Annotated in this window: 68 protein-coding genes and 1 other RNA gene; 26 read left to right on the top strand and 43 right to left on the bottom strand. The window is 72.6% G+C overall.

Translation table 11 applies throughout. The features are described 5' to 3' along the window. The first annotated feature begins 80 nt into the window (after positions 1–80). Positions 81–1,700: an MFS transporter gene (locus F0L68_RS09300; protein WP_306463147.1), complete on the top strand. Its 1,620-nt coding sequence runs from the start codon at positions 81–83 to the stop codon at positions 1,698–1,700. Here the strand turns inward: F0L68_RS09300 and F0L68_RS09295 are convergent. Next, complete coding sequence (locus F0L68_RS09295; RefSeq protein ID WP_438672261.1) at positions 1,671–3,266, bottom strand: alpha/beta hydrolase; 1,596 nt, start codon at positions 3,264–3,266, stop codon at positions 1,671–1,673. The genes F0L68_RS09300 and F0L68_RS09295 overlap by 30 nt on opposite strands. 215 nt (positions 3,267–3,481) lie before the next feature. Here F0L68_RS09295 and F0L68_RS09290 point away from each other — a divergent pair, with 215 nt between their 5' ends. Then, positions 3,482–5,212, top strand: a complete 1,731-nt coding sequence (locus F0L68_RS09290; RefSeq protein WP_149849079.1) for an NAD+ synthase — start codon at positions 3,482–3,484, stop codon at positions 5,210–5,212. 16 nt (positions 5,213–5,228) lie between these two features. Here F0L68_RS09290 and F0L68_RS09285 read toward each other — a convergent pair whose 3' ends face one another. Together F0L68_RS09285 and lysX are read right to left on the bottom strand one after the other, a co-directional pair. Further along, complete coding sequence (locus F0L68_RS09285; RefSeq protein WP_149849078.1) at positions 5,229–6,041, bottom strand: S1 family peptidase; 813 nt, start codon at positions 6,039–6,041, stop codon at positions 5,229–5,231. A 56-nt stretch (positions 6,042–6,097) separates the two neighbouring features. After that, a complete protein-coding gene (gene lysX, locus F0L68_RS09280; RefSeq protein ID WP_149849077.1) occupies positions 6,098–9,442 on the bottom strand; it encodes a bifunctional lysylphosphatidylglycerol synthetase/lysine--tRNA ligase LysX in 3,345 nt (1,114 codons plus the stop codon). A 275-nt stretch (positions 9,443–9,717) separates the two neighbouring features. On the opposite strand from lysX, the gene panB reads away from it, so the two are divergent. Further along, entirely contained in the window at positions 9,718–10,587 is an 870-nt protein-coding gene (gene panB / locus F0L68_RS09275; protein ID WP_149849076.1) for a 3-methyl-2-oxobutanoate hydroxymethyltransferase, read from the top strand. Between the two features lie 60 nt (positions 10,588–10,647). Here panB and F0L68_RS09270 read toward each other — a convergent pair whose 3' ends face one another. Further along, positions 10,648–11,589, bottom strand: a complete 942-nt coding sequence (locus tag F0L68_RS09270; protein WP_149849075.1) for a glutathione S-transferase family protein — start codon at positions 11,587–11,589, stop codon at positions 10,648–10,650. A 47-nt stretch (positions 11,590–11,636) separates the two neighbouring features. On the opposite strand from F0L68_RS09270, the gene pip reads away from it, so the two are divergent. Next, a complete protein-coding gene (gene pip / locus F0L68_RS09265) occupies positions 11,637–12,602 on the top strand; it encodes a prolyl aminopeptidase (RefSeq protein WP_149849074.1) in 966 nt (321 codons plus the stop codon). A gap of 18 nt (positions 12,603–12,620) precedes the next feature. Here pip and F0L68_RS09260 read toward each other — a convergent pair whose 3' ends face one another. From F0L68_RS09260 to F0L68_RS09210, 11 genes are all read right to left on the bottom strand, one after another. Continuing rightward, positions 12,621–13,412 carry a helical backbone metal receptor gene (locus F0L68_RS09260; RefSeq protein ID WP_188316473.1) on the bottom strand — a complete coding sequence of 264 codons (792 nt, stop codon included), beginning with the start codon at positions 13,410–13,412 and terminating at the stop codon, positions 12,621–12,623. Next, positions 13,409–14,077, bottom strand: coding sequence for an NADPH-dependent F420 reductase (npdG, locus tag F0L68_RS09255; RefSeq protein WP_149849073.1), 669 nt, complete (start codon positions 14,075–14,077; stop codon positions 13,409–13,411). The genes F0L68_RS09260 and npdG overlap by 4 nt, the downstream gene beginning before the upstream one ends. A 109-nt stretch (positions 14,078–14,186) precedes the next feature. After that, positions 14,187–15,596: an RNB domain-containing ribonuclease gene (locus tag F0L68_RS09250; RefSeq protein ID WP_149849090.1), complete on the bottom strand. Its 1,410-nt coding sequence runs from the start codon at positions 15,594–15,596 to the stop codon at positions 14,187–14,189. A 96-nt stretch (positions 15,597–15,692) separates the two neighbouring features. Then, complete coding sequence (locus F0L68_RS09245) at positions 15,693–15,881, bottom strand: hypothetical protein (RefSeq protein ID WP_149849072.1); 189 nt, start codon at positions 15,879–15,881, stop codon at positions 15,693–15,695. Between the two features lie 71 nt (positions 15,882–15,952). Next, positions 15,953–16,450, bottom strand: a complete 498-nt coding sequence (locus F0L68_RS09240; protein WP_149849071.1) for a hypothetical protein — start codon at positions 16,448–16,450, stop codon at positions 15,953–15,955. A gap of 17 nt (positions 16,451–16,467) precedes the next feature. Continuing rightward, a complete protein-coding gene (locus tag F0L68_RS09235; protein ID WP_438672260.1) occupies positions 16,468–17,475 on the bottom strand; it encodes a C40 family peptidase in 1,008 nt (335 codons plus the stop codon). Position 17,476: 1 nt separating this feature from the next. Further along, positions 17,477–18,103 carry a hypothetical protein gene (locus F0L68_RS09230; protein ID WP_149849070.1) on the bottom strand — a complete coding sequence of 209 codons (627 nt, stop codon included), beginning with the start codon at positions 18,101–18,103 and terminating at the stop codon, positions 17,477–17,479. Positions 18,104–18,116: 13 nt separating this feature from the next. Beyond that, positions 18,117–20,066 (bottom strand): hypothetical protein, encoded by a 1,950-nt coding sequence (locus F0L68_RS09225; protein WP_149849069.1) that lies wholly within the window; start codon positions 20,064–20,066, stop codon positions 18,117–18,119. After that, positions 20,063–22,924 carry an ATP-binding protein gene (locus F0L68_RS09220; protein WP_149849088.1) on the bottom strand — a complete coding sequence of 954 codons (2,862 nt, stop codon included), beginning with the start codon at positions 22,922–22,924 and terminating at the stop codon, positions 20,063–20,065. The genes F0L68_RS09225 and F0L68_RS09220 overlap by 4 nt, the downstream gene beginning before the upstream one ends. A 19-nt stretch (positions 22,925–22,943) precedes the next feature. Further along, positions 22,944–23,468, bottom strand: coding sequence for a hypothetical protein (locus F0L68_RS09215; RefSeq protein WP_149849068.1), 525 nt, complete (start codon positions 23,466–23,468; stop codon positions 22,944–22,946). 6 nt (positions 23,469–23,474) lie between these two features. Then, positions 23,475–23,750 carry a hypothetical protein gene (locus tag F0L68_RS09210; protein WP_149849067.1) on the bottom strand — a complete coding sequence of 92 codons (276 nt, stop codon included), beginning with the start codon at positions 23,748–23,750 and terminating at the stop codon, positions 23,475–23,477. Between the two features lie 451 nt (positions 23,751–24,201). Here F0L68_RS09210 and F0L68_RS09205 point away from each other — a divergent pair, with 451 nt between their 5' ends. Next, the gene (locus tag F0L68_RS09205; RefSeq protein ID WP_149849066.1) at positions 24,202–24,543 is read left to right on the top strand and encodes a ParB family protein; all 342 of its coding nucleotides are present in this window, start codon (positions 24,202–24,204) and stop codon (positions 24,541–24,543) included. 233 nt (positions 24,544–24,776) lie between these two features. Here F0L68_RS09205 and F0L68_RS09200 read toward each other — a convergent pair whose 3' ends face one another. Together F0L68_RS09200 and rnpB are read right to left on the bottom strand one after the other, a co-directional pair. Beyond that, positions 24,777–25,640: a heme-binding protein gene (locus F0L68_RS09200; protein WP_149849065.1), complete on the bottom strand. Its 864-nt coding sequence runs from the start codon at positions 25,638–25,640 to the stop codon at positions 24,777–24,779. A 301-nt stretch (positions 25,641–25,941) separates the two neighbouring features. Next, positions 25,942–26,351, bottom strand: an RNA gene (gene rnpB / locus F0L68_RS09195) — RNase P RNA component class A. A gap of 150 nt (positions 26,352–26,501) precedes the next feature. Between rnpB and F0L68_RS09190 the strand changes: the two genes are divergently transcribed. Further along, complete coding sequence (locus F0L68_RS09190; protein WP_223198628.1) at positions 26,502–27,719, top strand: cytochrome P450 family protein; 1,218 nt, start codon at positions 26,502–26,504, stop codon at positions 27,717–27,719. A 73-nt stretch (positions 27,720–27,792) separates the two neighbouring features. Here the strand turns inward: F0L68_RS09190 and F0L68_RS09185 are convergent, their stop codons facing one another. From F0L68_RS09185 to cobC, 4 genes are read right to left on the bottom strand one after another with little or no spacing between them, the layout of a single operon-like run. Continuing rightward, positions 27,793–28,905: a bifunctional RNase H/acid phosphatase gene (locus F0L68_RS09185; RefSeq protein ID WP_149849064.1), complete on the bottom strand. Its 1,113-nt coding sequence runs from the start codon at positions 28,903–28,905 to the stop codon at positions 27,793–27,795. Then, positions 28,902–29,639 (bottom strand): zinc ribbon domain-containing protein, encoded by a 738-nt coding sequence (locus F0L68_RS09180; protein ID WP_149849063.1) that lies wholly within the window; start codon positions 29,637–29,639, stop codon positions 28,902–28,904. Before F0L68_RS09180 ends, F0L68_RS09185 begins: the two co-directional genes overlap by 4 nt. Further along, complete coding sequence (locus F0L68_RS09175) at positions 29,636–30,475, bottom strand: Nif3-like dinuclear metal center hexameric protein (protein ID WP_149849062.1); 840 nt, start codon at positions 30,473–30,475, stop codon at positions 29,636–29,638. Before F0L68_RS09175 ends, F0L68_RS09180 begins: the two co-directional genes overlap by 4 nt. Then, positions 30,472–31,536, bottom strand: a complete 1,065-nt coding sequence (cobC, locus tag F0L68_RS09170; RefSeq protein ID WP_149849061.1) for an Rv2231c family histidinol phosphate aminotransferase CobC — start codon at positions 31,534–31,536, stop codon at positions 30,472–30,474. Before cobC ends, F0L68_RS09175 begins: the two co-directional genes overlap by 4 nt. A gap of 53 nt (positions 31,537–31,589) precedes the next feature. Between cobC and F0L68_RS09165 the strand changes: the two genes are divergently transcribed. Beyond that, complete coding sequence (locus tag F0L68_RS09165) at positions 31,590–32,048, top strand: low molecular weight protein-tyrosine-phosphatase (RefSeq protein ID WP_149849060.1); 459 nt, start codon at positions 31,590–31,592, stop codon at positions 32,046–32,048. A 96-nt stretch (positions 32,049–32,144) separates the two neighbouring features. Continuing rightward, positions 32,145–32,945: an SURF1 family cytochrome oxidase biogenesis protein gene (locus F0L68_RS09160; protein WP_149849059.1), complete on the top strand. Its 801-nt coding sequence runs from the start codon at positions 32,145–32,147 to the stop codon at positions 32,943–32,945. Positions 32,946–33,002: 57 nt separating this feature from the next. Here F0L68_RS09160 and F0L68_RS09155 read toward each other — a convergent pair whose 3' ends face one another. Beyond that, positions 33,003–33,947 carry a cobalamin biosynthesis protein gene (locus F0L68_RS09155; protein WP_149849058.1) on the bottom strand — a complete coding sequence of 315 codons (945 nt, stop codon included), beginning with the start codon at positions 33,945–33,947 and terminating at the stop codon, positions 33,003–33,005. A gap of 301 nt (positions 33,948–34,248) precedes the next feature. Here F0L68_RS09155 and F0L68_RS09150 point away from each other — a divergent pair, with 301 nt between their 5' ends. The 9 genes from F0L68_RS09150 to F0L68_RS09110 all read left to right on the top strand — a co-directional run bounded on the left by F0L68_RS09150 (position 34,249) and on the right by F0L68_RS09110 (position 46,830). After that, positions 34,249–35,787 (top strand): DUF2397 domain-containing protein, encoded by a 1,539-nt coding sequence (locus tag F0L68_RS09150; protein WP_306463148.1) that lies wholly within the window; start codon positions 34,249–34,251, stop codon positions 35,785–35,787. A gap of 136 nt (positions 35,788–35,923) precedes the next feature. Continuing rightward, a complete protein-coding gene (locus F0L68_RS09145; RefSeq protein WP_149849057.1) occupies positions 35,924–37,144 on the top strand; it encodes a TIGR02678 family protein in 1,221 nt (406 codons plus the stop codon). Continuing rightward, positions 37,141–41,310 (top strand): TIGR02680 family protein, encoded by a 4,170-nt coding sequence (locus F0L68_RS09140; RefSeq protein ID WP_149849056.1) that lies wholly within the window; start codon positions 37,141–37,143, stop codon positions 41,308–41,310. The genes F0L68_RS09145 and F0L68_RS09140 overlap by 4 nt, the downstream gene beginning before the upstream one ends. Positions 41,311–41,386: 76 nt before the next feature. Then, on the top strand, positions 41,387–41,887 hold the full coding sequence (locus F0L68_RS09135; protein WP_149849055.1) for a SigE family RNA polymerase sigma factor: 501 nt from the start codon (positions 41,387–41,389) through the stop codon (positions 41,885–41,887). Next, positions 41,884–42,891: a hypothetical protein gene (locus F0L68_RS09130; protein WP_149849054.1), complete on the top strand. Its 1,008-nt coding sequence runs from the start codon at positions 41,884–41,886 to the stop codon at positions 42,889–42,891. The genes F0L68_RS09135 and F0L68_RS09130 overlap by 4 nt, the downstream gene beginning before the upstream one ends. A gap of 294 nt (positions 42,892–43,185) precedes the next feature. Continuing rightward, entirely contained in the window at positions 43,186–44,592 is a 1,407-nt protein-coding gene (locus F0L68_RS09125) for a M14 family zinc carboxypeptidase (protein WP_149849053.1), read from the top strand. A gap of 231 nt (positions 44,593–44,823) precedes the next feature. After that, a complete protein-coding gene (locus F0L68_RS09120) occupies positions 44,824–45,741 on the top strand; it encodes a hypothetical protein (protein WP_149849052.1) in 918 nt (305 codons plus the stop codon). After that, positions 45,741–46,202 (top strand): Imm10 family immunity protein, encoded by a 462-nt coding sequence (locus tag F0L68_RS09115; protein WP_149849051.1) that lies wholly within the window; start codon positions 45,741–45,743, stop codon positions 46,200–46,202. The genes F0L68_RS09120 and F0L68_RS09115 overlap by 1 nt, the downstream gene beginning before the upstream one ends. Positions 46,203–46,362: 160 nt before the next feature. After that, a complete protein-coding gene (locus tag F0L68_RS09110; protein WP_149849050.1) occupies positions 46,363–46,830 on the top strand; it encodes a hypothetical protein in 468 nt (155 codons plus the stop codon). A gap of 69 nt (positions 46,831–46,899) precedes the next feature. Here F0L68_RS09110 and nudC read toward each other — a convergent pair whose 3' ends face one another. The 4 genes from nudC to F0L68_RS09090 form a co-directional block, all read right to left on the bottom strand. Further along, entirely contained in the window at positions 46,900–47,799 is a 900-nt protein-coding gene (nudC, locus tag F0L68_RS09105) for an NAD(+) diphosphatase (protein ID WP_149849085.1), read from the bottom strand. 77 nt (positions 47,800–47,876) lie between these two features. After that, a complete protein-coding gene (locus tag F0L68_RS09100; protein ID WP_149849049.1) occupies positions 47,877–49,262 on the bottom strand; it encodes a M16 family metallopeptidase in 1,386 nt (461 codons plus the stop codon). Next, positions 49,259–50,542 carry a M16 family metallopeptidase gene (locus tag F0L68_RS09095; RefSeq protein WP_149849048.1) on the bottom strand — a complete coding sequence of 428 codons (1,284 nt, stop codon included), beginning with the start codon at positions 50,540–50,542 and terminating at the stop codon, positions 49,259–49,261. Before F0L68_RS09095 ends, F0L68_RS09100 begins: the two co-directional genes overlap by 4 nt. Positions 50,543–50,602: 60 nt before the next feature. Then, positions 50,603–52,345 carry a DUF2207 family protein gene (locus F0L68_RS09090; RefSeq protein ID WP_223198626.1) on the bottom strand — a complete coding sequence of 581 codons (1,743 nt, stop codon included), beginning with the start codon at positions 52,343–52,345 and terminating at the stop codon, positions 50,603–50,605. Between the two features lie 76 nt (positions 52,346–52,421). Here F0L68_RS09090 and F0L68_RS44520 point away from each other — a divergent pair, with 76 nt between their 5' ends. Continuing rightward, a complete protein-coding gene (locus F0L68_RS44520; RefSeq protein ID WP_276313841.1) occupies positions 52,422–53,939 on the top strand; it encodes a neutral zinc metallopeptidase in 1,518 nt (505 codons plus the stop codon). A 4-nt stretch (positions 53,940–53,943) separates the two neighbouring features. Beyond that, on the top strand, positions 53,944–54,810 hold the full coding sequence (locus F0L68_RS09080; protein ID WP_188316472.1) for a neutral zinc metallopeptidase: 867 nt from the start codon (positions 53,944–53,946) through the stop codon (positions 54,808–54,810). Positions 54,811–54,986: 176 nt separating this feature from the next. On the opposite strand, the gene F0L68_RS09075 is transcribed toward F0L68_RS09080, so the two are convergent. Then, positions 54,987–55,670 carry a hypothetical protein gene (locus tag F0L68_RS09075; RefSeq protein ID WP_149849045.1) on the bottom strand — a complete coding sequence of 228 codons (684 nt, stop codon included), beginning with the start codon at positions 55,668–55,670 and terminating at the stop codon, positions 54,987–54,989. 126 nt (positions 55,671–55,796) lie between these two features. Between F0L68_RS09075 and F0L68_RS09070 the strand changes: the two genes are divergently transcribed. The 3 genes from F0L68_RS09070 to F0L68_RS09060 all read left to right on the top strand — a co-directional run bounded on the left by F0L68_RS09070 (position 55,797) and on the right by F0L68_RS09060 (position 59,003). Then, positions 55,797–56,474, top strand: a complete 678-nt coding sequence (locus tag F0L68_RS09070) for a response regulator transcription factor (protein ID WP_223198625.1) — start codon at positions 55,797–55,799, stop codon at positions 56,472–56,474. Next, positions 56,471–57,907, top strand: a complete 1,437-nt coding sequence (locus tag F0L68_RS09065; RefSeq protein ID WP_223198624.1) for a sensor histidine kinase — start codon at positions 56,471–56,473, stop codon at positions 57,905–57,907. The genes F0L68_RS09070 and F0L68_RS09065 overlap by 4 nt, the downstream gene beginning before the upstream one ends. 82 nt (positions 57,908–57,989) lie before the next feature. Then, positions 57,990–59,003 (top strand): hypothetical protein, encoded by a 1,014-nt coding sequence (locus F0L68_RS09060; protein WP_149849043.1) that lies wholly within the window; start codon positions 57,990–57,992, stop codon positions 59,001–59,003. Between the two features lie 9 nt (positions 59,004–59,012). On the opposite strand, the gene F0L68_RS09055 is transcribed toward F0L68_RS09060, so the two are convergent. Both F0L68_RS09055 and F0L68_RS09050 read right to left on the bottom strand, forming a co-directional pair. After that, complete coding sequence (locus tag F0L68_RS09055; RefSeq protein ID WP_149849082.1) at positions 59,013–60,008, bottom strand: potassium channel family protein; 996 nt, start codon at positions 60,006–60,008, stop codon at positions 59,013–59,015. Between the two features lie 76 nt (positions 60,009–60,084). Beyond that, positions 60,085–61,542 carry a M20/M25/M40 family metallo-hydrolase gene (locus F0L68_RS09050; protein WP_223198623.1) on the bottom strand — a complete coding sequence of 486 codons (1,458 nt, stop codon included), beginning with the start codon at positions 61,540–61,542 and terminating at the stop codon, positions 60,085–60,087. A 105-nt stretch (positions 61,543–61,647) separates the two neighbouring features. Here F0L68_RS09050 and F0L68_RS09045 point away from each other — a divergent pair, with 105 nt between their 5' ends. Beyond that, positions 61,648–62,025 (top strand): DoxX family protein, encoded by a 378-nt coding sequence (locus F0L68_RS09045; protein ID WP_149849041.1) that lies wholly within the window; start codon positions 61,648–61,650, stop codon positions 62,023–62,025. Between the two features lie 185 nt (positions 62,026–62,210). Then, positions 62,211–62,789 (top strand): hypothetical protein, encoded by a 579-nt coding sequence (locus F0L68_RS09040; protein WP_149849040.1) that lies wholly within the window; start codon positions 62,211–62,213, stop codon positions 62,787–62,789. Here F0L68_RS09040 and F0L68_RS09035 read toward each other — a convergent pair. From F0L68_RS09035 to F0L68_RS09015, 5 genes are all read right to left on the bottom strand, one after another. Then, a complete protein-coding gene (locus F0L68_RS09035) occupies positions 62,765–63,397 on the bottom strand; it encodes a hypothetical protein (protein WP_149849039.1) in 633 nt (210 codons plus the stop codon). The genes F0L68_RS09040 and F0L68_RS09035 overlap by 25 nt on opposite strands. 42 nt (positions 63,398–63,439) lie before the next feature. Next, complete coding sequence (locus tag F0L68_RS09030) at positions 63,440–66,991, bottom strand: ATP-dependent helicase (protein WP_149849038.1); 3,552 nt, start codon at positions 66,989–66,991, stop codon at positions 63,440–63,442. Between the two features lie 2 nt (positions 66,992–66,993). Beyond that, positions 66,994–68,145 carry a Fic family protein gene (locus F0L68_RS09025; RefSeq protein WP_149849037.1) on the bottom strand — a complete coding sequence of 384 codons (1,152 nt, stop codon included), beginning with the start codon at positions 68,143–68,145 and terminating at the stop codon, positions 66,994–66,996. A 54-nt stretch (positions 68,146–68,199) separates the two neighbouring features. Further along, positions 68,200–69,342, bottom strand: a complete 1,143-nt coding sequence (locus tag F0L68_RS09020; RefSeq protein ID WP_149849036.1) for a Fic family protein — start codon at positions 69,340–69,342, stop codon at positions 68,200–68,202. Positions 69,343–69,415: 73 nt separating this feature from the next. Next, entirely contained in the window at positions 69,416–72,703 is a 3,288-nt protein-coding gene (locus F0L68_RS09015; protein WP_149849035.1) for an ATP-dependent helicase, read from the bottom strand. A gap of 413 nt (positions 72,704–73,116) precedes the next feature. On the opposite strand from F0L68_RS09015, the gene F0L68_RS09010 reads away from it, so the two are divergent. After that, positions 73,117–74,100 (top strand): chitinase, encoded by a 984-nt coding sequence (locus F0L68_RS09010; RefSeq protein ID WP_149849034.1) that lies wholly within the window; start codon positions 73,117–73,119, stop codon positions 74,098–74,100. A 98-nt stretch (positions 74,101–74,198) separates the two neighbouring features. Further along, on the top strand, positions 74,199–74,531 hold the full coding sequence (locus tag F0L68_RS09005) for an MGMT family protein (protein WP_149849033.1): 333 nt from the start codon (positions 74,199–74,201) through the stop codon (positions 74,529–74,531). Positions 74,532–74,577: 46 nt separating this feature from the next. Here the strand turns inward: F0L68_RS09005 and F0L68_RS09000 are convergent, their stop codons facing one another. The 9 genes from F0L68_RS09000 to F0L68_RS08960 all read right to left on the bottom strand — a co-directional run. Beyond that, positions 74,578–74,934 (bottom strand): tetratricopeptide repeat protein, encoded by a 357-nt coding sequence (locus F0L68_RS09000; protein WP_149849032.1) that lies wholly within the window; start codon positions 74,932–74,934, stop codon positions 74,578–74,580. Positions 74,935–74,996: 62 nt separating this feature from the next. Next, a complete protein-coding gene (locus F0L68_RS08995; protein WP_149849031.1) occupies positions 74,997–75,989 on the bottom strand; it encodes a pirin family protein in 993 nt (330 codons plus the stop codon). 121 nt (positions 75,990–76,110) lie between these two features. After that, on the bottom strand, positions 76,111–76,836 hold the full coding sequence (locus F0L68_RS08990) for a sirohydrochlorin chelatase (protein ID WP_223198622.1): 726 nt from the start codon (positions 76,834–76,836) through the stop codon (positions 76,111–76,113). Then, entirely contained in the window at positions 76,833–77,987 is a 1,155-nt protein-coding gene (locus tag F0L68_RS08985) for a uroporphyrinogen-III synthase (RefSeq protein ID WP_149849030.1), read from the bottom strand. Before F0L68_RS08985 ends, F0L68_RS08990 begins: the two co-directional genes overlap by 4 nt. Next, complete coding sequence (nirD, locus tag F0L68_RS08980) at positions 77,984–78,328, bottom strand: nitrite reductase small subunit NirD (protein ID WP_149849029.1); 345 nt, start codon at positions 78,326–78,328, stop codon at positions 77,984–77,986. Before nirD ends, F0L68_RS08985 begins: the two co-directional genes overlap by 4 nt. Next, a complete protein-coding gene (gene nirB, locus F0L68_RS08975; RefSeq protein WP_149849028.1) occupies positions 78,325–80,832 on the bottom strand; it encodes a nitrite reductase large subunit NirB in 2,508 nt (835 codons plus the stop codon). Before nirB ends, nirD begins: the two co-directional genes overlap by 4 nt. Before the next feature lie 132 nt (positions 80,833–80,964). Continuing rightward, positions 80,965–82,338, bottom strand: coding sequence for a nitrate/nitrite transporter (locus F0L68_RS08970; protein WP_149849027.1), 1,374 nt, complete (start codon positions 82,336–82,338; stop codon positions 80,965–80,967). A gap of 118 nt (positions 82,339–82,456) precedes the next feature. Further along, positions 82,457–83,902, bottom strand: coding sequence for an FAD-dependent oxidoreductase (locus F0L68_RS08965; RefSeq protein ID WP_149849026.1), 1,446 nt, complete (start codon positions 83,900–83,902; stop codon positions 82,457–82,459). Then, positions 83,899–84,477, bottom strand: a 579-nt coding sequence (locus F0L68_RS08960; RefSeq protein WP_149849025.1) for a molybdopterin oxidoreductase family protein, incomplete at its 5' end; no start/stop codon positions are given. The genes F0L68_RS08965 and F0L68_RS08960, both read right to left, overlap by 4 nt.

The raw sequence follows: 84,477 nt of genomic DNA, 5'->3' as shown, positions 1-84,477 counted from the left end.
CGGTGTCCGGGAACGTTGTCGGTGGCCTTCCGGGACCCAGATTGTGCCCCGCAAGGCGCCGCCGCGTCCCCATCCCGGTGTTGGATGGGGACGCGGCGGCAACGCCGCGAGGCGCGATCTGGGCTCGGAAGGACCCGGCGAACGCTTCTGGACACCGCACTAGGGGCAGGCGGTCGCTGGCCATCGGCTCCGGCGGGCTGGCCGTGCTGCTCGCGGCCCTGGACGCCTACGTCGTCGTCGGCATCCTGCTGGACATGGTGCGGGACCTCGACGTGCCGGTGAACCACCTCGAACGGGCCACGCCGGTCGTCACCGGGTACCTGCTCGGCTACGTCGCCGCGATGCCGCTGCTCGGGCAGCTGTCCGACCGGTTCGGCCGCCGGATCGTGCTGCACGGCTGCCTGGCCGGGTTCGCGATCGGGTCGGCCGTCACCGCCCTCGCTGGCGACCTCCCGCTGCTGGTCACCGGCCGGGTGGTGCAGGGCGTCGCGGGCGGCGCGCTGCTGCCGGTGACGATGGCGCTGGTCGGCGACCTGTGGGCGGAGCGCCGCCGCTCCGCGGTGTTGGGGATCGTCGGCGCGGCACAGGAACTCGGCAGCGTTCTCGGGCCGCTGTACGGGGTGTGGCTGGCCGCGCTGTGCGCGAGTTGGTTCGACGGGCAGGGCTGGCGCGGCGTGTTCTGGGTGAACGTGCCGCTCGCGTTGCTGGCCATGGTGGTCGTGCAGCTGACCGTGCCGGGCGGCAGGGCGACCGCACGAACGGCGGGCACGCGGGTCGACGTGGTCGGCGGAGCGCTGCTGGCCGCGGCGCTGGCCGTGCTGGTGGTGGCGGTCTACAACCCCGATCCCGAGCACGCGGTGCTGCCGGCCTGGGGCCTGCCCGCGCTGGCCGGGGCGGTGCTGTTGCTGGTCGGCTTCGCGCTGTGGGAGCGGCGGTCCTCGGTGCGGCTGATCGACCCGGCCGGCGTGCGGATGCGGCCGTTCCTGGCCACCCTCGGCGCGAGCCTGGCCGCCGGGGCCGCGCTGATGGTGACGCTGGTCGACGTCGAGCTGTTCGCGCAGTCCCTGCTCGGCAAGGACTCCGCAGGCGCGGCCCTGCTGCTGACCAGGTTCCTGGTCGCGCTGCCGGTCGGGGCGCTGCTCGGCGGGGTGCTCGCGGCGCGGTTCGGCGACCGGTCGGTCGCCGCGGTGGGCCTGCTGTTGGCGGCGGGCGGTTACCTGCTGATCTCGCGGTGGCCGGTGGACCTGCTGACCTCGCGGCACCTGCTCGGTCCCGTGTCACTGCCCAGGCTGGACACGGATCTCGTGCTCGCCGGGATCGGCCTCGGCCTGGTCATCGCGCCGGTGTCGGCCGCGGTCCTGCGGGTGGTGCCGGCCGCGTCGCACGGAGTCGCCTCCGCGTCGGTGGTGGTGGCGCGGATGACGGGGATGCTGCTCGGCGTCGCCGCGTTGTCCGCGTGGGGCCTGCACCGGTTCCGGTCGCTGACCGCCACGCTGGACACGCCGCTGCCGTTCGGGGTGTCCGAACAGGAGTTCCGGCAGCGGCTCACCGACTACCGGCACGCGCTGGACCAGGCCCTGCTCACCGAGTACCACGAGATCTTCCTGGCCACCGCCGTGATCTGTGTGGTCGGCGCCGCGATCGCGCTGCTGCTGCCCGACCGCTCGACCTCACTTGCAGCGGGTGCCGGCGGGCGGTAGCTGGAGGCTCACCAGGTACTTGGTGCCCGCGTCGTCGACGCACTTGTTGCCTTGCAGGAACGCGGTGTGCTGGGTGCCCTCGAAGGTGAGCAGCCCGCCGCGCAGGGCGTTGGCCAGGTTCACGCCGGCCTGGTAGGGCGTCGCCGGGTCGTTGGTGGTGGAGACCACCAGCACCGGCGGCACCCCGTCGGCGTTGGGCGTGTGCGGGGCCTCGGTCGGCGGCACCGGCCAGAACGCGCAGGAGTCCAGCGCCGCGCCCGGCGGCTGGCCGTCGTCGAGGAACGGCGCGGCCTGCTGGTACCGGCGCTGCGTCTCCAGCAGCGCGTTCTTGTCCGTGACCCGCTGGTCGTCGAGGCAGTGCACGGCGTTGAACACGTCGGTGATCGTCGAGTACTGGCCCTTGTTGTCCCGGTCGAAGTAGTTGTCCGCCAGCGCCATCAGCGTGCCGCCCTTGCCGTTGCGCAGCTCGTTCAGGCCCGTGTTCAGGGGTTCCCACAGCTGGTCGGAGTACAGCGCTTGGATCGCAGCCGTCGTCGCGTCGGAGTAGGACAGCTTGCGGTCCCCGACCGTGACGGGCCGGTTGATCAGCGGCAGCACCAGGTCCCGGAACGCGGCGGTCGCCTTGGCCGGGTACGAGCCGAGCGCGCAGTCCTTGCGCTGCGCGCACCACGCCGAGAACACGTCGAACGCCTTCTGGAAGCCGGCGGCCTGCGACACGACCTCGTCCATCGCGCTCTGCGTCGGGTCGACCGCGCCGTCGAGCACCAGCGCGCGCACGCTGCCGGGGAACGCCTCGGCGTACTCGGTGCCGATCCTGGTGCCGTAGGAGTAGCCGAGGTAGCTGAGCTTCGCGTCGCCCAGCGCGGACCGCAGCACGTCCATGTCCTTGGCGACCTCGCGGGTGCCGACGTTGGCCAGCACGTCGGCGCCGACAGCCGAGGCGCACTTGTCGGCGTAGTCCTTGTTCTCCTTCTCCACCTTGGCGATGCCGGCCGGCGAGGTGTCGGTGTCGTCCTCCAGCCGCTGCGCGTCCCGTTCCGCGTTGGACAGGCACCGCAGCTGCGGCTCGCTCGCGCCGACGCCGCGCGGGTCGAAGCCGACCAGGTCGAAGCGCCTGCCCAGCTCGCTGCCCCTGGTCTGGCTGATCAGCCCGGCCGCCGCGGTCATGCCGGAGCCGCCGGGACCGCCGGGGTTGATCACCAGCGAGCCGACCCGCTGGCCCTGGTCGGTCGCCTTGCCGCGGAGCAGGCCCAGCTTGATCGACCGGCCGGTCGGCTTGGTGTAGTCCAGCGGCACCGTGAGGTTCGCGCACTCGATGCCGGACCTGCCGAACGCCGTCCTGCTGTCGCCGGTGGTCGCGTACGGCTTGCAGTCGCCCCAGCTCAGCGGCTGGCCGTAGAACTGCTCCAGCCCGGCGGGGACCGCGCCGGCCGGCCCCCGTTGCTCGACTCGGACGCCGGGAGCGGCACTCCCCGGCACCGTCGAGGTGCAGGCGGAGGCGGCCACCAGGAGCGCGGCGCCGGCGAACAGGAGGAGCCCGGTGACCGGGCGGCGGGGGTCGACCACGACACGATCGTGCCATCCCGGGTGTACGAGACCGGTCAGCCATGCCACGTGCGGTGTCCCGCAATTGCCCTGACTCGTCGCCCACAGGAGTGCCCGCCGTGCCATCCCGGGTGTACGAGACCGGTCAGCCATGCCACGTCCGGCGGCCCGTGATTGCCCTGACTCGTCGCACACAGGAGTGCCCGCGATTGGACTGGATGGACGATGATGTGCGCATGCCTCAGCTGCGCCTCGCCCTCGCCCAGGTCAATCCCTGTGTCGGCGATCTGGACGGCAACGCCGACCTGGTCGTCGAATGGACCCGCAAGGCCGTCGAGGCCGGCGCGCACCTCGCGGTGTTCCCCGAGATGGTGCTCACCGGCTACCCGGTCGAGGACCTCGCGCTGCGGGAGTCCTTCGCGGAGGCCGCGCGGCACGCGGTGGAGTCGCTGGCGGGTCGGCTGGCCGACGCGGGCTGCGGGGACCTCCCGGTCTACGTCGGCTACCTGGACCGGGACGAGGTCGGCGCGCGCAACGCCGCCGCCGTGCTGTACCGGGGGACGGTGGTGGCGCGGCAGTACAAGCACCACCTGCCCAACTACGGCGTGTTCGACGAGCAGCGCTACTTCCGGCCCGGCGCGTCGCTGGACGTGCTGCGGGTGCACGGGCTCGAGGTCGGCATGGTGATCTGCGAGGACATCTGGCAGGACGGCGGCCCGATCTCGGCGCTCGGCGCGGCCGGCGTCGACCTGATCGTGTCGCCCAACGCCTCCCCGTACGAGCGCAACAAGGACGACGTGCGGCTGCCGCTGCTGGCCCGCAGGGCCGCCGAGGCCGGCGCGCCGCTGGCGTATGTGAACCAGATCGGCGGGCAGGACGAGCTGGTCTTCGACGGTGACTCGATGGTGATCGGCCAGGACGGCGCGCTGCTGACCAGGGCGCCTCAGTTCGTGGAGCACCTCACGGTCCTCGACCTCGACCTGCCTGGCGGGGCGGCGCGGACCGCGGGCCTGGTCGGCGAGTTCACCGTGACCAGGCGGACGCTGACGGAGTCGCCGCTTGAGCCCTACCAGGCGCTGCCGACTCCCCCGGCCGCCGAGCCGCTGCCCGACCAGGCCGAGGTGTGGTCCGCGCTGGTCGTCGGCCTACGCGACTACGTGCGCAAGAACGGGTTCGAGTCGGTGGTGTTCGGGTTCTCCGGCGGAATCGACTCCGCGGTGGTCGCGGCGATCGCGGCGGACGCGCTCGGCGGCGACGCGGTGTACGGCGTGTCGATGCCCTCGGCGTACTCGTCGGAGCACTCCAGGTCCGACGCGGCCGACCTGGCCTCGCGGATCGGCGCGCACTTCCAGGTGCAGCCGATCGGGGACATGGTGCGGGTGTTCGTCGACCAGCTCGGGCTGACCGGCCTCGCCGAGGAGAACGTGCAGGCACGGTGCCGGGGCGTGACGCTGATGGCGCTGTCCAACCAGCACGGGCACCTGGTGCTGGCGACCGGCAACAAGACCGAGCTCGCGGTGGGCTACTCGACCATCTACGGCGACGCGGTCGGCGGGTTCGCGCCGATCAAGGACGTGCCCAAGACGCTGGTGTGGGAGCTGGCGAAGTGGCGCAACGCCGAGGCCGAGAAGCGCGGCGAGGTGCCGCCGATCCCGGAGAACTCGATCACCAAGCCGCCGTCGGCCGAGCTGCGGCCCGACCAGCTGGACAGCGACTCGCTGCCGGACTACGAGGTGCTCGACGCCGTCCTGGACGACTACGTCGAGGGCGACCGGGGTTACGCGGACCTGATCGCCGCGGGCTTCGACGCCGAGCTGGTCGACCGGGTGCTGCGGATGGTCGACAGGGCGGAGTACAAGCGTCGGCAGTACCCGCCGGGCACGAAGATCACGTTCAAGGCGTTCGGCCGGGACCGCAGGCTGCCGATCACCAGCGCCTGGCGGGAGCGGCACCCCGTCGCCCACTAGTCACCCGCGACGTAGGTCAGTCGGCGGCGATGGTCTGGAGGATCCAGGCCAGGTAGGCGCTCGCGTCGGTATAGATGGTCGGCGCGCCGCCGCAGCCCCTGACGGTGCCCCGGCTGTCGACGCCGGCCAGCAGGTAGCGGTCGCCGACGGGCAGCAGCGCGGGGCCGCCGGAGTCGCCTGCGCAGTCGCCGGCACCGTCCGGGCGGCTCAGGCACAGCTCGCTGACGCCGTCGATGCTGCCCGTCGCGCAGGTGCTCGCGGCGGTTGTCTCCGTGTCCAGTTGGTGCAGCGCGGTGGGGAACCGCCCGGCGCACTCGGGCGCGTCGCAGGTCATGCCCCAGCCGAGCAGCCTCAGCTGCGCGCCCGTCGGGACCGTGGGCGCGACCAGCGCGGGCCGGTACGGCATCGGGGCGGCGAGCCGCACGAGGGCGATGTCGCCGTGGAGGTACTTCGTCGGCCCGGTCCACCTCGGGTTCGACACGATCTTCGTGATGGACGTCAGCGTGCCGCCCGAGGTGCGGTCGTTGGAGCCGACGCGGACCTGGAACTGGTCGAGGTCCGGCTTCCAGTCGTCCCCGTCGCCGACGCAGTGCGCCGCGGTGACCACCCACCTCGGCGCGATGAGCGTGCCGCCGCAGTGGTGGCCGAAGGGGTAGTCCACGAACTTGCGGAACTGGAGCTCAGCGACGAACGGGTAGGCCCGGTCGGCCTCGCCGCCGCCGATGATGTGCGGCGACGCTGACCCGGTCGCCTCGGCCGGGCCGGCCACACCGGCAAGCACGAGCGCGGCGGTCGCGATCAGGCCGGCCAGCAATCCCTTGAGCCTCATGGACAATCCTCCCGTTTCGTCGGTCGGGAGACACCATCCTCGGTGGCCGATAAGGATCAGTTAAGCGGGCGCACGAACGGGAACAGCACGGACTGGCGGATGGACGCGCCGGTGAGCATCATCAGCAGCCGGTCGACGCCCATGCCGAGGCCGCCGGTCGGCGGCATGCCGTGTTCGAGCGCCCGCAGGAAATCCTCGTCCAGCTCCATGGCCTCGACGTCGCCGCTGGCGGCCTTCAGCGACTGCGCCTCCAGCCTGCGGCGCTGCTCGATCGGGTCGGTCAGCTCCGAGTACGCGGTGCCGATCTCGGCGCCGAACGCCACCAGGTCCCAGCGTTCCGCCAGCCTCGGGTCGACCCGGTGCTGCCTGGTCAGCGGCGACACGTCGGTCGGGAAGTCGGTGTAGAACGTCGGCCCGACCGTCCGCGCCTCCACGAGGTCGTCGTAGGCGGCGAGCAGCAGGTCGCCGTGGCCCCACTCCTCGTGCACGGCGATCCCGGCCGAGGTCAGCAGCCCGCGCAGGGCGCCGTCCGGGGTGTCCGGCCCGACTTTCTCCCCCAGCGCGCTCGACACGGCGTCGTGCACGGTGACCACCGGCCACTGCCCGGAGATGTCGTGCTCGACGATCGTGCCGTCCGGCGCGGGCCTGCGGGCGAGCTGTGCGCCGTGCACCGAGACCGCCGCGCGCTGCACCAACTCCCGCATCAGGTGCAGCATCGTCGTGTAGTCGGCGTAGGCCTGGTAGGCCTCCAGCATGGTGAACTCGGGGTTGTGCGTGGCGTCCGCGCCCTCGTTGCGGAAGTTGCGGTTGAGTTCGAAGACCCGGTCGACGCCGGCGACGCACAGCCGTTTGAGGTACAGCTCCGGCGCGATCCGCAGGTACATCCGCATGTCGTAGGCGTTGATGTGGGTGACGAACGGCCGCGCGTTGGCCCCGCCGTGCACCGCCTGGAGCATCGGCGTCTCGACCTCGAGGTAGCGCCTGCCGTGCAGGAACTCGCGCACCGACCGCACCAGATCGCTGCGCGTCCGCAGCATCCGCGCCGACTCCGGATTCACCACAAGGTCCAGGTAGCGCTGGCGCACCCGCGTCTCCGGGTCGGACAGGCCCTTTCGCTTGTCCGGCAACGGATGTAGGCACTTCGCCGTCACCGTCCAGCGGTCCGCGAGCACGGACAGCTCGCCGCGCCGCGACGCGACCACCTCGCCGGACACGCCGACGTGGTCGCCGAGGTCGACACCCGACTTCCAGCCGGCCAGGCCGGCCGCGCCGAGCCGCTCGGCGGACAGCATCACCTGCAACTCGCCGCTGAAGTCCCGCAGCCGCACGAAACTCAGCCCGCCCAGCTCTCGACTCGCGACCACGCGGCCGGTGACCGAGACCCGCTGCCCGGTGTGCGCGCCAGCGGCCAGGCCGGCGAACCGGTCGCGCACGTCGGCCAGCAGGCTGTCCCGGTCGAAACCGACCGGGTACGGGTCAACGCCATCGGCGCGCAGCCGGTCGAGCTTGGCGATCCGCACCCTGACCTGCTCGGGCCTGCGCGCCTGCCGCGTCGGCACGTGCGCGGCGCGCTCCTCGAGGTCGCGGACCCGGCCGACGAAGTCCTCGTCCAGGGTCGTGTCGTCGAGCACGCGCCTCGGCCCGCGCTTGACCAGCGAGCGGGTGCTCGGCACGAAGCCCTCCGCGACGCCGGCGACCAGGCTGACCCTCGGCAGGTTGCGGGCCCGCTGATAGCAGAGGAACCGGGGCACCCAGTCCGGCCCGTACTTGGCGTTGGACCGGTAGAGCGACTCGAGCTGGAAGAACCGGGACGCCAACCGCAGCGCGCCGCGCCAGGCCCGCAGCACCGGGCCGGCGCCGATCTTCTCGCCCTCCTCGAACACCGCGCGGAACATGGCGAAGTTCAGCGAGATCCGCTGCACGCCGAGCCGCCCGCTGGCCGCGACCAGCTCGGCGACCAGGTACTCGTTGAGGCCGTTGCCGGCGTCGCGGTCGCGGCGCATCAGGTCGAGCGACAGGCCGCGCCTGCCCCACGGCACGAACGACAGCAGCCCGCGCAACCTGCCCTGCGCGTCGTACGCCTCGACCATCACGCAGCGGCCGTCGCTGGGATCGCCGAGCCGGCCGAGCGCCATGGAGAAGCCGCGCTCGGTCTCCGTGCCGCGCCAGTGCTGGGCCAGATCGAGGATCCTGGCCATCTCCTCGGCGGGGATCTCGGCGTGTCGGCGGATCGTGGTGCGGTAGCCGGCGCGCTCGACGCGGCTCACCGCCTGCCGGACCGACCGGCGGTCCGGGCCAGCCAGGTTGAACTCCCGCACGTCGAGCACGGCCTCGTCGCCGATCTCCAAGGCCTTCAGCCCTGCGCCGGTGTAGGCGCGGGCGCCGCGTTCGCTCGCGCCGAGCACCCCGGCCAGCCAGCCGTACCGGTGCGCCTCGGCCAGCCAGGCCGCGACGGCGCTGGGCCACTCCTGTTCGTCGCCGATCGGGTCGCCGCTGGCCAGGCTCGCGCCGCCGAACACCCGGTAGGTCAGCGCGGCCCGCCCGGACGGCGCGAACACGACGCTCTTGTCCCGCCTGGTCGCGAAGTAGCCGAGCGAGTCGGGTTCGCTGTGCTCGGCGAGCAGCTCGCGGACCCGCAGCTCCTCGTCGGCGCCGAGTAGCCGCCTGCTCCGCTCGCTGCGGAAGAACACCACCATCGCGTAGCCGAGGACGAGCGCGCCGAGCAGGCCGAGCAGGAAGCTGAGCCAGCCGGGTCCCGAGCCGACCCCGAACCGGGGCAGCGGGAACTGTTCGAGGGTGGTCTGGTTAGCCGCCCAGGCCAGCCGGTCGCCGGTCCGCACCAGCGTGCCTGGAAACACCTCGGCCAGGCCCCAGCCGATCAGCGACACCGCGATCACGCCGCCGACCAGCACGCCGAGCGCGCGCAGCAGGGCGCCCCTGACCAGCTTCGCCGGGAACGCCTGCCGCAGCACCAGCAGCACGACGACGCAGAGCACGGTGAGGCCGATGTCCACCAGCAGCGCCTGCTGGAGGTCGCCGGGCGAGGACACGTCCAGCTCGCTCTCCAGCAGGTCCGGCACGAACAGCACGAACAGCTCGATGAACCCCAGGAACAGCAGGTTCAGGAACTGGAGGAGCAGCAGCGTCCACAGGGCAGCGCGCTTGCGGCGGCGCAGCGCGGTGCCGAGCACGGCGAGCACCAGCGCGTTGAGCAGGTTCGCCTGAACCGGCAGGCCGACCAGGCCGAACGCGTAGCTGAGGTCGTCGGTGAGGCCGGGGAACGCGCCCTCGATCAGCAGGCTCAGCACGCAGGCGAGGGCGCCGAGCTGGACGACGGTGGCGACCACGCCCGCCGCGCGCTGCCGCCAGCGGGCGACCGGCTGCGGTTCGCCACCGTCCATGCGCGCTCCAGGTCGCCCCGGTCAGCACGGCCAGGCCGAGTGGCACTGTGTCGACGAGGCTGCGCGGGGTGCGGACCATGATTGCCCGTCGGGCGCTGACCTGCATGTCAGGACGCCGGGTGCCACCCACGGGGTGAACCGGGCGGATCCTGCGGTGTGAAAATGCTCCCACCGGCCTGCCGCTTCGCCGGATCCGGTGTCACCCTCAGCGGGTAACCATCCGGACAGCCCGGGGACCCGCAAGGACGCGGGCCTCGAGGGAGGACGGTAGGACGATGACGTCTGCCGCTGAGGTATCGGCGCCCTACGGTTCGGGGGCAGCCGCGCAGGCCACACCGACCGCCCCGCGCAAGCGGGTGCGCATCCACCACCTTCAGGACCTGAAGGACCGCGGTGAGCCATGGCCCATGCTCACCGCCTACGACATGTACACCGCCGAGCTGTTCGACGAGGCCGGCATCCCGGTCCTGCTGGTCGGCGACTCCGCCGCGAACAACGTCTACGGCCACGAGACCTCCCTGCCGGTCACCGTCGACGAGCTGCTGCCGCTGGTGCGTTCGGTGACCAGGGCGGCCCGGCACTCGCTGGTCGTCGCCGACCTGCCGTTCGGCTCCTACCAGGTGTCCGTCGAGCAGGCCGTGACCACCGCAGTCCGGTTCATGAAGGAGGGGCTGGCGCACGCCGTCAAGCTCGAGGGCGGCAGGCGGTTCGCGCCGCACATCGAGGCGATCGTGGCCGCGGGCATCCCCGTGATGGCGCACATCGGATTCACTCCGCAGAGTGAACACCAGCTGGGTGGGTACCGGGTCCAGGGCCGCGACGCGGCCGCGGACGCGGTGCGCGCCGACGCGGCCGCCGTGCAGGAGGCCGGGGCGTTCGCCGTGGTGCTGGAGATGGTGACCGCCGAGGTCGCCAAGCAGGTCACGCACGAGCTGCGGATCCCGACCATCGGCATCGGGGCCGGCCCGGACTGCGACGCTCAGGTGCTGGTGTGGCAGGACATGGCCGGGCTGCGGCGCGGTAGGGCGCCGAAGTTCGTCAAGCGCTACGCGGACCTGGCCGGAGTGCTCGGCGGAGCCGCGACCGCGTTCGCCGACGAGGTCCGCAACCGGCAGTTCCCCGGCCCGGAGCACTCGTTCCACTAGGCCTTGTCCGAACGGGCGTGCGACGCCGGGGTTCGCCCCGGCGTCGCACGCCCGGTCGGCTCAGAGGGTGTCGCGGCCGTGCGGCGTGTGCCAGGTGCCAAGGTCCGGGCCGAGCGGCACGATGCGGCTCGGGTTGAGCTGCTCGTGCGTCGCGTAGTAGTGCCGCTTGATCTGGTCGAAGTCGACCGTGTCGCCGAAGCCTGGCGTCTGGAACAGGTCGCGGGCGTACGCCCACAGCACGGGCAGCTCGGTCAGCTTGTGCCGGTTGCACTTGAAGTGCCCGTGGTAGACGGCGTCGAAGCGGACCAGCGTGGTGAACAGCCGCACGTCGGCCTCGGTGAGCCGGTCGCCGAGGAGGTAGCGCTGCCCGGCCAGCCGCTCGGACAGCCGGTCCAGCTCCCCGAACAGCGCGTCGAACGCCTCGTCGTAGGCCTCCTGGCCCGCCGCGAACCCGCAGCGGTACACGCCGTTGTTGACGTTGCGGAAGATCGGCTCGATGACGGCGTCGATCTCGCCGCGCAGCTGTTCGGGGTAGAGGTCGGGCGCGCCGGGCCGGTGCAGGTCCCGCCACTGCGTGGACAGGTCGAGCGTGATCTGCGGATAGTCGTTGCTAACGACGCGCCCGGTCGGCACGTCGACGACGGCCGGCACGGTGACCCGGCCGGCGAAGGTCGAGTCGGTCGCGAGGTACGCCTCGGACAGGAACCCGATGCCCAGCACCGGATCGCGGTCTCCCTCGTCCAGGGTGAACCGCCAGCCGCGCTCGTCGCGGATCGGGTCGACCACGGCGAGCGAGATCGCGTCCTCGAGGCCGAGCAGCCTGCGCACGATGATCGCCCGGTGCGCCCACGGACACGCCTTGGACACGACCAGGCGATACCGGCCGGCCTCCACCGGCCAGTCCGACGACCCGTCCGAGGTGATCCGGTCGGTGAACCGGTTGGCCTGCCGGACGAACTCGCCCCGCGTCGAGGTTTCCTGGCCGAACTGCGCACGCACCATGCTGTTGACTGTAGAACCGGGGTCGGGGTTCGGGCAGAGTGGTGCGGGTGCGCGTCCTATATCCCGAGATCGAGCCGTACGAGCAGGGCATGCTCGACGTCGGCGACGGCAACCTCGTCTACTGGGAGACCTCCGGCAACCCCGACGGCAGGCCGGTCGTCTTCCTGCACGGCGGTCCCGGCGGCGGCAGTTCACCGAGCCACCGCAGGCAGTTCGACCCGGCGGCCTACCGGATCGTCGTGTTCGACCAGCGCGGGTGCGGCCGCAGCACGCCGCACGCCAGTTCGCCGGAGGCCGACCTCGGCGCCAACACCACCTGGCACCTCGTCGCCGACCTGGAGAAGCTGCGCGAACACCTCGGCGTCGAGCGGTGGCAGGTGTTCGGCGGCTCCTGGGGCAGCACCCTGGCGCTGGCCTACGCGGAGACCCACGCCGAGCGGGTGACCGAACTGGTGCTGCGCGGCATCTTCACGCTGCGCCAACGGGAACTGCGCTGGTACTACAACGGCGGCGCAGGCTTCCTGTTCCCCGAGTGGTGGGACCGGTTCCTCGCGCCGATTCCCGAGGACGAGCAGGACGACCTGATCGGCGCGTACCACCGGCGGCTGGGCGACCCCGACCCCGCCGTGCACGGGCCGGCTGCGGTGGCGTGGAGCACCTGGGAGGCGGCCACCGTGAAGCTCGTCGAGGACCCCGAACTCGTCGCGGCGTTCGCGGAGCCGTCGTTCGCGCTGGCCTTCGCCAGGATCGAGAACCACTACTTCGTGAACGAGGGGTGGCTCGAACCGGATCAGTTGCTGCGCGACGCGCACCGGTTGGTCGGGATCCCCGGGGTGATCGTGCAGGGACGGTACGACGCGGCGACGCCGCCAACCACGGCGTGGGCGCTGCACAAGGCTTGGCCGGGCTCCGAGCTGATCATGGTGCCCGCCGCCGGCCACTCCTACGACGAGCCGGGCATCCTGGACGCGCTGATCACGACGACCGACCGGTTCGCCGGCAAGGTCGACTAGCTGGTTGGGGTCCGCCGGTCAGCTCCGGAGGGCGGCAGCCAGGGTGTCGCGCGCCTCCACCAGCGACGGGCCGTACCAGGTGAGCAGGCGGCCGGAGACCGGGACGCAGGCGGCGCCGGGAAACGCGTCGGGGCCGTCCGCCGCGCTGAACGCGTACGGCTCGTCCGGGAGCACCACCAGATCCGCCTTTCCGTTGCCCAGCAACGCGGTCAGCTCCGCGAGCGGCGGCCGGGGATAGCGGTCGGGATGGCCGGCGAAGGCGTTGGCCACGCCGAGGCGGCGGAGCACATCCCCGGCGAAGGTGTCCCGGCCGAGCACCACCCAGGGACGCCGCCACACCGGCACGATCGCGGTGGCGCGCACCGGTTCGGTCAGCAGCCACGCGCCGACCGCCTCGAACAGCCACGGCGGCTCCGGCGCGCCGAGCGCGGTGCCGAGCAGCCGCCGCACCGAGCCGAGCGCCGCGAGCACCGAGTCCGGCGCGGCCGTCACCCAGACCGGGATCCCGTTGGCGCGCAACGAAGCCACGTCCTCCGCGCGGTTCTCCTCGACGTTGGCCACCACGAGATCCGGCGCCAACGCGAGCACGTCGGCGACCCTCGGGAACTTCGAGCCGCCGATCCTGGTGACGTCGAGACCGGCCGGGTGGGTGCAGTAGTCCGTCGCGCCGACCAGCAGGCCGGGCACCGTCGCCTCGATCGCCTCGGTCAGCGAGGGCACCAGCGACACGACCCGGCTCGGCGTCCCGGCCGAGCGAAGCACCAGCGGCTCGCCGAGGTCGTCCGCCCCGGCCGTCCGATTCCCGTTCACACGCCGGTGATGCGGATCCCGGCGTGCGTCTTGTACCGCCGGTTGACGGCGATCAGGTTGGCGGTCAACGCCTCGACCTGATGCGCGTTGCGCAGCCGGCCGCCGAAGACACCGCGCACGCCGGGAATCAGCTCGGCCAGCTCGCGAACCAGGTCGGTCGCCTCGCGGTCGTCGCCGAGCACCAGCACGTCGAGGTCCACTTCGGACACCGCGAGGTCGGCGAGCAGGACGGCGGAGACGTGGTGGAACGCGGCCGTGACGCGGGACTCCGGCAGCAGCGACGCGGCCTGCTGCGCCGCGCTGCCCTCCGGCACGTCCAGCACGAACGGCCCCTGCTTGTCGAAGCCGAGCGGGTTCACGCAGTTCACCACGATCTTGCCGGCCAGCGGCTCGCGCAGCGACGCGACCAGGGCGTCGTGGCCGTCCCACGGCACCGCGATCAGCACGATGTCGGACTGCGCCGCGCAGTCGCGATTGTCGGCGCCGCTGACGTGCCCGACGCCGGCCAGCTCCCGCAGCTCCTCGGCGGCGGCCTCGGCCCGCTCGGCGCTGCGCGAGCCGATCACGACCTTCACGCCGGCCTTCGCCCAGCGCAGCGCGAGGCCCTTGCCCTGCGCGCCGGTGCCGCCGAGCACCCCGACGGTGAGTTCGCGAATGTCAGTCACTTGGTCCCTTTCAGATCCGGCCACGCGCGCACACCAGATTGCCGCCCGTGTCGCCTATCGTCGCCCCAACCGCGCCGCCCGCGCGCCCCATGGGGGGCTTGATCACACCTCACGCCCGGGTGAACGACACCTTGCGGCGGGCCTCGTCGGCCTCGACCAGCCGCACCCTGATCCGCTCGCCCTCGGGCAGGCCGGCCCCGGCGCAGCGGGCCATCACCGGCGGGGCCACCACGAACACGTCGGCGCCGCTCGCGTCGGCCCGCAGCACGACGGCGTCGAACTCCTGCCCGACCCGGTCCGCCAGCACCCACGCCTCGACCTGGTCGAGGCACGCGCGCTCCACCTTGCTCGCCAGCGCGTCCGAGCTGCCCATCAGGCCGGGAAGCTGCGGTAACGCGGCCCGCACCCAGTCGGGCACCGGCTGCTCCGCCGAGGTCGCCAGGCACACCTCGGCGGCGAACCGGTCGACCAGCCGCCGCAGCGGCGCGGTGACGTGCGCGTACGGCGCGCCGAGCCCCGCGTGCGTGGCCACCCCAGGCGGGGCGTCGGCGAACGCCGTGTAGCCGGCCCCGCGCAGCAGCCGAGTGGCGTCGACGTAGAGCGCGAGCGACTCCGACCTGGTCGGGTCGAGGCCGGCGAGCAGCTCGGCCACGCTGCTGTCCGCCGACCAGGCGATGCCGAGCGCGTGCGCGGTCCGCCGCAGCCCGTCGACCGCCGCGTCGTCGGCGTCCGGCAGGGTACGCAGCACGCCGACGCCCGCGTCGAGCATCAGGCGCGCGGCGCACATGCCGGTGAGCAGCGAGATCTCGGCGTTCCACGCGTCGACCGGCAGCCTCGGGCGCAGTGCGAGCTTCCACTGGCCGCCGCCGTTGGGCACGATCTCCTGCTCGGGCAGCTGGAGTTCCACCGCGCCCCTGCGGACCGCCAGCTCGCGGCGCAACCGGCCGAAGTCGGCGAGCGGCTCCAGCGAGGGATGCGGGTTCCCCGCAGCGATGGCGGCCTGCACGGTCTCGTAGTCGAACTGGGCGGTGGAGCGCACGATCGCCCTGCGCACGTGCACCCGCTTGGGTTGGCCGTCCCCGTCGCAGTCGATGGTCCACAACACCGAGGGCCGCACCTGGAGCGGCAGCAGGCTGGCCACGCCCTCGGACAGCACGGTCGGGTGCAGCGGCACGTTGCCGTCTGGCAGGTACAGCGTCTGGCCGCGCCGCCGCACCTCGGTGTCCAGCGCCCCGCCCGGCCGCACGAACGGGCCGAGGTCGGCGATCGCGTAGTGCACCCGGAAACCGCCGCCGGCGCGCCGCTGCAACAGCACGGCCTGGTCGAGGTCCTTCGCGCCGGGCGGATCCACCGTCACCAGCGGCAACGCGGTCGCGTCCTCCCGACCGTCCGTGGCGCGCTCGATCGCCACGGCCTGTTCGGCCTCGACCAACGCCGCGGCCGGAAACTCCTGCGGCAGCCGGAATTCGGAACGGATGCCGCCGAAGTCGAGTTCGGCGGGGCCGGTGCGGATAACCATCGACGCCACGTCAGCACCCTACGGGCTGAGGCGAGAATCGTCATTCAACCAGCGTGTGATACCGGGTTGGTCATTCGCCCGGCGCACCCTGTCCGGTCAGTCGTCGTCGTTCCACTGGCGGTCCGCCGCGTCGGCGGCCCTGGTGCGTTCCCGCGCGATGTCCAGGGCGCGCAGCGCGGTCGCCTCGTCCGGATACGGGCCCATCCGGTCGATGGCCCGGCAACCCGCGCCGCGCTCGGCCGTCTGGTGCTTCTGGCAGTAGTACCAGCCATCGGGATCCACCATGCCCCGAGCCTGGCATGCGCCGCCGCGCATGTCACCTCGACAACGGACACCCTTGGCCGGTCAGGACACCGTCACCAGCGCGGCGCCGGGGCCGGCGAGTAGCCGTCGCCGAGGTTCTGCACCGGGAACCCCCTCGGCGGGGTGCTCTGGTTGGCGTTCTCGTGTTCCTTGGGGATCGGGTCGAGGCAGGACACCAGCACGGTCTTGTCCTCGGGGTTCTCGATGCGCTGCCCGTTGCGCTCCCGGTAGACCAGCTCCCCGTCGGTGTCGATCTCCACCAGGCAGCCGACCTCGGCCAACTGGTCCTCGTCCAGGTCGACCAAGCGCTCGTGCCGTGACGGCACCACCCGGTACACCGGCCAGTTCAGGTGCGCGTACACCTGGTGGAACTCGGCTAGCAGGTGCGTCAGCTGCTGCTGCCACGGCAGCGGCATGCCCTCGACCAGCGACCGCGGCAGCACCGCGTAACCCTGGTCGACGCCGAGCCGCGCGTGGTTCAGGTAGTCCCGCAGCGGCGTGCTCGACGCGGGCGGCCCGGCAGGGCGCGGGATGGGATCAGGGGTGAACATGTTCTCCGCCTCCTGCGCTACACCCCAGGCCGAACGGCCTGGGCAACCAGCTCGTGGTTGGTCCAGTCGATCTTGCTGATCTTCACGACGTCGTTGTCCTGCGGGGCCTGTAGGTACTGATCGTTGCCCAGGTACATGGCCACGTGGTGGATCGTCACCGGATCGGTGGGATCCGTCGCCCAGAACAGCAGGTCGCCGGCCTGGGCCTGGCGCACCGGCAGGTAGGCGGTGCCGCGCATGTACTGGTCGTTGGCGACCCTGGGGATGATCACCCCGGCCGCCGCGTAAGCCTTCACCATCAGCCCGGAGCAGTCGTAGGCGTCCGGCCCGGTGCCGCCCCACAGGTACGGCTTGCCGAGCTGCCCCTGCGCGAACTTGATCGCCGTCGCCGCGGCGGCCGACGCCGGCAGCGCCGCCCCGGTGCCCTGGCCGCACCCGGTCGGGTCCGTCACCTTGCCGAGGTTGGCGATCAGGTACGCGCCCATCGACTCCCACTGGTGGTACCGGTCGGGAAAGGCGGAGCGCTCCACGGCCTGCGATGAATCGCCCGGCCGCTTGTGCTGCCAGTCCGGCACGTTCTGGAGGACGTCGAAGAACTTGTTGATGGCATAGGAGGGATCGAGGATCTGCGCGACCGTGCCCCAGTTCATCGACGGGCGCATCTGGAAGATGCCGACCGAGTCGAGGTCGCCGTAGTTGAGGCTGCGCAGGCCCGACTCGGTCATGCCGGCCTGGATCGCGACCTGCCACGCGAGCGGCGGCAGGTTGCGCTGCTTGCCGATGGAGATGATCAGCGCCGCCGTGCCGCGCTGCTCGTCGGTCAGCCGCGCCGCGTCGTCGCTGCCGCTGCGCTGGTCGCCGCCCTGCCACGGGCCGAGCGCCGCGTTGCAGCTCACGTTCGCGAACTGCGAGTTCTCCTGCTGCTGGGTGCCGCCGACGACGGTGTTCACCGCGGTGCCGCTGGTGATCACCACGGTCACCAGCGCGGTGACGATCACCCCGAGCAGAATCGCGCCGCGCAGCATCTCAGTTCGCCTTCGTGTAGTTGCCGACGCGCCAGCCCTGCGAACCCTTCACCAGCACCAGTTTCAGCGTGCCGTCGTTGGTCGGCACCGTCACCACCGCGGAGTCCTGGTGCGACTCGACCGTCGTCGCCGGCCCGGTGACCTGCGACGCCGGCACGTTCGACGGTTCGATGGTGTTCATCACCGGCAGGAACTCGTCGGTGGTGTAGGGCTTGAGCTGTTCGAGCCACTGCGCGTTGGTGATGCCGGCCGGGTGCTTCACGAACGCCCGCGCCCACGACGTCGCCGCGAACAGCATGTCCGGGGACGGCGCCGCGGAACTCGGCGAGGCGGCCTGGCTGCTCTGCCTGGTCGGCACGGTGCTCGCGGCGGCCGGATCGCTCGGCAGCACGCCGACCTGGTTGCCGCCGGAGTTGCCGGCAAGGCCGCCGGGCGGGCGGCTCGTGGTCTGGGTCGTGCTCGACGCGACGGCCCCGGTGCCGAGCACCTTGGGGACGACCACGCCGATCAGCATGGCCACCGCGGCGAAGCCGACGAGCGTGATCACCAGGTGCCTGGGCGAGCGCAGCGGCCAACCCCACAGGCGTCGGTACACCGCGACCCGCCCTCGATTGGTCCGGATCGGCATCTGCGTCCCCCTCTCAGTCGTAGCTCAGCGGTGAGCTGCCGTTGTCCCTGACCTCGAACCCGCGCGACGGTCGGTAGATCACGTGCACCTGGCGCCCGGCGACGACCTCCGTCTCCGCCCTGCGCGGTCCCGGCACCATCGGATTGTCGCCCGGCCGGGAGGTCCCGTCGACGACCTTGGACGGCACCAGCACGCCCTCGTCGGTGCGGTCCCAGCTGCGGTCGACCACGGGCGGCGTGTCCACCAGCCTGCTCGACCCCGCCGACGGCAACGCTGCCGAGTTCCCCTGGTAGCCGCCAGGGCTGCCGGCGGGCAGCGCCGCGTGGCCTGCGTTGTACCCGGCGACGGCCGCCAGCGAGCCGTCCGGCACGCCCCGGTCGAGGCGCTGCGCGGTGGCCGCGACCGGGTTGGCCGCCTCGGGCCGGGTGCGCCGGCGGGTGCCGCCGCGCCGCGGCGAGTCCGGCTCGTTGTCGACGTCGGTGTCCCGCAGGTGCTCCCAGAACTCGTCCTGCGGGGTGATCGCGGCCTGCGGCTTCTTGCCGCGCAGTCGGGAGAACATGCCCTGCCCGGACGGCAGCGCGGAACTCGCGCTGCCCACCGACATCTCCACCATCTGCCACATCCGCTTGCCCGGCCGGCCGATGATGAAGAAGACCAGGGTGAGCATCAGCCCGAGCAGCGTCCTGGTCAGCAGCGACAGCCCGCTCGCGCCGAAGATCGCCTGCAACAGCAGGGCGTGCGTGCCGGCCAGCACCGCGAGGATCAGCACGTTGAACACGGTGACCGCGGCGGCGCGGCCGACCTTGCGCAGCAGGTCCTGGTGCAGCAGCGCGACGAGGCCGATCAACGGACCGGCCAGCGTCAGGATGCGCAGCAGCAGCTGCGCGAGCAGCACGGCCGCCTTCGCGAACAGCTGGAACAACGAGAACGCCAGCGCCTGGAGCAGGGCGAGGAAACCGGCGCCGGTGCGGCTGCCGTCGGTGCCCTTGAAGTAGCCGCTGGTCGGCCCGAGTTTCGTCGAGATGTCCTTGTACTGCGCCTTTTTCGCGTCAAGCGCCGCCTGGTCGCCGTCCTTGTGCTGGGCCAGTTCGGCTGTGGTCCACGCCTGCGCGTTCAGCAGTGGCTTGCCGAAGTCCTTGGCCTGCTGGGCATCCGGCGTGCCAAACTCACCGCGCAGCCAGCTCTGGTAGACCACATTGTCGTGCAACATGGTCGGCAGCACCTGGGTCTTGTCCTGGTCGGCCGACGAGTCGAGGAACCCGGCCTGGATGTCCGAGGTCTTGTTGACCAGCGTGCTGTCCAGCAGGCTGTAGAACTGGGGTAGCGCGAGAGTCGCGCTGGCCAGCCACATGGCGGCCAGCACCCACATGCCGCGCCGGCTGATCGACGCGAGGTCGCCGGTCCAGATATGTCGGAAGATCAGCACCGCGAGGACCAGCGCCACCAGGCCGAACCAGCGCAGGTAGACGTTGTCGTACACCTTCTGCACGCCGGACTTGACCGCGTCGTCCAGCGGGACGAGCAGGCCGCGGCCCATCACGGTGTAGTGCAGCGCGTTGGTCGCGCCGACGATGTTCTTGCCAAGGTTGAACAGCTCGTTGCCGGCCCAGCTGTCGATCACCGCGTTGGGGTCGGTGACGCTCTTGGACAGCACGCAGTTGTCGTCGTAGACGTGCCACACCATGCCGGCGTACCCGTAGTCCAGGTACGGGCTGCCCGGCAGGCCGTTGCCGATGGGCGGGTCGAGGGCGCCGACCATGCCGGAGCCCGGCCGCTCGGGGTTCGGCGCCTCGCCGCAGGCCGCGGCCTGCGCCGGCACGCCCATGAACGCCTGGAGGCCGAGCAGGAAGGCGACGGCGAACACGGTGCGCAGCTTGCGGTTCGCCGGGCGGCCTAGGCGCTTGCGCCGCCGCCGCGCTGCGAGCAGCACGGCGGCGATCACCACCAGGACGGTGAGGTTCATGCCGGGCCTTCCCGACCGGGCTGGCGGTTCCCTCCTTCGCGCGCCGCCTGCCCCGTGCCGGGATCCGTGCCGTTGTTCACGCCCCTGGCGCCGACCAGTTCCTCGGCGAGGCCGACCTCGAGGTCGGCGGCCAGCTCGTCGTCGAACTCCTCGTGGTCGTAGTCCTCCGGGTAGCCGCCCTCCGGCTCCTGCGGCGCCGGCAGCGCGGCGATGGGCTGGCTGGCGCTCTCGCGCATGGCGTCCGGCGTGGTGTCCATGGCCGACCGCAGGTGTTCCAGGTGCGGCCCGCTGAAGTCGATCCTGATCCGCTCGACGCCGCCAGCGCCGTCGCCGAAGATGAACTGCCTCGGCGCGCGGTCGCGTTCCACCGCGGTGCGCACGCCGCCCGGCCGCCTGCCGAGGCTCGCGATCACCTGCTCGTAGCCCGCGCCGACCGGAACCTTCAGCAGCCGCAACGCGTCCGACTGCGCCTGGTCGTCGTCGAGCCTGCCGACGAACACCGAGTCGAGCAGGGTGACGAAGCCCTGGATCTTGAGGAAGTCGGCCGGGATCTGGCTGGACAGCAGCACCCGGACGTTCCACTTCCTGGAGTCTCGGGCGAACCGGTTCATCAGGACGCGGCCGGTCGGCACCTCGGACAGGAAGAACGCCTCGTCGATCCAGACGCCCTTGCGGAGGTCCTTCGGCCGCTCGTAGATCGACCGCTGGGTGAGCCAGGCCGCGAGGTTGAGCATCTCGACGCCGAGCGCCTCGGCGTCGGTCCAGTGCTCGCGGCCGGTGCCGTCCTTCGGCAGCGTCAGGCCGGCCATGGTGAGCACGGTGAGCCGGTCGTCGCGCTGTTCGGAGTACGGGTCGGCGTCGCGTTCCGGGATCAGCAGCGACATGCGTTCCCGCATCTCGTCGAGGAAGTCGGCGACGACGACGGCGTGCTCGTGGTGCTCGCTTGCGTCCCTGCGCAGGGCGTCGAAGACCTGGCCGGGGTGGGCGTCCGGCCGGCCGCCGACGGTGCGGACGGCGCGCAGCAGCACGATCCTGGTCTGCGGCAGCCTGGCCACCTCGTAGGGCAGCAGGCCGCTGAGCGCGTCGAGGACCAGCCGCCGCCGGGTGGCCGCGGTGAGCGCCTTCTCCCGCCGCCAGGCCCGCTCGGGGTCCTCCTCGTCCATGAAGTGTTCGAGGCTCGGCTCGGCGACCACCCGGTACGGGTTGAGGATGCCGGGCTGCGCGTTGAGCAGGTTGATCGGCCGCGCGTAAGGCCGCAGCTCGGGCAGGTCGCACAGGGCGGCCAGCGGCCCGGACGGGTCGAGCAGGGTCCAGTGCGCGCCGGCCCGCAGCGTCTTGTAGACGATGCCGCCGCCGAGGAAGGACTTGCCGGCGCCGAGTCCGGCGACCATGGCGGTCAGGCCGGAGCCGTCGCGCAGCTCCTGCGCCATCCACGGATCCCAGGCCACCGGGCGACGGGTCGCGGTGCACGTCTCGCCGAGCAGGATGCCGCGCCGGTCGCCGACCTCGGCGGTGGCGGTCGGCACGGCGGAGGCGGCCCACAGCACCGAGCCGCGCCGCAGGTAGGCGGCCGAGGCCAGCGGCTCGCCAGGGATGAACTCCCTGGCCATCGAGTACTGCGCCTCGGGGTGCTCGATGGCGACCTTCGGCTTGTACAGGTCGAGCAGCTGCTGGGCCAGCCGCAGCGTCTCCCGCTCGGACGGGCCGGACACCGCCAGCCGCCACCAGGACCGCACGCGGGTGCCGAGGGCGGTGAAGCCGGAGGTCATCTCGTCGTCGATCTCCAGCACCCGCCCCGCCTGCCTGGCCAGCGACTGCGGCGGTTCCAGCTCGTGTTCGTCGGTGTAGTGCCTGACCTGCGAGCGGACCTTGTTCATCTGGCGTTGCAGCTCGCCGGAGACCTCCTCGGGGCGGCGCACGTAGATCCGCGCGGACCACTCGACGGCGGCCGGCAGCCGGTCGGCGCGCTGCACCCAGGGGTCGTCGACCTCGGGGATCTGGAGGCCGTGCATCAGGCCGACGGTGAGGACGGCGACGTGCCGCTTGATGCCGGCGTTGGAGCCGGTGCGGCCGCGCACGGTGACGGTCGGCGCGTACGGCTCCTGGTGGAAGTCGGCGGCGTCGGTGAAGCTGGCCAGGTCCTCGGGTTCCCAGGCGGCGCCGGGCACGGCGGGCAGGTTGCGCGGCGCGGGCAGTCCGAGCGAGCACGACCGGTGCATCAGCCAGGACATCTCCTCGGCCGTGGCCGGGCGGCCCTCCAAGCCCGCGGAGCCGATCACCTGGTCAAGGTGCTCGACCTCGCTGTCCAGCGCGACCAGCTCGGCGTCGACGGCGTCGGGGAACACCCTGCGCAGCAGCGGCGCGACCCGTTCGACGGCGCGGTCCATCACGTTGCGGGTCTGCACCTGGACGCCGAGGTAGACCTCCTTCTCGGCCATCGAGCGGCCCATCAGCTGCTGCTGCTCGCCGACCATGTAGTCGTCGAAGGACAGCGTGCCCGGGGTGTCCGGCAGCCGGCCGGGCGCGTTGTGCACGTGCGCCTCGGCCCACATCCGGATCGGGTAGGGGCGGGCGGTGACCCGCAGGTGCATCCAGCGGCCCTGGAGTTCGGCGTACTGGCCGGCGATGGCGGCGATGAGGTCCTGCCGCTGCGAGTCCGACCGGAACGACCAGCGCTGCGGCGCGAGCCGGTACCAGGCGTAGACGTCCTGGCCGGTGCGCAGCAGGTGGCCGTCGATGCTGCGGGCGGAGATCAGCGGGGTGTAGCTGGGGACGGCCTGCTCTCCCGGCAGGCGGCGGCCGCGACGGCTGTACACCTTCTTGTCCGCGGGTTCGGCCGCCGCGGCGTGCTGCGCCACGTGCTGGGCCGAGCGTCGGTCACCGTCTCGCCTGCGTCCGAACACCGCGAACTCCCTTCGTGCGCGCGCTACTGACTGTCCGCCGGTGCTGGTGCTGGGTCCGGGTGCCGTGGACGCGAGCCTCGGCCGGGGCCGTCGCCCGCGCCGTCGCCGTGCTCCGCCGGCCGCGCCGCGCTGGCCGCCGGGGCCGTTCCTGGTTGACCCGGATCCGAGCCGCGCTGGCCGCCCCGCCTGCGCCAGCGTTGCGCTCCCGGGGGGCGTTGAGTTCGCGCACCCACATGGCCACGACGGCGCCGAGGGGCCGCTCGTGGCTGATCCGCGTGCAGATGAACCTGGTGAGCAGGATCGTGATGATGAAGGCCCAGGCCGTGGTGAAGAAGCTGAAGCCGAAGCCCATCTGCCGTTCCACGGTCAGCACCAACAGGAACACGGCGATGCCGACGCCCCACGCCACATAGCGGGCGCGCCAGGGGAAGGTCGCCTTCGGCGGGCCGAGCCAGACGGCGTCGACCCGGTAGACCTCGTCGTCAGTGCGTACCCGCACGCGCGATCACCCGCTGAACAGGCTGGTGAGCCACCGGCCGATGTTCGATCCGGCGTTGGTGGTCACGGCCAACCCGATGATCGCGAGCGCGATGACGATGCCGCCGAGGCGGCGCATGACGCCGGCGTTGTCGCCCTTGCCGCCGCCGAGCCACAGCAGCAGGAGGGCGACGGTCAGCAACAGCAGCGGAACCAGGTTGTCCAGGATCCACTGCCGAACTCCCCCTGTACCGAGGGCAGGCTGTTGCTGCTGCGCGACTGTTACAAGGGACGTGGCGATCATCTCGTACTCCCGAGGGCGAGGAGCGTTTCGGGCCGGGAGGCTGGGGGGTCGACCCGGTTCGGCGCTATCGAGTAGAACATGCCGCTGTCACGACGTGTAGTAGTCAATGCTCGGTGCGTTGATCCATCGACGTTCCCCTCGACCGTGATTACGTCTAATCTGACCCACACATCATCGTTGGGAGGGTGCCGGTGGTGAACAGGCGACACAGCTTTCTCCCGGTTGCTGAGATAGTTCACCCGGCTGCGAACCCCCTGGTCACCGTCAGTGCGCAGGGATGTCACACCCCTGAACGATGACCCCCTGCTGTGACCTGTTCGGCCGGATCGGAGGATCCGACAGGACTGCGGCCCGGAGTCAACGATCGGGCCAACTACCCCAGTCTGGTTAGTTACGACTACGCCAACCGGGCCGACCGAGCGGACCGGCACCAGCGCGAGGAGGTTCGCAGATGGCCCAGCCGCCCGGATTCGCACCCGAACCCGCACCCGGCGCCGACGTCAACGATGTCGCCGAGCCGGGTCGCGAGGAGGCTACCGGGCCGACGCCGCTGGCCGGGCGGAGGGTCCAGCGCACGGTGAACTTCAGCCAGGACATCCTGGAGCGGGCGCGCGCCGCGGCGACCTATCTGGCCGCGTACGAGCCGTCCGCCGGGGTCCGCAGCCTCGCCGACATCGTGAATCCCGCGGTCGCGGACCGGGTGACCGAGCTGGAGCGGGAGTTCAACGGGGGCAAGCCGTTCCGGCCGGTCTACCGGATGCCGCCGGGGCGGCCGTCGCAGGCGGCCCGCTAAGAGCTCCTAACACAATGACTGTTCGGCTCGCGACGCCCAGGCAGACGATCTGCGGCGTTGTCGTCAGTCACCATGACTCCGTCATGCCTCCCTCCTCCGGTCACGACCCCTGCGAGACATCTCGCCCACCTGGCCGCCGCTCCCTGATCGAACGCCATTGTGTTAGGAGCTCTAAAGCGGCGTGCCCCGCCGCGCGTGGCGCGCGACGGGGCACCGGTCTCACCGCCGGACCCTCACTGTTTGACCAGCGTGCCAACCGCGATGTGCGGCCAGGCGATGCCGAGGAAGTCCAGGATCACCGTCTGGGTGTACTGCAACTGGAGGAAGACCCCGTCGCCGTCCTCCCGCTGGACCTGCTCGATCCAGAAGATCGCCTTCATGCTCGTCGCGTTGGCGTTCTGCACGACGAACGGGATGTTCTGGATGCCGCCGGCGGTGCCGCCGATCGCCGTGGCGGTGTCGATCGCCAGCACCGTGGTCTCCACGATCTTCTGGTCCGCGATCGCCTCGGTCAGCACCAGGTTGGGGTTGGCGATCGAGCCGTCCGGGATGTCGGGCGGCAGCTCCGTCGTGGTGAACGGCGCGAGGTACTGCTCGTTGGTGACGGGTTTGCCGGCGTCGGGCCCGGTCGAGTTGATCGGCGTCGAGCTGACCGCGTCGATCTGCGGCCCGCCCGGCACGGTGAACGAGGTTCCCTGGGCGAGCAGCGCGTCGCCGTGCGGAATCGTCGCGAGTCGGGCGACGCTCGCGTCGGCGACCGGGTCGGTCGTCGCCGGCAGATTCAGCCACATTCCCGGTTCGAGGTGCAGCGCGCCTTTCGTGACCACGTCGCTGATCTGCTGGACGTAGTGAACCCCGGAGAAGAAGATGTCGTCCTGCCCGGAGCCCCGATTGGGTATCGGCGCGCCGATCTCGGTGAACGTCAGCGTCTCCTGCGTCTTGCTGAGCTGGAGAAAGAACGGGTTGTTGTTGTGCGCGTCCGGCCTCGAGATGAGATTGAAGCCGGTGCCGACCCAGGTGCCGGGCAGGTCAGCCAGCGGGCCGAGACCCAGCAGGCTGTCCGCCGCCGACGCGCTTGCGCGGAAAACAGTAGTCATGAGATTCCCCCTCATTCAATTCCCCCATGAACGCGCGGCATATCGCGCCATATCGCGACGCAGCGCGACATTGGCGACGGCCGTGCCGTTCCGCCATGACCCCCATGGCGTTCGCCGAAAGACGTGATCTTGCTCTTTGCGCTCCCCCTCCCACAACTATAGACGTGCGGGACTTGACGGGGGTTGCCTCGAACTCGGGAAACGCGTGTCGGCAATCACCGTCGACTAGACGCGGAATTTAGCGCGACACAAAACCTGCAATAATGCAGAGCCATTCCCTGGATCGGGAACGGCGTTGGGGCGGATGAGCCGGCATGTAAGCCGGATCCTGTCTCCGCGGCGCGCTGCGCCGCGGTGGGCGACCATCCATCTAGGCCTGCCGTCGCCGGCAGGCTCAAGCAGCCTACCCGCAGGCATCGGGCGGGCAGCCCTCGAACGCCTGCGCAGGCGGCGCGACCAGGTCTCGCCGCCCTCTTGGCCTTGCTCCGGGTGGGGTTTACCTAGCCACCCCGGTCACCCGGGGTGCTGGTGGTCTCTTACACCACCGTTTCACCCTTACCCGGCGCGCTCGCGCGCCCCGGGCGGTCTGTTTTCTGTGGCACTGTCCCGCGGGTCGCCCCGGGTTGCCGTTAACAACCACCCTGCCCTGTGGAGTCCGGACTTTCCTCGGCGGCGGGTAGCACCCGCCGACGCGGTCGCCCTGCCGACTCATCCGCCCGATCAGCCTAACCGGCGCGGTCCCGGACCTGCGCACCCGGCCGCCGCACCGCCGCCGCGCGGTCCCAGACCCGGCCGTCCGGGCAGCCAGAACCGCCCGAAAGCGACGTTGGCAGCCGGTCGGACGCCGGGAACACTGGGGCCGTGCCGTCAGCCGAGGGTGAGTCCGAGATCGAGTTGTTCAGCGACGACTACTGGGACCGGGCGGCGACCGTCGACGCGCGGCTGCGCGAGCGGGGCCCGGTGCACCGCGCGGTGGAACCCAACGGCATGCCGGTGTGGGTGGTCTCCCGGTACGCCGACGCCCGCGCCGCGCTGGCGGACCCCAGGCTCCGCAAGGACGCCGTCGGGCTGCGCGCGGCGCTGACCGCAAAGCTGGCCGAGGCTGGCCGACCGACCGAGCTGTCCGGGTTGTTCAACCCGCACATGCTCAACAGCGACCCGCCCGACCACAGCAGGCTGCGGCGGCTGCTGGCCAGGGACTTCACCGCCCGCAGGGTCGCCGAGCTCCGGCCGAGGGTCGCGGCGATCACCACCGAACTGGTCGACGCGCTGCCGACCGGCGAGCCGGTCGACCTGATCGACGGGCTGGCGTTCCCGCTGCCGATCACGGTGATCTGCGAGCTGCTCGGCGTCCCGGTGGCGAACCGCGAGCAGTTCCGCGCCTGGTCGACCGATCTGGTCGCCGGCTCCCCTGAGCGCACGATGGCCTCGTCCGGCGCGATGGCCGGGTACTTCGTCGACCTCATCGGCCGCAAGCGGGCCGATCCCGGCGACGACCTGCTCTCGGCGCTGACGCTGGCCAACTCCGACGGCGACCGGCTGTCCGGCGAGGAACTGCTCGGCACGGCGTTCCTGCTGCTGGTCGCCGGCCATGAGACGACGGTGAACCTGATCGGCAACGGCGCGCACGCGCTGCTGCGCGACCCGCACCGATGGCGGCGGCTGCACGACGACCCTGCCCTGCTGCCGGGGGCGATCGAGGAGCTGCTGCGCTTCGACAGCCCGGTGCGCACCAGCACGCCGAGGTTCACCAGCGAACCGGTCGACATCGGCAGCACCGTGATCCCCGCGAACGACCTCGTGCTGGTGGCGCTCGGCTCGGCGAACCGGGACGCGGACCGGTTCGAGCGCCCCGACGAGGTCGACCTGCACCGGCCGCAGGGCGGGCACCTCGCCTTCGGCCACGGCATCCACTACTGCCTCGGCGCGCCGCTGGCCCGGCTCGAGGCCGAGGTGGCACTCGGCCTGCTGACCGAGCGGTTCCCGCTGACCAGCCTCGCGGTGGCCGAGGGGGAGCTGCGCAGGCAGCCAAGCGCCATCATGAACGGCTTCCGCGCCCTGCCCGTCGTGCTCGCCTGACTTGCCTTTCCGTCGTTCTCGCCCGACGCGCCTTTCCCTTTGCGCTCGCGGCGCGGGCCGGGGAGGACGCGGGTCAGGCCAGGTACGAGGTGTCGTTGACCAGCCGCACCGAGGCGTGGCCGTCGGGGTAGAACTCCGCGATCGACAGCGACGCGAGGTCGAGGTGCAGCCGGAACAGCAGCGAGGGACCGACGTCCAGCGCCATCCGCAGCAGCGACTTGATCGGCGTGACGTGGCTGACCACGACCAGGGTCGCGCCGCCGTGCTTGGCGATCAGCTCGTCGCGGGTGCGCCGCACCCTGCGGTGCACCGCGTCGAAGCTCTCGCCGCCGGGCGGCGGCACCGATGTGTCCGACAGCCACCTGCGGTGCGTCTCGGGGTCGCGCTCGACAGCCTCGGCGAAGGTGAGCCCCTCCCACTCGCCGAAGTCGGTCTCGATGAGCCCGTCGTGCACGGACAGCTCGGCGCCGGTGGCCCGCGCGACGGCCTCGGCGGTCTGTCGCGCCCTGGCCAGCGGCGAGCACACCACGGCGATCGGCTTGTCCATTGTGGACAGTCGAAGCGCGGCGGCCTCGGCCTGTGCCGCGCCGATCTCGGTCAGCGGCAGGTCGCCGCGCCCGGAGTAGCGGCGCTGCACGGAGAACTCGGTCTGCCCGTGGCGGAGCAGCAGCAGGCGGGTCGGCGTGCCGCCCGCGCCGGACCAGACGGCGGGCGGGGCGGTCTGGTAGCTCGGCGACGGCTCCTCGCGCGCGGGGGCCGCGTCGGCGGGACGGATGCCGGCCTGCTCGTCCATCGCCTGGTTGGCCAGCCGGTCGGCGCGCTTGTTGCGCTCCCGGGGAATCCACTCGTAGGTGACGCGGTCGAAGTCCTCGGCGACCTCCCGCGCCTCGGCGGCCAGCGGTCGCATCGCGGGATGCTTGACCTGCCAGCGCCCGGACATCTGCTCGACCACGAGCTTGGAGTCCATCCGCACGTCGACCTCGTCCGCGCCGAGCTCGCGCGCCGCGCGCAGGCCGGCGATGAGGCCCTGGTACTCCGCCACGTTGTTGGTGGCGATGCCGATCCCGCCGAAGCGCTCCGCGAGCACGTCGCCGGACACCGGGTCGAGCACAACCGCGCCGTAGCCGGCGGGCCCCGGGTTGCCCCGCGAGCCGCCGTCGGCCTCGATCGCGACCCGTCGGGTCACAGGCCGGACTCCGGGGTGCGCACCATGATCGCGCCGCACTCGTCGCACTGGACGACCTCGTCGGCGGCGGCCTCGCGCAGCCGGCTGAGCACGCTGCGGTCCTGCTCGATCCGGCACGCGCCGCAGCGGCGAGACCGCAGCAGGGCCGCGCCGATGCCCTTGTGCGCGCGGACCCGCTCGTAGAGGGCCAACAGGTTCTCGGGGAACTGCTTCTGCATCAGCGCGCGGTCGGCGGAGCGCCTGGTGTCCACGGACTCCAAGTCGGCGAGCGCCTCGTCGCGGCGGTGCTGCGCGTCGCCCATGGCCTGCTGGGCCTTGTCCAGCCCGGCGCGCGCGTGCTGCACGTCGGCCTCGATGGCCTCGCGGCGCTCCATCAGCTCCAGCAGGTCGTCCTCGAGCGCGCCCTGCCGGCGTTGCAGGGTGCCAAGCTCGTGCTCCAGCTCGGTGAGCTGCTTGGCGCCGACCGAGCCGGACGCCAGCAGCGCGCGGTCGCGGTCCTCGCGCGCCCGCACCTGGTCGATCTCGGTCTCCTGGCGCTTGACGTCCCTGCTGAGGTCGCCGAGCGTCGTCTCGACCCGAACCAGGGCGTCCTGCCTGGCCCGCAGGTCCTTCTCCGCCTCGGCGATCTCGGCGATCTCGGGCAGCGTGCGGCGGCGATGGGCGACACGCGACAGCTCGGCGTCGACCTCGGCAAGGTCGAGCAGCCTGCGCTGCACGGCGGGATCGGCTTTCACGCTGTGGTCCTCCTCTTTCCGCTCGTCTCCCCGAGCGTCCACGGATCGGTGCGTCGGGTGGAGACGAGAATGTCGACCGTACCGTTGAATGCGGCCCGCAGAATCCCCGCTGCCTGGGCGCACCACGGCCACTCGCTCGCCCAGTGCGCGACGTCGACCAGGGCAGGCGCGTCCCGGCCCGTGGCGAGATGCTCGCCGGCCGGGTGGTGCCGGAGGTCCGCCGTCACGTAGGCGTCGACCCCGGCGGCCCGCGCCGCGGCCAGGTAGCTGTCGCCGGCGCCGCCGCAGACCGCGACGGTCCGGACCGGGCGGTCGGGGTCGCCGGCGCCGCGGACGCCCCACGCGGTCTCGGGCAGCGCGTCGGCGACCCGCCGCACGAACGCGGACAGCGGCTCGGCCGCCGGCAGCGTGCCGATCCGGCCAGCGCCGATCGTCGCGTCGGTGACGTTGGGCACCAGCGGCCCGGTCACGGCGAGGCCGAGCGCGGCGGCCAGCGCGTCGGAGACCCCGGGACTGGCCGAGTCCGCGTTGGTGTGCGCGCAGACCAACGCGGCGCCCGCCCGCACCAGCCGGTGCACCAGGCCGCCCTTGGGGTCGTCGGCCGGCACGCCGTGCACGCCGCGCAGCAGCAGCGGATGGTGCGCGAGCAGCAGCTGCGCGCCGACCTCGAGCGCTTCGTCCACAGTGGACTCGACGGGGTCGACGCAGACGAGCACGCGGCTGACCGGCTCGGTCGGATCGCCGCAGACCAGGCCGACCGCGTCCCAGGACTCGGCCAGCGGCGGCGGATACGCCTGCGCGAGCACCGCGAGCACATCGCCGAGCGTCGGGGTCATACGCCAACCTCCAGTGCGAGTTCCTGCCGAAGGGCGTCGACGAGCAGCCCGAACTGTCCCGGCGCGCGCGCGGCGACCCTGAGGTGGTCGGGGCCGAGCCCGGGGAACGTGTCGGCCCTGCGGACCGCGATGCCCCTGCCGCGCAGCGCGGCGCGCAGGCGCTCGCCGTCGGGGACGCGCAGCAGCAGGAAGGGCGCGCGCGGCTCGGCCAGCACCAGCAGGCCGGGCACGCCGGCGAGCGCCAGCAGCGCGTCGGCGCGCTCGGCGTCGGCGCGCTCGGCCAGCCGCGCCGACTCGGCCACGGCGGCCGGCTCGGAACAGGCCGTCACGGCTTCCAGCACGAGGCTGCCGACCGGCCACTGTGGACGGTGCCGGCCGAGCCCGGCGAGCAGCGCGGGATCGCCGAGCGCGTAGCCGGCGCGCAACCCGGGCAGCGCCCAGGTCTTGGTGAGGCTGCGCAGCACCAGCAGGCCAGGCACGTCCGCCGCGCCGGCCAGCGACTCGCACTCGCCGGGCACCGCGTCGATGAACGCCTCGTCGACCACCAGCACCCGGCCCGGCCTGGCCAGCCGCCGCAGCGCGCCGGCCGGGTGCAGCACGGACGTCGGGTTGGTCGGGTTGCCGACCACCACCAGATCGGCCTCGTCGGGCACCAGCTCGGGGTGCAGCAGGTAACCGTCGTCCTCGGCGAGCGGCACGCGGCAGACCGGCACCCCGGCGTCGGCCAGCGCGACCTCGGGCTCGGTGAAGGAGGGATGCACGACGGCGGCCAGCGTGGGCCGCAGCGCGGGCAACAGCGCGAAGCCCTCGGCCGCGCCGTTGAGCACGAGCACCTCGTCGGGCCCCCGGCCGTGCCGGGCGGCGACGGCGGCGCGCGCGGCGGCGTCCTCGGCGGAGGACGGGTAGCGGCCGAGCCGGTCGAGCGCGGCGGCCAGCCGGTCGCGCAGCCAACGCGGCGGTCGGTCCATGCGGACGTTCACCGCGAAGTCCACGAGACCCGGCGCTGCGTCGACGTCCCCGTGGTGGCGCAGCAGCGCGCGCTCGGTGTCCTGGCTGGTCATCGGGCAGAAGTTTAGAGCTCCTGGCGAGGTGGATCCGACCGTAGGGTGGCCCGGTGCACGTGACCTTCGTCTGTACCGGCAACATCTGTCGCTCGCCGATGGCCGCCCTGGTGTTCGGCGAGCACCTGCGCCGGGCCGGGCTGGCCGACCTGGTGACCGTGACCAGCGCCGGCACGGGCGGCTGGCACGTCGGCGAGCCCGCCGACGAGCGGGCGGCAAAGGTGCTCGCGGACCACGGCTACCCGACCGGGCACGCGGCGGCCAAGGTCGGCCAGCGGCACCTGGCCGCCGACCTGCTGGTGGCCATGGACCGGGGGCACGAGCGGGCGCTGCTGCGCATGGTGAACGACCCGGCGCGGGTGCGGCTGCTCCGGTCGTTCGACCCGGCGGCCGGCGACGACCTGGACGTGCCGGACCCCTACTACGACGGCATCGAGGACTTCCGCGAGGTGCTGGCGATGGTCGAGGCGGCCACGCCGGGAATGCTGGACTGGGTGCGGGAGCACCTGTAACGAGGGTCTCGCCGCACCGAACCGGGAACTGTGACCCAGCCCTCGCGGCCGTGGCCCGTTGTCGGCGGCCCCGCGACGAGCGCCTACCGTGGACCGGTGCGGTTTCGGTTCCTGGTTCGGCCCGGCTGGCTGGCGTTGACGCTGGCGGTGTTCGTGTTCGCGGGCGCCTGCTTCACGCTGCTCGCGCCGTGGCAGTTCAGCCGCAACGACGAACGCAAGGCGCAGAACAGCGCCGTGCTGAACTCCCGGACCACCGCGCCGGTGCCGATCGAGCAGCTGCTGCCCAGCCGCGACGAGCCGAACAGCGGCGCCGAGTGGCGGCAGGTCTCGCTCACCGGCAGCTACCGGCAGGACGCCGAGGCGCTGGCGCGGCTGCGGACGGTGCAGGGCGAGGCGGCCTACGAGGTGCTCACGCCGTTCACGCTGACCAGCGGCGACACCGTGCTGGTCGACCGGGGTTACGTGCGGCTCAAGGACAACAAGGTCGAGCCGTACGGCGCGGCCCCGGCCGGCGAGGTCACCGTGACGGCCAGGGTGCGGCGGGACGAGCAGGAGACCCGGCCCGCGTTCACCGAGGCCGGGCACCGACAGGTCTACGGGATCAACGCGGACATCGTGGGCAAGGCCGCGAGCCTGGACATCCGGCCGGGGTACTTCCAGCTCAACGCCAGCCAGCCCGGCGTCACCAACGAGCTGCCCGAGCCGCAGCTGGACTCGGGGCCGTTCTTCTCCTACGCGTTGCAGTGGATCGCCTTCGGGGCGATGGCGCTGCTCGGCTGGCTGTATTTCACGGTCCGGGAGGCTCGTCCAGGGGGCGCGCTCACCGAGGAGCGGCCGAAGCGCAAGTCGGTGGCCGAGATGCTCGCCGAGGACGAAGAAGAGTCGCACCGGGTCTGACCCCGCCGGACCACGGTTCCGGGTGCACAAGCCCGGTTCTCGGTGCGGCGGCCCGCGTTACTTGCCGCGGCGCCCAAGGAAGAGCGCGATCACCGCGGCCAACACCCCGGCCCCGGCACCAACCACCCGCGACAGCTCGACGGCCCTGGTCACGTGCCCCGCGTCCGGGCTGCGGCCGTCGCCGAGCACCGGCCGCTCCTCGGCCCCGTGCGGATACACGGTCCGCCCGCCGAGGCGGATCTCGAGCGCTCCCGCGAACGCCGCCTCCACCTGTCCCGCGTTGGGGCTCGGGTGCGCCGAGGCGTCCCGACGCCAGGTCTGCCACGCCTCCGACGCCGAGCCGCCGACCACGGGCGCGCCGAGGGTCGTGAGCAGGGCCGCGACCCGCGCCGGCACGAGGTTGGCGAGGTCGTCGAGCCGGGCGGACGCCCAGCCGAACCTGCGGTAGCGGGCGTTGCGGTGGCCGACCATCGCGTCCAGGGTGTTGACGGCCCGATAGGCCAGCAGCCCCGGCACGCCGGCGACCGCGCCCCACAACAGCGGCGCGACCACGGCGTCCGAGGTGTTCTCCGCGACGGACTCCACGGTCGCCCTGGCCAGCCCGGTGGTGTCGAGTCTGCTCGGCTCGCGCCCGCACAGGTGCGACAGCCTGGCCCGCGCCGCGATCAGGTCGCCCTCGTCGAGCGCCCGGCCCATGGCGGTACCCTCCTTGGCCAGCGACGCGCCGCCGAGCACCGCCCAGGTGGCCACGGCAGTGGTGGCGGCCTGCACGACCTGGCTGTTCCGGCCGAGCCGCTCGACGCCGACGCCGGCCAGCACCGTGCCGCCGACCAGCAGCGCCGTGTAGGCGACGCCGGGCGCCTTGTGGTCGCGATGCAGCACGCGTTCGGCCACCCCGGCCACCCGGCCGAAGGCCGCGACGGGATGACGCCGCCTCGGATCCCCGTACACCGCGTCGGCCGCCATACCGAGCAACAGACCGACCGCGCGTCCCGCGCCCACCAGGGCCTCCCCCACACAGTCCTCGCCGGCCCATGATCCGGGCGGCTCGTCGGCCACACCGACGGCGGGCACCAAGGCCCGCAGGTTACCGTCCCGGGTGTCCCCCAATGGTGTGAGGGCCGAGCTGGCGCGGTATCTCGAGCGCCGCGCCACCCCCTGACCGGTGAAACGGCAGCGTGACGGCGGTTACCCGGTCGGTGGCCAGTTAGGGTGGCCGACCGTGGAGTCGGTGCGGGACAGCCAGGGGTCAGCTGACGCGGCCGTGTCCGGTCCCCGTCAGGGGGTCGGCGACGACGGCGACGTGGTGGAGGCGCAGCAGCGCCGACTGAAGCTCTACGCCTACCTGGACGCCCGCGACCACCACCGCACCTACCTGGCCGTCATGCGGCTGTTCACCTCGACGCTGCTCGCCGACCTGTCCGCTGGCGAGGTCGCCGGCGCGCTGGCCGGGGCCGAGCGGGAGGGCCGGGTCGAGCAGGGCGAGTCGCGCATCGAGAACGTGATCGCGCGGCTGCGGCAGCTCGTCGAGTGGGGCAACCTCGTGCAGGGCCGCCGCGAGGTGGTGGCCGCGAGCATCGCCGAGTTCCAGCACGGCAGCGTCCGCTACCAGGTGAGCAAGCTCGCGGTGCGGGTGCAGCGGGACGTGGACGAGCTGCTGCGGGTGCCGGAGGGCGCCCGCGAGGTGTCCAGGGAGCTGCTGCCGGCCGTGGAGCGGGGGCTGCGGCAGCTCGGCTCGTCGCTGTCCGAGGCGCTGCTCGCGGAGCGGCACGGGCCAAGTTCGACCGGGGCGCGCCGGGCAGGCGAGGCGCTGGCCGAGCAGGTCACCACGCTGTTCCTGCAACACGCCGAGCTGGCCGCGACCGTGCGCGACTTCTACGCGTACCTCGGCCAGGTGGTGACCCGCAACCACCTCGCGCCGGACGAGATCTCCGGGTTCCGCAACCTGCTGGTCGAGTACATCCAGCGGGTGGTCGAGGACGTGCTGCGGCACACGCCGGCCATCGCCGACGCGCTGGCCGGGCTCGCCAGGGCCCGCGTCGAGCTGCTGCGGCTGCTCGATCCGACCGACCGGCTCGGCGGCGAGGTGGAGCGGGCCAGGGGCCGCTCGGCGGCGGACTGGCAGGAGCTGACCGACTGGTTCGTGGACCGGCCCGGCCGGCCAAGCCAGGTGACGGCGCTGCGCGAGGCGACGGCCAGGGCCATCGGGTCGCTGCTGGCGAGCGTAAAGCGGGCCACCTCGGGCGGCGGGCTGCTGCCCGGCAGGCGCGCCGAGCTGCTGAAGCTGGCCGCCTGGTTCGACGCGAGCGCGCAGGCCGACGCGCACGAGCTGTACGCGGCGACATTCGGGCTCTACTCGGCGCGGCACCTGCTGCCCGCGCCGGAGCACGACGGCGACGACGAGCGCACGCCGTGGCGGGACGGGCCGATGCGGGACGTCACGGTGAGCGTCCGCAGCCGGGGCGACCGGGGCGCGCGGGGCCGCACCTCGCGGATCATGGACGACCCGATGACCGAGCAGTCGCTGCTGGCCGAGGCGCGCGAGGTGGACGAGCGGCGAGCCGCGGCGATCAACGAGCTGAGCGGGGCGGCGTCGAGCCTGGCCGAGACCACGCTGTCGCAGGACGCGCTCGGCGTGCTGTGCGAGCTGCTGACCATGGCGATGGCGCAGCGGGAGCGGGCCGACGACACGGGCTCGGCCGCCGACCCGGTGCGCGGCCTGCGGGTGACGGTGCGCCACGCGGCCGGCAGCGCGACCAGGATCACCACCAGCGGCGGCACGCTGACGCTGCACGACTCGACGCTGGCCCTGGACCACGAGGGGCAGGACGCCCCGTCATGACGGCCCACGACAACCGGCGCAGCACGACCCGACGGGCGCACACGCTTAACCACCGCGGTCAGCAGGGCTCGCCGACACGACACCACCCCGCACCAACATCAGCACCACGCCACGACCGTCTGGAGGGCTCGCCGGCATGAAGGTCCTCGACGAGCTGTCCGACATCGACGCGGCGAACGTGGTGCGCTGCGCGCGCACGCTGCTGCGCAGGCCGCTGTTGCGCGCCGACGGCCAGGACGGCGAGCTGCTGCCGCTGGTGTACCGGCACCGGTTCGCGCTCCAGGACCTGTTCGCCGGGCTGCTCGGCTACCGGTTGGTGGTGGAGCGCCGGTTCGCGCGCCTGTACAAGGCGGGGCCCGGCGCGGACAGCACGCGCGGCGTCGCCGGCCTGTCCCCGCGCGGGTACGCCTACCTGGCGTTGACCATGGCGGTGCTGACCGGGGCCGGCCGCCAGGTGCTGTTGTCCAGGCTGGTGGCCGATGTCAGGGCCGCGGCGGCCGAGGCCGGCATCGACGTGGTGGACGACACCGCGGACCGGCGGGCGCTGACGGCGGCGCTGCGGCACCTGGTCGGGCTCGGCGTGCTCACCGAGACGGAGGGCACGGTCGGCACCGCGGGCCAGGAGGTGCAGGCGGAGGCGCTGATCACCATCGACACGGACCTGCTCGGCCAACTGCTGGCCGGCCCGGTCGCCGAGGCGGCGGACCCGGCGCGGCTGGTGGCGCTCGCGGCCCGGCCAGGGCCGCGCGGGGTCGAGCACGCGGTGCGGCGGCGGCTGGTCGAGGGCCCGGTGGTGCACTACGCGGACCTGCCGGCCGACCAGGCGGAGTGGTTGCGCCGCAACCAGAGGCGCGAGTCGGCGCTGTTGGAGCAGTGCTTCGGGCTGTACACGGAGAGCCGGCTGGAGGGCGTGCTCGCCAGCGACCCCGAGGACTACCTGACCGATCTCTACTTCCCCGGCACCAGCACCGCGGCGCGGATCGCCCTGTTGGCGCTGCCGACGCTGCTGGCAGACTGCGGCGAGGACGCCGAGGCACAGGACACGGCGGACGGCAGGCGGCCGGTGCCGTTGGCCCGGATCCGCGAGGTCTGCGGCCAGCTGGTCGAGGACTACCCGGCGGCGTGGTCCCGGCAGGTCACCGAGGACGTCGACCGGCTGGTCGAGGACGTGACCGGCCTGTTGGAGCGGATGGGCCTCGCGGTGCCGGACCCGGCCGACCCCGGCGGTTGGCTGTTGAGCCCGGCCGCGCACCGCTGGGTGCCGGAGCCCGACGGCGATCCGGAGCGCGAGGCGCCCCCGGCCCCGCAGGCGCCGCCGAGTTGGTCCCTGTTCGACGACGAGGAAGGTGACGCGTGACTACCGGATCGACCAGTGCCGTGGAGAGTGGGCCGACGCGGGACAGGTGGCGGCTGCATCGAGGCGGCATCGTCAACATCTGGCAGTACGCCGAGCAGACCTTCGACTTCTCCGGCGGTCGGGCGATCTTCCAGGGCACCAACGGTTCCGGGAAGTCGCGCACGCTGGAGCTGCTGCTGCCGTTGTGCCTCGACGGCGACCTGCGGCAGCTGGGCTCCAAGGGTTTCGACACGGTCAGCATCCGGCGGCTGATGCTGGACGACTACGACGGCGGCCCGAACCGGATCGGCTACGCGTGGGTGGAGTTGCGCCGCGTCGCCGACAGCGGCGAAACGGAGTACCTCACCTGCGGTCTCGGGGTGAAGGCGTCCAAGACCTCGCAGCAGATCACCGACTCGTGGCGGTTCGTGACCCCGGCCAGGGTCGGCGTCGACGTCGCGCTGATCGGCGCGGACCGGGTGCCGCTCGGGCCAGCGCACCTGCGCGAGGCCATCGGCGCGGACTGCATGTTCGAGGACGCCGCGTTCCGCGCCACGATCGCCGAGACGGTGTACGGCGTGCCAGCTGCCCGCTACGGCGACCTGCTGCACCTCCAGCGGACGCTGCGCAACCCGGACGTCGGCCTGAAAGTCCTTGAGGGCCAACTGGAACAGATCCTCTCCGACGCGCTGCCGCCGCTGGACGCCGTCATGGTGGAGCAGCTGGCCACCTCCTTCGACGACCTGGAGTCGATCAGGGAGAACATCACCAGGCTGTCCTCGGCCGACACCGCGCTGCGGACGTTCCTGCGCACCTACTCGGACTACGCCTTCGGCGGCCTGCGCGCCGCAGAGGAACGGCTGCGCTCCGCCGAGGACGCGGTGCGGAAGTTCCGCAGGGACAGCGGAAAACTCGCCGCGCAGCTGGAGCAGAGCCGGACCGGCCGGACCGAGGCCGAGCAAACCCAGGCGGAGCTGGAGATCGGCGAGCAGCGCGCCGAGGAGCTGATCGCCGCGCTCAAGGACGCCCCTGCCTACCGGGACCTTCAGGACCTCCAGGGCCACGAGAAGCTGGTCGCGGCCAAGCGCGCGGCCGCCGAGGCGGCACTGGAGGTGGCCAGCAAGCAGCGGGCGCAGGAGGACGGCGCGGTCGACGGCGTGCTCCGGCTGCTGCGCAGGCTCGCCGACGACCTGTCCGCCACCGAGGAGTTGGCCGAGCCGCTCCGCGGCCAGCTCCGCGCGGCCGGCCTGGACGAGACCCGTTGTCCCGCCGTGCCAACGGCACCGGCCGGCACCGCGGACGTGGTCAGCGAGCGGGTCAGGGCGAAGCCCGATCCCGAGGCGGAGCCGCTGCCCATCGAACGCCGCGTGCCGCCGTCCGTGCACACCGACGACCTCGCCGCGACCCTGCGCGCGGCCCGCGACGCGACCACGGAACTCGCCTCGACGGCGCGGCAGCGCGGCGCGCTGACCCTGGCGCTGCACCAGCAGGCCAGCGATCTGGACCACCAGCACCAGCACGTGGACAACCTCGGTCGGTCGGTGCGCGAGGCGCGGCTGGCCGCGACCGACGCTGCTGGCGTGCGCGACCAGGCCGACCAGGAGTTCGCCGGGACGGCCAGGTCCTGGCTCGGCCAGGTCGACGCCTGGCGCGAGGCCGGCCCGCTCGCCGCCACCCAACCGCACGATTCCCTCGTCCTGCCAACGGCGACGGACCTCGGCGCGGACCCGGCGACGGCCCGCGCGCTCACCAACTCCGCCCGCCAGTGGAGCGCCCCGCTGGTCCAGGCCGCCCGCGACGCCGCCCACCGCAGCACCACTCGCCGCGCGGACCTGCGCGACCGGATCAACGCGCACGACAAGGAACTCGCGGCGCTCCGCTCCGGCCAGGAACGCACCCCCGAGCGCGCCCGGCACGCCGAGGCCACCAGAAACGCCGCCACCGGTTCCCCCTTCTACCGCCTGGTCGACTTCGCCGACGGCCTGGCCGAGGCGGACCGGGCGGGCCTTGAGGCGGCGCTCCAGGCCAGCGGCCTGCTGGACGCCTGGGTGACCGCTACCGGCGACGTCACGGCCGCCGACCTCCCCGACGTCTTCGCGACCCCCCGGCCTCCCGTGGCGGGCCGATCCCTTGCCGCGGCGCTGGTCCCCGCGCCGGAACCGGGCAGCCCGGTGTCCACGGACACGGTGGCCGCGCTCCTCGCCGGCATCGCCCTGACCGACGATTCAACCAAGCTCGACAGCTCGCCAGACTCCACAGTGGACAGTGCACTGTCCCTCTCCCCCAACGGACGTTGGCGCGCCGGCCCGCTCACCGGGTCGTGGTCCAAGCCGGCGGCCGAGTTCATCGGCGCAGGCGCGCGCGAGGCGGCTCGATCCCGCCGCATCGCCGCCCTGGAGGAGGAACTCTCCGATCTGCGCGGCGACCTGAGCCGCGCCGAGGAAGAGCTGTCGGTCAGCCGCGACCGGGTGGCCGAGTGGGAACGGCACCTTGAGTCCTTCCCCGGCGACGGCGAGCTGATCGCCAAGCACAGCAGGGCACAGGCCGCCAAGGAGTCTGCCGACCGCGCCGAGCAACGAGCGCGGGAGCTCCTCGCCGAGCAGGAAACCGCGCAGCAGCGCTGGGAAGCGGCCCGCGCCGACCTGGTCCGCCAGGCGGGCGAGGCGGGCCTGCCCGTGGAGACCGAGCCGCTCCGCCAGGCCCAGCAGTCCTCGGCCGAGGCGCAGCGCAGCGCCGACCGGCTCGGCGACGCCCTGTCCCGGCAGTGCCTCGGCACGGTGGACGACCTCGTCGACACCATGCACCGCTACCACGCGGCCGTGGCCGACCGGCAGGCCGCCGAGCGCGAGGCGGACGACCGCTGCGTCGAGTACGGCACGCAGGCGAGCACCCTGGCCGAGCTGTCCGAGGCCGTCGGCGGTGAGGCCAAGGAGATCGCCGCGCAACTGCACCAGCAGGAGGACACTCGGCGTCGAATGCGCGCCGACCTCAAGGGCCTGCGCGAAAAGGTGGCCGAACTCCGCGAGCAGGCCGCGAAGCTGGACGCGCTGCTCGGCACCACCCAGGAACAGCTCGCGACCGCCACCACCGACGCCGACCGCGCCGCCGAGGTGTTTCGGGCGACCGCGGCCGCGCCGGGCGTGTTGGCCGCCGCACTCCCCGACACCGAGCTCCCCACCGACGACGTGGACGGCGTGCGGGCCGCGATCGCCGAGGCGGGCGACCGTCGCGGCGCTGGCGAGGGCACGGTGATCACCAAGCTCCAGGCGCTCCAGACCTCGTTGGCCGGCAGCCACGACATCGCGGCGGAACAACACCTCGGCCTGCTCACCGTCACGGTCACCGGCGAGGAGGGCGCGCGGCCGGTCGCGGTCGCGGCGCAGCAGGTCGCCGCCAAGCTCGGCGAGCAGCGCGGCTTCCTTGACGAGCAGTACCAACGAATCTTCGCCGACTACCTGATCCGCGACCTCGCCGAGTGGCTGCGCGGCCAGATCGCGGTCGCCGAGGACCTGTGCACCCGCATGAACGAGGTCCTCAACAGCGCGCAGTCCAGCCAGGGCGTGCACGTCGAGCTGGAGTGGAAGCCGTCGGCGGCGCTCGACGAGGAAACCCGACAGGCACTCGCCCTCGTCCGGATGCCCTACGCCAGCCGGACCCCGGAACAGGACGCGACGCTGCGCCGCGTCTTCACCGAACGCATCGAGGCCGAGCGGGACACGCACTCCAGCGGCTACGCCGAAATCCTGTCCAGGGCGCTGGACTACCGCACCTGGCACTCGTTCACCGTCCGCGTCGGCGACACCGGCCCGGACGGCAACCCCAGGGTGCGCCGGCTGCGCCAGCTGTCCTCCGGCGAGACCCGGCTGGTCTCCTACGTGACCCTGTTCGCCGCGGCGGCCTCCTTCTACGACGCGGTCAGCAGCGCTTCCGAGTCCTTCAACCCGCTCCGCCTGGTTCTGCTTGACGAGGCGTTCGAGCGCCTGGACGACCCCACCATCGCCCGCATGCTCGGCCTCCTCGTCGACCTGGACATGGACTGGGTGATCACCTGGCCGAGCGGCTGGGGCGTGTCGGACAAGATCCCGAGGATGCACATCTTCGACGTCCTGCGCCCCAAGAACGGCCGAGGCGTCGCCTGCACCCAGACGACCTGGGACGGCGCCGCCCTCGACCGAGTGGATCCCTGACCGCTCCCCGAGCCAGGCGCGAAAAGAAAACCGCCAACCGTGCCACAACACACCAGGCTGCGGGTGTTTGTAGGAAGTGGAGTACGAGGAGTTCTGCCGTGAGCAACTCGCCGGGTTGGTTCGGTTCGCCGCCGCGCTGACCGGGGACACCGAGCTTGCCCAGGATCTGGTGCAGGACGCACTGATCCGCGCCTATCCCCGCTGGCCCAAGGTGTCCCGCCTGGACCGGCCCGACCTGTACCTCCGCAAGATGGTGGTCAACGGGCACCTGTCCTGGCTGCGGCGCTGGTACCAGCGGTCGGTGCGGTCGAGCCATGACCTGATCGAGGCCGCGCACCCGGTCGCCGCCGACCCGGCGGCGCGCATCGCCGACGCCGGCCACCTCGCCGAGCTGCTCAGCGGGCTGAGCCGACGCCAGCAGGCGGCGATCGTGTTGCGGTACTTCGAGGATCGGGACGACGCCGAGATCGCGCAGGTCCTCGGCTGCGGGCAGGCGACCGTGCGCAGCCATGTCTCACGCGGGCTCTCCGCGCTCCGGATCCGGGCGAAGGCCGAACGAGCGGAGGCTTCATCATGACCGACCACGACTTGCTGCGTGCCGCCCTGACCGAGCGCGCGTCACGCGCGCCGGACCCGGAAGTGGTGCTGGCCAACACAACCATCGGCATCCGAAGGGCGCGGTCCCGACGCAGGGCGACCGCGGTGGCCGGCACGGTCGCCATCGCCACCGCCGCGATCGCCGCCGGCGTGATGGTCCTGGACCGGCAGGGCCCGACCCAGTCGGCTCACCAGGTCCAGCCCGCGACCGCGCCGACCCAGCAGTCGTCGACCGCGCGGCAGGCCTCGCCGGGCCAACAGCTGCCGACAAAGCCGAGCGTCAGCGCCACGCTGCCGTTCACCTTCACCGCCCCGGCCGGCTTCCGGTGGGACAACTGGAGCGTGACCCCCTCGGCTTCGATGGTGGACCTCCGCAACGGCACCAGCCAGGTCAACGCGCTGCTCACGCCGACAGCTCCCCGGCAGGGCGGCCATCAGGGGAACGCGCAGCCGACGACCGTGCGCGGCAGCCAGGCAGAGCTCCGCCAGCTGACGCCGGCGTCAGGCGGACCGGTGACCGTACAGCTGGTCTGGCAACCCGCGCCGGGCACGTGGATCACGGTGACCTCGTCCTCGGCAGAGCTGGCCAGGTCCGTCGCGGACTCCATCACCCTGACGCCGTCGGACCCGCCAGAGGCGGGCGCGGTGGCCAGCCTGCCGGCGGGCCTCGCCGTGTCCTACTGGGGTCGCGGCAACGCTGGCATGACCACGGTGATGATCGGCCCGGACGAGTTCGCCGACAAGACGATGTGCGCGACCCTGAACTTCCGGTCAGGCACGGCCCCGAACGAGGTCACCACCTCCGGCCAGGGCCAGCGGGCCCCGCTCAGCGCGCCGGACGCGGACGGCGTTCGGCACACCCCGGACGGGCGCATCCTGGTGCGCCAGCTCGACCAGAACCACTGGGCGCAGGCGTCGCTCGGCACCTCGGCGGTCACCGCGGCCCAGCTACGCGACATCATCCTGGCCGCGTCCGCGCACTGAGCCACCACACCCACCGAACCACCACACACTGCCGGCCACCGGGCACCAGCCCGGTGGCCGGCAGCGCGCTGTCCGCCGCCAGTGGCCGTCCCACCGCACCGGGGTCCGCCGTCACCCGCCCCAGCGAAACAAGTCAGACACACCACCCACAACACCCATATGTACCAGCAAAATCCGACCCTATGCACAAGGCTTATGTGCCTGAGGGCAACTACCGACGTACGGAGGGTTATGGACCGGTTATCGCGCGACTAGTTTCCGGTCTCACCCTGCTGCTTTGTCGGAAGGAATCCCATGCCCACGAAACGCCGAAGGGGCGCGTTCACGACGGTCCTCGCGGCCGTCGCCGCCAGCGCGCTTCTCCTGCTGCAACAGACGGGTGCCCAGTCCACCCCAACGGCGCAGCCGGCCGCCAGGTCCGCGTCGGCCAACTACGTGTACCGCGTGCCGAACGCGTCGGGCGCGGCGCAGCAACTGTTCGCCGCCGGCTTCGACGTGCTCGAACAGCGCCAGGGCGCGGACCTGTTCGTGCTCGGCCCCAGCGCGGCCGGGGATCGCCTGCGGCAGAAGGGTTTCAGCCCGACCGTCGAGAAGGTGCTGCCCGCGCCGGCGTGGACCCCGCCCGCTCCGAGGTCCGACAACACCAAGCGGCGCCCTGCCGACGTGACCGAGACCTACTACGGCGGCTACCACACCGTGAACGCGCAGTACGCGCACCTGGACCAGGTCGCGTCGCAGCACCCCGACCTGGCCACCAACGTCACCTATGGCCAGTCGTGGCTACAGTCCCAGGGCCAGGCCGGCTACGACCTGCGGGCCATCTGCATCACCAAGAAGCAGTCGGGTGACTGCGCGCAGAGCCCGAACTCGGCCAAGCCCAGGTTCTTCCTGATGAGCCAGATCCACGCGCGCGAGATCACCACCGGCGACGTGTCGTGGCGCTGGATCGACTACCTGGTCAACGGCTACGGCAGCGACAGCGCCGTCACCAACCTGCTCGACACCACCGAGATGTGGGTCGTGCCGGTCGCAAACCCGGACGGCGTCGACATCGTGCAGCAGGGCGGCGACTCGCCGAACCTGCAACGCAAGAACGCCGACTACACCCACGGCAGCAACTGCGACTTCAGCGGCCAGACCGGCGTCGACCTGAACCGCAACGCTGGCACGCACTGGGACACCACCGGCATCTCGCACGACGCGTGCAGCGAGGTCTACGACGGCCCGAAGGCCGACTCCGAGGTGGAGAACAGCTCGCTCGAGGCCCTGTTCCGCCATCTCTACCCGGCGACGCGCGGCACCGGCAACTCCGCGCCCGCCCCGGTGACCACCAAGGGCGTCATGATCACCATGCACAGCGACGCCAGCATGGTGCTGTTCCCGTGGAACTACAACTACGCCGTGCACACCGGCAACGACACCGCACTGCGCGCGATGGCCCGCGACATGGGCGGCATCACCGGCTACCAGTACGGCCAGGCCGGCGAGATCCTCTACAACGCCTCCGGCGGCACCGACGACTGGACCTACGACAAGCTCGGCGTCGCGAGCTTCACCATCGAGGTCGGCGACAACACCGGCCAGGGCTGCGACGGCTTCCTGCCGTCCTACTCCTGCCAGGACAGCCTGTTCTGGCCGAAGATGCAGCCCGCCCTCCTCTACGCGGCCCAGCACGCCGCCTCTCCCTACACGACCAGGTAGCCGCACAACCGTTGTGGGGCCACGCGCCGGCACCCTGCCCGGCGCGTGGCCCCACGACGCGTCCGCCCAGTTTCGGTCGCCAGGCTCGTCGGCCGGGACCGGCCAGGTCTCTTGCGCGAGGCCACACTTCCGCCGTCCGGCGCCCTGCCCAAGGGCGGACACTGGACCGTCTCCGCAACCGCCTCGTCGTCCGCGACGAGGATCCTTGCCGACGACGGACTGGAACCGCGCATGCCACCCAAGGGTCAACACAGTCAGGGCACCAGGTTCGCGCCGTACAACCTGCGGACTCGGCCGCCCGGTCCGCCGCCGCAGCACCAGCCGATGGGACCGGCCGCCCCGCCGCAGCACCCGCCCGCGGGCCAGCCCGCCCCGCAGCACCCGCCGTTCGGCCAGGGCGGGCCGTCCAACTCGCCGTTCGGCCAGGGTGGGCCCTCGCAGCAGCACTCCGGGTTCGGCCATGGCGGGCCGTCCCAACCCGTGCCGGTGAGTCAGACGGCCTTGGCCCTGAACTCCTCGATGACGGGGCTGCAACCGCACGTTCAGAACGCGACCACCCTGACGTCGAGCGTCGCCAACCACGTCGGGCCCACCTCACAGCAGGTCGCCACCGTGCCGAGCACCACGAAGCCACCACTGGGTTCCGTCGCCCCCGCCCCGCAGTCCGGGAAGGACCCGTACTTCCACTCGACGCCACCGGCGAGCCTGCCCTCGCCCGATGCCCCGAACCGCGTGCCAGGTGCCCCCAAGGGCCAGCTCGGGGACTACTTCTCCACCAAGCACCACGACCAGCAGCAGATGGACCGGCCACCCACGCCGACCCACTACGCGAACAGCGCGCTCTACGACCAGCAGGGCAACAAGATCAGCAATGACGGCTACTGGCAGAGCGGAGCCCAGACCGCGGCCGAGAAGGCGATGCCCTTCCCCAACGGCATGAACGCCTCACACACCGAGCACCGCATCATGCGCGCACCGGAGTACGCGAACCTCGGCCCAGGACAGACACTGCGCGTCGACGGCATCTATCCGCCGTGCCCCAACTGCTCGAAAGCCATGCAGGACAAGGCGACAGCGAGTGGCGGCAAGGTGCGGTACACCTGGGTGGACCAGACGACGGGCGAACCGAAGAAGTGGGAGACGCAGTGATGGGCGACCGAGAAGCGGCCGACCCGAACGGCCCGGCCAGGTGCGCGCGAGCCGTGGCGGCCAGCTCGCCGGATGACGCCCTCGCGTTCGTCGCGTTCGCCGAGACGGCGGATGGTGACGGGTGGGGCATTGTCATCCAGGCCACGCGCGGCGAGTTCACCGAGCAGGACCGCAGGCTCGGCATGGACACCTACAGCGTGAGCAACGAACACGGCGCCAGCGTGTACGGCGGGGTGCGCGCCTGCGCGGTGGACGGGGACGTGCTGCGGTTGGCGCTCACGCGGGACGCGGCCGAGCAGCTGGGCGTCGAGCAGGACGTCGAGATCCAGCTGCCGGCCGGTGCCGGCGCGGCTGCTCGGCTGCGTGCGGAGCTCGCCGTGGTGCTGACCAGGAGCCGCGCCGAGGAGATCCCGCAGCTGGACCTGCCGCCCCTCCACCCTCCGATCAGCGGAACGCTCTGACCCGGTTCGCGACCGCGTCGTTCCGGCTCACCCACCCCCGCAGACCCAGGCACTTGACGGGAACGAGCACGGCCAACTAATCTCTCAGCAGCTAAGAGATTCACCAAGCGAGTCACTTAGCACGCGAGGTAGTTGCCCGATTCCCGAAAGGAACACCGCGATGAACACCACGCACACCGTCACCGAGGCCGTCCGCGTCCAGGCCCACTACGGCGTCACCAAGAAGCTCGGCAACTGGACCGACGCCAACGCCTTCGAGGTCAAGGCCCGTCGGGGACACGCCGTCCTGGACCTCCGCTCCCCGCAGATCCCGGACGGCGACATCGAGGTCCGCGTCGACCTCGACCACGGCATGCTCAAGCTCCTGGTGCCAGAAGGCGCGGTCATCGACCACTGGGACCTCACGATCATCGGCCGCGGCCGGGTCAAGGACTGGACCGGTCAGGCCGCCGTCGACGGCCGCCGCATCCACATCACCGGCGAGGTCCGGCACGGCGAGATCCGCGTGCACCGGGGCGGCATCGCCATGCTCTCCGCGATGTTCTCCCGCAACTACGTCAACGACGTCCGCCGCGCCCACGCCGACGGCACCTTCCCCACCGTCGACGACCCCAGCCGCATCGCCTGAGTCGCACCGCAAACACCGACGACCCGGCACCACCGGTGCCGGATCGTCGGTGTGCTTCCGCAGTCGCCGTCAGCCTGCGGCGGCCCAACCGGCCAGCATCTGATACGCGATGGACGTGTGCATCGGCAGCCACAGCCCGGGAATCCGGCCGTCCGCGTCCAACGCGGCACGCACCTGGGACCGGTGCACCCACCGCGCGTCCTCGATCTCGCCGTCGGCCGCGTGCAATGGCGCGGACCGGTCCGCGATGGCCGCGAACCCGACCATGATCGACCGGGGGAACGGCCATGGCTGGCTGCCGAGATACCGCACGGCGTGCACGGCGACCCCGACCTCCTCGGCGACCTCCCGCTCGACGCACGCCTCCAGCGACTCGCCCGCCTCGACGAACCCGGCCAGCACCGAGTACCGCTCCGGCGGCCACACGGGCTGCCTGGCCAACAGGACATGCTCCCCGTTGGCGCCCTCGCCGTCGTGCACGAGGCAGATCACGGCCGCGTCCGTGCGGGGATACTCCTCCCGCCCGCAGCCGGTGCACTGCCGCACCCAGCCCGACCTGGCCGACTCCGTGCGGGACCCGCACACCGCGCAGAACCCGGCGTGCCGGTGCCAGTTGAACAACGAGACGGCCGTGGTCAACAGCCCGGCATCCGTCGCGTCGAGCAACGCGCCGATCGCCCGCAGGTCCCGCCAGTCCTCGGAAACCTGGTCGGGCGAGGCCAGCACGGCCCAGTACGCCACGCCGTCCTGCTCGCCCAACAGCAACGCGTCCGCCGGCGGCGCTTCGCCGACAGTCGGCGCCGACCGGTAGACCAGCGAGACGCCGTCGGGCCCGAGCGGCGTGCGCCCCGCCGCGTCGACCACGATCACCCGAGCGCTTGGCCACAGCTCCCGGACGCGCTCCTCGTCGTCCCGCAACGGTTCCCGTCTGTCCACAGTGGACCTTGATAACGCGGGCAGATCCAGCATCTGGAAGTCCGCCTCCGTGGACGTCGCCACGAGCTCGTCCGAGCCGAGCACGCGGTCCGTCACGGCGTGGTGCTCCGTCAAGGCAGTGTCACTCCCCCGAGCGCACGCAGCTGCGGCGCGAGCCGCTCGGCGTCACCGACCACGATGCCGGTGTACGCCGACGGCGCGAAGAACTCCAACGCGGCCTGCGCGACCTGCTCCACCGTGACCGCGGCCAGCCGCTCTGGGTGCGCCCGCAGCCAGTCCGACCCGAGGCCGACACCGGCGAGGCTCAGCAGGAACGACGCCAGCCCGCCCTGCGAGGACGTCGCGGTGAGCAGCGACCCGATGGCGTATCGACGGGCGGTGTCCACCTCCGCCTCGCTCGGCGGAACCAGCGCGAGGCGACCGAGCTCGTACCTGGTCTCCAACAGCGCGGCCGCGGTAACCTCGCTGGCGGTGTCGGCGTCGATCAGCAGCGTCGCGCCGGTCGCGGTGAACTCGGGATAGGACCGCGCGCTGTAGGTGTATCCCTTGTCCTCGCGGATGTTCTCCACCAGACGCGAGGAGAAGAATCCGCCGAAGATCATGTTCGCCAGCTGGAGCGCGGGATACCTGGCGTCCGTGCGCGGAATCGACTGCGCGGACAGGCGAATCTGCGACTGCACGGCGCCGGGCCGGTGCACCAGCAGCAGATCGCCGCCGGCCAACGGCGGCAACGCGGGCAGCTCGGCGGCACTGCCCTCGCCGACCCACCCCGCCAACGCCGCGGCCACCTTGGCGACGGCCGTGTCCGGGTCGACGTCGCCGACCAACACCAGCACCGAACCGCGCGGCAGCACCGCACCCCGGTGCAGCGCGCGCACCTCCTCGGCCGTCACCTGCGCGACCTCGTCGGCCTCCGGCATCTCCTTGGCGAACGGGTGGTCGCCGTAACGGTGCCGCTGCAACGCCTCCCGCGCGATCACCGACGGCTGCGAGCGCGCCATCGCGATGCGCTCCGCCAGCCGCTCGCGCTCGCGGGCGACCTCGTCCTCCGCGTACACGGCCCCGGTGAGGGCGTCCGCGAGCACGTCCAACAGCGTGTCGAGACCGGACGCGAGGGCGTTGCCGCCGATGCTCAGCCGCTCGGGGTCGACCGCGGCGTCGAGGTCGCCGCCGACCAGCGCGATGTCGGTGTCCATCTGCACCCGGCTGCGTCGCTGCGTGCCGGTGAGCAGCGTGTTGGCCAGCACCTCGGCCCGCGCCGCGTGCAGCGGGTCCTCCGACACCGACTTCGTGGCGGCGAACGGCACCCGCACCCGCAGTTCCACGACGGGCACCGAGGACCGCCGCACGGCGATCACCCTAAGCCCGTTGGGCAATACGGTGTCCACAGTGGACAGTTCGGCCGCCGGACGCTGCACGCCGAGCGGCGGCAGCTGCCTCGGGCCGAGCGCGGTGCGGCCGATCTCCTCGGCGGTGCGGTGGGTCGACAGGCTCATTCGGCACCTCCGGCCGGCAGCACGGTCAGCACGGCGCGCGAGTCGGGCCGCAGCGCCTTGGCGGCGGCGGCCACGTCGTTCGCGGTCACCGCGGCGATCCGTTCCGGCAGTTCGTAGATCAGTTCGGCGCGACCGAACAGCAACTCGGCCGAGCCGAGGCCGAGCGTCCGGCTCGTCACCCTGTCGTGCTCCTTGTGCAGCCCGGCGACCCACCGGACGGTGACCCTGGCCAGCTCCTCCTGGGTCGGCGGCTGCTCGGCGAGCCGTTGCAGCTCCTCGTCGATCACGGCGAGCAGCTGGTCGGAGGTCACCTCGGGCGAGTGCACCGCGGTGATGGTGAAGGTGTCGGGATCGCGCGCCTCCAGCGGACCGAACAGCCCGCACCCGGCGTTGACGTCGGTGACCAGCGCGTCCCGGTGCACCAGCCGCTGCTGGAGCCGCGAGCCGTCGCCGTCGGTCAGCACGCCGGCGAGCACCAGGTAGGCGAGGTAGCCGTCCAGGTCGGACATCGGGTCGGGCACGCGGTAGCCGATCGCGATGGCGGGCAGCGGGGCGTGCGGGTCGGCGTGCTCCGCGCGCAGCTGGCCCTGCGGCGGCGGCTCGGCGAAGGACGGGCGGGTCGGCACCGGCCTAGCCGGCACGTCGCCGAAGTGCCGCTCGACGAGCTCCCGCGCGGTGTCCACCTCGAAGTCGCCAGCGACGGTGAGCACCGCGTTGCCCGGCGCGTAGTAGGTGTCGAAGAACGCGGCGCAGTCCTCCACGGTGGCCTGCTCAAGGTCGGTGAAGTCGCCGTAACCGTTGTGCGCGTTGGGGAAGGTCTGGAACAGCACCGGAGGGAGCACGATCCACGGGAACCCGCCGTACGGCCGGTTCAGCACGTTGAGCCTGATCTCCTCCTTCACCACGTCGATCTGGTTGCGGAGGTTCTCCTCGGTGATCTTCGGGGCCCGCATCCGGTCGGCTTCCAGGAACAGCGCCCGCTCAAGGGCCGCCGACGGCAGCACCTCGTAGTAGTCGGTGTAGTCCGGGTGCGTCGAGCCGTTGAACGTGCCGCCGGAGGACTGCACGTGCCGGAAGTGGGCGAGCTTCTCCAGGCTCTCGCTGCCCTGGAACATCAGATGCTCGAACAGGTGCGCGAAGCCGGTCCGGCCCTCCGGTTCGGAGCGGAACCCCACGTCGTAGTGCACGCTCACGCCGACAACAGGCGCGCTGGAGTCGGGGGCGAGCACCACACGGAGGCCGTTGCTTAGCGTGAACCTGTGCAGTTCGGGTGCGGCCATGTTGGCAGCCTACGACGTGCGCCGTTCCACCTCGCAGGGATGGGGCGTGGCCGACAGTTGCTACGCCCGAAGCGAACGCAGGTGGCCCGCCTGCGCGAGGACGCCGTCGAGCGCGCTGAGCAACGCGGGGAAGTGCACGGCGAACCTGCGCAGGTCGGCGGAGTGCTGTGCCTCGCCGAACCAGTACAGCCCCGGCGCGCCGTCGGCGTCGGCGTCCACCTCGGCGAAGGTGGCCAGCCACCGGTCGGTCGCGCCGAGCACCACCGCGTAGGGCAGCGAGCGGGAGAACACCAGCTCCCGGTCCGCCTCGGGCAGGTCGGTCGGCATCGCCCGATAGAGGTAGTCGCGCACGCCCTTGACCTGTGCCAGCAGGGCGCTGCCGCGCTTGGTGCGGGCCGGCATCCAGCGGGCGCCGAGCAGCAGCGCGACGCCGAGCACCGCGGCGGCCAGCCCGAACAGCGCGCCCCCGATAGTCAGCGCTAGCGCCACGGTCGCGGCGACGCCGAGCCCGGCGAGCACCGCGCCCGCCCACCACAGCGGGGTGCGGCGCGCGTCGGGGCGGCGCCCGAACCAGCCCTTGGCGACGACGTCGGTGTAGAGCTCCTCGCGCGCCTGCGCCAGGTCGACCTGGGTGGTGCGCAGCTCGGACAGCAGCACGGCCTGCGTCTCACCGGGCAGCAGCGCCTGGTAGACAGCCCGCTCGTAGCCGGCGAGGGCCTGGTCGACCGGGTTGCGCCGCACGATGCGCCAGTCCAGCACGCCGCCAGCGCCGCCGATCTCCTCGATCCACAGGTAGTTGCGCACCGCGAGGTCGATGACGGTCGCGGTGACGTCGACGACGTCGACGTGCTCGTCGACCAGCGTGCCGACCTGGCCGGGCAGCACGCCGTCCGGGGACGCGAAGGCGACGTGGTCGTCGGCGGTGCGCACCAGCACGTTGACGGGGCCGACCTCGGCGGTGAGCGCGCGGCCGTCCCTGGCCCGCGCCCGCCCGAGCAGCACGAGGCCGACGATCAGCAGCAGCACGACGAGGCCGAGCGCGGCGCCGGTGGCCGGGGTCAGCGCGAAGGCGCTGGCCAGGTCGGACACGTCGGCGAGCTTGGCGTTGACCGGCACGCTGCCCAGCGGCAGGCCGACGGAGAAGTCGATGCGCTCGCCGACCCGCAGCGTGATCACGCTGGCCCTGGCGGCCTGCGCCTCGGACACGCTGGCGAAGCTGCACCCGTGCACGGATCCCGGCGGACCGGACAGGCAGGTGACGGACTTGGGCTGGCTCGGCGCGATCAGCGAGACGGTGACGGTGTCGAACCGGGTGTCCCAGCCGCCAGCGACCTGCCAGCGCACCTCCTGCCGGTCGCCCATGTCCGCGACCGTGCCGTCAACTGTGTAGGTGATCGTCGATGCGCCCGAATTGAGGGAAACATCGAATTCGTCCGAGGTCGCCGACGCGGTGCCGCTGCCCTGCACCGACGCGTTGCTGACGGTGAACACGCGGTCGACGCTCGTGCCGACGGGGAGCCGCAGCGGCATCGCGCGGTGCACCGTCTTGCCCTGCGGGACGGAGATCAGCTCGGTGACGGTGAGCTTGCCGTCGCGTTCCACCTTGAGCCGGATCTCGCTGTTCAGCGAGTCGGGCAGCCCCGACGTGCCGGTGATCGTCGGCACCGAGCCGGACGGCACCGGCAACGGCGGCGCCTGCGGGCCGTCGCCAACGGCCGCGCCGGCCGAGCCACCACCGAAGCCAAGCGCCACGCCGGCCAGCACGATGGTCGCGGCGGTGCGTGCCCCCCAGTTTTTCAACACGGCAGCGGAGAATAGCGGAGCACGCTTATGCTTTTGAGCCGAATGAGCTAAGGCGATCTTTTGGGGGATCCGACAGATGACGCAACCGCCACCGCCAGGTGGGTGGCCGCCGCCTCGCCCGGTCGGCCCACCGCCGGAACGCGCGCCATTCGGGTCCAACCAGCCGCCGCCCGGCGGCATGCCGCCGGGCCAGCGCCCCGGCTGGCCGCAGCAGGGACCACAGCAGGGACCGCCGCAAGGCCCGCAGGGACCTCGGCAAGGACCGCCGCAGGGCCCACCCCAGGGTCCGCCGCAGGGACCGCCGTACGGCCAGCGCCCGCAGGGCCCGCCGCCGAACCAGCCGCCGGGTCAACCACCATTCCGAGGCGGCCCGCCGCCGCTGCCCGTCGCGCCGCCGCCGAGGCCGCTCGCCGGCCAGCCTGGCACCGGACCCATGCCGCCGATGCGGCCGCTCGACGCGCCGCCCGGCTGGCCCGCTCCCGGCGCGCCCGGCCCTGGAGCGCCACTGCCCGGCCTCCAGCAGCCCGGCGCGAGCGCGTCCCCGTGGGGTCAGCCGCAGTACAGCCCCTACCCGCCCATGCCGGCGCGGAAGCGCTCGAATGGTCCGATCGTCGCCGTCGTGCTGCTCGCCGTCGTCGTGGTCGGCCTCGGCGTGGTCGGCGCGGTGGCCAGCAACAACCGGTCGCACCGGGTGGCCGACTCCGGGTACAACAACAACTACCCGACCTACTCCTCCACCTCGGACACCGACACCACCGACACCACCGACAACACCACCACGGCAGCCAACCGCACCACGGGCCGGTCGACCACGGGCGGGCGCAGCACCGGTAACCGCACCAGCGACACGGCCACCCCGCCGTCCACCCAGTCGGGCCCCAAGGCCGTGATCGCACTTGGCGACAACCCGTTCAACACCAACCTCGCGGCCATGCAGGCGACCTGCACCCTCCCGCCGTTCAACAACTCGGCCGCCGGCCAGGACACCTACTACCGCGCCGCCCTGCCGTGCCTGGAGAACGCGTGGGCCCCGGTGCTCGCGTCGGTGAACCTGCCCTACACACCGGTGAAGCTCCAGACGATCACCGAGGACGTCTCCACCCCCTGCGGCACCCGCAGCGCCACCAGGGAGACCGCGATGTACTGCGAGGGCGTGATCTACATGACCGCGCCCTACTACTCGGACAACGAGCAGCTCGGCAACGCGGGCGGCAAGTACCTCGGCGTGCTCGCGCACGAGTTCGGACACCACCTCCAGCAGCTCAGCGGGATCCTGTCCGCCTCGGGCCAGGCGGCCTACAACGCGGGCGGCTGGGACACCAACGGCGGCCTTGAGGTGAGCCGCCGCAGGGAGCTCCAGGCGAGCTGCTTCGCGGCGATGTTCATCGCGGCCGTGCAGAACAAGGGCTCGGTGAACGGCACCATCGCGCAGCAGGCCATCGACGACGAGAGCCAGCGCGGCGACTGGCCGCAGTACCCGAGGCGCGACCACGGCACGCCGGACCTGAACAACGCCTGGGTGCACCAGGGCTACCGGACCAACAGCACGCAGCAGTGCAACACCTGGCTGGCCGACTCTGCGCACGTCGCGTAGGACCGTGTCGGACCGTCCCGCGTCCGCCGCCCGGCGGGCCGGGCTGGCGGTGGCGTTGCTGCTCGCGATCCTGGTCAACGTGTGGCTGGTCGGCGAGCCTGGCACGCCCTCGGGGAGCGACGACGCGGCCGTGTCGGCCGACATCGCGCCGAGGGGCGGGGTCGCCAGCGCCCTCGCCGACCACCCGCTGCTGCAGCAGCCGGCCGCCGTGCCGACCGTGGACTGCGAGCTGCCCGCGTTCGGCCAGGACACGGTCGCGCTGACCGCCTACTACCTGGCCACGGTGCGCTGCCTCGACCAGGTGTGGGAGCCCGTGCTGCTGGCCGCGGCCCTGCCGTTCGAACCGCCCGCGGTGGACATCTCCGCCGAGCTGAAGGCGAGCCCGTGCGGCGCGGCGCCGAATCCGCAGGACGCGGTCGCCTACTACTGCGGGCTCAACCACACGATCTACCTGCCGATCGACCAGCTGCTCGCCAACGGCGGCGACGAGCCCGCCAGCCACCTCGCGACGCTGAGCCACGAGTACGGGCACCACGTGCAGCGGCTGTCCGGCCTGCTCGGCGCCGCCGACGCCGTGATGGTCAAGGCGGGCCTGCGGAGCGCGCCCGGCCTTGAGATGTCCCGCCGCGTGGAACTCCAGGCCGACTGCTTCGCCGGCATGTTCCTGCACGCGGCGAGCGGTAGCGCCTCGATCGACGCGTCCCTTGCCGAGGCCGCCGAGGAGGACTTCAACAACGCGGCCGAGGAGCCCGTCGGCGACAACACGCACGGCAGCGCGACCAGCCAGGGCCGCTGGGCGGACAACGGCTACCGGACGGGCAGCACCGACTCCTGCAACACGTTCGCCGCGGCCCCCGACGAGGTCCTCTGACCGCTCACTGGGGTCGCGGGAAGCCGCCGGTTCACGGCCGGTCGGGGATCCGCGTCTGACCGCTGACTGGGGTCGCTGTCCTCTGACCGCTCACTGGGGACGCGGGAAGCCACCGGTTCACGGCCGGTCGGGGATCCGCGTCTGACCGCTGACTGGGGTCGCTGTCGCCTGACCGCTCACTGGGGACGCGGGAAGCCGTCGGTCCCCTGGCCGGTCTGGGATCCGCTCAGCCCGGCCAACTCGGCCGAGACCTCCTCGACCGAGGCCTTTTCGGCCGCCTCCGCCTCGGCGGCATCGATCGGCGCGGCGTTGATCGGCGGGGCGGGCGCGAACTCGAACGGCGCCGGCGCGACCGCCGCCGGTTCCGCTGCCGCGACGGCCTCGGTCGGTTTCGGCGCGGTGTCATCCCCGGTCGGTGTCGCGGCACGCGCGGCCAGGTCGCGGCGGCGGCCTACCGCGACGGCGTAGCTCGCCCCGGCGAGCGCGCTCAGGCACAGCAGCAGCGCGCTCAGCCGCCGGTGCAGGTTGACCGCGGTCGGGCGGCTGTCGGCCGTCTCCACCTGGAACTGCCCGTCGGTGTTCGACGGCAGCAGCACGTCGACGACCTCGCCCTTGCGGTGTCCGCAGCCGTTGAGCCGCGCCTGCCTGACGTCGTTGCCGAGCTTGAGCTCGACGGTGTCGTAGGCGTTCGCGCCCTCGCACGGGGCCGGGGTCACCACCGTGGCGCTGACCGGCTGGCCGCCGTCGGTCGTCGACGCGCCCGATGACGGCCACCATGCGGCGGCCGCAGCGCCGATTCCCGCCAGTCCGACGACCAGCAGGATCAGCAACCACCGCTCGGGGCCACGCTGAACCGCCACGAGATGGATAGTCGCAGACGTCGTCAAGCCCTGTCCCGCCGGTATCCGCCCCGATCTGCTGAGCGATGCCTTAAGGCTACGGCGCGTGGTCGACGATCCCGACCGCGCTGGCCGCAGAATGGAGGCGTGTCGACCGCTGCCAGGGTCCTGGTGATCGAAGACGCCGAGGCAATCGGCGCCGCAGTGCACGCCGCCCTCCGCGACGCCGGCTACCAGGTGTTGCTGCGGCCGGACGGCCGCGAGCTCGAGGCGGACATCGCGAGGTTCCGGCCGGACCTGGTGGTGCTCGACGTGATGCTGCCCGGCCGCGACGGCTTCGCGCTGCTGGAGGTCGTGCGCCGCTCCAGCGGGGCCGGTGTGTTGATGCTCACGGCCCGCGACGGCGTCTCCGACCGGCTGCGCGGCCTCGACGGCGGGGCCGACGACTACCTGGTGAAGCCGTTCGTGCTCGCCGAGCTGGTGGCCAGGGTGACCGCCGTGCTGCGCAGGCTGGGACGCACCCCGTCGACCGTGCAGATCGGCGACCTCGTGGTGGACGCCGACTCCGGCGTGGTGGTGCGCGGGCAGGCGCAGATCGACCTGACGGCGACCGAGCTGCGGCTGCTGCGGTACCTCGCCGCGCAACGCGGCCGCGTGGTCGGCAAGACCCAGATCCTGACCGCGGTGTGGGGCTACGAGGACTACGACCCCAACCTGGTCGAGGTGCACGTCAGCGCGCTGCGCAGGAAGCTGGAGGAACACGGGCCGAGGCTGCTGCACACCGTGCGGGGCCTCGGGTACGTGTTGCGCGCGGGCGAGTCGTGACCAACGGTGGCTCGGTCGTGGCCAGGCTGCGCACGGTGTCGCTGCGCCGCAGGGTGACGCTGGCCGCGATCGGCGTGCTGTGCGTCGTGCTGATCGCGGTGCTGATTGTGGTGGACGCGCTGTTCACCGCAGAGAGCCGCAAGGACCAGAACGCGATCCTGGCGGACCGGGTGGCGATCGCCCAGCAGCTCGCGAGGAACGTCAACGTCACCCCGGAGAACTACATCAAGGACCTGAACAGCCGGGGCATCCAGGCGCAGGTGGTGACCAAGGCAGGCGCCGTGTTCGGCGCGGTGCCGGAGAAGGTCGACGGGCTCAGCGAGCGGCAGGTCAAGCTGACCACGCCGAACAACAAGCTCCTCAACGGCGCGACGGTCACGCTGTCGGCGGACACCAGGGTGCTCGCCGCAGCGCAGATCCGGCTGCGCAGGCTGCTGGTCCTCGTCGGGTTCGCCGCGCTGGCGCTGACGGCGGTCGTGCTGGTCGGCGTGGTGCGCTACGCGCTGTCCCCGCTCGACGCGATGACCAGGCTGGCGAGGTCGATCGCGAGCGGGCACCGGGGCAACCGGCTCAGCCCGGCGCGCACCGACACGGAGCTCGGCCGCACCGCGGCCGCGTTCGACGACATGTTGGACGCGTTGGAGGGCGCGGAGACGCAGGCGCGGCAGGCCGAGGCGGCGTCCAAGATGTCCGAGGAACGCACCAGGCGGTTCGTCGCCGACGCCGCGCACGAGCTGCGCACCCCGATCGCCGGGGTGCAGGCCATCGCCGAGGCGACCGTGCAGGCCGGCCCCGAGGTCGACCCCGAGGAGCGGGAGCGCATGCACCTGCTGCTGGTGCGGGAGGCGCGGCGGGCCGGGCGGCTGGTGGACGACCTGCTGGCGCTGGCCAGGATCGACGCGGGCATCGACGTCAACCGCGAGCCCGTCGACCTGCTGGCGCTGGCCAGGGCCGAGGTCGAGCGTACCAGGCTGCTGGCTGCGGACTTCGACATCGACGTGGACGAGGCGTCCGTGCCGGTGCTGGTGCTCGGCGATCCGCAGCGGCTGGCGCAGGTGCTGGCGAACCTGGTGAACAACGCACGGCAGGCCGCCGGGTCGTCCGGGCGGGTGCGGCTGCGGTCGGGGCTGACCCCGGCGCACCAGGCCGAGCTGGTGGTCGCCGACAACGGGCCTGGCGTGCCGGCGGCCGACCGGGACCGGATCTTCGACCGGCTGGTGCGGCTGGACGTCTCGCGCGGCCAGAACTCCGGGGGTTCCGGGCTCGGCCTGGCGATCGCGCGCGGGTTCGTCCGGGCGCACGGCGGCGAGCTGCGCTGCGTCGCCCCGCCGGAGGACGAACCTGGCGCCGTGTTCCAGCTGGTGCTACCGGTGGTCGACCAGCCGACGGTGCCGTTCTCGACGGTGTCGCCACCGCCCTACCCCGCAGGCTGAGCCGGATCTCCCCCGCAAGAGGGACACGTCTCTGCCCTGCCGGGGAGGCCCGGCCCCGCCCGGCTCGGCGATGGTGCTCGACATGACGACGAAGCAGCTCAGGACGGCGCGTCCAGAGGCGTCCCGCGACACGCCTGCGCCGACGAACCGCCTGGCGCTCGCGGCGCTGGTCCTGGTCGCCGCGTACGCGGCGCTGCGGTGCTACTGGCAGCTCGGACACCAGCCGGCGCGGCTGTCGCCGATCGGCACCGACCTCGTCGCCGTCACCGGCTGGGGAGCCGTCGGCCTGTGTGTGGCCGCCGCGCTGACGGCGCTCGCGTTGCTGACGGCGCGGCCGACCGGGGTCGGTCGGCGGCTGCTGCTCGGCGCGGCGGCGGTGCTCAGCGCCGCGCTGGTCGTGTCGGGCGCGCTGCTGCTGCTCGACGTGGTCGGCGGCATCCTGCCCGGCCTGGGCCTCTCGTTCTTCCCGCTCGGCGCGCTGAGCAGGGCCGCGTGCGTCGGCTCTGGCGTGCTGCTCGGGCTGGCCGCGCGGTCGTCCCTGCGGCGGTCCCGCGCGGCCTGCGGCCGGTGCGGCCGCACCGGGGCCTGGACGCGGCTGGCGCACACGCCTGGCTGGGCGTTCCTGGCGGCCTATCTCGGGATCGCGGGCTGCCTGGTGCGGATCGTCGCCCAGCTGTGCGTCGGCTTCGGCAACAGCCCCATGGCGCGCGGCACGTCCGCGATGCTGTTCGAGGTCGGCTTCGTGCTCGGCGGCACGCTCCTGCCGCTGGCCCTGGTGCACGGCTGGGGCAGGGTCTGGCCGCGCTGGGTGCTGGGGCTCGCCGGACGCCGGGTGCCGCGCCTGCTCGTGCTCGGCCCTGCGGTCGCGGTCTCCGGGGGCCTGGTGGTCTATTTCGGGCTGATGCTGGTGGAGATGATCGGCATGCGGCTGCGCGGCGAGAACCCGTTCCCGCCGTCCGGCGGCCTCGACCTGCCCGAGGTGTTCTTCTGGTTCGCGGTGCCCGGCTACCTGCTCTGGGGCGTCGGCATGGCCGTCGCCGCCCTGGCCTACGCCCGCCGCACCCGCCCGGCGTGCCGGCGCTGCGGACGCGGCTGACGCCCGAGGTCAGCCCTCCGCGACCGGGCTCGCCTTGCGGACGTAGAGCAGCCGGTCGCCCGCCTCGATCGCGTCGGCCTCGGCGGCGTCCATCCGGTAGAGCGTGCCGTCGCGGACCACGCCGAGCACGATGTCCGACAGGTGCCGTGGCGACCCGCCGACCTCGGTCGGCTCCACGTCTCGCTCGGCGATCGCCAGGCCGGCCTCCGGGGTCAGCAGGTCCTCGACCATGTCGACCACGGACGGCGCGGTGGTGGCCATGCCGAGCAGCCGGCCCGCCGTCTCGCTGGAGACCACCACGGAGTCCGCGCCGGACTGGCGCAGCAGGTGTACGTTCTCCGCCTCCCGCACGGACGCCACGATGTGCGCGTCCGGCGCGAGCTCCCGCGCGGTGAGCGTGACCAGCACGGCCGTGTCGTCCCGGTTCGCCGCGACCACGACGGCCTTGGCCCTCGGCACGCCGGCCACCCGCAGCACGTCGTTGCGGGTGCCGGAGCCGTGCACGGTCACCAGGCCGATGGCGGACGCGGCGTCCAGCATGTCCTGCTCGGGGTCGACCACCACGATCCGTTCCGGGGCGGTGCCGTCGGCAAGCATGGTGTTCACCGCCGACCTGCCCTTGGTCCCGTAGCCGACGACAACCACGTGGTCGCGCACCCTGGTCCTCCACTTCTGGATCCGAAACGCCTGCCGGGACCGCTCGGTGAGCACCTCGAGGGTGGTGCCGACCAGCACGATGAGGAACAACACCCGCAGCGGGGTGATCACCAGGACGTTCACCAGCCGCGCCGACGCGGTGACCGGCACGATGTCGCCGTAGCCGGTCGTGGACAGCGACACGGTGGCGTAGTAGACGCAGTCCAGCAGGGACATGCCGTCGCCGTTGTTGTCCCGGTAGCCGGCGCGGTCCAGGTAGACGGCGAGGACGGCGGCGACCAGCAGCAGCGCGGCGATCGCCACCCTGCGCAGGATCGACCGGACCGGGCTGCTGCGGATCTCGGGCATCCTGACGACGCCGACGAGGTCGTGATCGGACCGCTCGGCCTGGTTCGGCCGCCAGTTCAAGGTCGCCACGTCGCTGTCACTGTCCCCGTTCGGTTCGGCTCGCGAGCCGCCGCCACAGCCCCGCGGCGGCCTCGGCGCCACGCAGCAGCACCGGCAGCACGACGCGCTCGTTCGGCGCGTGGATTCGATCATCGGGCAAGGTCGCGCCGAAGTAGACGATCGGCACGCCGAGCGCGGCGTGCAGCAGCGCGGCCGGCCCGGACCCTCCGGTGCGGCTGAACCTGATCGGCTGGTCGAAGGCGTCCGCAAGGGCCTCCTGGACGGCCCGGTTCGCCGGGTGCTCGACGTCGACCGCGTACGGCGGCACCCCGTCGCCGCGCAGCCGCACCTCGGCCAGGATGCCGTGCGGGGTGTGCTCGGCGACGAACTCGCGCAGCGCCGCGCCGATCAGCTCGGGGCGCTGGTCCGGCACGAGCCGGAAGGACAGCTTGGCGGTGGCGTCCGCCGGCACGATGGTCTTGACGCCGGGGCCGGTGTAGCCGGCGTGCAGCCCGTTCACCTCGGCGGTCGGCCGCACCCAGACGCGTTCCAGGGTGGTCCAGCCGGCCTCGCCGACCGTCGCCCGAGCGCCGCCTGCCGTGTCGGCCAGCCACGCGGCCTCGTCGAAGGGCAGCGCGGCGTAGCTGGCCCGCTCGGCGTCGGTCGGCGGCCGGACGTCGGCGTAGAAGCCGGGCAGGCGCACGCGGCCGTGCTCGTCGTGCAGGGCGGCGACCAGGCGGGCCAGCGCCGTCGCCGGGTTGGGGACACCGCCGCCCACCCTGCCGGAGTGCACGTCGATCTCGCCGCCGCTGAACACGACCTCGGCGGCGATCACCCCGCGCTGCCCGGTGCACACGGTCGGCGCGTCGCGGTGGAACAGCGGGGTGTCGGTGAAGACGATCAGCTCGCAGTCCAGCTCGTCGGTGTGGTCGGCGAGCAGGGACTTGAGGTTCGGCGAGCCGGTCTCCTCCTCGCCCTCGACCAGGAGCTTGATGGTGACGGCCGGCGCGCCGGCCCCGGTGGCGGCCAGGTGCGCGCGGACGCCGAGCAGGTGCATGGCCACCTGACCCTTGTCGTCGCTCGCGCCCCGGCCGTGCAGCTCGTCGCCGAGCACGGTCGGCTCGAACGGCGGGTGGTGCCAGGCGTCGAGCGGGTCGGCGGGCTGCACGTCGTGGTGGCCGTAGACGAGCACGGTCGGCGCGGCGGGGTCGGCGGCGGGCCAGCACGCGTACACGGCGGGCAGCGCGGGGCCGTCGGCCCAGACCTCGACGGTGGGCCAGCCGTCGCGGCGCAGCGCCTCGGCGAGCCAGTCGGCCGAGCGGCCGACGTCGCCGTGGTGGGCGGGATCCGCGCTGATCGACGGAATCCGCAGCCAGTCGCGCAGCTCGGCGACGAATCCGTCGGCGCGGGCCGCCACCGCGTCCCGTTCGGGATGGTGGCCGCCGAGCGGTGGTGGATCGGCGGGCGCGGCGTCACTGGTGCGGTCCTCGGTCACGCGGCCCAACCGTAGTGCGCCGCAGGCCCGAATTGGCCCCGACTTTCGGCGCGAACGTCGACGCAAACGCTCGCCAGCGACCGAGGAACCTGCCATCGTCTCCTTATGGAACCCAATCGTTCCCGATCTCGCTCGGCCGCAGGGCTGGCCCTGCTGCTTGGCGCCGGCGGCGTGCTGCACTTCGCCATCCCCAAGGCGTACGACCGGGTCATCCCGCGCGCGCTGCCCGGCAGGCCGCGCGCCTGGACCTACGCGTCCGGGCTGGCCGAGCTTGGCTGCGCCGCCGCCATCGCGGTCCCGCGCACCCGCAGGCTCGGCGGGCTGCTCGCGGCCTGGCTGTTCGCCGCGATCTTCCCCGCCAACGTGAAGATGGCCCTGGACAGCAGGAACAAGCCGCTGAAGCACCGGTTGATCACCTACGGCAGGCTGCCGCTCCAGTGGCCGCTGATCACCTGGGCGCTTCGAGTGCGCAAAACGGCGTAACGGGACGTGGGCGTCATCACCCTGTCCACTTCTGTCATAACGATTTACTCTGCCCCGCCGTGACCAGCTGACCAGTGCATTTGCACTGTTCGTTAGCGAGTCACCGTCACACAGTGCTCCGGGGGCAACACTTTGCGGCGCGGAGCCCCCTGCCGTTGAATCGGCAACAGTCCTAGGATGCCGGAGTGCATTCGCTCCTCCAGCCTGCCACTTCGGCACTTGGGTGGCACGGCATCGTCGTTCCCGACGTCGCCGTGCTCGGTCACCAGGTGTCCGCTGTCGTGCGGCTGCGCGGCGAGGTGCACGACTGGCGGGCCGGCAACGGCTGGCCCCCACAGTCGGATCCGTCCTGGTTCCGCTCCTGGTTCGAGCAGACCCACCACGACCACCTGCCCGTCGCGGCCGTCGACCTGGTCGGCGTCCTCGTCGGCGAGTCCACCGCGGACCGCGCGCTCCAGGCCTGCGGCACCCTGATGACGCTCGCGCCGTGCGCGGTCGTGCTGCCCGGCCCGCAGGACGCCGGGACCTGGCCGCTGATCGAGCTGGACTACTACGGCATCGGCGTGGTCGCCGTCGACACGGCCACCGGCGACGCCGACCTCCTGGTGACGCCGGAGGACCGGTCGACCGAGTTCGGCCCCTCGCTGTTCGGCCGCTGGCTGCTCGAGGTGCTCTACGAGCGCGCGCTCCAGGTCAGCACCGACAACGACCCCGTGCGCGCGCCCGTCGCCAGGGACGCTCAGATCTCCGGGTCGCCCGAGTAGCTGAGCCGGTAGGCCTCCCACTGGAGCTGCTCGGGGTCCCACTCCATGCCCTCGCCCGGCTCCAGCGCCTGCACCACGCCGAACGCGTGCGGCCAGCGCCGGACCGCGTCGGCCAGCCTGATCAGCACGAAGGCGTCCGGGGCCAGCTCGTCCTGGCTCGGGCCGACGAACGAGAAGCCCTCGTCGTCGCGCTGCACATCGGTGAGCAGCACCTCGCCGGTGACCACGGCCCGCTCCACCACGGCGGGCTCCTCGGCGACCAGCCCGTCGGGAAACACGCTCGGGTCGAGGTCGACGGAGACCTCGGCGAGCACGTCGCCCTCCTCGCTCGGCCCGATCTGCCAGCCGTTGTCGATCCAGTCCCACACGGCCATCTGGCCCGGCTCGATCTCGTCGAGCACGGCCACGTGCGGCCAGGCGTGCACGACCTCGCCGAGGGTCAGCGACTCGGTAAGGTCCCGCGCGGCGCCGGGACCGTCGAACGACCACGAGCCGTCCTCGGCTCTGGCCACGCGCACCAGCGGCTCGCGCAGCTCCACGAGGTCGGCGGCGACGGCGGTCGGCGTGTCGGGCGGGCTGCTCAGGTTCCACGACTCAAGTGCGGGCACTCGGCGATCCTGGCCCCTACCCGGCCACCCCACAACCGGAGGTCACCCGCCGGGCACGGAGCGCAGCAGCGCGCGCAGCCCGTCCGCGTCGAGCAGGTCCGTCGGCCGCAGCGTGCGATCCTGCCGGACGTAGTGGAACGCGGCCCGCACCCGCTCGATCGGGCTGCCTGACAGCGCGGACCAGGCCAACCGGTAGGCCGCGAGCTGCACGGACAGCGCCGGCAGGGTGGCGTCCTCCGGCACCGCGCCGGTCTTCCAGTCCACGATCGTCCAGCCGCCGTCCGGATCGGCGAACACGGCGTCCATCCGCCCGCGCACCGCGATGCCGTCCACCTCGGTCTCGAACGCCACCTCGACGTCGTGCGGGGCACGGTCGGCCCAGGCGCTGGCCAGGAACGCCTCCTGCAACCGGCTGAGGTCGGCGTCGGGCGCGGCCCCGTCGTCGGCCGCGCCGGGCAGCTCGTCGAGGTCGAGCAGCCGGCCGGCACCGAACCGCTTCTCCAGCCAGGCGTGGAACGCGGTTCCCCTGCGCGCCAACGGGTTCGGCGGGAACGGCAGCGGTCTGCGCAGCCGCCTTGCCAGCGCCTCGGGGTCGGCGGCCAGCTCGACCAGCTGACTCACCGACAGGTGCTCGGGCAGCACGATGCGCTCCCGGCGGTCGGCCGAGGCCGCGCGCTCGGCCAGCAGCACCTCGACGTCGCGGGCCCAGCCCTCCGGGTCGGCCTCTTCATCGGACACGGGCTCCTCCGGCAGCGGCTCCTCGTCCTCGAACAGCGCCAGCTCGCCCTGCTCGCCGGGCTGCTCGCCCAGCACGGTCAGCGCGGCCATGACCAGCTCGGCGCCCTCGGTCACGGCAGCGCGCCGCGAGCCGAGCGGGTCGGCGGGCCACTGGACCGTCCGCGTGGCGGCGGCCAGCGGGTTGGCCTCGTCTTCGGCGGGCGGATCCGCCCACAGCTCGACCACGCCGACCCTCGGGCCGTCCTCCCGCGCCGCCAACCCAATCCGCGGCACGGCGTCTGCACTCTCAACGCCCGCAGACTCAACACCCGCAGCACCCGCAGACTCAGCACCCCTGGCCTCGTCCATACGCGGCTCATCCGCCTGCGGCACAACATCTTCCGCCATCTCGGCCAGCGAACCGTCGGCCCGCGGCACAACACCGTCCGCCGCCCCAGCCACCGTCGCGCCGTCCCGATGTTCGCCCGCGAGCAGTGCCCCCCGCACCTCGACCAGGAACGGCGAAGGGCCGCGCGGCCTCTCCCCCGTCTCGCCCCACCAGTGCCCGGACATCAGCAGCGCGTGCTCGGACCTGGTGACCGCGACGTAGAGCAGCCGCCGCTCCTCGACCAGCCTGCGCTCCTCGAACTCCTCGCCGTGCAGGGTCAGCGCCTCGTCGACCTCCTTGCGGTTCTCCTCGCCGGACAGCCGCAGTTTCGGCAGGTCCGCGCTGTCGCCGCGCAACTCGGCGGGCAGCTCGGACACCGAGCGCAGCCAGCTGGATGCCTTGCGGCGCCCGGGAAACACCTCCCTTGACAGGTGCGGCACGGCGACCACCTGCCATTCCAGTCCCTTGGCCGCGTGCACGGTCAGCACCTGCACGCGGTCCTCGGCGACCTCGACCTCGCCGGGTTCCAGGCCGTCCTCGGCCCGCTCCGCGGTGGCGACGTAGTCCAGCAGCGATGGCAGCGTGGCCGACGGGCTGGCGGCGGCGAAGTCGGCGACCACGTCGGCGAACGCGTCCAGGTGCGCGCGGCCGACGCCGCCAGGTCGGGCCATCGCCTCGATGTCCAGCAGCAGCGTGCGTTCCACGTCGGCGACGAGTTCCGGCAGGGGCTGGTCGAGCCTGCGGCGCAGCGAGGCGAGTTCGCCGCCGAGCCGCCGGATCCGCCGGAAACCCAGCTGCGAGTACGCCTTCGGGTCGCCGGGGTCGTCCAGGGCGTCGGCGAGCCCGGCCTGTTCGGCGTGCTCGCCGGGCAGCGCGTCCGCCAGCACCGCGAGCGGGTCGTCCACTGTGGACTGTCGGCTCGGCCGCCCGCCGGCCAGTTCGCCAGAGCGCCGCCACAGCGCGGCGAGGTCGGCGGCGGCCAGCCGCCAGCGGGACCCGGTCAGCAGGCGGGCTGCCGCGGTCCCGGCCAGAGGGTCGACCAGCACTCGCAGGGCGCTGACCAGGTCGCGGATCTCCGGCTCGTCCAGCAGACCGCCGAGCCCGACGACCTCGACGGGCAGGCCGCGCTCGCGCAGCGCGGCGGCGATGCCGGCCATGTCGGCCCTGCGGCGGACCAGCACGGCGGCGGTCGGCGGCGCGCCGGTGGCCGCCAGCGTGGCCGCCCACCGGCCGGCCAGCGAGTCGGCCAGCCAGTCCAGTTCGGCGCGCACGTCGGGCAGCAGCGCGCAGCGGACGTCGCCGGGCCCCGCCCCGTCCCGCGCCCGCAGCTCGTCGACCTCAAGGCCGGCGTCGCGCAGCGGCCCGGAGATCGCGTTGGCCAGCGTCAGCACCTCGGGCGGGTTGCGGAAGCTGGTCAGCAGGCCGTAGCGGACGGCTGGCCGCAGTTGGCCGGTTTCCGCGTCCTGGCGGGGAAAGTCGGTGGTGAACCGGGGCAGGTTGGCCGCGCTGGCGCCGCGCCAGCCGTAGATCGCCTGGGCCGGGTCGCCGACGGAGGTGACCGGGATCCGCGTGCCGGCGCCCTGGCCGAACAGCGAGCGCAGCAGCACCCGCTGGGCGTGCCCGGTGTCCTGGTACTCGTCCAGCAGCACCGCGCCGTATCGCTCGCGTTCCCCTTGCGCCACTTCGGGATGCTCGCTCGCGAGCCGCGCGGCCAGCGACATCTGGTCGGCGAAGTCCATCGCGCCCTCGCGCCGCTTGCGCTGCGCGTAGGCGTCGAGCAGCGGCAGCAGGGCGATGCGGAGTCGTTGCGCGACAACGATTTCCTGGAGCTTGACGGGCAGGCCGTCGCGTTGCCCCTTGGCGCGCGGGGCGGACTCGATCAGCCGGGTGATCCAGTCGGCGTGCGCGCGCAACCTGGCGGGCTCGACCAGGTGTTCACCGAGTTCGCCCGCGAGCGCGAGCAGGTAGCCGGTGACCGTCGCGGGGACCTTGTCCGTGTCCAGGTCCTCGGTCCAGGTCGAGACGACGCGGTGCGCGAGCTGCCAGGACGCGGTCTCGGTGAGCAGCCGGACGCCGGGCTCGACCGGGAGTCGCAGCCCGTGCTCGCCGACCAGCCGTCCGGCGTAGGCGTGGTAGGTGAGCACGGTCGGCTCGGTGGTCATCACGGCCGCGCGGCGCTCGCCGCCGGGATCCACCTCGTCCAGCAGCCCCGACCCGGCCAGCCTGCGCAGCCGCGCGCGGACCCGGTCGGCCAACTGCCGCGCGGCCTTGCGGGTGAAGGTGAGCCCGAGCACGCGGTCGGGGGTGACCAGCCCGTTGCAGACCAGCCACACCACCCTGGCCGCCATGGTCTCGGTCTTCCCGGCCCCCGCCCCGGCCACGACCAGCGCGGGCTGCGCCGGCGCGGCGATCACGGCGGCTTGTTCGGGCGTCGGCGGATGCAGCCCGAGCGCCTCGGCGACCCGTTCCGGGCTGACGAGTTCAGCCATCACTACCCGGCGATCCTGCGGTAGGGGTCGCCGTCCGGAGTGAACAGCTGACCGACCTCGGCGCCGATGTCGTCCGCGACGGAGCGCATCGCCGCCGTCGGAACGTAGTGTCGCCAGCGCTTCTCGCCTCGAGGCTCCAGCAGCCCTGCCTTCACCAGGTCATTGAGGTCGCGTCCCGCCGCGTTCTGGCTGAGCCCCTGAGTGAGCTGTCGGTAGGTGGCGTTACGCAGGACACGGCCAGTCAGGCAGAAGGTGAACGGTTGAACACATCGCTCGGGCAACGCGGCGCGCGTCATCTCGTCTTCGGCACGGATCCACAGCCTGCTGGCCAGCTCCGCGCGGCGCTCGACTCGAAGCGCCTGCCGGTAGTGCGCGGTGAGACAGAATCGGACCCACAGCTCGGTGCCCCTGTCCGGTGCCCAACGGCCGCCGCCGACCTCGGCGAGCACGCGGTAGTAGTCCTGCTCGTTGTAGCCGAGGTACTCCTCGATCGAGGAGAATTCGGGTGCGAGTGTGCCGTCGCAGGTCAACAGCAACGTCTGTAGGCACCGGGCCATCCGGCCGTTGCCATCCTTGAACGGGTGGATCATCACCAGATTCAGATGCGCCAACGCCGCTCGTACCAGCGCAGGAATGTCCGCCTGTGACGAATTGATGTCGTCGACCAACTCGTGCACAAGGTCAGGCACCTCGTCCGCCTCCGGACCGAGGTAGACCGTCACCCTGTTGTCCGAGTCGTAGACGAAGACCTGATCCGGACGCCACCGTCCCGGCCACTTGGTGAGGTCGTACTGCTGCATCATGAAGTGCAGCGCCTTCACCGTGTGCACGCAGAGGTCGAGGCTGTCCTCGTGCGCGAGTTGCAGGACGTAGGTCATGGCGTCGCGATAGCCGCGAACCGCGTGCCAGGCCAACTCGTCGGCTTCCATCGGCTCCTGGTCATCCAGGACCGCGAAGGCGTCATCGACGCTGACGGTGAAGCCCTCGATCGTGTTGGAGCCGCGAACCGCTCTGGCCAGCGCGACCCTGCGGAGCATGCCGCTCCACCTTCTGGGCGCCGCGACCAACGGTCGGAGGCGGTTGCGCTGGTCCTGGATGAGCTCCAGCACGGCCAGATCATCGCCGTCGAGCGCGGGAGGCTCAAAGAGGGGCATAGGCGGATACTAACCGATGCAAAGTCGGTTAGTATCCGTCTATCCACGATGGTGTTACGCCCCAAGCACCCGGTACGGGTCCGCGTCCACGTCGAACAGCCGAGCCGCTTCGGCGCGGTGACCTGCGGCGACGGCGCTCAACGCCGCCGAGGGCTGGTACCGCCTGCCGCGCTTCTCGCCGACCGGCTCCAGCAGCTCGGCCTTGACCAGGTCGTTGAGGTCCCGGCTGGCCAGGTTCTTGCTGAGGTCGGGCACGAGCTGACGGTACGTGGCGTTGCGCAGCCAGCCGCCGGTGAGGGCGTAGGTCAGCGGCTGCACGCAACGCTCCGGCAGGCCTGCGGACGCGACCCGCTCCTCCGCGTCGATCCACAGGTGCGACACCAGCTCCGCGCGCCGGGCCAGCCGCCTGGCCTGCCGGTAGTGCGCGGTGAGGCAGAACCGCACCCAGTGCCGCGCGTCACGCTCCGGCGGCCAGCCGTTGCCGGTCACTTCGCCAAGCACCCGCCGGTAGTCCTCGGCGTTCCTGCCCAGGTGCTCGTCGATCGCGGCGAACTCCGGCGCCACGGCCCGGTCGCCGGACGCGAGCAGCAGCGTGTGCACGCAGCGGGCCAGCGGGCCGTTGCCCGACCGGAACGGGTGGATCGCCACCAGGTTCAGGTGCGCCATGGCCGCGCGCACCAGGACGGGGACCTCTGGGTCCTGGGTCTGCCGCGCCACGTCCCGCACCAGCGCCGGCACGTCGTCGGCACCAGGGCCGAGATGGTCGTAGGCGTCGTCGGCGGACGCGCGGTCGGACCGCCACAGTCCGGGCCGCTCGGCGAGGTCGTGCCGGCCGAGCAGGAAGTGCAGCGGCTTGACCAGGTCGGCGCTGAGCTTGGCGTCGGGTTCCTGGGACAGCTGGAGCACGTAGGTCAGCGCGTCGCGGTGGCCGCGCAGCGCCTGCCAGTCGTCGCCGGTCGCGTCCAGCGGTTCCTCGTCGTCCAGCGCGGCGAAGGCGTCGTCGACGCTGGCCGACCGCCCCTCGATGGCGACCGAGCCGTGCACGGCCCGCGCCACGGCGAGCCGCTTGAGCAGGCGCATCAGGCCGGCCCAGCGACCCGGCACGCCGACCCTCGGGCGGAGTCGGTGCTGTTCGGCGAGGACGAGGTCGACGACCCGCCGGTCCACGTCGGTCAGCGTCGACACCAGGAGCGACATGATCAGACACTAACCGATGTGAGTCAGTTGGAAACTGATCTGGGTCAGTTATTAGTCGATCGACGTCAGACAGTTACTGACCGAGCTGCCGGCCGGACGGGTGGATCGGGCAGCTCGTGCGGGCCGGGCAGCGCGAGCAGTCCGAGTTCTCCTGCGCGGTGTACTCCGGGCCGACGCACGCCGACGCCGCGTCCTGCACGACCCCGAGCCAGGTGCGCGCCGTCTCCTGATCGAGCGGGGCCTGCACCCGCTCGGCCGCGCCGGTCTTCTTGTCCTCCTTGGACACGTACAGCAGCCGCGCCCCGCCCGGCTCGGTGCCGAGCCCGAGGTCCACGAACGCGCCGAGCAGCGTCGCCAGCTGGTACACGGCGAGCTGCGGGTGCGCGGTCGCCTCGTCCTTGGTGACCGGGTTCCTGCCGGTCTTGATGTCGACCACGACCGGCCGCCCCTCGGCGTCCACCTCCAGCCGGTCGACCCGGCCGCGCACGCGCAGCCACGGGCCGCCCTCGGTCTTGGCCACCTCGACGGACAGCTCGCGCTCGACGTCGATCTGGGTCAGCTGTTCGCGACTCCGCGCGTACCAGGCGATGAACGCGTCCAGCATCCGTTCGACGCGTTGCCGTTCCCGCCGGGAGAACCACGGCGCGCCCGCGTCCACCGCGGCCCACGCCTCGTCCAGCTTGGCCCGCAGCTCCGCGTCGTCGGCCCCGCTCGCGGCCGCCTGCGCCAGCGCGTGCACCAGCGTGCCGGTGATCGAGGCGAGTTCGGCGGGGTCCTGGCCGCCGTGCCGCTCGACCAGCCACCGCAGCGGGCACTTGGACAGCACCTCGATGGTCGACGGCGACACGCTGACCCGCTGCTCCTCAGTCCATAGTGGACTGTTGCCCGACGGCATCGGCAGGCCGTACCAGACGCTCGGGTGCGCGCCGGGCACGCCGGCCGCCGCGAGCCGCGCCAACTGCGTCGCGGCCCGCTGCCGCCGCTCCGGCCCCTCGTCCTCGTCGCAGGCCACCCTGCGCAGCTCGCCGACCAGCTCCGCGAGCACCAGGCCGCGCTCCGGCGTGAACGTCGGCCTCGGCGGCGCCTCCGGGTCCGAGGTCGCGTCGTCCAGCTCGTCGAGGAACCGGGACGGCTGCTCGTCGTCCCCGCGCACCGCGCTGACCAGCAGCGTCCGCCGCGCCCGGCTCGCGGCCACCAGCAGCAGCCGCCGCTCCTCGGCCAGCAGCGGCGCGGTCGCCGACACCGTGCTGGCCGGGTCGAGCCCGGCGAGCACGTCGACCATCCGCTCAACGCCGAGGATCGACCCGCGCAGCCGGAGATCGGGCCAGCTGCCCTCCTGCACGCTCGGCACCGCGACCAGCGTCCACTCCCGCCCGGCCGCCGCGTGCGCGGTGAGCACCGCGACCGCCTCGCCGGTCGGCGCGGCCGGGGCCAGCGAGTCGCCGACGATCTGTTGCGCGGCAAGGTAGTCGGCGAACCCCGCGACGCTCGACCCCGGCAGCCGGTCGGTGTACTTGGCCGCCGCCTCGAACAGGCCGACGACGGCGTCCAGGTCCCGGTCGGCCTGCGCGCCCGAGGTGCCGCCCCGGCTCGCCTGCGCCGCCCACCGCGCCTCGAGCCGGCTGGACTCCCACAGCTCCCACAGTGCCTGTTCGACGCTCAGGCCGTCGGCGACGGCCTTCCGCGCGGCGCCAAGCAGTCCGGCGATCCGGCGTGCCGGCGCGGCCTCCAGGTCTTCGAGCGCGGCCAGCCGGTCGGCCGACTCCACGACCTCCACCAGCAGCTCGCCGCTGCCGCGATCGCCGCCGCCGGCCAGTTCGAGCCTGCGCAGCCCGCGCCGAAGTCGCCGCAGTGCCAACGGATCCGCCCCGCCGAGCGGGGAGGCCAGCAGCATCGCGGCGGTGTCCTCGTCGAGCGAGCCCGGCACGGCCGCCGCGCGCAGCAGCGCGAGAAACGGCCGCACGGCGGGCTGTTTGGCCAGCGGCAGCTCGTCCGCGTGGATCGCGACAGGGACGCCAGCCGCGAGCAGCGCCCGCTGGAGCACCGGCAGCGACTGCACCGTGGACCGCACCAGCACGGCCATGTCCGCCCAGGGCACGCCGTCGATCAGATGCGCCCTGCGGAGCTGGTCGGCGACCCAGCTCGCCTCCTGCGCGGCCGAGGCGAGCAGCCGCACCTGCACGCTGCCCCGCTGCTCGGGCGCCGTGCCGTCGCCATTGCCGTTGTCGCCGGCCGACGAGGCGCCGTGGCCGTTGCCGGACGGCGCGGCGGCCGGCCCTCCTGCGGGTGGCCCGGCGAGCTGCGTCCTGGCGGGCGACGAGCCGGGCAGCCGGGCGGCGAGCCTGCGCACCGCCGCCCACACCTCGGGGGCCATCCGGTGGCCCTCGGTCAGCACGACGGTGTTGTCGCCGTCGTCGTCGGCCTGCGCGAGCAGCCGGGGATCCGCACCACGGAAGGAGAACACGGCCTGGTCCGGGTCGCCGGCCAGGAGGAACTCGCTCGCCGCGCCGCCCAGCCTGCGCACCAGGGCGAACTGCTGGGGGTCCAGGTGTTGGGCGTCGTCGACCAGCAGGTGGCGGACCCGCGCGCGCTCGGTGGCCAGCAGGTCGTCGTCGGTGTCGAAGGCCAGCAGGGCGGTCGACACCAGCTCGGCCGCGTCAAGGGCGGGCGCGAAGGACTCGGCGGCCTCGCTGCCGGCGAGCAGCGTGACCTCCTCGTACTGGCGGCCGAACCGGCCTGCGGCGATCCACTCGTCGCGGCCGTGCTCCTCGCCGAGCCGCACCAGGTCCTCGGGGCCGAGGCCGCGTTCGAAGGCGCGCAGCAGCAGGTCGCGCAGCTCGGCGGCGAAGCCGGGCAGGCCGAGCGCGGGCCGCAGCCGCTCCGGCCAGTTGCCGGCGCCGAGCTCGATGTCGCCCTCCAGCAGGTCGCGCACCATCACGTCCTGCTCGGGGCCGGCGAGCAGCCTCGGCGGCGGCTCGTCGTGCAGCACGGACTGGGCGCGCAGCACCGCGAAGGCGTAGGAGTGCACCGTGCGCACCAGCGGCTCGCGCACGGTCCGCAGTCCGCCCTGCTCGGTTTCCACGGCCGTGGTGAGCAGTCGGGTGATCTGGGCACGCAGCGCGACGGCCGCGCGTCGGCTGGCGGTGAGCACGAGCAGGTTTTCGGGGTCGACGCCGCCGCGCAGCACCCGCTCGGCGGCGACCTCGGCCAGCAGCGTGGTCTTGCCGGTGCCCGGCCCGCCGAGCACCCGCAGGAATCCGCCAGCGCCGTCGAGGACCCGGCGTGCGGCGGGCTCCCAGCGCGTCCTTGGCCGGGTTTCCGCCGACCGACGCACCAGCAGCGGGGCCGACGTGGGTGCCATACCGCGATGCAATCACGCCGCCCCGGCCGGGGTCACAGCGCCCCGCCGTGCGCGAGACGTTTGCGCGCTCAATGGCAAACCCTGGGCATCACACTCGCGTGTGATTGTCGCCGCCGCTCCCGACCAGCAAGCTCGTACCTGGCACAGCGCACCGCGGTGGGGGCAGGGCCCGCCTCGGGATGTACGCGTGCCCAGGCCGGGGACGATTCCGGCGGTGACAAGGTCGAGGCGCCCCAGGGCCCGGGGCGCCTCGACCTTGTCCGTTTCGCGCCGGACGGCGGTCTCGTTCCGTCTACCTTCTTGACAGTGACATGTGGTCTAGGCCACCTTGGGTCCGCCCGAGAAAACCTGGGCACCGACGCCGGATCCGCCGCCTCGGCCGACGCGCTCACCAGCCCCTGCCTGGAGAAGCCATGAAACGACTGCGGCGGACTGCTCTTATCCTGCTCAGCGCCGGCGCGCTCGCCGCCGGCGTCACCGGCGGCCTCGCCCAGGCCGCGCCCTCGGTCACGGGGGCCGGCCCGGTGACCGCCTCGCCCTACCTGTACCTCGGCTGGGGCAACCCGCCGGACCCCGCGTCGGTCATGTCGGCCAGCGGCGTGAAGGCGTTCACGATGGCCTTCATGCTGTCCGACGGCGGCTGCAACGCGAAGTGGGACGGCAGCCGCGCGCTCAAGGGCGGCGGCGACGAGGCCGCGATCAAGAAGATCCGGTCGGCGGGCGGCGACGTGATCATCTCCTTCGGCGGCTGGTCCGGCGCGAAGCTCGGCGAGCACTGCGGCACCGCGAGCGCGCTGGCCGGGGCGTACCAGAAGGTCATCGACGCCTACGGCCTCAAGGCGATCGACATCGACATCGAGGACACCGAGTTCCACAGCAACGCCGTGCAGGACCGCGTGCTCGGCGCGCTGAAGATCGTCAAGCAGCACAACGCCGGGATCAGGACGGTGGTCACCTTCGGCACCGACACCACCGGCCCGGACTCCTGGGGCCAGCGGCTGATCAGCCGGGGCGCTGCGCTCGGCGCCGGCGTCGACGTGTGGTCGATCATGCCGTTCGACTTCGGCAGCGGCGGCAACATGGCGAGCCTGACGGTCAGCGCGGCCGACGGCCTGAAGAACCGCGTCAAGGCGGCGTTCGGGCTGTCCGACGCGGCGGCCTACGCGAAGATCGGCATCTCGTCGATGAACGGCAAGACCGACAACGCGGGCGAGGTCGTCACGTTGGCGAACTTCAACACGATCCTCGGATACGCGCAGCAGCACCACATCGCGCGCTTCACCTTCTGGTCAGCCAACCGGGACCGGCCGTGCGCTGGCGCTGGCGGCGACTCGTGCAGCGGCATCTCGCAGAAGCCGTGGGACTTCAGCAAGGTGATCGCGAAGTTCACCGGCTGACCACCAGATCTGCCCGACCGCACCACGCAAACCGGTCGAAGTAGGCGTTGTGCTCGGTCGAGCGGACGAGGGTCGGGGGTTGCTGTCACCCTTGCGTTGTGGACGAAGAACTGTTCGAGAAGGTCCGCGAGATCATCTGCGCGATCCCGGAGGGCAAGGTCGCCACGTACGGCGACATCGCCGACCTCGCGCGGGCACCCTCGCCGAGGCTGGTCGGCCGCATCCTCGCCGAGGACGGGGCCGACCTGCCCTGGCACCGGGTGTTGCGGGCCAACGGCACACCGGCCCCGCACCTGGCGGACGAGCAACTGCAACGCCTGCGCGCGGAGGGCGTCCTCGCCATGGACGGCAAGGTCAACCTGCGCGAGCACCGGTGGGCCGCGGTGGTCCCCGACACCTCAAAGGACACCCAGCCCGGCCTGTTCGACTGACGGGTGGGACACCTGTCGACAGGCGTCCCACCCCAGCACCCGCGGGTCACATGCGGGCGAGCGTCCTGGTCACCTCGGCGGCGACGTCGGGATCGCCGGTGATCGCGGCGGCCATCTTCAACTGCGGCAACGCGTCCGCGTGCCGGCTCTGCCTGGCCAGGGTGCGGCCGAGCAGCAGCCGGACGTAGCCGTCGGACGGGTCGAGGTCCACCAGCGTGCGCAGCACGCGCTCGGCCGGACCGAGCGCCGCCGACTGGAAGTGCGCCAGCGCAAGCTCGGTGAGCACGCCGCGGTCGGTCGGCTCGGCCTTGGCCGCCTCGGCGAGGTACCGCGCGGCCGTGCTCGGGTCACCGGACTCCCGGTGGTCGCGGCCGAGCCGCAGCAGCTCCATCACGTCGGTCATCGGGTCTTCCTCCTCGCGTGTTCTGTCGTGGGGCGTGTTCTGTCGTAGTGCGCGGCCGGCCGTCACGTAAGCCGCTCGTCCGCCGCGCTGTGGTGCGGCAGCCGCTCGGCGGGGATCGTGCCGAGCCTGCCGGCCTCGTAGTCCTCCACCGCCTGGATGATCTCGTGGCGGCTGTTCATCACGAAGGGGCCGTAGCGGGACAACGGTTCCCTGATCGGCAACCCGCCGAGCACCAACACCTCCCAGCCGTGCGCCGACGCGGTCGGCTGGCTCTCCGCCGCGCGCAGCGTCAGCGCCGCGCCGTGGTCGAGGACCGCGAGCTGGCCCTCCTCCAGTGGCCGACCCTCCGGCCCGACGGTTCCGCGCCCGGAGAGCACGTAGACCATCGCGGTGAAGTCGGCGGCCCACGGCAGCGTCAGCCGCGCGCCCGGGCTGACCGTGGCGTGCAGGTAGGTGATCGGCGTCCAGGTGACGCCGGGTCCCCGGTGTCCGGCCAGTTCGCCCGCGATGACCCGGACGAGCGCGCCGCCGTCCGCGCTGGACAGCAGGGTCACGTCGCGCGCCCCGATGTCCTGGTAGCGCGGGGTGGTCATCTTCTGCGACCTCGGCAGGTTCACCCAGAGCTGCACGCCGTGGAACAGGCCGCCCTTGGCGACGAGCTCCTGCGGCGGCACCTCGTTGTGCAGGATGCCGGAGCCCGCCGTCATCCACTGGGTCGCGCCGTCGGTGATGACGCCGCCACCGCCGATGGAATCGGTGTGCTCCATCGCGCCGTCGATGAGGTAGGTGACGGTCTCGAAGCCGCGGTGCGGGTGCCACGGCGCGCCCTTGGCCTCGCCGGGCCCGTACTCGACCGCGCCGAGGTGGTCGAGCAGCAGGAACGGGTCGGCCAGGGCGAGGTCGATGCCGGGGAACGGGCGGCGCACCTGGAATCCCTCGCCCTCGAGGAACTTCCGCGCGGTCACCACCTTGCGCACGGGACGCCACGCGGTGGTGGCCTCGGGGAGCTCCGGCAGCCTCGACAGGGTCAGCGTGTCTGCGGTCACTGCGGGCATCACTGCCTCCTTGCTGGAGCCGGCCTCCCCGGTGGCGGCCGTTCACTCCAGTCAAGGTAGTTGACCGTTAAATTATTCCGTCGATCCTTGCGCCCGAAGCAGGCCGACGGGTGTCCCGGGCTCAGGCCGCGTGCCGCGCTGCGCCAAGCGCCGCCCGATACCGGCGGAGCACGGCGTCCACGAGCGCCGGGTGCGCGCCGATCGGGTCCGCCACGACCGCGGCCCCGACGTCGTCCAGCGAGCGGTGGAACAGGCCCGGCGCGAGCAGCCAGGACGCCACCGCCGCCCGTCCGCCGCTCGCCGCGACCGCCTCGGCCACCGTCGGCGACGCGGTCGCCACGTACCCGACGGCCACCGGCCCGCCCACCCTGGCCGCCAGCAGCGCGGCGGCCCGCCGCGTCCCAGCCAGCGCGCGAGCGTCCGAGGACCCAGCCGCCGCCAGCACCACCGCGTCCCCGCGCCGCCAGCCGGCCGCCGCGAGCCGCGCGTACACCGCGTCGACCACCGCGGGATCCGGGCCGAGCGGCCGCGCCACCAGCACCTCCGGCCGTCCGCACGCGGCAAGCTGCGCCGGCAGGTCGACCCGGACGTGGTACCCGGCGGCCAGAAACGCGGGAACGAGGACGACGGGTCCCGGCGTCTCGCCCAGGACGTCCGCGAGATCGGGCCGCCGCACATCGGCGTAGGCGACCGCGACCGGCACCCCGCCAAGCCGCGACCGGACCGCCGCCGCGATCTCGTCGACCGCGGCCGCGCCCGCCGGATCGCGAGTGCCGTGCGCGACCAGGACGAGCGTCACCTCGGCGTGCCCAAGAGCGTCGATCCCGCGGCCAGGCAGCACCGTCACGCGGACGCCCCCGCCGGCGCCAACGCCAGGCGGTAGCCCCGCTTCACCACCGTGTGCACCAGCCGCGACTCACCCAACGCCGCCCGCAGCCGGCCGACGGCCGTCTCGACGGCGTGCTCGTCCCCGCACCGGTCCCGGCCGGAATGCCGTTGCAGCGCGACCAACAGCTCCCGCCGGGACACCACCCGGCCGCGCGCCGCCGCAAGCTCCCGCAGCACCGCCATGGGGGCGGGCGGCACCGGCCGCAGCTCGCCGTCCACCACGACCGCCTGGCCGCGCAGCTCCACGTCCCGCGCGCCGATCCGCAGGCGCACGGCCCGCCCAGGCAGCCCGGTCGCCAGTTCCCTTGCCAGCGCGCCGATCCTGGCCCGCGCCGGCTGCACCACGGGCACTCCCCTGGCGACCAGCGGCCCCGCGCAGATCGACCCGACGCAGGCGACCAGCACGTCCGAGCGCAGCGCGTCGACCAGCCCGGTCAGCCGGCCGCTGGCCTGCGCAGCGGCGAGCACGCTGGCGGCGGCCGGCGCGCTGGTGAAGGCCAGCGCGTCCACCTGCCGCGCCAGCACGGCGTCCAGCATTCGGTCAAGCGGCGCGGGATCGTCCGGCACGGTCCACCGGTACACCGGCACCTGGACGACGTCCGCGCCGGCCGCCAGCAGCGCGTCCACGAAGTCCGGCAACGGTTCCCCGTGCAGCTGCACCGCCACCCGCCGGCCGCGCACGCCGGACCTGAGCAGATGGTCGAGCAGTTCGGCGTTGCTCTCCGAGGCCGGCGACCACGTCTCGTCCAGTCCGGCCGCGCGCACCGCGCCCTTGGCCTTCGGGCCGCGCGCCAGCACCCTGGCCGCGCCGAGCGCCCGCAGCAGCCGCGTGCCGAGACCCCAGCCCTCGGCGGCCTCCACCCAGCCCCGGAAGCCGATGCCGGTGGTGGCCACCACGTAGTCGACGGGCTCCGCGAGCAGCCTTCTGGTGGCGGCCAACAACTCCGTGTCGTCGGCCAGCGGCACGATCCGGATGGCCGGCGCGTGCAGCACCGACGCGCCCTTGCGGGCCAGCAGCGCGCCGAACTCCTCCGCCCTGCGGGCCGCCGTCACGCCGATCGTGTAGCCGGCCAACGGCTGAACGTCCACAGTGGACTCACTGGAACTCATGGTGAGCACACTTGCACCACATCGTCGACCACCCTCGCCGGATAGACCTCGACCGACACGGCCGGATCGTCGAGGCACTCCCCGGAACGCAGGTCGAACGCCTGCTTGTAGATCGGGGACACCACGACCTGCCGGCCGGCCCGATCGCCGACGATGCCCCTGGAGAGCACCGCCGCACCGCTGAACGGATCGACGTTGGCAAGCGCGTGCACCTGGCCGTCGTGGGTGCGGAACAGCGCCACCTGCACGCCGAGCGGCAGCAGCGCGGCCGCCCCGCGCTCCGGCAGCAGGTCGGCGTGCCGACACACCGGGGTCCACACTCGTTCCTGTATCGCGGTCACTGCCGCACCACCTCCGGAATTCCGAGCGACACCGGCACGCGTTGGCCGCGCTCCTCGCGGAAGGAGATCGTGGCGTCCGGCGTTCCGGGCGCGTTGACGAACGAGCTGAATCTGGCGAGCTTGTCGGGATCGTCGAGCACCCCGCGCCACTCGTCGGCGTAGCCGGCGACATGCCGCGCCATGGCGCTCTCCAGTTCCGCGCAGATGCCGAGGCTGTCGTCCACGATCACCGCGCGCAGGTGGTCGAGGCCGCCGTCCATCGCCTCGATCCAGGTGGCCGTGCGCTGCAACCGGTCCGCGGTGCGCACGTAGAACATCAGGAACCGGTCGATCAACCGGATCAGTTCGGCAGCGTCCACATCGGACACCAACAGCTCGGCGTGCCTCGGCGTGAAGCCGCCGTTGCCGCCGACGTAGAGGTTCCAACCCTGCTCCGTGGCGATGATGCCGAAGTCCTTGCCGCGCGCCTCCGCGCACTCCCGTGCGCAGCCGGACACCGCGGACTTCAGCTTGTGCGGCGCGCGCAGGCCCCGGTAGCGCAGCTCCAGCTCGATGGCGAGGCTCACCGAGTCCTGCACGCCGTAGCGGCACCAGGTGGTGCCGACGCAGGACTTCACCGTGCGCAGCGCCTTCCCGTAGGCGTGCCCCGACTCGAAGCCGGCGTCCACCAGCCTGCGCCAGATCTTCGGGAGCTGGTCGACGGTCGCGCCGAGCAGATCGATCCGCTGCGCCCCGGTGATCTTCGTGTACAGCCCGAAGTCCTTGGCCACCTCGCCGATCACGATCAGCTTCTCCGCCGTGATCTCGCCGCCGGGAATCCTCGGCACGACCGAGTAGGTGCCGTTGCGCTGGATGTTGGCCAGGAAGTGGTCGTTGGTGTCCTGCAACGCGGCCTGCTCGCCGTCCAGCACGTGCCCGCCGCCGAGCGAGGCCAGCACTGACGCCACGGTCGGCTTGCAGATGTCGCACCCGCGGCCCCTGCCGTGCCGCTCGATGAGCTGGCTGAAGGTGCGGATGCCGGTTGACCGCGCGATCTCGAACAGCTCGGCGCGGGAGTGGTCGAAGTGCTCGCACAGCGCGCTGGACTGTTCGACACCGCAGTCGGCCAACAGCTGTCTGAGCATGGGAACGCAGGAGCCGCAACCGGTGCCGGCCTTCGTGCAGCCCTTGATCGCGGCCACGTCCGCGCAGCCGCCGCCGGTAATCGCGTCCGCGATCGTCGCCTTGGTCACCGCGTGGCACGAGCAGACCTGCGCGTCGTCGGGCAGCGCGCCGACACCGACACCGACACCCGCGCCGCCGCTCGGCGCGACCAGCGCGCCAGGATCGGCCGGCAGCGGGCGGCCGACCAGCGGCCGCAGCAGCGCGTACCCGCTCGCGTCGCCGACCAGCACGCCGCCGAGCAGCGTGCGCGCGTCGTCGGACACCACGAGTTTCTTGTAGGACCCGGAGATCGGGTCGTTGTGCACGACCTCGAGCGCACGATCGGTGACGGCGTGCGCGTCGCCGAAGCTCGCCACGTCGACGCCGAGCAGCTTCAGCTTGGTGGACAGGTCCGCGCCGGGGAAGGTCGCCGCGCCACCGAGCAACCGGTCCGCGACCACCTCGGCCATCGCGTAGCCGGGCCCGACCAGGCCGTACACCCTGCCGTCCAGGCACGCGCACTCGCCGACCGCGTACACATGCGGGTCGGCGGTGCGGCAGCCATCGTCCACGACCACGCCGCCGCGCTCGCCGATCGCGAGACCCGCGGCGGCGGCCAGATCGTCGCGCGGCCGAATGCCCGCCGAGAACACCACCAGGTCCGCGTCCAGCGTCGACCCGTCGGCGAGCCGCACCGCGCCGACCCTGCCGTCGGGACCGGCCACGACCTCCTTGGTCGACACTCCACAGTGGACTGTCAGCCCGAGCCGTTCGACCTGGCGGCGCAGCAGCGCGCCGCCGCCCTCGTCGACCTGCAACGGCATCAGCCTCGGCGCGAGCTCGACGACGTGCGTGTCCACCCCGAGCAGCCGCAGCGCGTTGGCCGCCTCCAACCCGAGCAGCCCGCCGCCGACCACCACGCCAACCGCCGAGGAGCCGGTGTCGGCGCGAATCCCGTCCAGGTCCTCGATCGTCCGGTAGACGTGACAACCCGGCAGGTCGTGGCCGGGCACCGGCGGCACGAACGGGCGCGAGCCGGTGGCCAGCACCAGCGCGTCGTAGCGGTGCTCGACCCCGGCCGAGGTGACCACCGTCCGAGCCGCCCGGTCCACGCGCCGCACCGGGTCGCCGAGCCGCAGCTCGACCAGCTCGTCGTCGGCGAACTCCGCGCCGGGCAACGTCAGGTCGTCGGCGCGCCAACCGTCCACATAGGAGGACAGCGCGACGCGGTCGTAGGCGGGCCTCGACTCCTCCGCGAGCACCACGATCCGCCAGGACCCGGTGCGGTCGCGCTCGCGCAGCGCCTGCACCACGCGGTGACCGACCATCCCGTGGCCCGCGACAACCAACGTTCGCGTCATGCCAGCTCCTCCCGACCCGCCGAGGCCAATGCTCACCGGGATCCGTGTCGTGCCAGGGTCTTCAACGTTGCGCGCCTGTTACGGAACACTCTCCGCGCTGGTCAACGAGCCGTGCGCGGCCTCTCAGAGCGCTCAGACTCCGACTGTCACCGGTTGCGGCACCGGCGCCACCGACGTCCGCAGGTAGACGGCCCAGGTGACGACGAAGCAGACGGCGTAGAAGGCGAGGAAGCCGGCGAACGCGGGGACGCCGCTGTGCGCGTTGGCGAAGGAGGCGCGGAACGCGAGGTTGATGAACAGCCCGCCGAGCGCGCCGACGGCCCCAGCGATACCGATCAGGGCACCAGACAGCCGCCGGGCCGTGGCGAACGCGGTGTCCTCGGCCGCACCGCCCGCAATGGCGGCGAGCGCCTTGGCGCGGAAGATCGCCGGGATCATCTTGTACGTGGAGCCGTTGCCTATGCCGGAGAACACGAACAGCGCGATGAAGGCCGCGACGAACACCGGCAGGGACTTCATGGTGGACGCGATGATGACCGCGATCGTGCCGAGGGCCATCAGCGCGAAGGTGGCGAAGGTGACCTTGGCGCCGCCGATCCGGTCGGAGAGCCTGCCGCCCAGCGGTCGGCTCAGCGAACCCAGCAGTGGCCCGAGGAACGTGAGGGCGGCGGCCTGCAAGGGGGTGCGGCCGAACTGGTTCTGGAGCACCAGCCCGAACGCGAAGCCGAAGCCGATGAACGACCCGAACGTGCCTAGGTACAGCAACGACATCACCCAGGTCTGCCGGTCCCTGACCACCTCGCGCATGGCCCCGGTGTCCCCGCGTGCCACCGCGAGGTTGTCCATGAACAGCGCGGCGCCGAGCGTGGCCAGCACGATCAGCGGCAGGTAGATCCACAGGACCACGCGGGGTTCGGTCGCGCCGGCCGTGCCGAGCACCAGCAGTCCGGCCAGTTGCACGACGGCCACACCGAGGTTGCCGCCGCCCGCGTTGAGGCCCAGCGCCCAGCCCTTGCGGTGTTCGGGGTAGAAGGAGTTGATGTTGGTCATGGAGGACGCGAAGTTCCCGCCGCCGACGCCGGCCACCGCCGCGACCACGAGGAACGTGCTCAGCGAGGTGCCGGGATGCATGACCAGCGCGGCCAACCCGGTGGGCACCAGCAGGAGTGCGGCGCTGATGATGGTCCAGTTGCGGCCGCCGAACCTGGTCACCGCGAGGGTGTAGGGCAGGCGGGCGAGCGCGCCGAACAGCGTCGGGGTCGACACCAGCAGGAACTTGTCGGCGGGTGACAGGCCGTATTTGGGGCCCATGAACAACACCATCACCGACCACAGGCTCCAGATCGAGAACCCGATGTGCTCGGCCAGAATCGAGAAGACCAGGTTGCGCCGCGCCACCCTGCGCCCGGTGCGCGCCCAGAACTCGGGATTCTCCGGCTCCCAGTGTTCGATCCAGCGCCGCCCTCGGCGTGCGGGACCTGCGGTGTCCGTCTCGGTGGTCGTCATGGCGCGGCCTCCTCCAGTCGGGTTGCGGTGACGCTACGAACGGCCCATTACCCCGGTGTGGCCCGCCGTGACACCGGCGCGAACTCCGCCGCACACCACGGAACGGACGCCGGTGAGGTCAGGACGTCGCCGCGAGCCAGTCCGCCAGCCCGCACACCGCGTCCCGGCAGCCGCCGCAGCCCGTGGTGGCCCTGGTCGCCGACGCGAGCCCCGCCACCGTCTGCGCGCCGCCCCGCCACGCGGCGACCAGCTGCCCCTTGGTGACCGTGTTGCAGCGGCACACCACCGCACCGGCCGGCAGGTCGGCCGGGCTGGCCGCCGCCGAGACACCCGGCGGCAACGCCCGCCCGAGCAGCAGCGCCAACCGATCGGTCGGCACTTCGAGGCCCCGGTCGTAGAGTTGGGCGATGGTCGCCGCCGCGTCGGGCGCGCCGAGCAGGATCGCGCCGGCCACCCGGTCCTCGCGCAGCACGAGCTTGGCGTAGTGCCCGCGCGCGGGGTCCTGGAAGCACAACACCTCGGCGTCGACCGAATCGACGTCCACGTGCACGTCGCCGAGCGCGGCCAGGTCGATGTCCCGCGCCTTGAGCCGGGTGATGACCGACGTCCCCCGATACCTCGCGGCGGGATTCGTGCCGGTGAGCAGGTCGGCGAGCACGGCGGCCTGCTCCCAGGCGGGCTGGACGAGGCCGGCGACCGTGCCGGTGTGCTGGGCGCAGTCGCCGATCGCGTGCACCCGAGGATCGCTGGTGCGTAAGGAATCGTCGACGAGAATCCCCCGATCGACGGCGAGCCCGGCCGCCGCCGCCAACCCGGTGTCGGCGCGAACCCCGGCCGACACCACGACCAGGTCGGCCGGCACGTGGCTGCCGTCGTCAAGGGCAAGTCCGTCACCGGCAAGGTACTTGGTGGCCAGCACGCCGAGCCGGAACTCGATGCCGTGCGTGCCGAGCGCCGTGGCCAACACCCGACCCGCGGTCCGGTCGAGCTGCCGTTCCATCAGGTGCCCCATCGGATGCACCACGGTCACCAGGCAACCGCGCCCGGCCAATCCCCTGGCCGCCTCCAACCCCAGCAGGCCTCCGCCCAGCACCGCGACCGGCGCGCCGGGCCGTGCGGCGTCGATGATCCGCTCGCAGTCGTCCAGGGTGCGAAAGGCCGCCACCCCGGGCGCGAGCGTCCCGTCCGGATCCGTCAGCCCCTCGGTCGGCGGAATCCACGCCGTGGAGCCGGTGGCCAGCACGAGCACGTCATAGTCCACAGTGGACTCATCGGACAGCGCGACACACCGCCGCGCCGGGTCGACACCCGCGACCGAGACCCCGAGCCGCAGATCGACACCGACCCGGTCGGCCCAGCCGGAATCGTGCAGCCGCACCGAGTCGACCTCCATCGACCCGGACAGCACGCTGGACAGCAGCACCCGGTTGTACGCGGCGTGCGGCTCCGCACCCACCACCGTCAACGCCACCCGCGCACCATCAGGGTCGCGGCGGCGAACCTCGTCGGCCAGCCGCGCGCCCGCCATGCCATACCCGACGACCACCACCCGCCTCGGTGTCACGACGTCCTCCCCGCGCTCGGCTGACCCGACTGATCTGGCTCGACCCGCACCGCGCACACCTTGAACTCCGGCATCCGACTCGTCGGATCCAACGCCGGATTGGTCAACAGATTCGCCCGACCCTCACCAGGAAAGTGAAACGGCACGAACACCACATCCAGCCGCATCGAACCAACACACCGCACCCGCACCCGCACCCGCCCACGCCGCGACACCACCCACGCCAACCCACCATCGACCAGACTGGCCCGCACCGCAGTGTCCGGATGAATCTCCACATACGCCTCCGGAGCCGCCGCCACCAACTCGCTCACCAATCGCGTCTGCGCACCCGACTGGTAGTGCGCCAATACCCGACCCGTCGTGGCATACAACGGAAACTCTGCGTCCGCAGACTCGACCGGGCCCCGGTGATCCACCGCGACCAACCGCGCCAACCCATCCGAATGCGCAAACCCATCCACAAACACCCGGGGCGTACCAGGGTGCCGTTCCGCAGTCACCGGCCAATGCCACGCCTCACCCGCACGCAACCGCCCATACGTGATCCCGGAAGAGTCCGCAGGACCACCAGC

This window comes from Solihabitans fulvus (assembly GCF_008386585.1).
GTDB lineage: Bacteria > Actinomycetota > Actinomycetes > Mycobacteriales > Pseudonocardiaceae > Solihabitans > Solihabitans fulvus.
This window is presented reverse-complemented; position numbering and strand designations above follow the sequence as displayed.

Bases quoted from the DNA above. Each gene is read 5' to 3' on its own strand.
- F0L68_RS09235 (WP_438672260.1), bottom strand. From the start codon at position 17,475: ATGCTGCGCGGCGCGATTCTGCTCGGGGTGATCGTCACCGCGCTGGTG.
- F0L68_RS09270 (WP_149849075.1), bottom strand. From the start codon at position 11,589: ATGGTGCGTGCGCAGTTCGGCCAGGAAACCTCGACGCGGGGCGAGTTC.
- F0L68_RS09030 (WP_149849038.1), bottom strand. From the start codon at position 66,991: ATGGCTGAACTCGTCAGCCCGGAACGGGTCGCCGAGGCGCTCGGGCTG.
- nirB (WP_149849028.1), bottom strand. From the start codon at position 80,832: ATGACGCGAACGTTGGTTGTCGCGGGCCACGGGATGGTCGGTCACCGC.
- F0L68_RS09055 (WP_149849082.1), bottom strand. From the start codon at position 60,008: ATGCCCGAGATCCGCAGCAGCCCGGTCCGGTCGATCCTGCGCAGGGTG.
- F0L68_RS09205 (WP_149849066.1), top strand. From the start codon at position 24,202: ATGGCCCAGCCGCCCGGATTCGCACCCGAACCCGCACCCGGCGCCGAC.
- F0L68_RS09060 (WP_149849043.1), top strand. From the start codon at position 57,990: ATGACGACGAAGCAGCTCAGGACGGCGCGTCCAGAGGCGTCCCGCGAC.
- panB (WP_149849076.1), top strand. From the start codon at position 9,718: ATGACGTCTGCCGCTGAGGTATCGGCGCCCTACGGTTCGGGGGCAGCC.
- F0L68_RS09115 (WP_149849051.1), top strand. From the start codon at position 45,741: ATGGGCGACCGAGAAGCGGCCGACCCGAACGGCCCGGCCAGGTGCGCG.
- F0L68_RS08995 (WP_149849031.1), bottom strand. From the start codon at position 75,989: ATGCCCGCAGTGACCGCAGACACGCTGACCCTGTCGAGGCTGCCGGAG.
- F0L68_RS09285 (WP_149849078.1), bottom strand. From the start codon at position 6,041: ATGAGGCTCAAGGGATTGCTGGCCGGCCTGATCGCGACCGCCGCGCTC.
- F0L68_RS44520 (WP_276313841.1), top strand. From the start codon at position 52,422: ATGACGCAACCGCCACCGCCAGGTGGGTGGCCGCCGCCTCGCCCGGTC.
- cobC (WP_149849061.1), bottom strand. From the start codon at position 31,536: ATGACCAGCCAGGACACCGAGCGCGCGCTGCTGCGCCACCACGGGGAC.
- F0L68_RS09130 (WP_149849054.1), top strand. From the start codon at position 41,884: ATGACCGACCACGACTTGCTGCGTGCCGCCCTGACCGAGCGCGCGTCA.
- F0L68_RS09045 (WP_149849041.1), top strand. From the start codon at position 61,648: ATGGAACCCAATCGTTCCCGATCTCGCTCGGCCGCAGGGCTGGCCCTG.
- F0L68_RS08985 (WP_149849030.1), bottom strand. From the start codon at position 77,987: ATGAGTTCCAGTGAGTCCACTGTGGACGTTCAGCCGTTGGCCGGCTAC.
- F0L68_RS09225 (WP_149849069.1), bottom strand. From the start codon at position 20,066: ATGAACCTCACCGTCCTGGTGGTGATCGCCGCCGTGCTGCTCGCAGCG.
- F0L68_RS09120 (WP_149849052.1), top strand. From the start codon at position 44,824: ATGCCACCCAAGGGTCAACACAGTCAGGGCACCAGGTTCGCGCCGTAC.
- F0L68_RS09240 (WP_149849071.1), bottom strand. From the start codon at position 16,450: ATGTTCACCCCTGATCCCATCCCGCGCCCTGCCGGGCCGCCCGCGTCG.
- F0L68_RS09000 (WP_149849032.1), bottom strand. From the start codon at position 74,934: ATGACCGACGTGATGGAGCTGCTGCGGCTCGGCCGCGACCACCGGGAG.
- F0L68_RS08970 (WP_149849027.1), bottom strand. From the start codon at position 82,338: ATGACGACCACCGAGACGGACACCGCAGGTCCCGCACGCCGAGGGCGG.
- F0L68_RS09110 (WP_149849050.1), top strand. From the start codon at position 46,363: ATGAACACCACGCACACCGTCACCGAGGCCGTCCGCGTCCAGGCCCAC.
- F0L68_RS09100 (WP_149849049.1), bottom strand. From the start codon at position 49,262: ATGAGCCTGTCGACCCACCGCACCGCCGAGGAGATCGGCCGCACCGCG.
- F0L68_RS09210 (WP_149849067.1), bottom strand. From the start codon at position 23,750: ATGATCGCCACGTCCCTTGTAACAGTCGCGCAGCAGCAACAGCCTGCC.
- F0L68_RS09145 (WP_149849057.1), top strand. From the start codon at position 35,924: ATGAAGGTCCTCGACGAGCTGTCCGACATCGACGCGGCGAACGTGGTG.
- F0L68_RS09025 (WP_149849037.1), bottom strand. From the start codon at position 68,145: ATGCCCCTCTTTGAGCCTCCCGCGCTCGACGGCGATGATCTGGCCGTG.
- nudC (WP_149849085.1), bottom strand. From the start codon at position 47,799: ATGCTGGATCTGCCCGCGTTATCAAGGTCCACTGTGGACAGACGGGAA.
- F0L68_RS09175 (WP_149849062.1), bottom strand. From the start codon at position 30,475: ATGACCCCGACGCTCGGCGATGTGCTCGCGGTGCTCGCGCAGGCGTAT.
- F0L68_RS09290 (WP_149849079.1), top strand. From the start codon at position 3,482: ATGCCTCAGCTGCGCCTCGCCCTCGCCCAGGTCAATCCCTGTGTCGGC.
- F0L68_RS09095 (WP_149849048.1), bottom strand. From the start codon at position 50,542: ATGGCCGCACCCGAACTGCACAGGTTCACGCTAAGCAACGGCCTCCGT.
- F0L68_RS09230 (WP_149849070.1), bottom strand. From the start codon at position 18,103: ATGCCGATCCGGACCAATCGAGGGCGGGTCGCGGTGTACCGACGCCTG.
- F0L68_RS09200 (WP_149849065.1), bottom strand. From the start codon at position 25,640: ATGACTACTGTTTTCCGCGCAAGCGCGTCGGCGGCGGACAGCCTGCTG.
- F0L68_RS09250 (WP_149849090.1), bottom strand. From the start codon at position 15,596: ATGGTTATCCGCACCGGCCCCGCCGAACTCGACTTCGGCGGCATCCGT.
- F0L68_RS09125 (WP_149849053.1), top strand. From the start codon at position 43,186: ATGCCCACGAAACGCCGAAGGGGCGCGTTCACGACGGTCCTCGCGGCC.
- F0L68_RS09010 (WP_149849034.1), top strand. From the start codon at position 73,117: ATGAAACGACTGCGGCGGACTGCTCTTATCCTGCTCAGCGCCGGCGCG.
- F0L68_RS09245 (WP_149849072.1), bottom strand. From the start codon at position 15,881: ATGGTGGATCCCGATGGCTGGTACTACTGCCAGAAGCACCAGACGGCC.
- F0L68_RS09015 (WP_149849035.1), bottom strand. From the start codon at position 72,703: ATGGCACCCACGTCGGCCCCGCTGCTGGTGCGTCGGTCGGCGGAAACC.
- lysX (WP_149849077.1), bottom strand. From the start codon at position 9,442: ATGGACGGTGGCGAACCGCAGCCGGTCGCCCGCTGGCGGCAGCGCGCG.
- F0L68_RS09020 (WP_149849036.1), bottom strand. From the start codon at position 69,342: ATGTCGCTCCTGGTGTCGACGCTGACCGACGTGGACCGGCGGGTCGTC.